Genomic DNA, 114,416 nt, shown 5'->3' with positions numbered 1-114,416 from the left:
GAAGTCGGCGGGCCTGGAGCCGTTCATCCTCACCCACGTGCTGTTGCCGATCGGGATCTCGTTCTACATCTTCGAGTCCATCAGCTACATCATCGACGTGTACCGTGGCGATACCCCGGCCACGCGCAACCTGATCGACTTTGCGGCGTTCGTGGCGATCTTCCCGCACCTGATCGCCGGCCCCGTGCTGCGCTTTCGCGACCTGGCCGACCAGTTCAACAACCGCACTCACACCCTGGATAAATTCTCCGAGGGTTGCACGCGGTTCATGCAGGGCTTCATCAAGAAAGTCTTCATTGCCGACACCCTGGCGGTGGTGGCCGACCATTGCTTCGCCCTGCAAAACCCCACCACCGGCGATGCCTGGCTGGGTGCGCTGGCCTACACCGCGCAGCTGTACTTCGACTTCTCCGGCTACAGCGACATGGCCATCGGCCTGGGCTTGATGATGGGTTTCCGCTTCATGGAAAACTTCAAGCAGCCGTACATCAGCCAGTCGATCACCGAGTTCTGGCGCCGCTGGCACATCAGCCTGTCGACCTGGCTGCGTGACTACCTCTACATCACGCTGGGCGGCAACCGTAAAGGCACACTCACTACCTACCGCAACCTGTTCCTGACCATGCTGCTCGGTGGCCTGTGGCATGGCGCGAACATCACCTACATCGTGTGGGGTGCCTGGCACGGCATGTGGCTGGCGATTGAAAAAGCAATCGGCCTCAACACCGCGCCGCGCAGTTTCAACGTGGTGCGCTGGGCCTTCACCTTCCTGCTGGTGGTGATGGGTTGGGTGATTTTCCGCGCCGAAAACCTGCACGTCGCCGGGCGTATGTACGGGGCCATGTTCAGCTTCGGCGAGTGGTCGTTGTCGGAACTCAACCGCGCCAATCTCACCGGCCTGCAAGTGGCAACCCTGGCGGTGGCCTACGCAACGCTGGCGTTCTTCGGCCTGCGCGACTTCTACACCAACCGCCCTGCCGAAAAAACCAAGCCGGCCGACCCGAGTCTGATCAAGGCGGTGCCGGGCGACAACCCCGGCAGCATCCACCAGCCTGGTTTCAGCGTGGGCCGCGACGCCGCCGTGCAACCGGCCTACTGGACCGCTGACTGGCCACGCTACGCCATGCGCGCCGCCGTGCTGCTGCTGTTCGTGGCGTCGATTCTCAAACTGTCGGCGCAGAGTTTCTCGCCGTTCCTTTACTTCCAATTTTGAGGGAGCCGACCATGACCCGTTCATTACGCGTCCTCTATATCAGCCTGTTCATGGCCCTGCTGCTGGCCCTGGGCGCCTGGTCGCTGCGCAGTTTCTTCGGCTTCAGCACCAACGCCGATGCGACCGTGCTCAACGGTCGCTGGACCAAGGCCGTCGAGACGCACTACGACGATGAGTTCCCGATCAAGCGCCTGGGCACCAACCTGTGGGCGGCGCTGGACTACAAGCTGTTCAATGAAGGCCGCCCTGGCGTGGTGCTGGGCCGCGATCACTGGTTGTACAGCGACGAGGAATTCAACCCCGCCGTCAACGAAGACCAGAACCTGCAAGGCAACTACGCGCTGGTCGAAGGCGTACGCCAGAAGCTCAAGGCCCAAGGCATTCAGTTGGTGATGGCAATCGTGCCGGCCAAGGTGCGCCTGTACCCGGAACACCTGGGCGAGGTGAAACCGGCGAGCATCCACGCCAACCTGTACCAGGACTTCCACGCTCGTGTGGCGGCAGACAAAATCCCCGCCCCGGACCTGCTCGGCCCGCTGCAACAGGCCAAGCTGGCCGGCAAGCAAGTGTTCCTGCGCACCGACACCCACTGGACACCGGACGGTGCGGAAATCGCCGCCAAGCAATTGGCCAAGGCGATTGCCGACAAGACCCCACTGAGCGGCGAGCCACAGCGCTTTGTCACCGAAGCGCAAACCACCGAACCGCATAAGGGCGACCTGCGTCTGTTCCTGCCGCTGGACCCGCTGTTCGAAAACCTGATGCCGCCCAAAGAGCCGCTGCAAAAACGCGTCACGCACCTGGCCGAAGAGAAAGGTGATGACGCGCTGTTCAACGACAGCGAAACCCCGGTGGCCCTGGTGGGCACCAGCTACAGCGCCAACCCCAACTGGAACTTCGTCGGCGCCCTCAAGCAAGCCCTGGGCAGCGACGTGGTCAGCTACGCCGAAGACGGCCACGGCCCGATCCTGCCGATGCTCAGCTACCTCAAAAGTGACGACTTCAAGAACAGCCCGCCACAAGTGCTGATCTGGGAGTTCCCTGAACGCTATCTGCCGGTCAACAACGAAATCGGTGATGCCGACCCCACGTGGGTTGCGCAGCTTAAACAAGCCGGTTCGCGCCAACAAAACATGGCAATCAACACCGCCGTAAAAAATCAGAAATCCGAGACGCCCGACCGGGCGCAAAACTGAAAGAGAGGTAACTCACATGACTTTCACTACAACTCCTCGTCGTCTCGCCAAAACCCTGGCCATCGCTGCCGGCCTGAGCGTCGCATCGATGTCTGCCTTCGCCGCCGGTGACGCCGCCTTGTACGGCCCTGTCGCACCAAAAGGCTCGAGCTTTGTGCGTATCTACAACGCCAGCAACCAGGAAGTCAGCGCCACCGTTGGCAACACCAACCTCAGCGAGGTTGCGCCACTGGCCAGCAGCGACTTCAGCTTCATGCCGGGCGGTGACTACAGCGCCAAGGTCGGCAGCCAGACCGTGCCGGTCAAACTCGCCGCCGACCACTACTACACCCTGGTCAACAGCGGCAGCGGCCAGCCACAGCTGATCGAAGAACCGCCGTTCAAGAACAAGCAGAAGTCCCTGGTGCGCGTGCAGAACCTCAGCGACAAGGCTCTGACCCTGAAAACCGCCGACGGCAAGACCGATGTGGTCAAGTCGGTGGCCGCCAAGGGCCGTGGCGAGCGTGAAATCAACCCGGTGAAAGTGAGCCTGGCGTTGTATGACGGTGACAAGAAAGTCGGCGATGTGAAGCCGGTTGCGTTGGAACGTGGTGAAGCGGCGGTGCTGTATGTCACAGGCTCCGGTTCGAGCCTGTCGCCAGTGTGGGTGAAACGCCCGGTGTCGACCCGCTGATCGCGCGAGTAATGAGCGACAAGCTTCAAGCTGCACCCCAAGCGCTGTTACTTGCAGCGTGTGGCTTGCAGCTTCCAACTATCTTTTAAGGAGAAACACTCATGATTCCAGTCATCCTTTCCGGTGGTAGCGGCTCACGTCTTTGGCCGCTTTCCCGCAAACAGTTCCCCAAGCAGTTCCTGGCCCTGACCGGTGAGCACACACTGTTCCAGCAAACCCTGGAACGCCTGGTATTCGAAGGCATGGACAGCCCGATTGTGGTCTGCAACAAGGATCACCGTTTCATCGTCAACGAGCAGTTGAGCGCGCGTAAGCTCGAATGCCAACGCATCCTGATGGAACCGTTCGGCCGCAACACCGCGCCGGCCGTGGCCCTGACGGCGATGATGCTGGTCAACGAAGGCCGCGACGAGCTGATGCTGGTGCTGCCCGCCGACCACGTGATCGACGATCAAAAAGCCCTGCAACGCGCCCTGGCCCTGGCCACCGTGGCCGCCGAACGTGGCGAGATGGTGCTGTTCGGCGTACCGGCGACCCGCCCGGAAACCGGCTATGGCTACATCAAGTCCACCAACGATTCGCTGCTGCCCGAAGGCGTCAGCCGCGTTGAGCAGTTCGTAGAAAAACCGAATGAAAAACGCGCCGTCGAGTTCGTCAAAAGCGGCGGCTACTTCTGGAACAGCGGCATGTTCCTGTTCCGCGCCAGCCGCTTCCTCGAAGAGCTGAAAAAACACGACCCGGATATCTACGACACCTGCGTACTGACCCTGGAGCGCAGCGAGCAGACCCCCGACACCGTGACCTTCGACGATGCCACCTTCGCCTGCTGCCCGGACAATTCCATCGACTACGCCGTGATGGAAAAAACCCAGCGCGCCTGCGTGGTACCACTGAGCGCCGGTTGGAGCGACGTAGGCTGCTGGGCCTCGCTGTGGGCGGTCAACGATAAAGACGCCAACGGCAACGTGAGCAAAGGCGACGTGGTGATCCAGGACAGCCGCAACTGCATGGTGCACGGCAACGGCAAACTGGTGTCGGTGATTGGCCTGGACAACATCGTGGTGGTGGAAACCAAGGACGCGATGATGATTGCCCACAAGGACAAGGTCCAAGGCGTCAAGCAAATGGTCAACACCCTCAACGAACAGGGCCGCAGCGAAACCCAGAACCACTGCGAAGTCTACCGCCCGTGGGGTTCCTACGACTCGGTGGACATGGGCGGCCGCTTCCAGGTCAAGCACATCTCGGTCAAGCCGGGCGCGTGCCTGTCCCTGCAGATGCACCACCACCGCGCCGAACACTGGATCGTGGTCAGCGGCACCGCCGAAGTCACCTGTGACGACAACGTGTTCCTGCTCTGCGAAAACCAGTCCACCTACATCCCGATCGCTTCGGTGCACCGCCTGCGCAACCCGGGCAAGATCCCGTTGGAGATCATCGAAGTGCAATCGGGCAGCTACCTGGGCGAAGACGATATCGAGCGCTTCGAAGATATCTACGGTCGCTCGACGCCGGTTGAACGTGGCGTGTCGGTGAAAACTATCGCGCAGTAAAACAGTCGTACAAGAAGCCCTCGCCCAGCCCATTGCGTCCCCTATCCGCAGTGGGTTGGGTGGGGGCTTTTTTTTGGGTTTTGCGCTGGCTGTCAGGGCCTCATCGGGAGCAAGCCCAATCACCCCCGCCTCTCAAGGTAACCAATCCCACCTAAGCTTCAGTTAGGATGCTCGTTCCCTATTTGAGGTGGTCTCCATGTTCTTCGGCGTTCTCCTGATCCTCACCTGGCTGATCCTGCTGCTGCGCTATCCGGCCAAGGCCCTGCCGGTTTCCCTCGCCGCCTTGGCGGGCCTGGGTTGCGTGGCCGTCTGGGTGGTCTGGCTGGACAACCGCGAAGCCGCGCAGTTGGCACGCCTGGAACTGCGCGTCAGCTATGCCCCGCAGGACTGCCCCGCCGACCGCCCGCTGAAACTGACCCTGAACAACGGCAACGACGTACCGCTGACCGAACTGCGCTGGCGCGTCGCGGCCTATGCACCGGGTGATACGGTCAACCTGGCCGACAACGTCTACGCCGCCCCCCGCTATCGCGGCCCCGGCGAGCTGCAGGCCGGCGCCACCTGGGAAGACTGCCTGCCCACCCCACCGCTGCGCCCCGGCTACCGCCCGCAAACCCTGGAATTTCGCGCCGAGCACCTGCAAGGCAGTTTCTCGGACTGACAAAGGATTGAGCCATGCCCAACGTACTCATCACCGGTTGCTCCAGCGGCATCGGCCGCGCTTTGGCCGATGCCTTCAAGGGGGCGGGCTATGAGGTATGGGCCAGCGCCCGCCGCCCCGACGACGTTGCCGACCTGAGTGCCGCGGGCTTCAACGCCGTGCAACTGGACGTCAACGACGACACTGCCCTGCAACGCCTGGCCGAACAATGGGGCGAGCTGGATGTGCTGATCAACAACGCCGGCTACGGCGCCATGGGCCCGTTGCTCGACGGCGGCACCGAGGCGATGCAGCGCCAATTCGAGACCAACGTGTTTTCCATCGTCGGCGTGACCCAGGCGTTCTTTCCCGCACTGCGTCGCGGCAAAGGCCTGGTGGTGAATATAGGCAGCGTTTCCGGGGTGCTGGTGACGCCATTTGCCGGTGCCTACTGCGCCTCCAAAGCGGCGGTGCATGCGTTGAGCGACGCATTGCGCATGGAACTGGCGCCGTTTGGGATTCGAGTCATGGAAGTCCAGCCCGGAGCCATTAATACAAGCTTCGCGAAAAACGCCGGCGCCCAGGCCGAATTGTTGATCAACGAGCAATCGCCGTGGTGGCCGTTGCGCGAAGGTATTCGGGCACGCAGCCAGGCGTCACAGGACAAGCCGACGCCAGCCAGTGTGTTTGCGGCGGATGTGCTCAAGGCCGTGCAACAGGCACAGCCGCCACGGCTGTTGCGTTCGGGTAATGGCAGCCGGGCGTTGCCCTTGTTGGCGGCGTTGCTGCCCAAAGGATTATTGGAAAGTGTGTTGAAGAAGCGCTTTGGTTTGGATGGCATGTTGTAAGCGACCCCAGGATGAGTGCCATAATCACCGCCTGCCTCTTGAAACTGACTGGCCCCACAAGGGTAATGCGATGGAAATCAGAAAAATTCGACTGAATAACGTCGGTCGTTTTACCGACTTGGAAGTCGCCTTTGCGCCTACCGAAAAGCACGCGTCGAAGGTGACGATGTTTGTGGGGAATAATGGGGCGGGGAAGACGACGATTTTAAGGTCGCTAGCCACTTCTCTCAGTTGGTTAGTTGCAAGAACTCGATCGGACAGCGGCAGCGGAAGCCCGATTGAAGAAAGCGTCTTACACAACGGTTCAAGCGCTGCGTCAATTTCAATCGAGACGGAAGAGTTGTATGTCGACTTCAACTGGTCCCTAGCAAAGTCCAGGCGGGGACGGAATGTAAAGGTCACCAGTGACCTCGCTGATGCGTCCAGTCTCGCTAATGTGTATCGGGACGTTCTAACGCGCGATGGCAACGCATCTGTTCCGCTCATTGCCTACTATCCAGTCGAACGTTCCGTCCTTGAAATTCCTTTGAAAATAAAAACCCGTCACAGCTTCAGTCAGTTGGATGGCTATGACAATTCGTTAAATAGGGGCGTTGACTTTCGCCGCTTTTTCGAATGGTTCCGAGAGCGGGAGGATAGCGAAAACGAAACTGGTATTTCAGCCAGTGCGCTAGCAGAAGTGCAAAAATTTATCGGCACGCTCGACAGTCAGATATGGAAGTTCCTAGAACAATCACATGCATCATCCCGTGATCGACAGTTAGCAACCGTCCGTTCCGCCGTTGGTGCATTCATGCCAGGGTTCACTAACCTGCGTGTGCAACGTCGACCACATCTGCATATGGCTATCGATAAATCCGGCAACACGCTGGACGTCTCTCAACTTTCACAAGGCGAAAAATCCATAATGGCTCTGGTTGGCGATATAGCTCGTCGTCTCGCCATGATGAATCCTTCCCTAAAAAATCCACTACATGGCGACGGTGTAGTACTCATCGACGAAGTCGATCTCCACCTCCACCCCAAGTGGCAACGCCGCCTGATCCATCAATTCACTGAAACCTTCCCCAACTGCCAATTCATCCTAACCACCCACTCCCCTCTGGTGATCAGCGATACCAAGGACGTCCTGTGCTTGTAGTGGTCAACTAATCCCGGACACGACGTTAAGTTTTTCCTCGGCCCGCGCTGGGGCCAACCCATCGTTGAATTGATGAGGCCTAATCCAGTTGTAGCGATGCATCAAAAAATGGCTGATATCGCGCTGTGCTTCCTGCGCAGTTCGATAGCCCACGGTCGGTATCCATTCTGTTTTCAAGCTGCGAAATACGCGCTCCATCGGTGCGTTATCCCAGCAGTTTCCTCGTCGGCTCATGCTCTGGCGCATGCGGTATCGCCACAACCGCTGGCGAAAGAGTCGGCTTGCATATTGCGATCCCTGGTCCGAGTGGAATAGCAGATCCGAAGGCCTGCCACGCTGCTCGTAAGCCATATCCAGCGCTTTGATCACCAGCTCAGCGTCTGGCTTTTCCGACAGCGCCCAGCCCACGATCCGACGCGTACAAAGATCCAGGACGACAGCCAGGTAATGCCACTTTCCTTGCGCCCAAATGTAGGTGATATCGCCGCACCAGACTTGATTGGGCGCTGGCACGTCGAACTCGCGGTTCAATGTGTTCGGGATATCCAGTCTTTCTACTGTTGCTCGTTTGTAGGCATGGGAGCCAGGTTGTTTGCTGACTAAATCAAGCTCGCGCATCAAGCTACGCACTTTGAATCGACCGAGTTGCTCACCGTCTTCACGCATCAGCGACAAGATGCTGCGACTGCCCGCAGAGCTGCGACTTTGCGAGAACAGCTCACTGACGCGACTTCGCAATCGAAGCCGTTCAACATCGGGCGTGCGGCGCCGCAGGCGCTGGGCGTAGTAACACGAGCGCGTGACGTCAAACACCTTGCACAGCCAATCAACCGGCTCATGTGCACTCAACTGGTCAATCAGCGCGAACGCTCGTGATCTTCCGACATCAAGAGCGCGGTAGCCTTTTTTAGTATTGATTTCTCTCGCTCAAGCCGAGCAATCCGGGCTTCCAGCTCCTGAATTTTTTGCTGTTCCGGAGTCAGAGCCTTGCTCTGCGGGGTGATGCCTTTATGTTCTTTCTGAATCTGGTCAACCCAGCGGCGCAATGCCGACTCACCAATGCCGAGTGAACGGCTGGCTTCGATGTAGCTGTAGTTTTGTTTGAGCACGAGGTCGGCAGCCTCGCGTTTGAATTCAGGAGTAAAGGAGCGGCGTTGTTTGGTCATCTGACACCTCGATCTGGCGAGCATTCTCGCCTAAATGGGTGTCCGGTTTCATTAGACCACTACAGCTACGTTCTTGACGACGGCGAATTGGAAGAGCGCAGCGGTCTCTACGGTCTTGACGCCAATCAAGTGCTGCTCAGCGTCATGGATACCGATGTGCGAAACAGTGAAGTTCAGGCGCGCCTTGATCGCCTGCTGGATCTGCTGCAAGACAAAAAACTGCCAGAGGCCAAGACGCTCTTTAAAGAACTGTCGGCTGAGCTTGAACCCGGCCATATCGAACTCGCCAAAGCCGCCCTCCTGATCCGCAAGCTGGAGTTGCGCAGTGCGTAAAATCACCAAAGGAGATGAACCGGCAGTCCTGACGAAATGGAAGCGCGCGCACCCCAAGGGCCGCTACTCAGATTTAACCCCGGAAGAAAGGACGTGCATTCGCAAAGCCTGTATCGAAGAGCAACATGGCTTGTGCGCGTATTGCTGCCACGAGATAACACCGGACAGCGCTCACAATGAACACGTTGAGGCCAGAGAAACCGCCCCCCATCGTTCGTTGGATTTCGCCAACATCGTCGCGAGTTGCAACCGCAGCAAACAGTGCGGCAAAGCCCACGCCCATCAGGCTCTGCCGCTCACATCCTTGATGGATGAATGCGAAACCGAGCTGAAATTTTATCTCTCCGGTCGTGTTGAAGGGCTTAGCCAAAGGGCCGTGACCTCTATCCAAGTACTGAATCTTGGCGATCGTCGTGAAAACAATCGCGCTTTGTTCGGTGCTAGAAAGTCAATTCTGGAAGCGCTGCTTTACGACAACGCAATGGGCGGTGATGACCTAGAAGTAGCAGACCTCGACTTATTAACCGCGCTTAAAGAAGAGCTGGAGCAGCCCGATATAAACAACCGTCTGAAACCCTTCGCCCCCGTGCTGGTGAATGTGATTCGCCAATTAAGCGCCTGATAACGAGTACCCTCATGATCGACTACAGCGAGTTTTTCGAAGAAGTGATCCAGACCCACGTCGAGATCGAGCAATGGTTTGCCGGCGCTGCGCCTGAGGGCACCCTGCAGCATTTGCTCGCGCGCTTCTCGCCTGAGTTCAGCATGGTCGCCCCCGCCACCGGCACGCGGGTGAATGCGGCCGGGGTCAACGCGCTGTTCACGCGCCTGGGCGGCATGCGCCCGGGGTTGAAGATCACCTTGAGTGAAATGGCCGGGATTGATCGGCATGCGCGCGGTGCGACGGTGACGTACCGCGAACGTCAGGTAGATGAGAGCGGTACACAGACGGATCGGCGGGCCACGGTGGTGTTTGAAAAGCAGGCCAGTGGCGCGCTGTTGTGGCGACATTTGCATGAGACTTTTATAGCGCAATGAAGTAACTGCCAGGCCGAATCCTACAAAAAACAGCGACCCGCCTGACATCATTACAAGTAACCAATCCCCAGGCTCTTTCACCTCTATTTACTCACAGGTGAAAGGATGCCCAGCGATTTCCCGCAAAGTGGTGTGCCGGATGCGCACACCACGACTCGCCAGCGACTGACCAGCCTGCTGGACTTGCCCAAGCTCTATCGAACCATCGATGCCGACCCGGCTATCGTCGGGGCCGGGGTGGTGCATATCGGCAGCGATTATCGTGTAACGGTGTTACGCGAGTTTGTACCGTTATGCAGTATCAAACCCAAACGGGTGATTTTGCGGGAGGTGGCTGGGCCGATGATGACTGCCGATGACTATGCGGAACTGACGGCAAGCTCGCCGCGTGAGTCGCAGCTATGGCGAGAGGCATCGGGGATGGCTGCCTCCTGTGGAGGGGCTGTAATTGGCTACATCATTGCCAAATCAGGAATTGCAGCAGCGCCCTTCAGCGCGGGTACCAGCCTTGCATTAAGCTACGTCGCCTACAGCGCTGCGACTGCCAGTTCCCTCCAGTGCGTCAATGGTTCATGGAGAGTCGCCAACGAATTGACCAATCCCGCCACAAACGACTATTACGACAGCCTAAGCTGGTATCAGGCAATGACCGTCGCCCTGGATGGCATTTCATTGGTCGGCGCAGGTACCACCACCTTCGCTAGCGTCAAAACCGTAATGGCCATTAAGCGTGCGACTGGGCGTAGTTCGACAGACATCTTGAGACGCATGAGTCGCCAGGAACGTGCAAAGTTGACGACCGAAGTGCTGCGACTGCAGAACCCCCGCCATCCCCGCGAAATGATTCGCCTGAAACAACTTGCGGGGCAGCTACCCAAACGCTACAGCAACCCCCAATTGCGTTTGGGCATTCTCACTCAAATAAAAGACCAGATTGGAGCGACCTTGAGCGTTGGAGGCAGCACCCATTCCGGAAATATCAATCACATAGTCATTGGTCTGTATGAGGAGTTTGCCGACTATGACTTATAACGTCGACCCGTTCCGTGAATATCGAATTTGGCGCCGTTACGCCTATCGGTTCTTACCGTCATGGGGCAGTGCTCTGCTGCTGAGCCTGAACAACATAGCGATCAACATGGCACTTAGCTTGTCGTATTACGCAAAGGCCAATCAGTTACCGACTGAGTTTTCTTTCGGGACAGGTATGGCACTTTGTCTGATTTTTTTAGCAGGCCAGATAATGCTATTTGAAGGCTTCCGTCACGCATTTCGAATACTGAAACCCGTCGCCATCGTTAATACCTGGCTAGCGATTGGCTACCTGGCCAATCACCCGGCGACGCTGTTCAACTTATTCCCTTTGTTCACATCCCTGCTTTACATCCTAGTCCTCCACTCAAAGAACCACCGCCGCTATACCAGCATGCTCAGGGTAAAGCGCCGACGAAAAATCAGGTTTAAAGCACTATTTAGCTAGACCCACCTCTTCATTTTTGCACTGCACTAACGATCACCGTGCAAGTAATCCCCGCCGCCAACAACACCCCGTCCGGCACTTCATCGATATGAATGCGCACCGGCACCCGTTGCGCCAACCTCACCCAGTTGAACGTGGGGTTCACGTCGGCGATCAGCTCCCGGCTCTCGGGGTTATCGCGGTCATAAATACCCCGCGAGATGCTTTCCACATGGCCTTTGAGGGTCTCGCCGCTCATCAACTGCATATCGGCTTTATCGCCGACCTTCACATGGGGCAACTTGGTCTCTTCAAAGAAGCCATAGACCCAGAACGAGTTCATATCCACCACGGCCATCTTGGCTTCGCCGATGCGCGCATAGTCGCCGCGATGCACGTTGAGGTTGGTGACATAGCCGTCTACCGCCGCCAGCACTTGCGTGCGTTTCAGGTTGAGTTCGGCGGCTTCCAACTGGGCCAGTGCGTGCTGGTAATCCGCCTGGGCCGAGTCGGCGATGTTGCTCGCGTCGTCGCGGTTTTCCCTGGAGATCACCAGGGCATCGAGGTCGGCGCGGCGGTGGGCGTTGAGTTTGCGCATTTCCCAGGTGGCTTTGCGCGACGCCACCAGCGCTTGCGCCTGTTTGACGGCGATGCGGTAGTGCTCGGGGTCGATCTGCATCAGCAGGTCGCCTTTTTTAACCAACTGGTTGTCGCGCACCGGCACGTCGACCACGACGCCTGTGACGTCGGCCGCCACGTTGATGATGTCGGCGCGCACGCGGCCGTCGCGGGTCCAGGGGGTCTGCATGTAGTGCACCCACAGCGTGCGGCCAATCCAGAGCGCCAATGCCAACACCAGCAAGGTGGCGAGCAGGCTGAAAAACTTTTTCATCGGGGCATTCTCAACGGTAGACGCTCAGCGCCAAAGCGCCGAACAGGCAAACGAACAGGCTCAGGCGCAGCAACGCCGGGTGCCAGAAAAAACGGTACAGGTCGAACCCGGCCAGGAAGCGGTCCAGCGCCCAGGCCAGCACGGCGGCAATCAAAAACATCAGGGTCATGGTCGGCATGTACAGGCCGTGGAACGCGATTTCACGGGGCATGCGGGGCTCCTTTGAGGGCCGCCAACGGCGATTGCGGGTCGAGCAACGAGGTGCGGATAAAGTGCAGGTAGCTCTTCACCCGACGCAGGGCCGAGGTGTCGAAATGCGGGGCGAAGGGTTCGTCGGTGGCCTGCACGCGGCTGATCGCATGGTCGACGGCGATCAGCCCACGCTCCAGGTTGCTGGCGCTGGGCTGCAGGAACAGCCGCACCAGCGAACGGCCCATCACGCGGATCGCCTGGCGCCACGGCTGGGATTCGGCATACGCCGGGTGCACCGGCAAAATCGCCTGTTCCTTGCGCAACTCGATGATCGCGTGGCCGACTTCGAGCACCACGAACATCCAGCGCAGCAGGTCGCGTTGCACGTGCGGCTGGCCGACGGCGAGGCCGTAGGCCTGGTGCAGCAAGTCACGGGTACGGCTCTCGAAACTCGACGTCAGGCCCTTGAGCTTGCCGCTGATCGCGTACACCACTTGCTCGCGCAGGTCCTGCTCCAGGCGGCGCCACAACCAGCGGCTGTTGGGCGGCAGGATGATCGCGCCGGCGGCCGCGCACACCAGCATGCCGATGACCATGGCGATGTAGTCGTTGATGAAGGTGTAGGGGTTGTAGACCGTGAGGTTGTCCGGCACCGAGCCGGTGCTGAAGAAGATCAACAGGCCCACGCCGACGCCCGCGTATTGCGGGCGCGACGCCAGGAAAGCACCGAGGACGATCACCGGCGCGAGCATCACGCACAGCAACGCGAAGCCGTCGATTAACGGGAACACGAAGAACATCTCGACAAAGCCCACCAGCGCACCGATCAAGGTGCCGCAGGCCATCTGGAACGCCATGCGCTTGGGGTTGGGCGTGGCGGCGGACAAGCCGACCGTGGCGGCGGCGATCAACGTCATGGTGGCGCCGCTGGGCCAGGCCGTCGCCACCCAGTAACTGCCGAGCACGATGAGGATAAAGGAGGCGCGGATGCCCGAAGCGGCACAGGCCAGCCAGTTGGTTTTCGGGGTGTAGGGTTCGTCCCAGTCTTCCCGCGCATGGGAGTGATCGGCCAGTGAGGCGTGGGTTTGCGCGTAGTTGTGCAGGTCATCGACAAAGCGGTACAGCAACTCGTAGGCGGTATGAAAATCCAGTTGCTCGGCTTCGCTCGGGTGGCCCTGCTGGAACGCCGCGCGCAGGCTGCGCACCGTGGCGGGCAGGCCGTCTTTATAAGCGCTGAGCTGGTTAACCAGCCGTGCGGCATCAGGGCTTGTGAGCGCGCGGCCGGAAAAACCGTCAAGCACTTCGGCGAGGTCTTGCAAGCCGGGTTTGATCGCGACAACCACATGATCGGCGGCGTCGGTGCGCAGCCGCTCCAACAGTTGGTGCAGGGCGTTGAAGCGCGTCGTGATGCTCATGAATTCGCTGTTGAGGCGACTGAGCCGCCCATTGCGCCGACGCATGTGCGGGTCTTCAAACACGGTGATGCTGCGCAGCCCTTCCAGGCCCACGGCTTGGGCGATAAACCGCACGTTGCCGGCCTCGAATTCTTCACGCCGGCTACGACCGCGCAGGCCGTCGGTGACAAACAATGCGAACACGCCGAAGCGCTGGTACAAGGCATTGCGCATGGCGGCGCTGGCGGTCTGCGGCAGGATCGCCGCGCTGACCAGCGTCGAGCAAACAATCCCCAGGGAGATTTCCAGCACGCGCCACACTGCCGCCATGAACGCGCCGTCGGGGTGCGCCAGCGCCGGCAAACCGACCATCGCGGCCGTATAGCCGGCCAGCACAAACCCATAGGCACGAAAGTTGCGGTTACGCGTGGCACCGGCGGTGCAAATGCCCACCCAGATCGCCAGCGCGCCCAGGAACAATTCGGTGTTCTGCGCAAACAAGGCGATCAGCAACACCATCACCGCCGAGCCCGCCAGGGTGCCGAGCAAGCGATAAAAACTCTTGGCGAACACTTGGCCGCTTTGCGGCTGCATCACGATAAACACCGTGATCATGGCGGTGCGTGGTTGCGGCAGCTCCAGGCGCATGGCCAGCCACAGGGTAAGAAACGCCGCGATCAGCACCTTGAAGATATACACCCAGGTCACGCCGTCGCTGCGTGCCCAGTCGAAGAAGCCACGGCGCCATTCAAGGGAATGCAACCAGCGCAGCGGTGCAGGCAAGGGAGTCATCGCAACCTACTCAGTGGTCGAACACGGCCAGCGCCGCCGGGGTTTTGCCGGGGAGAGCCTGGGCGTCTTGGGGTATGTCCTTGCCAGCGTCGAGGCCGCCGCCCAGGGCGGTCACCAGTTCGGCATGGGCGCTCAGGCGCGCCGCCTGTACCTGCTGCTCGATCTGCTGCTGGCGAAACAGCAGGGTCTGGGCGTTGAGCACATTCAGGTAATCGGTGAGGCCGCGCTGGTAGGCGATCATCGCGATGTCATAGGTTTTCTGCGCCGAAGCCACCGACTGCGCGGCGAATGACGATTGCTTGTCCATGGATTCGCGGCGGATCAACTGGTCGCTGATGCCCTTGAGCGCATTGACCAGGGTCTGGTTGTAACGCGCCACGGCGAGGTCATAGCCGGCGCTGGCTTCACCCAGCTCGGCACGCAGGCGGCCACCGTCGAAGATCGGCAAGGTGAGCGCCGGGCCGACGCTGTAATTGAATTTCTTGCCGGCCAGAAACGCCAGCATGCCGCCGCCGGTGGCCACGTAGCCAAGGCTGCCGACCAGATCGACGTTGGGGTAGAAGCTCGCCTGTGCCACGTCGATGCCACGCGCCTGGGCCGCCACTTGCCAGCGGCCGGCGACCACGTCCGGGCGCTGGCCGAGCAACTGCGCGGGCAGGGTCGATGGCAGTTTCAACGGCGCGGCCAGAGACAGGCTCGGGCGTTGCAACTGCGCGCCCTCGCCCGGCCCTTTGCCCGCCAATGCGGCCAACTGGTTACGGCTCAGGGCGATTTCCTCGTCGAGGGCGTCCAGTTGGCGATGGGTTTCGGGCAATGGCGTTTCGGCCTGGCTCACGTCGAAATGCGTGCCGATGCCGGCGTCCAGGCGTTTGTTGGCCAGCTCGAGGATCTGCTGTTGCTGGGCCAGGGTCGCGGCGACGATATCGCGGTTGGCGTAGTGCAACGACAGCTGGATATAGGCGCGCACCACGTTGTTCTGCAGTTCGAGCTGGGCCTGGCGCGCCTCGGCGACGCTCATGTGCGCCAGGTCCACGGCCCGCTCGGTGGCGTTGCGTTCGCGGCCCCACAGGTCGAGGGCGTAGCTCAGGCCCAACGACGAATTGTTGTCCCAGGTGTTGGCGCCGCTCAGCTCGCCGGGGCCGTAGAACTGATCCTTCGGCCAGTTGTGGCGCTTGAGAGTGGTGTCGCTATTGATCTGCAACGACTCGGCCGACTCGGCAACCCCGGCCATGGCCCGCGCTTCACGCACCCGCGCGGCGGCCATGGCCATGCTCGGGCTGTCGCGGGTGGCCAGTTCGACCCAGCGGTCGAGTTGCGGGTCGCCGTACGCGTGCCACCAGTGCGCGGTGGGCCAATGGGCATCCCGGGCCGCGCTCTGGATGGCCTCGTCGGTGGCCAGGGTATTGGCATTCAGGGCCTGGCCTTGGGGGGCGATTCCTCCGGTTCCGATGCAGCCGCTGATAGCTAACGATAAAGCCCAAACACTGAGAGTCTTCAGCTCTCTGCTGATGCGAGGCGGCACGGCAAGCGAATTCCTGAGGTGGTGATGCACGGTAGGTGGCGCAATTCTAGGCGGCGCCATGGGGGACGATAAGCGGGCATTCCTGTGATTCTTTGTTACCGTTAAGGCGATAATCCATTGGTAGGGATCACTGGTCGACGTAACTTTCTGTCACAATTTGGCATCTCCCCAGAGAACACTCCATGGACACCTTGCAAAACATGCGCGCCTTCAGTTGTGTGGCCGACGCCGGCAGCTTCACCGCCGCCGCCGCGCAACTGGACACCACCACGGCCAACGTCTCGCGCGCGGTTTCCAATCTGGAGGCCCACCTGCAAACCCGCTTGCTCAACCGCACCACCCGGCGCATTGCCCTCACCGAAGCGGGTAAACGCTACCTGCTGCGCTGTGAGCAGATCCTCGCCTATGTCGAAGAAGCCGAAGCCGAGGCCAGCGATGCCCACGCACGCCCCGCCGGGCAGTTGAAAGTGCACACCATGACCGGCATCGGCCAGCACTTTGTGATCGACGCCATCGCCCGTTACCGCCGTACCCACCCGGACGTGACCTTCGACCTGACCCTGGCCAACCGCGTGCCCGACCTGCTCGACGAGGGCTACGACGTGTCCATCGTGCTGGCCAGCGAACTGCCGGATTCGGGTTTCGTCTCCCAACGCCTGGGCATCACCTACAGCATCGCCTGTGCCTCGCCGGACTACGTCAAGGCCAAAGGCTGCGCCCACCGCCCCAGCGATCTGCTCAACCACGCGTGCCTGCGCCTGGTCAGCCCGGTGGTCCAACTGGACAAGTGGACCTTCAACGGCCCCGAAGGCCAGGAAAGCGTGGCGATCAACACCTCGCCGTTTTTGGTGAACTCGGCGGACGCGATGAAAACCGCGATCACCAGCGGCATGGGCGTCGGCCTGTTGCCGGTGTATGCCGCCATCGAAGGCCTGCGCAATGGCACGTTGGTGCGGGTGATGCCCAACTACCGTTCCCAGGAACTGAACCTGTACGCCATCTACCCGTCGCGCCAGTACCTGGATGCGAAGATCAAGACGTGGGTGGAATACCTGCGCGGTTCGTTGCCGGAGATTCTCGCGGCACATCAGGCCGAGTTGGTGGCCTATGAGTTGAGTGGCAGTTTGGGCGGCGCGCGGTTGTCGAACTGATTGCCAACAAACACCACAGGGTCAATGTGGCAGGGGCGCCCTGACAATTGCCGGCGGGAATGTTAGCGTGCTTGGCATTCTTCCGTAGTCGATGAGCCCGCCTGCCATGAAAAAGACTGTCCTCGCCTTCAGCCGCATCACCCCGCCAATGATCGAACGCCTGCAACAGGATTTCGAGGTGATCGCGCCCAACCCCAAGCTGGGGGACATCAACGCGCAGTTCAACGAAGCCCTGCCCCACGCCCACGGCCTGATTGGCGTTGGCCGCAAGCTGGGCCGGGCGCAGCTCGACGGCGCGGGCAAGCTTGAAGTGGTGTCCAGCGTGTCGGTGGGCTACGACAACTACGACCTGCCGTACTTCAATGAGCGCGGGATCATGCTCACCAACACCCCCGATGTACTCACCGAAAGCACCGCCGACCTGGCCTTCGCCCTGCTGATGAGCAGCGCGCGCCGTGTGGCCGAGCTGGACGCATGGACCAAGGCCGGCCAATGGAAAGCCAGCGTCGGCGCGCCGTTGTTTGGCTGCGATGTGCACGGCAAGACACTGGGCATTGTCGGCATGGGCAATATCGGCGCGGCCGTCGCCCGTCGTGGGCGCCTGGGCTTCAACATGCCGATTCTGTACAGCGGCAACAGCCGCAAGGCCGCGCTTGAGCAGGAACTGGGCGCGCAGTGGCGCAGCCTGGACCAGTTGCTGGCCGAGGCGGATTTCGTCTGCCTGGTCGTCCCGCTCAGCGACAAGACCCGTCACCTGATCAGCACCCGCGAATTGGAGCTGATGAAGCCCGGCGCGATCCTGGTGAATATCTCCCGTGGTCCGGTGGTGGACGAGCCGGCGCTGATCAAGGCCCTGCAAAACCAGACCATCCGTGGCGCCGGGCTGGATGTGTATGAGCAGGAACCCTTGGCCGAGTCGCCGCTGTTCCAACTGAGCAATGCCGTGACCCTGCCGCATATCGGCTCGGCCACCCATGAAACCCGCGAAGCCATGGCCAACCGCGCCCTGGACAACCTGCGCAGCGCCTTGCTCGGCCAGCGCCCGCAGGACCTGGTGAACCCGCAAGTCTGGAAGGGCTGACACACACTCAGTGTGGGAGGGGGCCAGCCCGACGGAAAATCCGGTTAAAGCCTGGCCCTCCCAAGTCGATACCCTTCCATAGAAGATCGTCATCCCTGATCCACAGAAGGTTTTTATGTCCACCACCAAAGCCCGCGCAGACTCACTCTCGCTTCTGCTCTTTACCTTGCGCAGCGGCAAGCTGATGGCCATCAACCTGCTGAAAGTCAGCGAGATTATCCCTTGCCCGCCGCTGACCAAGCTGCCGGAGTCGCACCCCCACGTCAAAGGCATCGCCACGCTGCGCGGTAACTCGTTGGCGGTGATCGACCTGAGCCGTGCCCTGGGCGAAATGCCCCTGGAAGACCCGGATGGCGGCTGCCTGATCGTCACGGACGTAAGCCGTTCCAAACAAGGCCTGCACGTGCAAGCGGTGAGCAAGATCGTGCATTGCCTGACCACCGACATCCGCCCGCCGCCCTACGGTTCCGGCGGCAACCGTGCGTTTATCACCGGGGTCACTCAAGTGGAAGGCGGCTTGGTACAAGTGCTGGATATTGAAAAAGTCATCCACGGTATCGCGCCGGCGCCGATTGAAACGGCGCCCACCGACCTGACCATGGAAGAAGCCGAAGTGCTCGGCAACGCACGGATTCTGGTAGTGGATGACAGCCAGGTCGCCCTGCAGCAATCGGTGCACACCTTGCGCAACCTCGGCCTGACCTGCCACACCGCGCGCAGCGCCAAGGAAGCCATCGACGTGCTGCTGGAGCTGCAAGGCACGGCTGCGCAGATCAACGTGGTGGTGTCGGACATCGAGATGTCCGAAATGGACGGTTACGCCCTCACCCGCACCTTGCGCGAAACGCCGGACTTCAAAGACCTGTACGTGCTGCTGCACACCTCCCTGGACAGCGCGATGAACAGCGAAAAAGCCCGCCTGGCCGGGGCCAACTCAGTGCTGACCAAATTCTCCTCGCCGGAACTGACCAAGTGCCTGGTCGTGGCCGCCAAAGACGTGGCCGACAGGGGCCTGTAAGCGGTGCCTGAGTACTTCCAGCTGCTGCGCCGCGACCTGCGCGGCAGCCTGCCCGCGCCACAGTGGCCGGCCTGTACGCGGCTGGACCACTACCGCGACGACCTGGCCCCGGCGATTCACGCGGTGTTGAGCATGACCCAGAACCAGGGCGGCGGCCGCGTTCCCCATCTGTCGGCCTGGCAGCAGCAGTTCGTGACCGATGCGGAGTTCGACCCTGCGTTGTGCCTGGTGGCCAGCAACGACCAGGGCATCCTCGGCGTGGCCCAATGCTGGACCAGCGCCTTTATCAAAAACCTCGCTGTGCACCCGTGTGCCCAGGGCCAGGGGTTGGGCCGCGCGCTGTTGCTGCACAGCTTCCAGGTGTTCAAACAACGCGGCGAAGCTTACGTCGACCTCAAGGTAGTGGAGAGCAACCTGCGTGCCCGGCGGCTGTATGAAAGTGCGGGCATGGTGTTGGTGTTGCGGGATGTGCTCAGCGAAGACTGAAAGGTGCTGGCGCATAACTTGCTTCCAGAGCACTGCAACGGTGCCAAGAGGTAAAAACCCGTCACCGTTCCTGCGTACCCCCTGACCTAGCCTGGTGACAGATCCGCGATGAATACCCACTTTTCCTGTGTCGGCTGCGGCAAATGCTGCAGCGACCACCATGTGCCCCTGACCCTCGACGAAGCCCGTATGTGGGCGGCGGACGGCGGTAACGTCATCGTGCTGGTGGAGGGTTTCCTCGGCAATGGCCTGGGCTTGGCGCTGCAACAACACGAGCACGCCGAGCGCCGTTCGGTGAGGGTGCCCAGCGGCAGCACCGAGGCGTTCGTGGCGATCACCTTTGCCGCCTACAACGCCGGGCGCTGCCGGAATCTTGACGCAGACAACCTGTGCCGCATCTATGAACGCCGCCCGTTGGTATGCCGCATTTATCCCATGGAGATCAACCCGCACATCCCGCTCAACCCCGCCGCCAAGGAGTGCCCACCGCAATCCTGGGAACAGGGCCCTGCGCTGATCGTGGGTGGCGAGTTGGTCGACCTGGAATTGGCCGAGCTGATCGGCCGCTCGCGCCAGGCCGACCGCGACGACGTGCAGACCAAAGAAGCGGTGTGCGCGTTGCTGGGCATACGCACCACCGCACTCAAGGGCGATGGGTTTACCGCATACCTGCCGGACATGGGCGCGTTTGCCCAGGCGCTTGAGCGGGCGGGCGACCAACCGTGCGTGGCCAACGAGTGGGTATTTCATGTGTCCGGCATGGATATCGCCGAACAGTTGCTGGATGCGGGAGCGCAGATTGCCACCGAAGTACCGGCCAATTATGCGTTTATCCCGCTCAGGGCTGCCTGAACTCAGGGCATCGCAACGGGCGCGTCCAGGCGGTAGGGCTTGATGATCCTTTGGTACTCGCCATTGCGGATCAGTTGTTCAAGGGCGCGGTTGAGCGCGTCGCGCAAGGCGATATCGGGCTTGCGCACCGCGATTGCCACGCCATCGCCCAACAACGCAGCCGAAACGGCGGGGCCCAGGAAGTCGAATTCCTTGCCCTCGGGCTTGTCGAGCAAGGCTTCACGTATTTCCACGGTGCCTTGCAGGGTTGCATCGATTTCGCCCGCCACCAGGCTGCGCACCAGGTCGTCATTGAGCCAGAAGCATTTGATGACAACCCCTCTCGGCGCCCATTTCGCAAGAACGAACGTCGCGCGGTTACTGCCCAGCAATACGCCCACCCGCTTGCCCTCGAGGGATTGCACGTTGGGCAACAGGCCCGATGTCTTGCGCGCCACCAGGCGCGTGGTGAAGGGGTAGAGGTTATCGGTGAAACTCGCCCAGCGACGCCGTTTCGAGGTAGGCGCCATGCCCATGATCGCGTCCAAATGCCTGGATTCCAGGGCGCGGAAGTCCTCGACAATCACCTGGTCGACCCAGGTGCAGCGCACATTCAACTGCTCGCACAACGCGTTGCCCAGCTCGATGTTCAGGCCTACCAACTGCCCTTGCGGGTTGCGGCTCTGAAAGGGGGGGAATTGCGCGGCAACGCCAAAACGGATTTCGCGTCGGGGTGAGTCGCCGGCCGCCACGGTATCCACCGAGAACATCAGGGCAAGCATTACACAGATGTGTATCAGGGCCACGGGAAACGTCCTTTTCCGAAAAGAGCAGCCTCGCCACACCCGCTCGGTAAACCGTGCGGGACAGCAAGGGCTGTGCAAGCTTTCAAGAAACGGACGTAGGCCTACAATCAGAAATCTCAGCAGGTTTTGTAGGCAAGAGTCGATGCAGCGTACGACTATTTAACCTCAGCGTTTACCCATGGAGCGGCGTGTACCCGGCGGCGCCATGCCCGGCGACTTGGTGTGACCGTTCTTGGCGCCGTTCTTGTACCAAGGCTGGGCCGCCTGCTTGGCGCCAGCCAGTTCACCCGGTTTGAACGGAAACTTGAACGCCGGGATCTCGGCTTTTTCAACGCCATCGGCGCTGGCCGGATCGACGATGTCGGCCGCTTCAACAGGAGGTTGTGTCGGGGAAGTCATGGAAGCTCCGGAGCGTGCAAAAAATGAGGCGGGGCCGACTTGCGGGCCGCACTGGCACGCAGTATACCTGCGCGCTTCGGATCTTTAACCACCGCCTGTACGAATGGTCCAGCGTTTGCTGACAGCGCTGTCAGTTAGCAGTCACCGTGCTGACCGGATCACAGGGTTATAAAGACCGCTCACTCTCCCCATCCTTTGTCCCCGGCGCCTCATCCATGCAGATTCGACCAAAAACCGCCTTGATCGTGGGTGTACTTGTGGTAACGGCGGTAGCGGCATGGGCGCTGACCCGCCCGGCCAAGGCCAAACTGGCGGCGCCCACGGCGACTCCGGTACGGGTGGTGAGCGTGGCGCAACAGGATGTCCCGCGGTTTGTCAGTGGTATCGGCACCGTGTTATCGCTGCACAGCGTGGTGATTCGTCCGCAGGTCGACGGCATCCTCACCCAGTTGCTGGTCAAGGAAGGGCAATGGGTCAAGGCCGGTGACCTCCTGGCCAGAATCGATGATCGCTCGATCCGTGCCAGCCTCGACCAGGCCAGGGCGCAACTGGGTGAGAGCCAGGCACAACTGCAAGTGGCACTGGTCAACCTCAAGCGCTACAAGGAACTGAGCGTGGACGATGGCGTGTCCAGGCAGACCTATGACCAGCAACAAGCCCTGGTCAACCAGTTGAAGGCGACCGCCCAGGGCAACCAGGCGGCGATTGATTCGGCTCAGGTACAGCTTTCCTACACTCAGATTCGCTCGCCGGTCAGTGGCCGCGTCGGCATCCGCAATGTGGATGAAGGTAATTTCCTGCGGACCAGCGATACCCAAGGCCTGTTTTCGGTGACTCAGATCGACCCGATTGCCGTCGAGTTCTCCCTGCCGCAACAGATGCTGCCCACCCTGCAAGGCCTGCTCGCCGCCCCCACCCAAGCCCGTGTCGACGCTTACCTGGGCGCCGACACCGACGGCCGGACCGGCGACTTGCTCGCTGAAGGCCACTTGAGCCTGATCGACAACCAGGTCAGCTCAACCACCGGTACCCTGCGCGCCAAGGCAACGTTCAACAACGCGTCGCAACGCCTGTGGCCGGGGCAACTGGTGACCATCAAGATCCAGACCGCCCTCGACAAAAACGCCCTGGTGGTGCCGCCAACCGTGGTGCAACGCGGCCTGGACTCGCACTTCGTGTACCGGGTCAAAGGCGACAAGGTCGAGGCAGTACCGGTGCAAGTGGCCTATCAAGACAGCGACATCAACATCATCAAAGGGGTACAGGCCGGTGACGTGCTAGTCAGCGATGGCCAGTCGCGGCTCAAGGCCGGCGCGCAAGTGGAGGTGCTCAAAGAGCCGCCGCAATTGATCCAGACGGTCGACGCCAAGGTGCAGCCGTGAGTCGCTCGCCATCGGCATGGTGTGTCGACCACCCGGTCGCCACCCTGCTGCTGACCTTCGCCCTGGTGCTGCTCGGGATGATTGCCTTCCCCCGACTGGCCATCGCGCCACTGCCCGAGGCGGAATTTCCGACCATCCAGGTGACCGCACAATTGCCCGGAGCCAGCCCCGACACCATGGCCTCCTCGGTGGCCACGCCTTTGGAGGTGCAATTCAGCGCCATCCCCGGCGTCACCCAAATGACCTCCAGCAGCGCCTTGGGCTCCAGCCTCTTGACCCTGCAATTTACCCTCAACAAGAGCATCGACACCGCCGCGCAAGAAGTGCAGGCGGCCATCAACACCGCAGCCGGCAAACTGCCCAGCGACATGCCGAGCCTGCCGACCTGGAAGAAGGTCAACCCGGCGGACAGCCCGGTGCTGATCCTCAGCGTCAGCTCCGACAGCATGCCCAGCACCGAACTGAGCGACTACGTGGAAACCCTGCTCGCACGGCAGATCAGCCAGATCGACGGTGTGGGGCAGATCAACATCACCGGCCAGCAACGCCCGGCGATCCGCGTGCAGGCGTCACCCGATAAACTCGCGGCCATTGGCCTGACGCTCGCCGATGTGCGCCTGGCCATCCAGCAATCGAGCCTCAACCTGGCGAAGGGGGCCATCTACGGCGAGAACAGCGTATCGACGCTCTCGACCAACGATCAGCTGTTTCACCCCGAGGACTACGCCCAACTGATCGTGTCCTACAAAAATGGCGCACCGGTTCAATTGCGCGATATCGCCAAAGTCATCAACGGCTCGGAAAACGCCTACGTACAGGCCTGGTCCGGTGACACGCCGGGGGTCAATCTGGTGATTTCGCGCCAGCCCGGCGCGAATATCGTCGAGACCGTGGACCGCATTCAAGCCGAGTTGCCGCGCCTGCAAGCCATGTTGCCGGCCTCGGTGCAGGTCAGCGTGTTGAGCGACCGTACCAAGACCATCCGCGCGTCCCTGCATGAAGTGGAAGTGACCCTGCTGATCGCGATTCTGCTGGTGGTGGCGGTGATGGCGTTGTTCCTGCGCCAATTGTCGGCGACGCTGATTGTGTCCAGCGTGCTCGGCGTGTCGCTGGTGGCCAGTTTTGCGCTGATGTACCTGATGGGTTTCAGCCTGAATAACCTGACCCTGGTGGCGATCGTCATTGCCGTGGGCTTTGTGGTGGACGATGCCATCGTGGTGGTGGAGAACATCCATCGCCACCTGGAAGCCGGGCTCGACAAGCGCGAAGCGGCGATCAAGGGCGCCGGCGAGATCGGGTTTACCGTGGTCTCCATCAGCTTCTCGCTGGTGGCGGCCTTTATCCCGCTGCTGTTCATGGGCGGCGTGGTCGGGCGCTTGTTCAAGGAATTTGCGTTGACGGCGACCTCGACCATCCTGATTTCGGTGGTGGTCTCGTTGACCCTGGCGCCGACCCTGGCCGCACTGTTCATGCGCGCGCCCACTCACCCCGGCCACGACAAACCCGGCTTCAGCGAACGCCTACTGGCCGGTTATGCACGCAACCTGCGCCGTGCCCTGGCGCATCAACGCAGCATGGCCGCGCTCTTCATCATGACGTTGGCCCTGGCCGTGGTCGGCTACGTGTTTACCCCCAAGGGTTTCTTTCCGGTGCAAGACACCGGCTTTGTACTCGGCACCAGCGAAGCGGCGGCCGACGTGTCGTACCCGGACATGGTCGCCAAGCACAAAGCCCTGGCCCAGATCATCCAGGACGACCCGGCGGTGCAGGCGTTTTCCCATTCGGTGGGCGTGACCGGCAGCAACCAGACCATCGCCAACGGCCGCTTCTGGATTGCGTTGAAAGATCGCGGTAATCGCGATGTGTCCGCCAGCCAATTCATCGACCGCATCCGTACGAAACTGGCAAAGGTGCCTGGCATCGTGCTGTACCTGCGCGCGGGGCAAGACATCAACCTCAGCTCCGGCCCCAGCCGCGCCCAGTACCAATATGTGCTCAAGAGCAACGACGGCGCGACGCTCAATACCTGGACCCAGCGCCTGACCGAAAAACTGCGCGCCAACCCGGCGTTTCGCGACCTGTCCAACGACCTGCAACTGGGCGGCAGCATCACCCACATCAGCATCGACCGGCAGGCCGCCGCCCGCTTCGGCCTGACCGCCACCGATGTCGACCAGGCCCTTTACGACGCCTTCGGCCAGCGCCAGATCAACGAGTTCCAGACCGAGATCAACCAATACCAGGTGGTGCTGGAACTGGACACCCAACAACGCGGCAAGGCCGAGAGCCTGAACTACTTCTACCTGCGCTCGCCCCTCACCAACGAGATGGTGCCGCTGTCGGCGTTGGCCAAGGTCGACCCGCCCACCGTGGGCCCGTTGTCCATCAGCCATGACGGTATGTTCCCGGCCGCCAACCTGTCGTTCAACCTGGCGCCCGGCGTGGCGTTGGGCGATGCGGTGATCATGCTCAACCAGGCCAAGAACGACATCGGCATGCCGGCCACCCTGATCGGCAACTTCCAGGGCGCGGCCCAGGCGTTCCAGAGTTCGCTGGCCAGCCAGCCGTGGCTGATCCTCGCGGCGCTGGTGGCGGTCTACATTATTTTGGGGGTGTTGTACGAGAGCTTCGTGCACCCGCTGACGATTATTTCCACATTGCCCTCGGCGGGTTTGGGCGCGCTGATCATGCTGTGGCTGATGGGCCAGGACTTTTCGATCATGGCGCTGATCGGCCTGGTGCTGTTGATCGGCATCGTCAAGAAGAACGGCATCCTGATGATCGACTTCGCCCTGGAAGCCCAGCGCGTGCGCGGGTTGGCGCCGCAGGACGCGATTTATGAAGCCTGCGTGACGCGGTTCCGCCCCATCATCATGACCACGCTCGCCGCCCTGCTCGGCGCGGTGCCGCTGATGCTCGGCAGCGGCCCCGGCGCGGAACTGCGCCAACCGTTGGGCATCGCGGTGGTCGGCGGCCTGCTGGTAAGCCAGGCGCTGACGCTATTCACCACGCCGGTCATATACTTGTACCTCGAAAAATTCTTCCACCGACCCAAACCAACGCTCGCGTTGGCGACCACAGATTGAGGCGGTGTCATGCGCGTCCTGATTGTTGAAGATGAAGAAAAAACCGCCGACTACCTGCACCGTGGCCTGACGGAACAGGGCTACACCGTCGACGTGGCCCGCGAAGGCGTCGAGGGCCTGCACCTGGCGCTGGAAAACGATTACGCGGTAATCGTGCTCGATGTGATGCTGCCCGGCCTCGACGGCTTTGGCGTGCTGCGAGCCTTGCGCGCGCGCAAGCAGACGCCGGTGATCATGCTCACCGCCCGCGAACGCGTGGAAGACCGCATTCGCGGCCTGCGCGAAGGCGCCGACGATTACCTGGGCAAGCCGTTTTCGTTCCTGGAGCTGGTGGCGCGCCTGCAAGCCCTGACCCGGCGCAGTGGCGGCCACGAGCCGGTGCAAGTCACGGTTGCCGACTTGTGGATCGACTTGATCAGCCGCAAGGCCAGCCGCAACGGCGTGCGCCTGGACCTGACCGCCAAAGAGTTTTCGCTGCTCAGCGTACTGGCGCGGCGCCAGGGCGAAATCCTGTCGAAAACGGCGATTGCAGAGATGGTCTGGGACATCAATTTCGACAGCGACGCCAACGTGGTCGAAGTCGCGATCAAGCGCCTGCGCGCCAAGCTGGACGGGCCGTTCGAACATAAGCTGCTGCACACCATCCGCGGCATGGGCTACGTGCTGGAGAACCGCAGTGTCAACTAACTCCATCGCCCTGCGCCTGAGCGGCATGTTCACCTTGGTGGCGCTGCTGATCTTTGTGTTGATCGGCGGCGCGCTCTATCAACAGGTGGACCGTGGCCTCGGCCTGTTGCCGGGGGCGGAGTTGGACGCGCGCTACAGCGTGCTGGAGTCGTCGGTCAATCGCTTCGGCACGCCCGAGCATTGGCTGAAGATCAAGGCCAAGCTCAAGCTGCTGGGGGAGGAAGACAAGCGTATCCGTTTCTGGGTGGTCAGCACTGACCCGAGCTACGAATACGGTGAGCCGGACGCGCAGATCCGAGCCTTCGCCCAAGGCGCCACGGGTAAACGCGACTTGCACCTGCCCGGCTACGCTTACCCCTTCAAAGTGCTGGTAAGCCAGTTCCCGGCCAAGGAGCAACGCCCGCCACTGCGCTTCATGATTGCCATCGACACCGAAAATTTCCGCGCGACCCAACATCACTTACTGGTGGCGCTGGTCAGCCTGGCGTTGGTCGGCGTGGTGCTGGCGGCGCTGCTGGGCTTCTGGGTCTCGCGCCTCGGTCTCAAGCCGCTGGAAAAACTGTCCGAGGAAGCGCAAAAACTTGCGCCGCCCAAACTCTCCGGGCGCCTGCAACTGTCGCCATTGCCGCCGGAGCTCAAGCAATTCGTCAACTCGTTCAACGCCACCCTCGACCGCGTCGAGCAGGCGTATTCGCGCCTTGAGTCGTTCAATGCCGACGTGGCCCATGAACTGCGCTCGCCATTGACCAACCTGATCGGCCAGACCCAAGTGGCGCTGACGCGTGGGCGGTCCGCCGAGCATTACCTGGAGGTGCTGGAATCCAACCTGGAAGAGCTGGAACGCCTGCGCTCGATTATCAACGACATGTTGTTTCTGGCCAGCGCCGACCAGGGCACCAAGGCCACCAAACTGATCGAAAGCTCCCTGGCCGATGAAGTGGCAACTACCCTCGACTATTTGGACTTCATCCTTGAGGACGCCCAGGTGCGGGTGCAGGTCAAGGGCGATGCGCAGGTACAGATCGAAAAAGCCCACCTGCGCCGTGCGCTGATCAACCTGCTGAGCAATGCGGTGCAGCACACCGCGCCGGGGCAGGTCATCGAAGTCAACATCGACGTGCGGGACCGTCAGGTAGCCATCGGCGTGACCAACCCTGGCGAGGCGATTGCCAGCGAGCACCTGCCGCGGCTGTTCGAGCGTTTCTATCGGGTGGACGCCTCGCGCAGTAACAGCGGCGCCAATCACGGGCTGGGCCTGGCCATCGTCAAGGCGATTGCGCTGATGCATGGCGGCGATGTGTTCGTACACAGCGACAGCCACGGCAATACCTTTGGCATTACGCTGCCGGCCTGATCAACTCGCCCTTCATAGTGGGTCGTCTATCCGTCAGCGGTGTTTTAAGGCGCCGATCTTTCTTTTTAACCCGCTATTTAATTTTCGTCGGGTAGAACTAAACTGCCAGCATTCACACCGCTGAAGTCCGCCCGATGAGTCAACGCCGTCGTCATCCCCGCACTGCACACCCCGAGCTGCTATTGATTCTGGGCAGCGGCCTGACCGTCGTCCTGATCGTGGTGATCGTGGCGGCGTTGTTGATCCGCGAACATGCCAGCACCTTGCAGGCGGCCACGCGCGCGACCACCAACATCGCCCAGTTGATCAATGCCGATGTGTTGCGCAACGTCGAACTGTACGACCTGGCGCTCAAAGGGCTGATCGCCGCCAAACAACGCGAAGACCTGGCCCAGGTGACGCCGAGCATTCAACACCTGGTGCAATTTGATTTATCCACCGCCGCGCCGTTCAAAGGCGAAGTGTTGCTGCTGGACGCCGATGGCACTGTCATCGCCGACTCCTCGACCCTGCACCCTACGCCCCGCAACTTCGCCGACCGTGACTATTTCCAGGTGCATGTGAGAGAGCCGCAGACCGGCTTGTTTATCAGTCGGCCGTTCAAGATTGATTGCGACTGCGAGCAGGTATGGCGCATGGCATTCAGCCGGCGCGTATCAGGCCCCAACGGTGAGTTTATCGGCGTTGCGGTGGCAACCATGCGCCTGGCGTATTTCGATCAGTTGTTCAGCACCCTCACGATCGGCAACAGCAGCAGCGTCAACCTGCTCAACAACAGGGGCATCCTGCTGGCCCAGCAGCCACTGCTCGAACGCGACATGATCGACAAGGACTTGAGCGATCGACCGAATTTCAAACGCATTCTGCGCGAAGGCATGGGCAGCTTTCAGGCGATCTCGGCCATCAGCGGCAAGGAGCGCCTGTACACCTTCACCAACGTTGGCGAGCTGCCGCTGATCGTGGTGGTGGCCTTGTCCAGTGACGATGTTTTCGCCCCCTGGAGACGTGCGGCCCTGCTGACCAGCGGCGCGACCGGCATCCTCTGTATCGGCTTGCTATGGCTTACCTGGATGTTGCGTCGCGAACTGCGGCGCCGCTTTCGCGCCGAACGGGTGCTGTCAGAACTGGCAGCCACCGACGCCCTGACCGGCCTGGCCAATCGTCGCACCCTGGATGAGCGCCTGCGCCTGGAATGGGACCGCGCCCAACGCTCGACGGAGCCGCTGACGCTGCTGATGATCGACGTAGACCACTTCAAAGCGTTCAACGATCGTCATGGCCATCAAGGTGGCGACGAAGCCTTGCGCACAGTTGCCCAGGTGATCGGCAGCAACATCCGCCGACCTGCCGACCTGGCGGCGCGGTATGGCGGGGAAGAGTTTGCGGTGGTGTTGCCGAACACCGATGCCAAGGGCGCCTGGCTGATTGCCGAACATATTCGCAGCAGCGTCGAGCATTTGCCGCGGGTGGCCGGGGATCAACGCCCCATTACCGTGAGTATTGGCATGAGCACTTGGCACAAGCGTAGTGGCACGCCATTGGAGGCTTTGCTGCTCAGCGCCGATCAGGCCTTGTACGAGGCCAAACACACGGGGCGCAATCGGATCGTGGATGCGGACGGGCTCTAACCCGGCTTCGCAAACGTGCTCACATAAAAATGGATATAAAAAAAGGCCACCCGAAGGCAGCCTTTAAAAACTAAAGAAAGAGAGTTGTTACTTACACCGCCGCAACGGGACGCATGTAAGAGATCGGTGCGGTGCTGGCATCTTCGAAGGTCACGACTTCCCAAGCGTCTGTCTGCTCAATCAACTTGCGCAGCAGCTGGTTGTTAAGGGCGTGGCCCGACTTGAAGCCTTTGAACTCGCCTATCAGGCTATTGCCCAGCAGGTAGAGGTCACCGATTGCATCGAGGATCTTGTGCTTCACGAATTCGTCTTCGTAGCGAAGGCCGTCTTCGTTCAGTACACCATCCGCGTCGACCACAATGGCGTTTTCAACGCTGCCGCCGAGTGCGAGGTTGTGCTTGCGCAGGTACTCGATGTCACTCATGAAACCAAAGGTACGGGCGCGGCTGACTTCTTTTACGAACGAAGTGCTGGAAAAATCCACGCTTGCACTTTGGGTGCGGTCACGGAATACCGGGTGATCGAAATCGATCTCAAAGCTCACTTTAAAGCCTTCGAACGGGACGAAGGTGGCGCGCTTGTCGCCGTCTTCTACTGTCACTTCCCGCAGAATGCGAATGAACTTCTTGGCTGCGTCCTGTTCTTCCAGGCCGGCAGATTGAATCAAGAATACGAAGGGTCCAGCGCTGCCATCCATGATAGGGACTTCGGACGCGGAGAGCTCGACGTAGGCGTTATCGATGCCCAAACCGGCCATGGCCGAGAGCAAGTGCTCCACCGTGTCCACTTTGACGTCACCGTTGACCAACGTGGTCGACATAGTGGTTTCGCCAACGTTTTCCGCGCGAGCAGGAATCTGCACCACAGGGTCCAGGTCGGCACGCACAAACACGATGCCGGTGTCGACAGGTGCGGGCTTGAGGGTCAGGTAGACCTTCTCACCGGAGTGCAGACCTACACCTGTGGCACGAATAATATTCTTCAGGGTGCGTTGTTTAATCATGGCTTGGACCGCTTCAGCGCAAATTGCGAACTGGTATCAACAAAGGCTGGCGATAATAGCAGACCAGACCTTTGCTGAACACCAATCACCTTCATAGCCCTGATACATTCCATCAATCGGCCTGACGACGCAGGAATGCCGGGATGTCCAGGTAGTCCAGATCATCTTGCGGATTCGGGCTACGCGAGGCAGCAGCACCGGCCTGGGCCTGGTTGCGCATCACGGTCGGACGGTCCAGATCACGGTAGTTGACCGACGGCAGTTCCTGGCGCGAAGGCGCTGGGGCGGCAGCCGCTTGGCTCGCGTGGCTGGCTTGGCTGTTATGCAGCGTGTTGTCGATGACCTTCACAGGCTTCTCGATTTTTGCGCCCAGACCGGTTGCAACCACGGTCACGTGCAGCTCGTCGCGCATGTCCGGGTCGATGACGGTACCGACTTTGACCATGGCGTGCTCGGAAGCGAACGCTTCGATGATGCTACCCACGTCGGAGTACTCACCCAGGGACAGGTCGGGACCTGCGGTGATATTCACCAGGATGCCGCGTGCGCCTTGCAGGTTCACGTCTTCGAGCAGCGGGTTGCGGATGGCCGCTTCGGTGGCTTCACGCGCACGGTTAGGACCGCTGGCGCAGCCGGTGCCCATCATCGCCATGCCCATTTCGCTCATCACGGTACGGACGTCGGCAAAGTCGACGTTGATCATGCCTGGGCGCTTGATGATATCGGAGATACCGCGAACGGCACCGGCCAGTACATCGTCAGCCTTGGCGAATGCGGACAGCAAGCTTGCGTCCTTGCCCAGGATGGTCAGCAGCTTCTCGTTGGGAATGGTGATCAACGAGTCGACGCTTTCAGACAGCAGACGGATGCCTTCGTCGGCGATCTGCATGCGCTTGCGACCTTCGAACGGGAACGGACGGGTCACGACAGCAACCGTCAGGATCCCCATTTCCTTGGCCACTTCGGCAATGATCGGCGCAGCACCGGTACCGGTACCGCCGCCCATGCCGGTGGTGATGAACACCATGTTGGTGCCTTGCAGCACTTCGGCAATACGCTCGCGGTCTTCCAGGGCGGCTTGACGGCCGACTTCCGGATTGGCGCCGGCGCCGAGGCCCTTGGTCACGGCTGTGCCCAATTGCAGGATGGTCCGCGCGCCGATGCTTTTCAGCGCCTGGGCATCAGTGTTGGCGCAGATGAATTCAACGCCTTCAATGTTGCTCTTGACCATGTGGTTGACAGCGTTGCCGCCGCCACCGCCGACACCGATTACTTTGATAACCGGGCTAGCGGGGATGTTGTCTACGAGTTCAAACATGTTCCCTCTCCTTTCGTTTTCTCTAGTTTTTTCGCCTACTGCTTACTGCGGTGTTGCGGTAAATCTTTAGAAATTGCCTTTGACCCATGCCTGCAGCCGCTCCAACAACGGCGCTTTCGCCTCGTCGTCACTGCGGTAGCTGTCACGGTTGCTCGGGCCCGACAGGGAAATGCCGTCGGTCTGCTTTTGCAGCCCGTACAACAGCAAGCCCACACCGGTGGAATAAATCGGGTTGCGCACCACGTCGCCCAGGCCTTTGACACCATGGGGCACGCCCAGGCGTACCGGCATGTGGAAGATTTCCTCGGCCAGCTCGACCGCGCCTTCCATCTTCGAGGTACCACCGGTCAGCACGATGCCGGCCGGGATCAGGTCTTCGTAGCCGCTGCGACGCAGTTCGGCCTGGATCAGCGTGAACAGTTCGTCGTAGCGCGGCTCGACCACTTCGGCCAGGGCCTGGCGCGACAGCTCGCGCGGCGGACGATCGCCCACGCTCGGCACCTTGATGGTTTCACCGGCACCGGCCAGCTTGGCCAGGGCACAGGCGTAGCGGATCTTGATTTCTTCGGCGTACTGGGTCGGCGTGCGCAACGCCATGGCGATGTCGTTGGTCACCTGGTCGCCGGCAATCGGGATCACGGCGGTGTGACGGATCGCACCTTCGGTGAAGATCGCGATGTCGGTGGTGCCGCCGCCGATGTCCACCAGGCACACGCCCAGTTCTTTTTCGTCGTCGGTCAGTACCGAGTAGGCCGAGGCCAGTTGCTCGAGAATGATGTCGTCGATTTCCAGGCCGCAGCGGCGCACGCATTTTTCAATGTTCTGTGCGGCGTTGACGGCGCAGGTCACCACATGGACCTTGGCTTCCAGGCGCACGCCCGACATACCCAGGGGCTCGCGAACGCCTTCCTGGTTATCGATCACGTAATCCTGCGGCAAGGTATGCAGTACACGCTGGTCGGCCGGGATCGCCACGGCCTGGGCAGCGTCGAGGACGCGCTCAAGGTCGGCCGAACTGACTTCGCGGTCGCGGATCGCCACGATGCCGTGGGAGTTCAGGCTGCGGATATGGTTGCCCGCCACGCCGACGAACGCCGAGTGGATCCGGCAACCGGCCATCAGCTGCGCTTCTTCGATGGCGCGCTGGATCGATTGCACGGTGGACTCGATGTTCACCACCACGCCCTTCTTCAGGCCCCGGGACGGATGCGTGCCAATACCGACGATTTCGATCGTGCCGTCTTCCCCGACCTCGCCCACCAGCGCCACCACCTTGGAGGTGCCGATATCGAGACCGACGATCATTTTGCCGCTTTGCACGTTTGCCATGGGTCCTGCCTCTTCTTAATTCTTCGCGACAGCGGGTTGCGCTGCCGTGGGCGCAGCCGGTTCACGCCAGCCGACGGCAAGGCCGTTGGCGTAACGCAGGTCGACGCTCGCAATGTTCGTAATCTGTTCTTTCAAGGTCTTGTCATAGATGGCGATGAAACGGCGCATCTTTTCCACCAAGCGGTCGCGTCCCAGCAACAACTGGATACCCGGGCCGGAACTGCCTGCCCCGGTCGTCAAAAACCAGCTGCCCCGTTCACGCAGTTCCAGGCGTGCAATGGAGAAGCCCAGTGGCCGCAGCATCTGGCTCAGGGCCTGGTACTGCTGCATCACTTGCTGCTGCGCCCGCTGCGGCCCGAACAGCTGCGGCAGGTGCTCGTAGTTGGCCAGCTCACGCGGGGTGAACGCCTGGCCCTGGTTATTCAACAGCGCCTCGTCACCCCAACGGGCCACGGGCAGTTGTTCTTCCAGGCGGATCGTCACTTGGTCCGGCCATACGCGGCGGACCTCGGCGTGGGCGATCCACGGCATCTGTTCCAGCTCAGCGCGCATGCCGGCCAGGTCGATGGTGAAGAAACTCGACGCCAGGAACGGGCCGATACGCTGCTGCACCGCCTGTTGGCTGATGTAACTCAAGTCCCCCTGCACGCTGATCTTGGTGATCGGCCGGTCGGCATACGGCAACAGGCGCTGTGCGCCTTCGTACGTGCCAAAGCCCAACACCACCAGCATCACCGGCCAGAACAGCGCCTTGAGGAAACCAAAGTTGGCTTTCGGCAGGCGCGCCGACATCGGCTCTTTAGCCACCATTCGACTGGCACCCCGGGGCACCGGCTTGCGGCTCGGTGCTTGAGGGGGCTGATGACGAAGCGATGCGCCTTTCATGTCTTAGCCTCTGGGCTCAATACTGTCGGCCAGGATCGCCAGCACCAACTGCTGGAAATCCAGACCGGCGGCACGGGCGGCCATGGGTACCAGGCTGTGGTCGGTCATGCCCGGCGCAGTGTTGACTTCCAGGAACCAGAAATTCCCTTGGTCGTCCTGCATCACGTCTGCCCGCGCCCAACCGGCGATACCCAGCGCCTCACAGGCTTTCGCCGTGAGGTCCATCAATTGCTGTTCCTTGGTTGCGTCAAGGCCACATGGGATCCGGTACTGGGTATCGGAAGCCACATACTTGGCGTCGTAGTCGTAAAACGTGTGGGGCGTGCCCAATGCGATAGGCGGCAATACCTGGCCACGCAGGGTGGCGATGGTGTACTCGGGACCCTGGATCCACTGTTCCACCAACACTTGCGAATCGTAGGTACTTGCCGCTTTCCATGCGTCGATCAATTCGGCGGCCGAGTTCACTTTGGCCATGCCGATACTGGAGCCTTCATGGGCAGGTTTGACGATCAAAGGCAGGCCCAGTTCCTTGGCTGCGCAAATACAATCGTCTTCGCTGCACAGCACGCTGTGACGCGGGGTTGGAATACCCAGGCTGTGCCACACCTGCTTGGTGCGCAATTTGTCCATCGCCAATGCCGAGGCGAGGATGCCGCTGCCGGTGTAAGGGATGCCGGCGCATTCCAGCAGGCCTTGCATGCTGCCGTCTTCACCGCCACGGCCGTGAAGAATGATAAAGGCGCGGTCGATCTTCTCGGCCTGCAAGCGCGCGAGGAAGTCATCGCCCACGTCGATGCCGAACGCGTTCACACCGGCGCTTTGCAGCGCTTGGAGCACGGCATTGCCGGACTTGAGCGACACTTCACGTTCGGCGCTCTTGCCGCCGAACAGCACGGCCACGCGACCGAAGTCGGCAGGCGTAACCGTTGAGAACAGGGAGGCGTAGTCAGTGATCATTTCGACTTCCCCTTCGCCGCGACAAACAGCGGGCTCGCCAACAGCTTCGGCGCAAGGCCGCCGATATCACCGGCCCCCTGGCACAGCAGGATGTCACCGGCGCGCAGCAGCGGCTTGACGATCGGCGCCAGGTCCACACCGCGCTCGATGTAGATCGGGTCCAACTGGCCACGCTGACGGATGCTGTTGCACAGCTTGCGGCTGTCGGCGCCCGGGATCGGTTCTTCACCGGCCGGGTAGACTTCCATCAACAGCAGCACGTTGGCATCGGCCAGTACATTGACGAAGTCGTCGTACAGGTCGCGGGTACGGCTGTAGCGGTGCGGCTGGTACACCATGACCAGGCGACGCTCCGGCCAGCCACCCCGCACGGCCTTGATCACCGCGGCGACTTCGGTCGGGTGGTGACCGTAGTCATCCACCAGCATCACGTCACCGCCGTCTACCGGCAACTGGCCGTAGACCTGGAAGCGACGGCCCACGCCGGCAAAACGCGACAGGCCTTCGACGATGGCTTCGTCGCTGACGCCTTCATCGGAGGCGATGCAGATGGTCGCCAGGGAGTTCAATACGTTGTGGTTGCCCGGCATGTTCACCGACACATCCAACGGCTCGCGATCAGGGCGCAGCACGGTAAAGAAGGTTTGCATGCCTTCCTGGCGTACATTGATCGCGCGCACGTCGGCGTCTTCGCTGAAGCCGTAGGTCACGGTCGGACGCTTGACCTGTGGCAGGATCTCACGCACCACCGGGTCGTCCAGGCACACCACCGCCAAACCGTAGAACGGCAGGTTGTGCAGGAACTCGACGAAGGTTTTCTTCAACTTGTTGAAGTCACCGTCGTAGGTAGCCATGTGGTCTTCGTCGATGTTGGTCACCACGGCGACCAGCGGTTGCAGGTGCAGGAAGCTCGCGTCGCTTTCATCGGCTTCGGCGATCAGGTAACGGCTGGTGCCGAGCTGGGCGTTGGTGCCGGCTGCATTCAGGCGGCCACCGATCACGAAGGTCGGGTCCAGGCCACCGGCGGCGAACACCGAGGCGATCAGGCTGGTGGTGGTGGTCTTGCCGTGGGTGCCGGCGACGGCGATGCCGTGGCGATAGCGCATCAGCTCGGCGAGCATCTCGGCGCGTGGCACCACGGGAATACGGCGTTCAAGGGCGGTGGCCACTTCCGGGTTGGAGGTGTTCACGGCACTGGACACTACCAGCACGTCGGCCTCGGCGGCGTTCTCGGAACGGTGGCCGATAAAGATCTGCGCGCCAAAGGACTTCAGGCGCTCGGTGACCGGCGACTCTTTCAAGTCCGAGCCGGATACCTGGTAGCCCAGGTTCAGCAGGACTTCGGCAATACCGCACATGCCCACGCCGCCGATACCAACGAAGTGGATGCGACGGATGCGGCGCATCTCGGGTTGCGGCATGGCTTTCTGATTCTCAACCATGGGCCACCTCCAGGCAGATATCGACCACGGTGCGGGTTGCGTCAGGTTTGGCCAGGCGGCTTGCGGTGCTCGCCATGCTGTTGAGTCGTTCGGGTTGCATCAAAACCTCAGTCAGGCGTGCGGCCAAATCGGCCGCGCCAGTCGTTCTTTGCGGCAGCAGGAAGGCAGCGCCCTCCCCGGCCAAATATTCGGCGTTGCGGGTCTGGTGATCGTCAATCGCATGGGGCAAAGGCACCAGCAAGGACGGCAGACCGGCGGCGGCCAGTTCACTGACGGTCAGCGCACCAGCGCGACAGACCACCAGGTCGGCCCAGCCATAGGCATGGGCCATGTCTTTGATGAAAGGCTGTACGTTCGCCTCGACACCGGCCTCGCGGTAGCGCGTGGCGGTCACTTCATCGTGGTTCTTGCCGGCCTGATGGAAGATCTCCGGGCGCAACTGTTCCGGCAGTTGCGCCACCGCTTCCGGCAGCAGCTTGTTCAATGGCTCGGCGCCCAGGCTTCCGCCCAGGATCAGCAAATGCGCCTTGCGCCCGGCCAATGCCTGACGCGCGATGTCCATAAACAGTTCGGTGCGCACCGGGTTGCCGGTGGTACGCCGCTTGCTCGATGCTCCAAAAGTGTTCGGGAACGCTTCGCACACCCGCGCGGCCAAGGGCACCAGCAACCGGTTGGCGGTACCGGCGACGGCATTTTGTTCGTGCACGATCACCGGCACGCCGGCGAGCTTGGCGGCCACACCGCCAGGCCCCGTCACATAACCGCCAAAACCGAGCACACACACCGGCTGCAATTCACGGATGACTTTGCGCGCCTGCCACACCGCCTTGAGCAACACAAACGGCGCCTTGAGCAGGGACAATTTGCCCTTGCCGCGCAGGCCGGTGACGTTGATCAGATGCAGCGGCAAACCGGCAGTGGGCACCAATTCGTTTTCGATGCCGCGCGGCGTACCCAACCAATGCACGGTGTAGCCACGGTTCTGGAATTCCCGCGCGCAAGCCAGGGCCGGGAACACGTGGCCCCCGGTGCCGCCCGCCATGATCAGCACATTAGCGCCCATGGGTCGGCTCCTCGGCGAAGTCGCTTTCGCTGAACTCCATGTCTTCGCTGCCCAGGTGGGTTCGACTCTCCCACTCGATGCGCAGCAACAAGCCCAGGCAGGCGCAGCAAATCACCAACGAACTGCCGCCATAACTGAGGAACGGCAAGGTCAGGCCCTTGGTCGGCAGCAAGCCGACGTTCACCCCGATGTTGATCAGGAACTGGCCGATCCACAGGAACGACAAGCCGTACGCCACGTAAGCGGCGAAATATTGTTTGGCCCTCTCGGCCCACAAGCCGATGTACATGCCGCGTACACACACGAACACGAACAGCGCGACGGTGCACAGCGAACCCACCACGCCCAGCTCTTCGGCGAGTACCGAAAACACGAAGTCGGTGTGCGCTTCGGGCAGGTAGAACTGCTTCTGCACGCTGTTGCCCAGGCCCACGCCCAGCCACTCGCCGCGACCAAAGGCGATCAACGCCTGGGTTAATTGGTAGCCGGAGCCGAACTGGTCGGACCAGGGGTCGGTAAAGGTGATCAGACGCGCCATTCGATAGGGTTGCGCCTGCACCAGGATGGTCACGGCGGCCACGGCCAGCACCACCATCAAACTGAAGCGGAACAGGCCCACGCCGCCCAGGAACAGCATCGCCGCCGCCGCCCCCATCATCACGACGGTGGCGCCGAAGTCCGGTTCCATCAGCAACAGGCCGGCCATTGGCAGCAGCACGATGAACGGCTTGAAGAAGCCCATCCAGCTTTCGCGCACTTCTTTCTGGCGGCGGACGAGATAACCGGCGAGGTAGATCACCACGAACACCTTGGCGATCTCCGACGGCTGCACGTTGAACGCACCGAAGCCGATCCAGCGCATCGAACCGTTCACCTCGCGGCCGATGCCCGGCAGGATCACCATGATCAGCAAGCCGAACGCACCGATCAGCATCAGCCAACCCAGGCGTTGCCAGGTGGCGATGGGGATCATCATGGTCACGATGCACGCGCCCAGGCCGATGATCAAGTACACCAAGTGCCGGATCATCATGTAAAGGGTGTTGCCCGACTGTACGGCCGCCACTTCGGAAGAAGCCGAGGGTGATCATCACCAGGCCCAGGCCCAGCAACGCGAGGCAACCGGCGAGCATCGGGAAATCGAGGTCAATGCCGCGCCCCGTGATGATCGGCGACGGGTAAGGCTTGATGATATTTCTGAAATCGATGCTCATGCCAAGCCCTCCACGGCGCGAGCGAACAACTGGCCGCGCTCTTCGTAGTTCTTGAACATGTCGAAACTGGCGCACGCCGGCGACAGCAGCACCGCATCGCCCGGCTGGGCCAGGGCCTGGCACTGGGCGATGGCATCGTCCAGGGACGTGGCGCGCACTTGCGGCACCGCATCACCCAGGGCAGCGGCGATCAAATCGGCATCGCGGCCCATCAACACCACGGCTCGGCAATGCGCGGCCACCGGTGCCTTGAGGTCTTTGAAATCAGCGCCCTTGCCGTCGCCACCGGCGATCAGCACCAGCTTGCCGTCGATATCGGCGCCAAGGCCTTCAATGGCGGCCAATGCGGCGCCCACGTTGGTGGCCTTGGAGTCGTTGTAATAGCTGACGCCATTGAGGTCGCGCACCCATTGGCAGCGATGTTCCAGGCCGCCGAAGGTGCGCAGGCTCGCGAGCATGGCGTCGAACGGCAGGCCCACGGCATGCCCCAGCGCCAAGGCGGCCAGGGCGTTGGATTGGTTATGGGCGCCGCGGATTTTCAGCTCGCGCACCGGCATCAGGTTCTGGAACTCGAAGGCCAGGTATTTCTCGCCGTTCTCTTCGCGGATGCCGAAGGCCTTGAAGTCGGGTTTGCCCAGGCCGAAGGTCCAGCAGGGCATGCCCTCGCCGATCAGCGGACGACTCAGGGCATCCTGGCGGTTGACCACAAACTGCTTGGCGCCGCGGAAGATCCGGTGCTTGGCCAGGTGATACGCGGGCAGGCCACTGTAACGGTCCATGTGGTCTTCGCTGACGTTCAACACCGTCGCGACTTCGGCGCCCAGGTCGTGGGTGGTTTCCAGTTGGAAACTCGACAGCTCCATTACATACAACTCGATGTCGTCGCTGAGCAGATCCAGCGCCGGCGTGCCGAGGTTACCGCCCACGGCCACGCGCTTGCCGGCCGCCATCGCCATGTCGCCGACCAGGGTGGTCACGGTGCTTTTGGCGTTGGAACCGCTGATGGCCACGATCGGTGCCTTGGCGTGGCGCGCGAACAGGTCGATATCGCCGGACAGCTTCACGCCACGCGCCGCTGCTGCTTGCAGGGCCGGTGTCGCCAGGGCCAGGCCAGGGCTCACGTAAAGCTCATCGGCGCGGCACAGAAACTCGACATCCAACTCGCCACAACGCACTTCCACGTGCGGGTAGTCACGGCGCAGCGTGACCAGCTCCGGTGGATTTTCCCGCGTGTCGGCCACGGCAAACGACGTGCCCCGGTTCGCCAGGAAGCGAACCAGGGACATGCCGCTCTTGCCGAGGCCGACAACGATGCGGAAGTGGTCTGAAGCGATCAGGGACACTCGTTTCTACCTCAGTTTCAGGGTGGCAAGGCCAACCAGTACCAGAATCACGGTGATGATCCAGAAACGGACAATCACACGCGGCTCGGGCCAGCCCTTGAGTTCAAAATGGTGGTGAATCGGCGCCATGCGGAACACGCGACGCCCGGTCAACTTGAAGGACGCCACCTGGATGACCACCGACAGGGTTTCCATCACGAACACACCGCCCATGATGAACAACACGATTTCCTGGCGAACGATCACCGCGATGGTGCCCAGGGCCGCGCCCAGCGCCAGTGCGCCGACGTCGCCCATGAAGACTTGTGCCGGGTAGGTGTTGAACCACAGGAAACCCAGGCCGGCACCGATCAGCGCGCCGCAGAACACAATCAGCTCACCCGCGCCCGGTACATAGGGGATCAGCAGGTACTCGGCGAATTTCACGTTACCCGACAGGTAGCAGAAGATGCCGAGCGCACCGCCCACCATCACCGTCGGCATGATCGCCAGGCCGTCGAGCCCGTCGGTCAGGTTGACCGCGTTGCTGGAGCCGACGATCACAAAGTAGGTCAACACCACGAAGCCGATGCCCAGGGGGATGCTGGCGTCCTTGAGCATCGGAATGATCAAAGTGGTTTCCACGGCGCTCGGCGCGGTGGTGTACAGGAAGATCGCGGCGGCAAGGCCGAACACCGACTGCCAGAAGTACTTCCAGCGGCTCGGCAGCCCCTTGGAGTTTTTCTCGATCACCTTGCGGTAGTCATCCACCCAGCCGATGGCGCCGAACAGCAGGGTCACCAGCAACACCACCCACACGTAGCGGTTGTGCAGGTCGGCCCACAGCAAGGTGCTGATGCCAATGGACGACAGGATCAGCGCGCCGCCCATGGTCGGGGTGCCGGACTTGGACAGGTGCGACTGCGGGCCGTCATTACGAACCGATTGACCAATTTGCAGGTTCTGCAGGGTGCGGATCATCCACGGCCCTAAAAACAGCGACAGCGACAGCGCGGTCAGCACACCCAGGATCCCGCGCAGGGTCAGGTACTGAAAGACCGCGAAGCCTTTGTGGAACTGTTGCAGATACTCAGCCAGCAGCAGCAGCATTAATGTTTCTCCGTACTTGAGCCACACAAGGCTGCGACGACGTTTTCCATCACCGCGCTGCGCGATCCCTTGATCAAAATGGTTGTGTGTTTGTCGTGTTCGGCGGCCGTCAGCGCCTGGATCAGCTCGGCCTGGGTGGCGAAATGCTGCGCACCGGGGCCGAAAGCGTTGACGGCGTGCGCCATGTTCGTGCCGACCGCGTAGAGGGCGTCGACTTTACCGGCGGCATACGCGCCGACGTCACGATGGCCTTGTTCGGCCCAATCGCCCAACTCACCGATATCGCCCAATACCAGCACCTTGCGTCCGGCAAAGCTGTTGAGCAGATCCACGGCGGCGTTTATGGAAGACGGGTTGGCGTTGTAAGTGTCATCAATCACGCGCATGCCGTTGCTCGATAGCTGCGCCACGGTGCGCCCCTTGACCGGCTGCACCGCACCCAGGCCCGTCGCGATACCGAACAGCGACACGCCCAAGGCATGGGCGGCGGCGGCAGCGGCCAGGGCGTTGGCGACGTTATGGTTGCCGAGCAGGTTCAACTGCACGTGCTCGTCACCTTGCGGGGTGTGCAAGGTGAAGGACGGGCAGCCACGGGCGTCGACGGTGATGTCGCCGGCATGAAAGTCGGCGGCCGCGTTCGACACGGCAAAGGTCAGGACCTTGCGACCGGCGGCGCGTACACGCCAAGTCTCAAAGGCCTTATCGTCGAGGTTCAGTACGGCGGTGCCCGAAGCGTCGAGGCCTTCAAGGATTTCGCCCTTGGCTTCGACGATTTTTTCCGGGCCACCGAACTCACCGACGTGGGCGGTACCGGCATTGTTGATGATCGCCACGTGGGGCTTGGTCAGCGCCACGGTGTAAGCAATTTCGCCGATGCGCGAAGCGCCCAGTTCGATCACTGCCGCGGTATGTTCCGGGGCCAGTTCGAGCAGGGTCAGTGGCGCGCCGAAATCGTTGTTCAGGTTGCCACGGGTCGCAAGCACCGGGCCGCGTGTGCGCAGCACACCGGCGAGCAGTTCCTTGACCGTGGTCTTGCCGCTGGAGCCGGTGACGGCTGCAACCGGCTTGGCGAACGCGGCGCGGTTCAGCGCACCCAGCCGGCCCAGGGCCAGGCGGGTGTCGGCGACCAGCAATTGCGGCAAGGCGGAGTCAGGCACTTCACGCTGCACCAACGCACCGACGGCACCTTTGGCGGCGACATCATTGAGGTAGTCATGCCCGTCGAAACGCGGGCCGGCCAGGGCGACGAACAGCTGCCCCGGCTGAATGTTACGACTATCAATACTCACGCCATTAAAGGTGCAGTCGCTCGACAGTACGCGGGCCGACAGCGCCTGGGCCAGTTCGCTGAACGTCATCGCCTTAAGCATGGGCCACCTCCCAGGCGGTCAAGGCGTTAGCGGCCTCGACCAGATCGGAGAAGGCATGACGCTCGCCGTTGATTTCCTGATAGTCCTCATGGCCTTTACCGGCCAGCACCACCACATCGTCAACGCTGGCGCTGGCGATCAGTTGGGCAATGGCAGCCCCGCGACCGGCAATAAAAGTGGCCTTGGACACGTCTTTGAAGCCCGTACGGATATCGTCGAAAATCCGGCTCGGGTCTTCGCTGCGCGGGTTGTCGTCGGTGACGAGGACGCCATCGGCCAGACGCTCGACAATCTCGGCCATCAGCGGGCGCTTGCCGCGATCGCGATCACCGCCGCAACCGAACAGGCAAAGCAGTTTGCCTTTGGCATGTGGGCGCAGCGCTTCGAGGACTTTTTCCAAGGCGTCCGGGGTGTGAGCGTAATCGACCACCACCAGCGGCTGCTTGCCGCCACCCAGGCGTTGCATGCGACCGGCCGGGCCTTCCAGTTTCGGCAACACCTTGAGGATCTCGTCGAGGGCGTAATCCAGGCCGAGCAAGGCGCCTATGGCGGCAAGTACGTTGCTCAGGTTGAAACGACCGAGCAAGGTGCTACGCAGGTGGTGTTCGCCCTGGGGCGTGACCAACGTGGCGCGTACGCCCTCGTCATTGAACTGGGCTTCGCGGCAATACAAGTACGCGCTGGAATCCAGCAGGCTGTAGCTGATCAGGCGCGCTTCGCTGTCTTCGGTGGCCAACTGGCGGCCGAACGCGTCATCCAGGTTGACCACCCGGCACTTCAGGTCATTCCAGGCAAACAGCTTGGCCTTGGCGGCGGCGTACGCCTCCATGGTGCCGTGGTAATCCAGATGGTCGCGGGACAGGTTAGTCACCACTGCCACGTCAAACGCCAGGGCGGTGACACGACCTTGATCCAGACCGTGGGAAGACACCTCCATGGCAACGGCCTTGGCCCCGGCCTTTTTCAGGTCGGCCAGGGTCGCTTGCACGGCAATCGGGTTCGGCGTGGTGTGCAGGCCGCTTTGCAGCGCGCCGTAGAAACCGGTGCCCAGGGTACCGACAATGCCGCAATGCTGGCCCAGCAGGTCGAGAGCCTGAGCGACCAATTGGGTCACGCTGGTCTTGCCGTTGGTGCCGGTCACGCCCACCAGATTGAGGTGACGGCTCGGCTCGCCGTAAAAACGCCCGGCGATGTCGGACAATTGCTTGGCCAGGCCCTTGACCGGAATCAACGGCACGTCGGTGATCGGCAGCACGGTGGCGCCTTCAGCCTCATAGGCCACCGCCGCCGCGCCGCGCTGCAGGGCATCGGCGATGTGCGCACGGCCATCGTACTTGCCGCCCGGCACCGCCAGGAACAGGTCACCGGCGCGCACATTACGGCTGTCCAGGGTCAACTCGCGAATCAGCAGATCGCGGCCGGCATGGGCAAATATCTTATTCAGGCTAAGAGACATCAGCCGCGCCCTCCATTGGCTTTGACTGCAGCGGCCGGAGGTACGGCGTTCGCTTGTTGGGTCGGCGGCAGGTTGTCCGGCGTGATGTTCATCAGGCGCAGGGTGCCGGACATCACTTTGCTGAACACCGGCGCCGATACCAGGCCACCGAAGTAACCGGCCTTGCTCGGCTCGTCGATGACCACGACGATGGCGTAGCGTGGGTCGCTCATCGGGCCGAAGCCGGCGAACAGCGAACGGTAGGAGTTTTCGGCGTAGCCCTTGGTGCCCACCGAGGTTTTACGCGCGGTGCCGGACTTGCCTGCCACGTGATACGCCGGCACCTGGGCGCGGAACACACCACGTGGCGCTTCGATCACTTGTTGGAGCATGCCCTGCATGGTCTTGGCGACGTTTTCCGGAATCACCTGGGTGGCTTTCGGCGCTTCGTCGACGTGAATCAGGCTCAACGGCACCATGCGGCCATTATTGGCCAATACCGAAAAGGCATGCGCCAGTTGGATCGCCGTCACCGATAGGCCGTAACCGTAGGAAAGCGTGGCGGTCTCGGCTTTTTTCCAGTCGCGGTAGTTCGGCAGGTTGCCGACGCGCTCACCGGGGAAATCCAGACCGGTGGGCTGGCCCAGGCCGATTTTTTGCGCCAGGTGGTAGATGGTCTCGCCACCGATATCGAAGGCAACCTTACTCATGCCCACGTTACTGGAGTTGATCAGGATACCTGTCAAATCCAGCACCGGGCCTTCGGTGCGCGACACGTCACGAATGGTGTACTTGCCCAACTGCAAGGTGCCTGGATACACCTCGACCTTGTCGCTGGGTTTCCAGCGTCCGGTTTCCAGGGCGGCACTCATGGAGATCGCTTTCATGGTCGAACCCGGCTCGAACACGTCGATCATGGCGCGGTTGCGCATCATCGCCGGTTGCAGGTTGCGACGGTTGTTCGGGTTGTAGGTCGGCTGGTTGACCATGGCGAGGATCTCGCCGGTCTTCACGTCCATGATCACCAGGCTACCGGCCTTGGCGCCGTTCTCGATGATCGCGTTACGCAACTCGCGGTTGGCCAGGTATTGCAGGCGCAGGTCAATCGACAACGCCAAGGGTTTGCCGGCCTTGGCGTTCTTGGTGACCTGGACATCTTTGATCAGCCTGCCGCGCCGATCCTTGATGACTTGTCGCTTGCCGGGCACTCCGGCCAGCCATTCATCGTAGGCCAGCTCCACACCTTCGCGACCGTGGTCATCGATGTCGGTAAAGCCGACCATATGCGCGGTGGTTTCACCGGCCGGGTAGAAACGGCGGAATTCCTCGATGCCGTAGACACCGGGCACTTTAAGGTCGAGCACTTGCTGGCCTTGTTCAGGGGTCAGGCCGCGAACCAGGTAGATGAATTCTTTATTGGCCTGGGCTTCCAGGCGCTCGGCCAGGGCCTTCGGGTCTTGCCCAAGAGCGGCAGCGAGCGCTGGCCAGCGATCCTTGGCCACTTGCAGTTCCTTGGCATTGGCCCACAAGGTGGTGACCGGCGTACTGACGGCCAGGGGCTCGCCGTTACGGTCGGTGATCAGGCCGCGGTGCGCGGGAATGGGAATATGCCGCAGGCTACGGGCGTCGCCCTGGCCGATCAGGAAGTCGCGGTCGACCACTTGCAGGTCGACGATCCGCCAGGCGATCGCACCCACCATCAATGCCAGCAAGCCGAGCATCAGACGGAAACGCCACGGGTACAGTGCGCCTTCGAGTTTCATCATGGCGCCACCATGCGAACGTCGGCCGCGCCCGGAATGTGCATTTTCAACTGTTCGGTAGCCAGCACTTCGATACGGCTATGGGCCGTCCAGGTGCTTTGCTCCAGGATCAACCGCCCCCATTCCGCCTGCGCCTTGTCGCGCACGCTCAGTTCCCCGTACAGGGTGTTGAGCAACTGGCGGTTATAGTGGGCGCTGTAGGACACCGCAATCGCGGACACCAGCACGCCGACAAACAGCAGCAACATAAAGAAGCTGCCGCCCGGCAGGGGTTTGGCGAAAAGCTTGCTCACCGCAACTTCTCCGCGACACGCATGACCGCGCTACGGGAACGTGGGTTGGCCTTCAGCTCGGCTTCGGAAGCGAACTGTGCCTTGCCATGGATTTTGATTTTCGGCACAAAGGCCTCGAAACGCACCGGCAAGTTGCGCGGCAGATTGTCGGACTCGCCCTTGACCAGGCGGCGCATGAACAATTTGACGATACGGTCTTCCAGCGAATGGAAGCTGATCACCACCAGGCGACCGCCCACTTCCAGCGCCTCGAGGGCGGCTTCGAGGCCAGCCTCCAGATCGCCCAATTCATTGTTGACGTGAATGCGCAGGCCCTGAAACGCACGGGTCGCGGGGTTCTTGCCCTTTTCCCACGCGGGGTTGGCGACCTTGAGCACTTCGGCCAGGTCGGCGGTGCGTTCGAACGGTTGGGTCTCGCGGCGCTCGACCACGGCGCGAGCCATGCGGCCGGCGAAACGCTCTTCACCGTATTCCTTGAACACACGGGCGATTTCTTCCACCGGCGCGGTGGCGATAAATTGCGCGGCACTCACACCACGGGTCGGGTCCATGCGCATGTCGAGCGGGCCGTCGTTCATGAAACTGAAGCCGCGCTCCGGATCATCAAGCTGTGGCGAGGACACGCCCAGATCGAGCAAAACCCCGGCCACCTTACCCGCCATGCCACGCTCGGCCACTTCGGCACCCAGCTCGGCAAAGCTACGCTGCACAACGACAAAGCGGCCGTCTTCGGCCGCTAGCGCTTGCCCGGTGGCAATCGCTTGGGGGTCTTTGTCGAACCCGAGGAGTGTTCCGTCGGGCCCGAGCTGGCTGAGTATCAATCGGCTATGCCCGCCCCTGCCGAAAGTGCCATCCAGATAGCAGCCATCCGCGCGCACGGCGAGAGCCTCAACGGCTTCGTCAAGCAGTACGGTGATGTGGTTAAAGCCGCTATCAATAGTCACAGAATCAAATCACGCAGTTCATCAGGCATGGCGCCCGGTTGTTGAATAGCCGCCAGGTCAGCTGCAGAAACAGCATCCCAGGCATCTTCGTCCCACAATTGGAACTTGTTCAGTTGGCCGACCAGCATTGCGCGTTTGTCCAGCTTGGCGTACTCGCGCAGACGCGGCGGCACCAGGAAACGACCACTGCCGTCGAGCTCGAGGTCGACGGCATTACCAATCAGCAAACGCTGAAGACGGCGGTTTTCTTCACGCAATGAAGGCAGGGCGCGCAACTTGGTTTCAATCAACTCCCACTCATCGAGCGGGTAAACACATAAACAAGGGTCAACGGCATCGATGGTGATGATCAACTGTCCGGAACTTCGCGAAATCAGCTCGTCACGATACCGGCTCGGCATGGCGAGACGGCCTTTTGCATCGAGACTGATAGCGTTAGCTCCGCGAAACACAGATGCGTTTCTCCAAATTTTAGCGTTTTACGTTCAAAAAACCCACTTTGTGCCACTTTCCGCCACTTGCGCACACTATAGGAATGCGCCCACCACACCGTCAAGGCGCGGATTCAAGGAAAAGCCTTACAGAACGGAGATTTAGGAGCGTAAAAGGAGGAGAAACCCGAGTTCGACGTAGTTTTTGACCCTGCAAACACAAACAACTCAAAGCGCTGTGACTCGAAGTTAAAGTGATTTATTAAGAGTAAGATTTTTTTGGTATTACGAAGATGCATCTGCCAATGATTTGGCAGGGAGGGATTCTTGCGTTACTACCGGTTTTCTGCCCGAGAGTCGAGCAGAAGGAAAAAGGTGGAGAGTCGATCTGTAAGCCGGGTTCTGTCTTGAACAGTCATTCGTCTACGATGGCCATCACTGGACACCTTTAGCAACCTACCCGGTCCCAGCGCGGGCCACGCCTTGGGACCCTATTTGGTCTTGCTCCAAGTGGGGTTTACCTAGCCACGAACTGTTGCCAGTCGTGCGGTGCGCTCTTACCGCACCTTTTCACCCTTACCGGCACCGAAGCGCTTAGGCGGTTATTTTCTGTGGCACTTTCCGTAGGCTCACGCCTCCCAGGCATTACCTGGCACTTCGCCCTATGGAGCCCGGACTTTCCTCCCCCTAATTTTCATAGAGGGCAGCGACTGTCCAATCGACTCTCCGCCGCGCAGGTTAACGGCACGACGGCCTCAGGACAAGTATTAAAGTGCAGCATGGCCATCACGTTCAGACGTAATACCGCTTTAACCTCGGAACTATTCGGCTTTCTGTTTATCCAGCGCCACTTGATACAACACATTCTTGCGCAGACCGGTAATTTCCGCCGCCAGGGCCGCCGCACGCTTGAGGGGCATTTCCTTGAGCAGCAGATCCAGAATACGCATGGCCTCGCTGCCGACGGCGTCTTCAGCCTCCGGCGCCGTCCAGCCGGCCACCAACACCACGCACTCACCGCGTTGCTGATTGCTGTCGCCCTCGACGAAGGCGCGCAACTCCTCCAGTGGCAGGCCCTTGAGGGTTTCAAAGGTTTTGGTCAGTTCACGCGCCAGCAACGCCAGGCGATCGCCGCCAAAAACCAATTCCATGTCCTGCAGACATTCCAGGATACGGTGCGGGGCTTCGTAAAAAATCAACGTGCGTGGCTCTTCCTTTACCGCCTGAAGACGTGCGCGCCGCCCCACTGCCTTGGCCGGCAGGAAACCTTCGAAAATAAACCGGTCGGACGGCAGGCCCGCCGCCGACAATGCCGCGATAAGCGCGCACGCACCCGGAACAGGCACTACATTGATACCCGCGGCCCGCGCCTGGCGAACCAAGTGATAACCGGGGTCTGAGATCAGCGGCGTGCCCGCATCGGAAATCAGCGCCACATCGTCACCGGCCAACAGGCGCACGATAAAACGACTGCCTTCTTCGCGCTCGTTATGCTCGTGGCATGCGGCCAATGGCGTACTGATACCAAAATGCTGCATCAACCGCTGGGAGTGGCGCGTGTCTTCCGCCGCGATCAATCTAACCTCGCGCAGCACTTTCAGCGCCCGCGCACTGATGTCGTCCAGGTTGCCAATGGGCGTCGCCACGACAAAAAGCGAGCCTGCAGTGGAATTCAAAGGACCTGGAGCAGTCAAAACGCACACCTCGATGGTTGGCAAAAGCGGCATTGTAGCGCGTAGACGCCTTTAAAAAATGCCATCACGGCCGATGCCTTTTCAGCCGTTGATCACTGACAGCAACATTTGCACGACCTAAATCGACGGTTTCACGCCAGTAACATCGCGCCTGGGCCAGTGCTTGGGTACACTTCCACGCTAATTTGATCGGTATCAGGAACACTTACATGATCGCTTGCCTGCGGCTGCTCTCCGCCCTCTGCCTCGCTGCCTTACTGGCCGCTTGCGCCAGCTCGCCCTCGTCCAGCCTTGGCGACCTTCCACGGACCCCGGACGCCAGTATCGAGCAACTGCTCGAACAGGCCACTACCGCCAAAACGCCAGAAAAGGCTGCATTGCTGCGCCTGAGTGCGGCGGACCTGGCCTACAAACAGAACAACCCTGGCCGCTCGTCGCAGATTCTTACGCAGGTGCCCCTGGATACCCTCAAGCCGGCCGCGCAGGTATTTGCCAGCACCCTGGCTGCCGAACTGGCCATGGCGCGCAACCAGCCCAAGGCGGCGCTGACCGCCTTGAACCATCCGAGCCTGCAAAACCTCAAGGATTTGCCGCCGGAACAGCAGATTCGCACCGCCAGCGTGCATGCCCGTGCCTATGAAGCCGACGGCCAGACCCTCGCCGCGGCGCGTGAGCGTGTCGCCATGGCGCCATTGCTGACCGGCGATGCCGCCAAGAGCAACCACGAAACCATCTGGACCTTGATTGCCGCCCTGCCTGCCGAACAGTTGCAGGCCAGCGGCAACCCGGTGCTGGACGGCTGGATCACCCTGGCCCAATCGATCAAGGGCGCCGGCACGCTGGAGCAACAGCAGGCCGCTATCGACACCTGGCGTGCACAGAACCCGGGGCACCCGGCGGCCGTGCAACTGCCCACTCCGCTGACCAAGCTCAAGGAACTGGCCAGCCAACCACTTAACAAGATCGCCCTGCTGCTGCCACAGGATGGCCCGCTGGCCTCTGTCGGCAAAGCGCTGCGCGAAGGCTTCATGGCGGCTCACTACCAGGCTGAACAAGCCGGGCAGAAACCTCCGGTCATCGAGTTCTATGACAGCTCACGCCTGAACTCCATCGACGAGTTCTACGCCAAGGCCCAGGCCGCCGGCGTGCAGTTGGTGGTCGGCCCGCTGGAAAAACCATTGGTCAAGCAACTCAGCGCGCGCGCTCAGTTGCCGATCACCACCCTGGCGCTTAACTACAGCGAGACCGATCGGGGCCCGGCGCAACTGTTCCAGTTCGGCCTGGCCGCCGAGGATGAAGCCCGCGAAGTCTCGCGCCGTGCCCGTGCCGACGGCTTGCACCGCGCCGCTGCCATGGTGCCGCGTGGCGAATGGGGTGAGCGCGTCTACAGGGCGTTCCGCCAGGACTGGGAAGCCAATGGCGGCACCGTGGTCGGCGTAGAGTACGTGGATCAGCCGGTTGCCCTGGCCCAACAGATTGCCGACCTGTTCCAACTGCGTAAAAGCGAAGGTCGCGCCAAGAGCCTGCAAAACACCGTCGGCACTGACGTAGCGGCGCAGCCGTCGCGTCGCCAGGACATCGAGTTCATCTTCCTGGCCGTCACCCCGCAACTGGCCCAGCAGATCAAGCCGACCCTGAACTTCCAATATGCAGGTGACGTACCGGTGTACGCGACGTCCCACGTATTCAGCGCCAGCGGTGACAAAAACCAGTACCTGGACATGACCAACGTGATGTTCTGCGAAACCCCTTGGCTGCTTAACACCACCGACCCGCTGCGCAACCAGGTTGCCGCACAATGGCCACAAGCCAATGGCAGCCTCGGCCGCCTGTACGCGATGGGTGTCGATGCCTACCGCCTGGCACCACGCCTGGGCCAGCTCAAAGCATTGCCGGACACCCGTGTGGATGGCCTCTCGGGCAACCTGGGCATCAGCGCCAACCAACGCGTTGACCGCCAGATGCCATGGGCGAAGTTCGTCGGTGGCGATATCCAACGTCTGCCGGATACCCCGCGCTGATGCCCGAGCGGTCCAGCGCACAAAGCGGCAAGGATGCCGAACTGCAAGCGCTGAACCACCTGCAACGACAGGGTCTGCGCCTTCTGGCGCAGAACTGGTTGTGTAAACGCGGCGAGCTTGATCTGGTCATGCTTGACGGCGATACAGTAGTATTCGTCGAAGTCCGCTACAGAAAACACGCACAATGGGGTGGCGCGCTCGCCAGTATCGACGGGCGCAAGCGTCAAAAGCTGATACTCGCCGCGCAGTTTTTCCTGCAAAAAGAGCATCGCTGGGCCGATTCCCCCTGCCGTTTCGACGTGGTTGCCATAGAAAGCACACCGTCAGGCAACGCTGATCTGAACTGGCTCAAAGATGCCTTCGACAGCTGATTCGCCGGACATCTTCACCACACACTTTTGCTCTTTGCTTTGCGGGCTGCACATTCCTGTGCCAAACAGCCGCGCTACTTAAGGTCACACAGATGGACATGCAATCCCGAATTCGCCAGCTTTTCCAGGCCAGTATCGACACCAAGCAACAGGCGATGGACGTACTTGCACCGCACATCGAGCAAGCCAGTCAGGTCATGGTCAATGCCTTGCTAAACGAAGGCAAAATGCTCTCGTGCGGCAACGGCGGTTCGGCCGGCGACGCCCAGCATTTCTCGTCCGAGCTGCTCAACCGCTTCGAGCGTGAGCGCCCGAGCCTGCCGGCCATCGCCTTGACCACCGACTCGTCGACGATCACCTCGATCGCCAACGACTACAGCTACAACGAAATCTTCTCCAAGCAGATCCGCGCCCTGGGCCAACCAGGCGATGTGCTGCTGGCGATTTCCACCAGTGGCAACTCGGCGAATATTATTCAAGCGATCCAGGCCGCACATGATCGCGAAATGATTGTCGTAGCATTGACCGGACGCGATGGCGGCGGCATGGCTTCGCTGCTGCTGCCCGAAGATGTCGAGATTCGCGTCCCGGCCAATGTCACCGCACGTATTCAGGAAGTCCACCTGCTGGCGATCCACTGCCTGTGCGATCTGATCGACAGCCAACTGTTTGGGAGTGAAGAATGACCGTTAACCGCCTCGGCCTCTTGGCCATTACGCTGTGCCTCGGTATCAGCGGCTGCAGCACGGCAATCACTGCGACACGTGACACCCCTATTCAGGATGACAAGGGCACCCGTACCTTCGGCAGCAAGATTGACGACTCGTTGATCGAAACCAAGGTTGAAGTCAACATCGCCAAAGCCGCAACGGACCTGGGCAACGGTGCATCGCGCATCGTCGTAACCAGCTTCAACGGCGTGGTACTGCTGGCTGGTCAAACCCCGCGCGCCGACCTCAAGGCCCAGGCCGAACAAGCCGCCGCTTCGGTGCAGCGGGTCAAGAAGGTCCATAACGAACTGCAAGTGATGGACCCGATCACCCTGTTGGCCATCAGCAACGATGCGCTGCTGACCACCAAGATCAAGGCGCAGATGCTGACAGACAACGCCATCCCCGGCTCGCGCATCAAAGTCGTCACCGACAACGGCATCGTCTACCTGATGGGCCTGCTGACCCAGGCCGAAGCCACCCGCGCCGCCAACCTGGTGCAAGGCGTGTCCGGCGTACAGAAGATCGTCAAAGTGTTCGAATACATCGATTGATGTAACCGACAGCCACAAAAAAGGGCGCCGTGCATTGACTGCACGGCGCCCTTTTTTGTGGCCAGCGTTTATTGATACTGCTGGTACGGGTTGCCCTGGAACTGATTGTTTTGCTGAGGTGCCTGCTGCTGGCCCGACGGCTGGCCGTATTGCTGGCCAGGGATAGGGCCAAGGTTGACCTCTACGCGACGGTTCTGCGCGCGGCCATTGACGTCGGCGTTGCTGGCAATCGGGTTGTCCGGGCCGGCACCGCGAGCACTCAGGTTGGCGCCGTTCACACCTTGGGACGTCAGGTAGTTGGCCACGCTCTGCGCACGACGCTGGGACAGGTCCATGTTCAACTGCCGGCTACCGGTGCTGTCGGTGTAGCCGACGATCTGGATCGTATTCTGGTTGAACTGCTTGAGGGAGTTGGCCAGGTTGTTCAGCGGCTGGTAGAAGCTGCTGGAGATCGCGTCCGAGTTGGTGGCGAAGGTGATGTTGCCCGGCATGATCAACTTGATCTGGTCGCCCTGGCGCTGCACTTCAACCCCGGTGTTGGCCATGCTTTCGCGCAGCTTTTTCTCTTGCTGGTCAGCGTAGTATCCATAACCGGCCGCACCTGCACCAGCAACAACGGCACCGATCAGCGCGCCCTTGCCACGGTTGTTATGGTCGATGGCCGCACCAGCCAACGCACCCGCCAGGGCACCGAGCCCACCGTACTTGGCGGTTTTGCTCATACCGCCGGATTCGTTATTCGCCTGTCCCTGGCTGCTGCCATCATAAGGATTAGGTGAAGCGCAGCCGGACAACATGGCTACGGCGGTGGCGACAACAAGCAGACGACGCGGAGTGAACATTAAGGTGAGCTCCTACTTTTGCATTCTGTGGTGCAGAGGACAATTGGCAATGGACCTGTGCGCAGTTTTGAACACGACAAACGGCAAAGATTCCGTTGGCGCGCGCCGAGCCGTAACAAAAGATTCGGCCTGCCGCTGCTGTGAAACCGTAGCAGACGCAGGCTGAACACAACCTGCGGTTTTGCTACAACAGATTGCTCGCTTGCCCATCACGCTCGCACAAACGGGTTCTCGCGCATTTCATCACCCAGCCGCGTATCGGGCCCATGCCCCGCTACCACCGTGGCGCCCTCATCCAGCGTGTAGAGGCGCTGCTTGATCGAGCGCACGAGGGTCGCCTGGTCCCCGCCCCACAAATCCGTACGCCCTACGCCACGTCGAAACAACGTATCTCCGGCAATCAGTAACTTGGCATCGGCAAACCAGAAGCTCATCGATCCTGGCGTGTGGCCCGGAGTGTGCAACGCTACGCCGCAGCCGCAGGCCAACTCTTCATCGTGGTCCAGCCAGCGATCCGGAGACGGTACTGGCGTGTAAGGCACGCGAAACATCTGACACTGCATTTCCAGGTTGTCCCACAGGAACTGATCGTCCTTGTGCAGGTGCAAGGTGGCGCCGGTCTTCTCTTTCAACTGGCCCGAGGCCAGGAAGTGATCCAGGTGGGCATGGGTATGGATGATGCTCACCACCTTCAAACCCAGCGCATCCAGGCGCGCCAGGATCAATTCCGGATTGCCGCCCGGGTCGACCACGATGGCTTTTTTGGTGAGGGAGTCGCCGATGATGGTGCAGTTGCACTGCAAAGGGCCGACGGGGAAGGTTTCGCGGATGAGGGATGGTGTTGCGGTTTCCATGAACGGACCTCTAGTGCACATCAAATGCGGTGTTCGGGCGGCTATCGCCAGAATAATTGCACTATTAAACCAGAGTAGGTGGGCGCTTCGCGGCCCCCGGTGAGCAAGCGGTCAGGCGTTAACCAATCAACCTCAACTCCTGCGCCCGCGCGACCGCCTGGGTGCGTCGCTCCACGCCAAGTTTGCTGTTGATATGGCTGGCGTGGGTCTTGACCGTGTGCAGGGAGATAAACAACCGGTTGCTGATCTCCTGGTTGGAGCAACCTTGGGCGATGAGTTGCAGGACTGCCAGTTCACGCACGCTCAGGGTTTCGTGATTGGACACTGTTTCGGCTATTACGGCCGCCGGCAACAGTGCCGACAGGCTCTGGCTCAGTAAGCCGTGCGGGTCTTTGCCCAACTGCTCGCGCATCCAGTCCGGGTAGCTGTCCAGCAAGCGCTGGAAGGGTTGCAATGCCCCGCCTGCGCCCGTTTCAAGCGCCCGGGCCAACACCGGCCGTGCCTTGAGTTCCTGGCCGCCATCGAGCAGCAACTGCGCCTGTTGGGTAAGCGCCATCAGGGCAATCATCAGGCGCCCGCTGTCATGGGCCCGCTGTGCCAGTGCAGCGAGCCGTTGCAATGCCGCGTCGGGTTGATGGCGGACGGCATCGAGCGCGGCTTGTTGCAGGCCGATATGTTGCGGCAGGTGCGGATGAAACTCCGGCGCGGCGGCGGCCTGCTCACCGTTATAGGTCTGCCCCAGTCGGGTCAGCCAGGCGTCGGCCAGGTCGGTGCGGCCCTGGGCCAGCCACAGTTCGCATTTGATCAGGGTGATCATCGCCAGGTAGTAGATCGGCGGCACATCCCAAATGTGCATCAAGCGCTCCGCCTCGGCCAGTTCGGCGAAGGCCTTGGCAAAGTCACCACGGCGCCCTTCGAAGCTGGCGATCACGCAATGGCCGATCAGCACGCTGATGTCGCGACAGGCACGCGCTTCGGCCAGGCCTGCGCGAAGATGGCTGATGCCGGCGTCGGGCTGGTTGCGTAACAACAGCAAGTACCCTTCGTACAACGACAGGCGCGCGCGCACCGCGTACAAGCGTTGCGGCGCCAGGCCCTGCAAACGTTGCAGGCCCTGGCGCACCTCATCGAGGGCACGCAGGATCTCGCCGCGCGCCTGCAGGACACGCGCACGGTCATAGTGGGCCAGGGCCTCGAACAGCGGGTTGCCGACCCGCTGCGCCAGCTCCAAGGATTCACGGTTCAAGCCGCGGGCGCGCCACAGATCGCCATCGGCGATGGCCAGGTTGGACAGCGTCGACAGGCACACCAGGCGCTGGCCGTACCGCCGCTGCGGCAAGCTTTCCAGGGCCTCGCTGCAATAGCGCTGGGTCAACTCACGATCACCTCGGCCCCGCGCGATAATTCCGCTCAGCGCCAGCCACTGGGCCAGCATCGACTTTTGTGCGGTGGCCGACGGCGCCGGCAGGAAGCGGCTGAGGTAGCCGGACAGCTCTTCCGCCGCATCCAACTGGCAGGCCAGCCCCAATGCCCAGCTGTACAGCACGATCAGACGCGGCGTGCTGATCAGCAGGCTGTCGGGCAGGTCCATTTTCCAGCGCAGCAGCATGCCCACATTCTGTTCGGCCAGCAGCTGTTCCTCGGACAGGTTCTGCACCAGGTTCGCCGCCACATCGAGGTGGCCGGCGCGCAACGCCTGCTCCACCGCCTCGTCGATCAGGCCTTGGCCATTGAACCAACGACACGCGCGCAGGTGCAGGCTGGCGGCGGGTAATAGGTTGTTGCTTGCGCGTCGGGTGCGCAGCAGGTCGGAGAATAAGTGGTGATAACGGTACCAGTGCCCCTGCTCGTCCAGAGGCACCAAAAACACTTGATGGGCTTGTAGATAACGCAGGATTTCCGCGCTGTCGTGGGCTTCGCGCACGGCATCGCACAGCTCGCTGCAAAAGCGCTCCTGGGGCGCGGTGTCGAACAGGAACGCCTGCACTTCGGCGGGCAGGCAGTCGATCACTTCTTCGAGCAGGTAGTCGCGGATCAGCCCTTCCCCACCGTGCAGGCTTTGCGGCAACGCGCCTTCGTTGCCGGCTTCGGACGCGGCCAGCAACCAGAAACGCAGGCCGGCCACCCAACCCTCGCTGCGGCGGATCAGGTTGTCGAGGGCCTCGCCCTTCAGGGAACTGCTGTGGCGGTCCAGCACCGCCAGGGATTCGGCATGGGTCAGACGCAGGTCTTGTTCGTGCAACTCCAGCAAGTGCCGTGACAGACGCAAGCGTGCCAGGTGCCAGTCAGGGCGCTGGCGACTGGTCACCAGTACCAGCAGGCCGTCAGGCAAATGGTTGAGGAAAAATTGCAGGCAGCGATCCAGCACCGGGCCCTGGGCCAGATGGTAGTCATCCAGCACCAGCAACAGCGGCGCGCGACTAGACAGGTGAACGGCCAACTCATCAAGCAAGCCGTCAAGCCACTCTTCAAAGGCAAACGGTTGGTGCCGCTGGCGCATTTTCAACAGGCCCAGGGAATGGCTGCCCAGTTGCGGGAAGTACTGCTGCAAGCCTTCAAGCAGGCGCTCAAGAAACCGGCCCGGGTCGTTGTCTCGCGGGCTCAGGCCCAGCCACAGGCTTTGCCAGTGCGCCGGCAGGCTCTGGCAGAACTCTACGGCCAACGAACTCTTGCCGAACCCGGCCGGTGCGCTGACCAGCAACAGTCGCCCTTGCAGACCGGCGCTCAGCCGCTCGCACAGCCGCGGTCGCGGCACGTAGCCGTCGGGCAGCGGAGGCCTGTAGAAGCGACCTTCCAGGGTTGGGATCACCGCACTGGGAGGCCCTTGGATTCGGGACAGATCAGTCATCGCCGGGCTCTTGTAGAAGGCTGTTGTCGGCATTGCAGATGTCCGCAGACTAGCGGTAAAAGCCGCTGCTTTGTAGATCTTTGCAACATTTGCCTGAAAAAGAACTGAGACAAAAAATATCGCAACAAACAAAAAGTGGGAGGGGGCGTGCTCCCGATAAAGGTGGATCAGTCAATGCCTATGCTGACTGTCACACCGCTATCGGGAGCAAGCCCCCTCCCACATTGGGTTACCGCTGCTGCTTAGCGAACACCATCCTGGCGCAGGGCCGCTGGGGTAAAGTCGCTGGTGGTGGCGGTGAAGCCGAAGTCATACGCCTGCTTCTCTTCGTTCTTCATGCCCAGGGCCAGGTAGCGGCCGGACTGCAGGTCGTAGAGGGTTTCCAGGGCGTACCACGGCACTTGCTTGTCGTAGTAGTTCTCGCCATGGGCTTCGGCGACGCGCCACAGTTGGCCACGACCATCGTAGTGATCGATCACCGCGGCTTGCCAGGTGTCTTCGTCGATGTAGAAGTCACGCTTGGCATAGATGTGACGCTGGCCTTCCTTCAAGGTGGCGACCACATGCCAGACGCGGCGCAGTTCGTAGCGCGTGAGGTCCTGGTTGATGTGGCCGGCCTTGATGATGTCGGCGTACTTGAGCTTGGGATCGTCGATCTTGTAGCTGTTGGAGGCGATGTAGATTTCCTTCTTGCCTTCCAGTTTCCAGTCGTAGCGATCCGGCGCACCGTTGTACATGTCGAGGTTGTCGGAGGTGCGCAGGCCGTCGGCGGCGGTACCCGGGCCGTCATAGGACACTTGCGGTGCCCGGCGCACACGGCGCTGGCCGGCGTTGTAGACCCACGCCGAACGCGGCTCCTTCACTTGGTCCAGGGTTTCATGCACCAGCAGCACACCACCGGCCAGACGTGCCGGCGCCGTCACTTGCTGCTTGAAGTAGAACAGGATGTTGCCCGGGTTTTTCGGGTCGAAATCCTTCATCTTGTCGCGGAACACAAACTGATCGCGGAAGTACACCAGGCTGTAGGAACCGTTGGTTTGCGGCGTAGCCTGGGTGACCAGGCGCGTCACGCTGCCGCCGCGATAACGGGTGATGTGGTTCCAGATGACTTCCACACCGCTTTTTGGGATCGGGAACGGCACGGCGGTTTCAAAGTTTTCCAGGCCGTTGCCGCCGGACACCAGGTTGGTGGTGGTGGCGTTCTTCTTGATGGAGGCGAACACCTCCGCCGGCACCGTGGCACCACGATGGGTCGGGTAGACCGGCATCTTGAAGGTTTCCGGGTAGCGCTTGAACATCGCGTACTGCCCCGGCGCCAGCTTGTCTTTGTACTGCTCGACGTTCTGCGCGGTGATGGTGAACTGCGGTTGCTCACTGGCGTACGGGTTGGCGAGGAAACCTTTGGCATCCACAGCGCCGGCGTTGGTCGGCATCGGCGACCATTTCGGGATGGTGCCGGCCGCGTTACCGGCCATTTCCGCGCCCATCGGCGTCAGGGTCGTGCCCAGCTTGGCGGCTTCATCCGCCGACACTGCCGCCATGACATTGCTCGCCAGGATCGACAGCCCAAGCACACCCACGTGCAACAGACTTTTGGTTATTTTCATGTTCTTGTTCTTCCTGAAATGCCTGCAACTTGAAAAAAGTGTGCTTAGAAGTTGGCGCCGAAGCTCAACGCGACGAAGTCGCGGTCATTTACCGTGCTGAAATCACCACCAAAGAAGTTGGTGTAAGCCAGGCTGGCGGTGTAGGTGTTCTGATACTCGGCATCCAGGCCCAGGCTGACCGCCTTGCGACCTTCTTCGAAGTTACCGCCAGGACCTGGCGAATAACCTTTCACGTCGTGGGACCACGCCACGTTTGGCTTGAGGTTGACGCCGGCGAACACATCCGGATATTCCCAGATTGCACGTGCGCGGTAGCCCCATGACGTGGCGGTGGTGAAACCATCATTGTTGCAGTTGGTGTTGAGGTTGGAGGCATTGGCCTGGCCGCCGCCTTGAGCGGTGGAGTTGTTGAGTGCGGTACAGAAACCACCCGGCAACTGGCCCGGACCGAACACGGGATCGCGGCCATAACGCGCCTGGGATTTACTCTCCAGCCCACCGACGTGGGTCACGCCGATTTCACCGACGGTGGTCAAGCGACTGGCGCCCATGACTTGATCGAAGAAGTGCGTGAACGTAGTTTGGAACTGGGTGACTTCCTTACGGTTATAGCCATGCAAGTCCTGCCCCGGCGACCCTTTCAATACCGACGCATTGTTGAACGGCGGAAGCGGCGTAACACCGGCAAAAAGTATGTCCGTGGTGCTCAGTTGTACCGGCGCATTAGGGCGATAGCTCAACTCGCCGCTCCATGCAGTACCCGTGGGCAGAGTGGTGGAGAAACTCAAGCCATAGAGACGAATATCTTCCGGGTACTCAACGAAATAATTGGAGTTGCCCGCGACCACCAAGGGACGCAATTGACCAGGCACACCTGGCGTTGCGCCGGTGTATTTCGATTGTGGGGCGCCCTGGGCACTGAAGATCGGCGCACGACTGTGGTAGTTCATGAAGTACGCGCCGAACTCTGTGTCCAGAGGTTCGAAGTTGTAGTGGAACGCGACACCGAACTGGCCACTGTCACGCGCATCACGATCCGGGCCGCGACGCACCAATACGCCCTCGTTGTTGACGTCGACGCCATTTGCGGCGAGCGCTGGCAGCACTGCGCCAGGCAGGAAGCGACGACTGTTCAGCACCCGCAAATTGTTACTGCAGCCATCGGAAATAACATCAGGCTGCGAGAAGAAGGTGCCGCAGTTATCAGTAACGGTCTGGTCCCATTCCAACTGGTAGAACGCTTCCGCCGACAGGTTATCTGTGAGGGTCTGCGACACATAGAACATGTTGACCGGAATCAGGCCTTCCTTGATCTCGGCTCCCGGACGACGGAATGCGGACACATCGATCGGGTTGATGGAGTTGATGCCGCCGCCGATGAAGGTACTTTCACCCCAGCTCACTACTTGCTTACCGAACCGCACGTTACCGGGCTGATCGGCAATGGTGTAGTTGTGATAGACAAATGCATCGAGAATCTGCCCGCCGGACGACTTGGCGCCCTCTTTGCGGTTGTTGTCACTGATGTCCTTGAACTCACGGCTCTCGTCCTTGAGTTCGAAGTCATACCAATACTTGCCACGCACAAACACACCGGTGTCGCCGTACTTCAGCTCAAGGTCATGGATACCCTTGAAGATCTTCGAGAAGGTTTCCCCGCGCTTGAAGTTCAAGTGACCGTCATCGGAAGTCTGGGACAACCCCTTGCCACCGTTGTTGACGCCAATGAGGTCACGATTGGGCTTGGCCGTCGACCAACTCGCCCCCACAGAAAGCGACGAGTCAAAGCTCCCTTCGATTTCACCGATATTGAAACTGACGCCGAATGCAGGCCCGGCGAGCGTAGAGGCGAGGCTGACGGCCAGGGGCAATCTTGCCCGGCGCCAGAACTGGTTTACTGAGGTCATCGACGCTACTCCATGTGCATTATTGTTATGGCAGTGAGTTCTTTCTGTGATGCTTGTATCGGCCGGAATACAACGATTCCAATGCCGCCTGGCAACTGAACCTCCATGGCCCGAAGCGACGCATCCTTGAAAAACCCATGGTGGGACTATAGCCAGCAGGGGGTACCGCTTGATCCCTCTAAAGTGTGATTTGCATCACCGACCCGTCTGCCACAGTCCTTTCGCCATGCCGGCGAAGGCCGACGCGGAGAGGATGGCTGAAAATCCGTAAATCACAAGTGAAGGCGCAAGATAGAGCATTGCCGTGCCCGAACGGGCACGGCGAAGGGCGTCAGAGGGTGGACAGGAAGGTGCTGTTGTTGGCCTGCCATTCAATGATGTCAATGCGGATACGTTTTTTGTCGAGCTTGCCGACGCTGGTCTTGGGAATTTCCGTAACAACGGCGATCTGGCTCGGAATCGCCCACTTGCTCAAATGGCCCAATTCCACAAAAGGCTTGAGGTGCTCCTTGAGCTCGCGGGCCCCTATCATATGGCCATCACGCACCACCAACAGCGCAAACGGGCGCTCGCCCCACTGCGGATCGGCGATGCCCACCACCGCTACTTCGCGTACCGCCGGGTGACGGCTGACCAGGTCCTCAAGAGCCAGCGAGGAAATCCACTCGCCACCGGTCTTGATGACATCCTTGATGCGGTCGCGGATATCGATCACCCCGAACGCGTCCAGCGTGGCCACGTCTCCGGTGTGCATCCAACCACCGGCCCACAGCTCGGCGCCCTTTTGCGGCTCGTTGTAATAGCCTTCGGTCAGCCACGGCGCGCGCAGCACCAACTCGCCCTGGGACTCACCGTCGGCGGGCAGGAAGTTACCGTCGCCATCCATGATCGCCGCTTCCACCAGCGGCCCCGGCACCCCCGCCTTGATACGGTAAGTGATGCGCTCGTCTTCGCCGCCGGCCAGCAGTTCTTCGTTGAGATGGGCACAGGACACCAGCGGCCCGGTCTCGGACATGCCGTACGCGGCGGTCAGCTGGATACCACGGGCCTTGGACGCTTCATACAGCGTACGGTTGAGCGCGCTGCCGCCGATGACGATTTTCCAGCCCCCGAAATCCACGCCTTGGGCAGCCTTGGCATTGAGCACCATTTGCAGGATGGTCGGCACGCAGTGAGAGAAGGTGACCTTTTCTTTGCGCCACAGCTCCACCAGGTATTCCGGGTCGTAGCGGCCAGGGTAAACCTGCTTGAGGCCGAGCATGGTCGCCACATACGGCAAGCCCCAGGCATGCACGTGGAACATCGGTGTGATCGGCATGTACACATCGTTGGTGCCCAGCAGGCGCACGCTGTCGACGCTGCCCATGATGGTCGCCACGCCGATGGTGTGCAGTACCAGCTGGCGATGGGTGAAATACACGCCCTTGGGATTGCCCGTGGTACCGGTGGTATAGAAGGTGGTGGCGACGGAATGCTCGTCAAAGTCCTGGAAGTCGTAGTGAGGGCTGGCGGCGGCCAGCAGCGTTTCGTACTCGCCTACCAGGCTGGGCAACTCGGCGGTTTTGGACTCCCCGTCGGTGAGCAGCAGGGTCTTGTCGACCGTAGTCAGTTGCCCGGCAATCGCCTGGTAAAGCCCCACGAACTCACTGTTGACCAGTACGAAACGGTCCTCGGCATGGTTCATGGTGTAGAGAATCTGTTCCGGCGACAGACGCACGTTAATGGTGTGGATCACCGCGCCGATCATCGGGATGGCGAACATGCATTCCAGGTAGCGATGGCTGTCCCAGTCCATTACCGCCACGGTATCACCGGCCTTGACCCCGGCCTCGGTCAGCACATTGGCCAGGCGCGCAACCCGCTCCATCAGCGTCGGGTAGGTGTAACGCAGTTTGTCGCGATAGACGATTTCCCGGGTTTTTTCGTAGCGGGCGCCGGACATCAGCAAACGCTTGATCAACAGCGGGTACTGGTAGGCACCTTCGGCGGGGGGGATAACACGGGTCTGCAACATACGAATCCCTTTTATGACTGCACGGTCTTGGCTGAACGATCTGCACTGTAGAGCGCTTATGTTTCAGCCAAATCAGCCAAAGGAATGATTTGCAGAGCCCGGCAAATACTAGCTTTGCGCCACCATCCTGGACTCACAAAGATCAATGTGGGAGGGGGCTTGCCCCCGATGGCGGCGTTTCAGGCAAATGTTTATCAACTGATCCACCGCTATCGGGGGCAAGCCCCCTTCCACATTTTGACCGTGCCTACTTGAGCGAGCAGCGGTTATTTCATGCTGGTAAAGGCCAGCTTCACGCCGATGGCGATCAACACCGCGCCCATGGTGCGATCGAACCAGTGGCCCATTCGCGCAAAGCCCGCACGCACGCGCTGCTGGCTGAACAACATGGCTACCATGCAAAACCACAACGCCGTCGCCACCGCCAGGTACACACCGTAACCCGCCTGCACCGCGAGCGGCGTGTGCGGGTTGATGACCACGGTGAACAGCGACAGAAAGAACAACGTCGCCTTGGGGTTCAGGCCGTTGGTCACAAAGCCCGCGGTAAACGCGCCGCGTGGGGTGCGTTCGCCCGCTTCACGATGTAACTCGCCCTCGGCGGCGGGCTTGGCCGGTTGCGCGCGCAGGGCCTTGAAACCGATGTACAGCAAGTACGCCGCCGCAGCCCATTTCAATGCATTGAACAGCACGATGGACTGGGACACGATCAAGCCGATGCCGAGCAACGAATACCCCACGTGCAGAAAAATCGCCGAGCCCACGCCCAGCGCCGTCCAGGTGCCGGCGCGACGGCCATGGGTCACGCTTTCACGCACCACCACGGCGAAATCCGGGCCGGGGCTGGCCACCGCCAGGAGGTGAATCAGGGCCACGGTCAAAAACTCGGCGAGGTACATACGCACTCCATTAAGTAACGGATTATTTCATCTGATAGGCTCGGCAGATTACGCCTTCGAACCCTGCTGCAAAAGGTACAGTTGATGACGAACAATCGCCGCGCCGTCTTCCTTGATCACCCGTCCCTGGACCTGGGGGACCTCGACCTCAGTGGTTTACGCGACTGCTTCAGTGACCTGCAGTTGTACCCGGACACCACGCCGCAGAACGTGATTGCGCGCCTGCAAGGCGTCCAGGCGGTCATCAGTAACAAGATTGCGCTCAACGCCGAGACCCTGGCGGCCTGCCCGGAGCTCAAGCTGATCCTGGTATCGGCCACCGGCACCAACAACATTGACCTGCAAGCCGCCCGTGCCCATGGCATCACCGTGAGTAACTGCCAGGGTTACGGCACACCCTCGGTGGCGCAACACACAATCATGCTGTTGCTCAACCTGGCGACCCGCTTGCAGGACTATCAACGGGACGTGACCGCCGGCAAGTGGCAGCAAGCCAAACAGTTCTGCCTGCTGGACCATCCTATCGTCGAACTGGAAGGCAAGACCCTTGGTCTGCTGGGCCACGGTGAGCTGGGCAGTGCTGTGGCGCGTCTGGCCGAAGCCTTTGGCATGCGCGTGCTGCTCGGCGCCATCCCAGGGCGCCCCGCCCGCGCAGATCGCGTGCCGTTGGATGAGTTGCTCCCCCAAGTCGACGCCCTCACGTTGCACTGCCCGCTCAACGAGCACACCCGCGGCTTTATCGGCGCCCGTGAACTGGCACTGCTCAAGCCGGGCGCGTTGGTGGTCAATACGGCGCGCGGTGGTTTGATCAACGAACAGGCCCTGGCTGAGGCCTTGCGCAGCGGTCATCTGGGTGGCGCGGCCACCGACGTACTGAGCGTGGAGCCGCCGGTCGACGGCAACCCGTTGCTGGCCGCTGACATTCCACGGCTGATCGTCACCCCCCACAACGCCTGGGGCAGTCGCGAAGCACGACAGCGCATCGTCGGCCAACTGACTGAAAACGCCTTGGGCTTTTTCAGCGGCGCCCCGCTGCGTGTCGTCAGTTGATAAACTGCGCCCCTTTTCAAGGAGCAGACCATGGATCCGCGCAGTGAAGTACTGCTTCGTCAGGCCGAACTTTTTCAAGGCAATTTGCTGTTGGTGGGTTTGCCCGCCGACGACCTGCTGGGCCGCCTGCCCAACGCCCACGGCTGGAGCTGGCACGCCGGTGACCAGGCGGCGCTCGACGCACGGTTCCCCGAGCGCAGCCAGTTTGGCGTGAATGTGCCAGAGCGTGAGTTCGATGCAGCGGTGATCTTCCTGCCCAAATCCAAGGACCTCACCGATTACCTGCTGAACGCCGTGGCCGCGCGCCTACCCGGCGCCGAGCTGTTTCTGGTCGGAGAGAAAAAAGCGGTATTGAAAGCGCCGCCAAACAGATGATCCCCTTGGGCAAGCCGCGCAAGCTCGACAACGCGCGGCATTGCCAGCTGTGGCAAATCACCGTGGCCAACGCACCACAAGCGGTGGCGCTGGAGAGTCTGGCGCAAGTCTTTGAAGTGCCGCTGGCCGAAGGTCCACTCAATGTCGTGAGCTTGCCGGGTGTGTTCAGCCATGGCCGCCTGGACCGTGGCACCGAGCTGTTGCTGGAGCACTTGGACAAACTGCCGAGTGGCCACCTGCTGGACTTCGGTTGCGGCGCCGGCGTGCTGGGGGCTGCGGTGAAACGCCGTTACCCGCACAACAGCGTGACGATGCTGGACGTAGACGCCTTCGCGGCTGCCAGCAGCCGCCTGACCCTGGCGGCCAACGGCCTGGAAGCCGAGGTGCTGACCGGCGATGGCATCGACGCCGCGCCGATGGGGTTGAATGCGATTCTGAGCAACCCACCGTTCCATGTCGGGGTACACACCGATTATTTCGCCACCGAGAACCTGCTGCGAAAAGCAGCCAAACACCTGGCAAAAGGCGGTGAACTTCGGCTGGTCGCCAACAGTTTCCTCAAGTACCAGCCGCTGATCGAAGAGCACTTGGGCGTGTGTGCGATCAAGGCCGAAGGTAATGGTTTTCGCATCTACCGCGCCAAGCGCGGCTGACAGGCGTTTGAAAAAGAAGGCTTGCCGAATGGATTTTGCCTAGGCAGAATCCGCTCCGTCCTAGGGGAGTAGTCTCCCACGAGCCGAACGCTCGTCCGGCATACGTCAACATACTTGGTCAGCAGACCATGGCGTATGCGACCCAGGAGTCCGCACAGACGGACCGGGGTTTGACAAGACCTATGACACGCACACCTTACCCGGGGCGGGAAGGCTGTACGTGTCATAGCCGTGTCGACCCGCCCCTGGAAACCTACCTGATGCTGGATTCACTCCTCGTTCCAACTGCAATCGTTGCCTTGGCCGAAATCGGCGACAAGACGCAACTGCTCGCACTCATTCTCGCCGCTCGCTTCCGCAAGCCCTGGCCGATCATCGCCGGCATCGTTGCCGCGACCCTGGCCAACCATGCGGCCGCCGGTGCCGTGGGCGCCTGGTTTGGCAGTTTCTTCTCGGATGCGGTGTTGCACTGGATCCTTGCGGCGAGCTTCTGCGCGACCGCCCTGTGGACCCTGGTGCCCGACAAGCTCGACGACGACGAAGCCAGCACCACACGCAAGTTCGGGCCGTTCCTGACCACACTGATTGCATTTTTCCTGGCAGAAATAGGTGACAAGACGCAGATCGCCACGGTGATGCTGGCGGCGCAATACCCTGAGCTGTGGCTGGTCATCATCGGTACCACCCTGGGCATGTTGATTGCCAACGTACCGGTGGTTCTGGCGGGGAATTTCGCGGCGGAAAAATTGCCGTTGACGTTGATTCGTCGATTGGCGGCAACGGCGTTCTTCGTGCTGGCGATTGTGGCGGTGTACAAAGCCATGCAAAGCAGTGGCTGGATCTAAGGCGCTAAGCCTGCAAACCCAAACCAATGTGGGAGGGTGTAGAACCCTCCCACATTTAGGTCTTCATCAAGCCTTAGGACTTCTTGGCCTGTTGGTAGAGCGGCATCACCTTCGGAATCGCCGCCTGCAGCGACGCAATCCGGCTGTCGGACGCGGGGTGCGTACTCATGAACTCAGGCGGCGCACCTTCCGATGCCTTGGCCATTTTGTTCCACAGCGTGATGGCCGCGTTCGGGTTGTAGCCGGCGCGGGCCGATAGCTCCAGGCCGATCAGGTCGGCTTCGTTTTCATTGCTGCGGCTGTTGGGCAAGGTCATGCCATAGTTGGCCACGGTGTCGGCCAGTGCCAGGCTGTCCTGGCCCAGGCCGAACAACGCACCGGCGCCCTGCTTGGCCATCTCGATACCGTAGGCCTTGGACATGGCTTCGCGACCGTGTTCACGCAAGGCGTGGGCGATTTCATGGCCCATCACCGCAGCCAGCTCGTCATCGGTGAGTTTGAGATTGTCGATCAGCGCGCTGTAAACCAGGATCTTGCCGCCAGGCCCGCAGTTGGCGTTCATCTCATCGCTCTTGATCAGGTTGACTTCCCAGTTCCACTGGGCGGCATCCGCACGGAAGGTCGGCGCCTGGGCGATCAAGCGCTTGGCGATGGCCTGCACGCGCTTGGCGTTGGCGCTGGTCTTGTCCAAGACCCCTTTGCCGCTGGCCTCACCCAGGGTCTGCTGGTAGGACTGGGCATACATCTGGTCAACTTCCTGACTCGACAGCATGCTGAACATGTATTGCTTGCGCTCAACTCCAACGGCGCCGCCGCTGGTGGTATTGACCGACTGACACCCAGCCAGCAGCATCGCCGCAGCCAGTACGCTTACCGCCACTGTTTTTTTCATCAACACTCTCTCCCTGAAAAAACGCCCTTGAAACATGGCGCGTATCGTAGGCGCTCATTTGTATCCACGCCAGATACACCAGACGTGTAGCTGCAAATTTTCAGATACATCCCACAGTCGCCAGGCTTAAGCCGGCGTCAGGCACTCCGGCCCATTGAGCTTGGGATCGTTGACCATATTGGCCAGGACGCGCTCGCGCAATGCGACGGGTTCACTGGCCAATAGGCCTTGCAGCACATGCAGCGGCGTCTCGGGGTCGAGCCAGGCCGCCTGCCCCGCCACATCCAGAATCAGTGGTCGACGCTGGCTCTGCGCGGCCTGGGTGACCACTGCCGTGCTCAGCCACACCTGCTCCTGCACCGGATAGGCTTCCCAGATCGCGGCAAAAAACAATGTGGAGCCCTCCCCCGGTGTCAGCCAGTACGGGCGCTTGCGCTGGGTGCCACGCCACTCGTAGAAACCATTGGCCGGCAGCAGGCAGCGCCGCTGACGGAACGCCTCGCGAAACATCGGTTGTTCGGCCAGGGTTTCGGCGCGGGCATGGGCCGGGGTGCGGGAAAGGTCGGTGAGCCAGGGTGGCGTCAGGCCCCAGCGGGCGCGGGCCAGGGTGCGCTGGCCGTCGGCGGCGCGCTGGATCAGCACGGAATCATTCGGGGAGATGTTCCACTGGGCTTGCTGGTCGGCCGGAAAGCCCGGCAAGGCAGCAAAGGAAGGGTTCCAGCGAAACAGGGCATAACGTCCACACATGGGGCAACACGACTCTTGGGTAAACCGACCGACAGCCTAACAGACCAGCACGTCGGGGAAGCTGTCGGGTTCATCGCCGGGCACGGGCTGCGCACCGATATAGGCAGTGATCAGCTCGCGGGCATCGGCGGCGCGGTCATTATCGACTTCCAGGCCCAGCAAGCCGAAGATCGGCAATTCGCCGGTGCCGCCGAGCAAATGACGCCCCACCAGGTGCGCCTCGATGCCCTCGCTGGCGAGCATCTTTTGCAACAGCTCGCCCTCCATCAGGTTTTCCGGTTCGTAGATTCGCTGCATGGGCGCACCTGCTATTCGTTTTCACTGCGGGTGTCGAGCATCCACTCGTCACCATGCACCTGCAGGTCGAAAATAATCGGGCGGCAGCACACCTGACAGTCTTCGATATAACACTGATCTGCGCCCGACAAGTCCACCGTCGTCTCGACCTTTTCACCGCAATAAGGACAATCGTACGTCGCAGTTTCCAGCATCGCAGTCTCCCAAGTGACTTGTGCGTATAATCGCCGGTCTATTTACAGGGCTATTTTCGGCCTGGCCCATTACCTGGTCCGCACCCTGGTTTTTCCTTTACTTACCCTAGCCGTTTCTAACAAGAGAGCATGATGGGCGAATTCGATACCATCCGACCTTATAACGACAGCGAAGTCCCGGCAGTGCTGGACCGGCTGTTCAGTGACAAGGCCTTTCTGGACATCCTGACCCACTTCCGCTTCCCGCGCTTCGCCGGCCCCCTGGGCTGGTTGCTCAAGCCGATGATCGCTCGCAAGCTGCGCCGTGAATTCGCCGGGGTCACCACCGTGGCCACGCTGCAGGACAAAGTCGAGTATTACGTCGACCACACCATCGACCGGGCGACCGACGGCGTGACCTACACTGGCGTCGAGCAGCTCAAGTCCGGCAGCGCCTACCTGTTTTTGGCCAACCACCGCGATATCGTGATGGACCCGGCCTTCGTCAACTACGCCGTGTATCACGCCGGCCTGCCGACGCCACGCATCGCCATTGGTGACAACCTGCTGCAAAAGCCCTTCGTCAGCGACCTGATGCGCCTGAACAAGAGCTTTATCGTGCACCGTTCAATCACTGGGCGAAAGGAGAAGATGGCGGCGTTCAACCTATTGTCGGCCTACATCAATCATTCGATCCGCAACGACTGCCAGTCGATCTGGATAGCCCAGGCAGAAGGCCGGGCCAAGGATGGGGATGATCGCACCGAATCGGCGATCCTCAAGATGTTTCACGTCAGCCGCAAGGACGAGCCGTTTGCCGAAGTGATCCAGTCGCTGAACCTGACGCCGGTGTCCATCAGCTACGAATACGACCCGTGTGATTCGGCCAAGGCGCGCGAGTTGTACATCCGCGCAACCACGGGCACTTATGTAAAAGCGCAGGGCGAGGATGACGTCAGCATTGCCCTGGGCATCACCGGCTATAAAGGCCGCGTCCATATCAACTTCGCACCTCCGATTACCGAGCGTTTCGAAGACACCAAAGTACTGGCCGTGGAGATGGACCGGCAGATTCTGGGCGGTTATCGGTTGTTCCCGGTGCACTATCTGGCCTACGCCCAGTGGAGCGACGCCGACCCGCAATTGCAGGTACCAAAGGCCGCCGAGCTGTTCCCCGCAGATGAACTGGCCAAGGCGCAGGCGGAATGGGACCGACGCTTGAACGAGTGCCCCGCTGAGCACCGGCCCTACCTGGTGGTGCAGTACGCGACACCTGTGCGCAACCAGTACCGCGTTAAAGCCGGCATTCCCCTGTAAACGCCGAGCTTGAAAATGTGGGAGGGGGCTTGCTCCCTCCCACATTTGGTTTGCGCTGCGTTTATAGGTGGGTGCTGAGCCAGGAGATGCTCAGCGCCAGCCCCATACACACAAAACCGACTCGATAAGCCACACGGTGCGCCCGCTCGGTGCGCACATCCAGAAACAGCATGGGTTGGTCGATCGTGCGCTTCTCACTTTGCGCGGTCAGGTCAGCCATCGCGCGTTGCTCGCGCAGTCGGGTAATGAACAGGAGCGCTGCGCCGGGGCAGGCCACCGCTAAAGCGAGAGCATTGATCAATAGTGCGGGCAGGGCCATCGCAAACCTCAGCGAAACAGTGACTGGGTATCAGCCCAGCTACAAACCTGGACGATAGTGGCCTCCAGCGCCGAAAACGCTCCATCCCCCATGAACGGTTAATGTATCCAGTAATTTACAGCGTCACCTGAACGTCACCTTAACAAGCCACTCTGTTGCCCTTCGAACGTTCGGGAGCTTGTCATGTTGCACGCACACAACCAGGATCGGCTGTATCTGATGGCCCAAAGCGACGAGCAGGAGGCGCTGGTCGGCAGCCTGGCGTTCAACGTGCAGGACCGCCACTGGCTGGTGTATTGCGCCCTTGGCGGGCATCAACATGCCGACCTGCCGGAAGCCGATCTGTTGACGGGGGTAAGCATGCTGGACTTCCGTATCGACACAGCCGCATGAAACTCAAGACATAAAAAAACCGGGCTCAACCAAACCCGGTTTTTTTGCGAAACGGTTATTGCGCGCTGAGCAACTGGCCGATGCTCGGGTCTTTGAACAGGCGGGTCAACGCGTCACTGAGGACGTCGCTGACCAGCTTGGTGTTGGTTTCCTGGTTGGGCGACATGCCGAAGCGCTGGTTGAGCGACGCACCATAGCGACCACTGTAGCGACGGGTGCCGGCGGTGACGTCGGACTTGAACGTAGCGCCGATGGCGGCTTCAGTCACGTACAGGCCTTCTTTGGGCGACTGATACTTCAGCTCCGCCAGGGTGATGGTCAACTGGGGAGCGCCCGGGGCGTTGGGGCTCGGGGTGAAGCCCAACAGGCGCACGGCCGCTTCAGCCTGGGCCTGCAGCTTGGGCAGCACGTCCTGGCCGGTGACCGAAATCAGCGCGGTCTCCGGGTACAGGCCGCCGCGCGAACCGAGCGTAGGCGACGGGCGACCATCCACTACACGCACCGACACCGGCTGGCCGTGGCCTACCGGCGCCAGCTGGGTGGTGAGCTTAGGTTGCGGGCTGAGTTGTTGCGGGCTGTTGGCGCAGCCAACCAAAGTCAAACTGGTCACAGTGATCAAACCGAACAACAGGCGTTGCAACATACTCATTTCTCCAGGACTAGGTGCAAACAGGCGGGCAGTATAACGGTGTGCGCAGGGCACCCACCAGTCATCCTGAACAGCACCTGAAACCACGGCGAAATTACAATTTCGCATAAATCCGTCATTTCAATGTCATGGCAGACTGGCAACCTTCAAGCATGTAACGCAACCGGTACAAAACCATGCGCCTTCTCAAATCGCTGTTCATGTCACACACCCGTCATCGCCAGTTCGCCTTGCTCGACGCCAAGGGCCATTGCCTGGCATTCAAGCAGTGCAGCCTGCCGCCTGCCGGCGAAGGCTGGGTGGAAGTGACCGAGACCCGGCTATGCTGGATGCACCGCCCGCTGCCGGCCAGCGCCCGGGTTCGCCCAGCGGTGATACACGCACAACCGCGCCAAGCGTTGGCCTCCTGACCACAACTCGAATAAAAGTCATAAAACACGTCCATTTCCCTGACGTTCTTCGCTACAATCTCCCCCCGATTATAAGGACGTCTCCTGATCGGGCCTCGCAGCAACGTTAATGCCTCGGTATTAACCTCAAGAATCGCCCACAGAGAGCCGCCCACACAGATCGAGTGAAGCTGGCGCGCTTGCTGTTTCCTTTGCAAACCACCCGCCTTTACCGAATCTGCCAGAGCTGCCATTGCGCTCGGCCACTTGAGTTGTTTGCCCGTTTTGCCGCATGTCGGCAAAAGTACCGCGGGCCAGGTGCCAGGCTGAGGCAGCCCTTTTTTGAGGTTCACGTCTTCAAAAGAGCGTGAAAAAACGGGTTTTCACAACTTCACAAGAGTGTGGCGAGCAAATGAATAGTTTGGCGTTTGTACAAGCACCATCAGCGTCTGGAACAGCCCAACCACACAGGATTGAGTACTCCTCGACAACGGGAGCTTGAGCCTGTCCGCTACGGATTGATTGCACCCATCGCACGCGTTGACCATAAGTCGAATTGCCACAGGCGCCCATGAATGCGTTCATAGGCGGATTAGGCAGGCAGGAAGCGTGCGCTGAAGTTGCAAAGAATTGCGAAACGGACATGGCGATCCTGGCCATGGGTAACCTGGGGCATCACGTGAACCGCCCCGTCACTCCTGGCAGCCATGCCGTCAATTTGGTGCTGCAGATTTTGGAGACGCGTTAAATGGCGCATAACGAAGCAGTCGACGTAGTTCTGGTAGGGGCCGGCATCATGAGTGCCACCCTGGCCGTTCTGCTCAAAGAGCTCGACCCCGGCCTCAAGCTGGAAGTCGTTGAGCTGATGGACTCGGGTGCAGCGGAGAGTTCCAACCCGTGGAACAACGCCGGTACCGGCCACGCCGGGCTGTGCGAGCTGAACTACACCCCGCAGGCCGCCGATGGTTCCATCGACATCAAGAAAGCCATCCACATCAACACCCAGTTTGAGGTGTCGAAGCAGTTCTGGGCGTACCTGACCAAAAAGGGCACCTTTGGCTCGTCCAAGTCCTTTATCAGCCCGGTGCCGCACCTGAGCTTCGTGCAGGGCGAAAAAGGCGTGTCGTTCCTCAAGAAGCGCTTTGAAACCCTCAGCCAGCACCACGCGTTTTCGGATATGCACTACACCGAAGACCGTAGCGAGATGGCCGAGTGGATGCCGCTGATGATGCCGGGGCGTCCGCTCGACGAAAAAATCGCCGCTACCCGTGTGATGAACGGCACCGACGTCAACTTCGGCGCCCTGACCAACCAGTTGCTCGGCCACCTGACCAGCTCGCCGGACGCTCAGGTCAAGTACAGCAAGCGCGTCACCGGCCTCAAGCGCAACGGTGCCGGCTGGACCGTGAGCATCAAGGACGTCAACAGCGGCAATAGCCGTGAAGTGGACGCCAAATTCGTGTTCCTTGGCGCCGGCGGCGCGGCGCTGCCCCTGCTGCAAGCCTCGGGCATCGAAGAGAGCAAAGGCTTCGGCGGCTTCCCGGTCAGCGGCCAGTGGCTGCGTTGCGACAACCCCGAAGTGGTCAAGCACCACCAGGCCAAGGTCTACAGCCAGGCCGCCGTGGGCTCGCCGCCGATGTCCGTGCCGCACCTGGATACCCGCGTGGTGGACGGCAAGAAGTCGTTGCTGTTCGGGCCATACGCCGGTTTCACCACCAAGTTCCTCAAGCACGGTTCGTTCCTCGACCTGCCGATGTCGATTCGCGCCGGCAATATCGGCCCGATGCTGGCCGTGGCCCGCGACAACATGGACCTGACCAAGTATCTGGTCAGCGAAGTTCGCCAATCCATGGAGCAACGCCTGGAATCCCTGCGCCGCTTCTACCCGCAGGCGAAAGCCGAAGACTGGCGCCTGGAAGTGGCCGGCCAACGGGTACAGATCATCAAGAAAGACCCGAAGAAAGGCGGCGTGCTGCAATTCGGCACCGAGCTGGTTGCCGCCAAGGACGGTTCGCTGGCCGCTCTGTTGGGCGCATCCCCAGGCGCTTCGGTGACCGTGTCGATCATGCTGGAACTGATCGAGCGTTGCTTCCCGGCCAAAGCCGCCGGCGAGTGGGCGACCAAGCTGCAGGAGATTTTCCCGGCTCGGGAAAAGGTACTGGAGACGGATGCCGAGCTGTATCGCAAGATCAACACGCAAAACAACATCAGCCTGGAACTGGTTGAGCAAAGCAACGAGGCCGAAAGCTACGCTTAAGGCATTGCCAAGCCATAAAAAAACGCCCCTCGGGGCGTTTTTTTCGCTCGGCGAATCAGTCGCGGGCGTTATCGATCAGCTCGATGTATTCGGCGGCGTTGCGCTGGTCCTTGATCAGATCAACAAATGTCTGGCCATGCTCATCCTTGCCATCCAGATCCAGGCCGGCCGCCTTGAAAAAACCCAGGAACCGCTCGAAGTCGTCGATACGCAGGCCACGGTAGGCCTTGATCAGCTTGTGCAGGGACGGTGAAGTCGCGTCGACCGGCTCGAAGTCCAGGAATAACTTGATCTGGTCGTCGCCAATCTCGTCACCAATCACCTGTTTCTTATCTTTACGCATTACCGACTCCAGCCTGCAGACATTACACGGGGTTTGAAGTCTACCTGCGGCGTGCAAGCTTCGAAAGCGCTGGAGACCCCTCCCACATTTGGATATTCAGCGTTTTTGCTATTGGGTACGGACCGCCCCGGTGTGCAAATCCGCCCAGATATGCCCATTGGCATAACTGAGGAACTGCACATATACCGTGTCATTGCGCAGCAGGTCGATGATCACGCGGTATTGGGCAACGGGATAAGACAGCGTCAGGGTCTTGGTCTTATCGTCGAACACCGGCTTTTTCAGGCTTTTGCTTTCGGCATCGAAGTTGAGCACTACCTGGGCAATGGTCGCGCCTTTATTCAGGGACTTGCCTTTGAGGCGGATCATCAGCGGCGAGGTCACCGGGATCGGTTGCTGGTTGGACTGGCGCTGATTGCCCACCACCACCGCGTACTCGGTGACTTGCAGCAACTGTTGCTGGTCAGGCGTTTCGGTGCGAAGGGTGAGGTCATCGGGCGGCAAGAATTGGCCGTGCATCGGGGCCGGGGCAGCGGCCAGAGGCAAACTGAGGGTCAGCGCCAGGGCGGCGCAGGTGCGAATCAACAGGCTCATGGGCCGCTCCGTGCGAGATAGCCCAGCACTGTAGCTCAATCGAACTGGGCAAGCATCCAGCGTTGATAGGCGAGCACATCGGCGTCGCCTTCACGCGGCGCCCAATCGGCCAGCTCCCCCACGCCTATCGGACGATAAGGCCCGGCCTTGCATTCGAACATGACCGTGTCGGGTTCCAGCACCACCAGGCCGTGGAAAACACCGGGCGGCAGATCAACGCCGGAGCACTCGCCGCCCGCCTGCATTACACGCTTGGCGATGACCTCCCCGGCGTCATTGAACACCAGCAACCCCAGGCGCCCCTGAAGCACCAGCAAGGTTTCCGCCTTGTCGGCGCTCAAGTGTCGATGGGGTGGCACGTACGTGTCCGGTTGCAGGCCCACGGCCAGGCGATGACACGGCTCTTGCATTTGGTGGAAGTTATGGTGATGCCGCCCGCGAGGGCTGGCGCCCGCTTTCTCGGCCAGTTCGGCAAATAGCGTCTGATCAAGAAAACGGGTCATGGCTTACATCCCTTTGACGGCGTAGATCCCATTGGCATTGCGCCAGTAGCCTTTGTAGTCCATGCCGTAACCAAAGATGTAGCGGTCGATGCACGGCAGGCCGACGTAATCGGCTTTCAGGTCCGGACGGGCTTTGCGATCGTGGTCTTTGTCGATCAGCACGGCGGTGTGCACTTTACGTGCGCCGGCGTGTTTGCAGAAGTCGATGATCGCTCCCAGGGTGTGACCTTCGTCGAGGATGTCGTCGATGATGAGTACGTCGCGGTCGATGAACGAGACTTCCGGCTTGGCTTTCCAGAACAGGTCGCCGCCGGTGGTTTCGTTGCGGTAGCGGGTGGCGTGCAGGTAGGACGCTTCCAATGGAAATTGCAGGTGAGTGAGCAATTTGCCGGCGAAGATCAAGCCGCCGTTCATCACGCAGAAAACCACCGGATTGGTGTCGGCCATTTCGCGGCTGATGTGTGCGCCGACCTTGGCGATCGCCTCTTCGACTTGCGCTTCAGTGTACAGGCAGTCAGCCTCGCGCATGATTTGACGGATATGCTCGAGATCAGCGGACATGGCGCTCTCCAAGGGGTGCTGTGGCAAGAAAAGCGGGCGAAGGTACGCTTCTCGTGCGCTCCGAGCAAGCCTTAATGGACTAACGTGCTAGATGTCTATAGGACAACACCCTCGGATAGATTAATCTAGGCCGGTTTTTTTGCCCGCCGCCGGAGCCTTTCCCATGCCCACTCGCGAGATCCGCCACCCGCTGATCCGACACAAGCTCGGCCTTATGCGCCGCGCCGACATTAGCACGAAGAATTTCCGTGAGCTTGCTCAGGAAGTCGGAGCGTTGCTCACTTACGAAGCCACCAAGGATTTGCCCCTGGAGAACTACGAGATCCCCGGTTGGGCCGGTCCCGTCCAGGTGGAAAAAATCGCCGGTAAAAAAATCACCGTGGTGCCGATCCTGCGCGCCGGTATCGGCATGCTCGAAGGCGTCCTCAGCCTGATTCCCGGCGCCAAGGTCAGCGCCGTGGGCGTAGCCCGCAATGAGCAAACCTTGCAGGCCCACACCTACCTGGAAAAACTTGTCCCGGAAATCGACGAGCGCCTGGCCATGATCATCGACCCGATGCTCGCCACCGGCAGTTCCATGGTCGCCACCATCGACCTGCTGAAAAAAGCTGGCTGCAAGGACATTCGTGCGATGGTGCTGGTCGCCGCCCCCGAAGGCATCGCCGCCGTCGAGAAAGCGCACCCCGACGTGCAGATCTACACCGCCTCGATCGATGAACGCCTGAACGAACACGGCTACATCATCCCGGGCCTGGGCGATGCCGGCGACAAGATCTTCGGCACCAAGCAGAAGGACGCGTGAGCATGCAGGATGAATTCAACGACCCGCTTTGGCGCCAGATCCTGTCTGGCGCACAAATGCTTTTTGTAGCATTTGGCGCGCTGGTGTTGATGCCGCTGATCACCGGTCTTGATCCAAACGTCGCACTGTTCACCGCCGGCCTGGGCACGTTGTTGTTCCAGGTGGTGACAGGCCGGCAGGTGCCGGTGTTCCTGGCCTCGAGCTTTGCCTTTATCACCCCGATCATCCTTGCCAAGGGCCAGTTCGGCCTCGCGGCAACCATGGGCGGCGTGATGGCGGCCGGTTTCGTTTATACGTTCCTGGGCCTGGCGGTGAAGGTCAAGGGCACCGGTTTTATCGACCGGCTGCTGCCGCCGGTGGTGATCGGGCCGGTGATCATTTCCATCGGCCTGGCCATGGCGCCGATTGCCGCGAACATGGCGATGGGCAAGTCCGGAGACGGTGCCGAGCTGATCCATTACCAGACGGCAATGATGATCTCGATGCCGGCGCTGCTCACCACGTTGATCGTGGCGGTGTTCGGCAAAGGTATTTTCCGCCTGGTGCCGATCATCTCCGGCGTGCTGGTGGGCTTTGCCATGGCGTTCTACTTTGGCGTAGTCGACACGGCAAAAATCGCCGCTGCACCCTGGTTCGCCCTACCCCACTTCACCGCACCGGAATTCAACTGGCAGGCCATCCTGTTTATCGTCCCGGTGGCCCTGGCCCCGGCGATCGAACACATCGGTGGTGTGATTGCGGTGGGTAGCGTGACCGGTCGCGACTATCTGAAGAAGCCTGGCCTGCATCGCACATTGCTTGGTGACGGCATCGCCACCACGGCCGCCGGCCTGTTTGGCGGCCCGCCGAACACGACTTACGCCGAAGTGACCGGCGCGGTGATGCTGACCAAGAACTACAACCCGAAAATCATGACCTGGGCTGCGGTGTTTGCCATCAGCCTGGCGTTTATCGGCAAGTTCGGCGCACTGCTGCAGAGTATTCCGGTACCGGTGATGGGCGGGATTCTGTGCTTGTTGTTCGGCTCGATTGCGGCCGTTGGCATGAACACACTGATTCGCCACAAGATCGACCTTGGAGAGGCGCGCAATCTGGTGATTGTGTCGGTAACCCTGGTGTTCGGGATTGGCGGCGTGCTGGTCGGTACCGGCACCGGCCCGGATGATTTCGGCCTCAAGGGCATCGCCCTGTGTGCGGTGGTAGCGATTGGTTTGAACCTGCTGCTGCCGGGCAATGATGGCTGGAAGAACAAGAAGCCGGATGAGCCGTTGCTGTAATTAGCAACACAAAACCAATGTGGGAGGGAGCAAGCCCCCTCCCACATTTGATTTCAGCGCCTGTTAGAGCTCGCCGAGACCATCGATCAGCGCCTGGTTCTGCTCCGGCGTACCGATGCTGATCCGCAGGAATTGAGCAATTCGCTCCTGCTTGAAGTGACGCACGATCACCCCTTGCTCACGCAGCTTGGCGGCCAATCCGGCTGCATCGTGCCGTGGGTGGCGAGCGAAGATGAAGTTGGCGGCCGAAGGCAGCACCTCAAAGCCTTTAGCCTCCAGCTGTGCGACCAGCGTGTTGCGGCTGTCGATCACCAACCGGCAGGTCCTGTCGAAGTACTCACGGTCGTCGAACGCCGCCGCCGCGCCGACCATCGCCAGGCGATCCAGCGGGTAGGAGTTGAAGCTGTTCTTGACCCGCTCCAGCGCCTCGATCAGGTCCGGGTGGCCCACGGCCAGGCCCACGCGCAAACCGGCCAGTGAGCGCGACTTGGACAGGGTCTGGGTCACCAGCAGGTTCGGGTAACGGTCCACCAGGCTGATGGCGGTTTCGCCGCCGAAGTCGATATACGCCTCATCGACCACCACCACCGAGTCGGGGCTGGCCTTAACGATCCGCTCCACCGCATCCAGTGCCAGCACGCAGCCGGTCGGCGCGTTCGGGTTGGGGAAGATAATCCCGCCGTTGGGCCTGGCGTAGTCCGCAACACGGATCTGGAACTGCTCGTCCAACCGCACCGGCTCGGACTTGATGCCATAGAGGCCGCAGTACACCGGATAGAAGCTGTAGCTGATATCCGGGAACAGCAGCGGCAGGTCGTGCTGGAACAGACCGTGGAAGATGTGCGCCAACACTTCATCGGAACCGTTACCGAGGAACACCTTGCCGGCGTCGATCCCGTAGTACTTGGCCACGGCCTGCTTGAGCAGGTCGCTGTTGGGGTCCGGATACAGGCGTAGGTTGTCGTTCAACTCGCCCTGCATCGCAACCAGCGCCTTGGGCGACGGGCCGTAGGGGTTTTCGTTGGTGTTGAGCTTGACCAGTTTGGTCAGCTTCGGCTGTTCACCAGGTACGTAAGGCACCAGGTCCTTGACGAACGGGCTCCAGAATTTGCTCATCTCAATTACCTTTCTTGTCGTCAAGGATGCGGTATTCAGCGCTGCGGGCGTGAGCGCTCAGGGATTCACCACGGGCCAGCACCGAAGCGGTCTTGCCCAGTTCGGAGGCACCCTGTGGGGAGCAGAAGATAATCGACGAGCGCTTCTGGAAGTCATACACCCCCAGCGGCGACGAGAATCGCGCGGTGCCGGAGGTCGGCAACACGTGGTTCGGGCCCGCGCAATAGTCGCCCAGGGCTTCGCTGGTGTGGCGGCCCATGAAGATCGCACCGGCGTGGCGAATCGATGGCAGCCACGCTTGCGGGTCGGCCACCGACAGTTCCAGGTGCTCCGGCGCGATGCGGTTGGCCACTTCGATGGCCTGCTCCATGTCACGCACCAGGATCAGGGCACCACGGCCATTGATTGACTTCTCGATGATCTCGGCGCGGTCCATGGTCGGCAGCAGCTTATTAATGCTGGCGGCGACCTTGTCGAGGAACTCGGCGTCCGGGCTGACGAGGATCGCCTGGGCGTCTTCGTCGTGCTCGGCCTGGGAGAACAGGTCCATGGCGATCCAGTCCGGATCGGTCTGGCCGTCGCACACCACCAGGATTTCCGAGGGGCCGGCGATCATATCGATGCCGACCTGGCCAAACACGTGGCGTTTGGCGGTGGCGACATAGATGTTGCCCGGGCCGACCACCTTGTCGACCTTCGGCACGCTTTCGGTGCCATAGGCCAACGCCGCGACAGCTTGAGCGCCACCGATGGTGAACACCCGGTCCACGCCGGCGATGCAAGCGGCTGCCAGCACCAGCTCGTTGATTTCACCGCGCGGGGTCGGTACCACCATGACCACTTCAGTCACGCCCGCCACTTTGGCGGGAATCGCGTTCATCAACACCGATGACGGGTACGACGCCTTGCCACCCGGCACGTAGAGGCCCGCCCGGTCCAGCGGCGTGACCTTCTGGCCCAGCACGGTGCCGTCGGCCTCGGTGTAGCTCCAGGAATCCTGTTTCTGCTTTTCGTGGTAGCTGCGCACGCGTGCTGCCGCGACTTCCAGGGCTTCGCGCTGTGGTGCGGTGATGCGCGTCAGGGCCAGTTCCAGGCGTTCGCGAGGCAGGATCAAGTCTGCCATGGACTTGACGTCCAGGCCGTCGAACTGGCGGGTGAAATCCACCAGCGCTGCGTCACCGCGCTCGCGCACAGCCTTGATGATGTCGAGTACTCGCTGATTGACCGAGTCGTCGGACACGCTTTCCCAGCTCAGCAAATGATCCAGATGATGGGCGAAATCCGGGTCGGCAGCGTTGAGTCGGGCAATTGCAGTGGACGTGGTCATAGCGAGGGCCTCAATAGAATTGGCAAAAACTCAGGCGCCCTAAACTAGCAGTCGTTTCCGCTTGGGCACCTGAGAATTCTGGCTATGAGGCGGATAGACGGGCGCAGCTTTTCAGCTACGCGGGTAGGTCAACCGCGGTGTCGAGACTCCACGGCGGTGCGCAGGGTGTCGATCAACGCCTGGATACGGGCGTGTTGCATCTTCATCGATGCTTTGTTGACGATCAGGCGGGAACTGATGTCGGCGATAAAGTCCTGAGGCTCGAGACCGTTGGCACGCAGGGTGTTGCCGGTGTCGACCACGTCGATGATCTTGTCGGCCAGGCCGATCAATGGCGCCAACTCCATCGAGCCATAGAGTTTGATGATATCGACCTGACGGCCTTGTTCGGCGTAGTAGCGCTTGGCGACGTTGACGAACTTGGTGGCCACGCGCAGGCGACCCTTGGGCTCGACATCACCGACACGGCCGGCGGTCATCAGCTTGCACAGGGCAATACGCAGGTCCAGCGGCTCGTACAGGCCCTGGCCACCGTACTCCATCAGCACGTCTTTACCGGCGACGCCCAGGTCGGCTGCACCATGCTCAACGTAGGTCGGCACGTCGGTAGCCCGCACGATCAGCAGACGGACGTCATCCTGGGTCGTGGGGATGATCAGCTTGCGGCTCTTGTCCGGATTCTCGGTCGGCACGATGCCCGCTTCAGCCAGAAGCGGCAAGGTGTCGTCAAGGATGCGGCCCTTGGACAGTGCGATGGTCAACATGGGAAACGTCAGTCCTTCATCAGGCTATTGCTGTCCGGACGCAAACGGCGCCAGACACAGATCGAGGCCATTACAGCCTCGATTTGAAACCAATTCAGCGAGCGGCCAGCGGGTACCGGCTGTGGTGAACGGGCTTGCCCGCTCACCACAGCAAGCCCGGGGCTAGCCCGGTACGCGGCGGATCTTGGCGCCGAGCATCTGCAGTTTTTCTTCGATGCACTCGTAACCACGGTCAATGTGGTAGATGCGGTCGATCAGGGTATCGCCTTCAGCGATCAATGCCGAAATGACCAGGCTGGCCGAAGCGCGCAGGTCAGTCGCCATCACCGGCGCGCCCTTGAGCTTCTCGGTGCCGGTGACGATGGCAGTGTTGCCCTCGACCTGGATCTTCGCGCCCATGCGGTGCAGTTCATACACGTGCATGAAACGGTTTTCGAAAATGGTCTCGATTACCGCGCCGGTGCCTTCGGCAATGGCGTTCAGGGAGATGAACTGCGCTTGCATGTCGGTCGGGAAGGCCGGGTACGGAGCGGTACGCACGTTGACGGCCTTCGGACGCTTGCCGTGCATGTTCAGCTCGATCCAGTCTTCACCGGTGGTGATTTCGGCACCGGCTTCACGCAGTTTTTCCAGGACCGCTTCCAGGATAGTCGGATCGGTGTCCTTGACCTTGACGCGACCACCGGTAACGGCGGCAGCAACCAGGTAGGTACCGGTTTCGATGCGGTCGGGCATGACCTTGTAGGTGGCGCTGTGCAGGCGCTCTACGCCGTCGATGGTAATGGTGTCGGTGCCAGCACCGGAAACCTTCGCACCCATGGCGTTCAGGAAGTTGGCCAGGTCGACCACTTCCGGCTCGCGCGCGGCGTTTTGCAGCACGCTGCGGCCTTTGGCCAGGGCCGCGGCCATCATGATGTTCTCGGTACCGGTCACGCTGACGGTATCAAAGAAGAAGTTCGCGCCACGCAGGCCGCCTTCCGGTGCCTTGGCCTTGATGTAGCCGCCTTCGACGTCAATGACTGCGCCCATGGCTTCCAGGCCACGGATGTGCAGGTCCACCGGACGCGAACCGATGGCGCACCCACCGGGCAACGCCACTTCGGCTTCGCCGAAACGAGCAACCATCGGGCCCAGCACAAGGATCGACGCACGCATGGTTTTCACCAGTTCGTACGGGGCGATCAGGGTTTTGATGGTGCGCGGGTCGATTTCGACCGCCAGCTTCTCGTCAATCACCGGCTCGATGCCCATGCGACCGAACAGCTCGATCATGGTGGTGATGTCGTGCAGGTGTGGCAGGTTGGCCACGGTTACCGGGCCATCGCATAGCAGGGTCGCTGCCAGGATCGGCAAGGCGGAGTTTTTCGCACCGGAAATGCGGATCTCGCCATCAAGGCGGGCACCGCCGGTAATAATCAATTTATCCATAAGAATCTCGACGCCTTGGGGGCTCAGGTGCGCTCGGCCCAGGCCGCGCGGCTGAAAAATTTCATAGTGACCGCATGGATGCTGCCATCGGTGATCCATGGGTTCAAATGGGCATAGATCTGCTGCTGACGCTTGACCGGGCTCAATGCCGCCAGTTCATCGCTAATCACATTCAGCTGGAAATTGCAGCCTTCGCCTTCAACTTCAACAGTCGTTTCCGGCAGCTTTCCTTCAAGGAAGCTCTTCACTTCGTTGGCCTGCATGCTCAACCTCTATCGGCGCCCAGTGCGCACGGGTCGCACATCATACAAAAAAGCCCCGCGCCTGCGAACCCCGCATAGCAGGACTCTGACGGGGGGCTTCTTAATAATGTGTATTAAGGATGCGCCAGCAGCTCGGTTAACCCGGAAACTTCGGCGATTTCGCGCATGTCTTCCGGCAAAGCGCGGACGCTGACCGGCTTTTTGGCCGCGCCTGCGTCACGCATGAAGCACAACAGCAACGACAAACCAACACTGCTGGACTTGGTCACCGCCGAGCAATCCAACACCAGCGCCGGAGCATTGCTGGCCATGATCAGGGCCTGGCCCTGTTTGCGCAGGTCCGGCCCGGTGCGGTAATCCAGCACGCCGCTGAGGAACAACTCCCCGGCGTCGCCAAGACGAACAGCCGACTCGGTCATTGCGCGGACTTCCCTGCTTCCTTGTCGGAAGTTTCCTTGGCCTTGGCGACTTCACCGGCCCAACCGTTGATGGTCTTGTCCAGATCATTGCCATTACGCTGCATGGCGTCGGCGAACTGGTCACGGAACAGCTTGCCGATGTTGATGCCGTTGATGATCACGTTACGCAGCTTCCACTCGCCGTTGACCTTCTCCAGCGTGTACTGCACAGGGTAAACGGCGCCATTGTTGCCCTTGACGCTCATGTTGACGCTGGTGCGATCACCCGACTCATCGCCGGCTGGGGCGACGGTAATGCCCTGGTTGTTGTATTCAAGCAGCGCGTTGCCGTAGAACTGGAACAGGCCTTTCTTGAAGTTTTCCTGGAAGGTCTGCATCTGCGCCGGGGTAGCCTTGCGCGAATACTTGACCGTCATGATGCTGCGGGAAATACCTTCGGCATCGACAACCGGGCCGACGATGGTATTGAGCGCGTTATAGAACTGACTGGGATCTTGCTTGTACTTTTCCTTGTTGGCCGACAGGTCGGCCAACATCTTGTTAGTAGTGTCCTGCACCAGTTCGTGCGCAGAACCCGCCGCGTTAGCCATCAATGGCAGCGCTGCAAGCAGTACCAGGAGGCCACGTCGCAAGGTAGAGATCATGTACACATTCCTCATTTGGCGTCTTTATTGACCGTATTGAGCAGGAATTTACCGATCAGGTCTTCCAGTACCAACGACGACTGTGTGTCGTGGATGGTCGAGCCATCCTTGAGCAGGGCTGTCTCCCCGCCCACGCTGACACCGATGTACTTCTCGCCCAGCAGACCCGCAGTGAGGATAGATGCAGTGGAGTCAGTCGGCAGATTATCGACCTTCTTGTCCAGTTGCATCGTCACTCGACCGGTGAAGCTGTCGCGGTCCAGATCGATTGCCGTGACCTTGCCGATGGTGACACCGGCCATCGTCACTTTAGCTCTGACAGTCAAACCGGCGATATTGTCGAAATATGCGTAAAGTTTATAAGTATCGGCGGTGGGGCTGGCCGAAAGGCCGCTGACTCGCAGGGCCAGCAACAGTAAAGCCAGGATGCCAGCCAGCAAGAAAAGGCCGACACCGATTTCCACAGTGCGGTTTTGCATCAGAAATCTCCAAACATCAAGGCGGTCAAAATAAAGTCAAGACCCAGTACCGCCAGCGAGGCGTACACAACGGTCTTGGTGGTGGCGCGACTGATCCCTTCTGAGGTGGGCTCACAGTCATAGCCTTGGAAAACGGCGATCCAGGTCACGACAAAAGCGAAGACAATGCTCTTTATGATGCCATTGAGCACGTCACCGCTGAAGGTCACGCTGTTCTGCATGTTGCCCCAGTACGAGCCGTCATAGACGCCCAGCCAGTCGACCGCCACCCAGGAACCGCCCCAGATCCCCACCACACTGAAGATCATCGCCAGCAGTGGCAGGGAAATGAAGCCGGCCCACAGGCGCGGGGCAACAATGTACTTGAGCGGGTCCACGCCGATCATTTCGAGGCTGGACAATTGCTCGGTGGACTTCATGTTGCCGATCTCGGCGGTCAACGCCGAACCGGCACGGCCCGCAAACAGCAACGCAGTGACCACCGGCCCCAGCTCACGTAGCAGCGTAAGGGCAACCATCTGCCCAACGGCCTGCTCCGAACCGTAGCCGGAAAGGATATTGAAGCCCTGCAACGCCAGCACCATGCCGATGAAAATCCCGGAAACCACGATGATCACCAGGGACATCACGCCTACCGAATGCAGCTGCTTGATCAACAGGCCGAAGCCGCCGCCAATGCCACCGCGCCCGAGCAAGGCGTGGAACAGGAAAATAGTCGAACGGCCCAGCACTTCGACAATGTCGATGCCGGAGCGACCGAAAAGGCGAACCTTCTCGATTAGAGATGTCTTGCGCATCAGCGCTTCCCAGAAGATCTGAGCGGTAATCCGCCGCCGGAAAGTGAAAAGGCACAGGGCCATCGGGATCGCCGGTCATGAATTGGCGAATGCGCGGGTTATCGGCGTTCATCAGTTCTTCAGGCGTGCCCTGCCCCAATACCTGGCCATCGCCTACCACATAGAGGTAATCGGCAATGCTCGCGGTTTCTGCAAGATCGTGGGACACCACGATGCTGGTGATGCCCAGTGCGTCGTTGAGCAGGCGGATCAAGCGCACCAGAACGCCCATGGCGATCGGGTCCTGGCCGACGAAGGGCTCGTCGTACATGAGGATCTGGGGGTCGAGGGCAATCGCGCGCGCCAGGGCCACACGCCGCTTCATACCGCCGGAGAGCTCGTCGGGCATCAGGTCGATAGCTCCGCGAAGGCCCACGGCCTGCAGTTTCAGCAGGACAATGTCACGAATCATTTCATCAGACAGCTGGGTATGCACTCGCAGCGGAAAGGCCACGTTCTCGAACACATCCAGGTCGGTGAACAGCGCACCGCTCTGGAACAGCACACCCATGTGCTTGCGCGCATCGAACAGATCGCTGCGCGACAGCGTCGGCAGGTTCTGGCCGTTGACCCACACTTCGCCGGCGCTGGGGCGCAATTGCATGCCCATCAGGCGCAACAGGGTGGTCTTGCCGCAACCGGACGGCCCCATGATGCCCGTGACCTTGCCACGGGGAATGCGAATATCGACATTATTGAAGATGCTGCGCGTCCCGCGCTTGAAGGTCAGTCCCTTCAGCTCGACCGCGTAAGCGTTATCGGCACTCATCTAAACTCCTTGGGATGCAGCCTTTCACTCAGACACCACGCATGCGATAAACCTATTCAACGGTTACGCAACAGATAGCCACGTGGGCTGGGCGGACCGAACTGGCGGCGAACTATATCACTGCTGGTACAACGCGCCCAAGGCCGGAACGGTGCTTGTTCAGATCCGGGACAGTGAAAAAACGTTGCCAGGCATGAATCTCGGGCTAGCGCGGAATAAAGCCTGACGAACTTGTGTGAGGGAATTGATCATTACCGCTATAATCGCCGACTTTTCGTCAGGCTATACGATTTCAGACATGAGCCAATCCAGCGACCTTATTCAATCCGCGCAACGCACCATCCGCCTCGAGCTTGAAGCCGTAGAAGGCTTACTGGCGCATATCGACGCAGATTTCGTACGCGCCTGCGAGATGATTCTGGCCAGCAAGGGCCGCGTTGTCGTGGTCGGCATGGGCAAGTCCGGCCATGTCGGCAACAAAATCGCCGCCACCCTGGCCAGCACCGGGACCACCGCGTTCTTCGTGCATCCGGCCGAAGCGAGCCACGGCGACATGGGCATGATCACCAAGGATGACGTCATCCTGGCGCTGTCCAACTCCGGCACCACCAACGAAATCGTGACCTTGCTGCCACTGATCAAGCGCCTCGGGATCCAGATGATCAGCCTCACCGGCAACCCGGACTCGACGCTGGCCAAGGCCGCCGAGGTGAACCTCAATGTTCACGTGGCCCACGAGGCCTGCCCGCTGAACCTGGCACCGACCTCCTCCACCACCGCCGCGCTGGTCATGGGCGATGCGCTCGCCGTGGCGTTGCTGGAAGCCCGCGGGTTCACCGCCGAGGACTTCGCGTTTTCACATCCTGGCGGAGCCCTGGGCCGCCGCCTGCTGCTGAAAGTCGAAAATGTCATGCATTCGGGCGATGAATTGCCCCACGTCCAGCGCGGCACCCTGTTGAAGGACGCGCTGATGGAAATGACCCGCAAGGGCCTGGGCATGACCGTGATCCTGGAAACCGACGGTCGCCTGGCCGGCGTGTTTACCGACGGTGATTTGCGCCGCACCCTGGACCGTACCATCGATATTCACACCGCCACCATCGACGCGGTCATGACCCCTCACGGCAAGACCGCACGCCCTGAAATGCTGGCAGCCGAAGCATTGAAGATCATGGAAGACCACAAGATCGGCGCGCTGGTAGTGGTCGATAGCCACGACCATCCGGTTGGCGCCCTGAATATGCACGACTTGCTGCGTGCGGGAGTGATGTAAATGACCAGCGACCTGCTGCAACGCGGCAAACACATCAAACTGGCGATTTTCGACGTAGACGGCGTGCTGACTGACGGGCGCCTGTATTTCCTCGAAGACGGCAGCGAATTCAAGACGTTCAACACCCTCGACGGCCAGGGCATCAAGATGCTGATGGCGGCGGGCGTGCAAACGGCGATTATCAGCGGTCGAAAAACCCCCGTTGTGGAACGCCGCGCACAAAACCTGGGAATTGCTCACCTGTATCAGGGTCGCGAGGATAAACTGGTGGTTCTGGACGAGCTTCTTGGCCAACTCAACCTAAGCTATGAGCAGGTCGCCTACCTGGGTGATGATCTGCCGGACTTGCCGGTCATTCGCCGAGTGGGCCTGGGCATGGCGGTCGCCAATGCGGCGGCATTCGTTCGCGAACACGCCCATGGCATCACCACCGCCCGTGGCGGAGAAGGCGCTGCCCGCGAGTTCTGCGAGCTGATCCTGCGTGCCCAGGGCAGCCTTGAAGCGGCCCACGCCGCCTACCTATAGAGCGTTTTATGTTGAGCAAAAAGATTCGCAACTTCCTGCTATTCGGGGTCATCGCCGCGCTATTCCTGGCGGTGGGCTACTGGAATATCAGCCCGGAGCGCTTCCTCGACCAACCTGCCGCGCAGGTCGACGAAGGCGCTATCGACTATTACGCCACCAACGCCTACAGCGTGCAGTTCCTGCCGGACGGCAAGGTGCAGTACGAAATGACCTCGGACAAGGTCGAGCATTTGAAGACGACCGAAGTCACCCTGCTGACCAATCCGGACCTGAACCTGTATCGCGGCACTGAGTTTCCGTGGCACGTCACCAGCAAGCGTGGCGAGGTGAACCCGGACGGTACCGAGGTAGAACTGATTGATTCGGTGCGTGTTGCACGCACTGACGCCCAGAAACGCGACACGGTGATTACTACCAGTCGCATGACCGTATTCCCGCAGAAGCAATATGCGCAGACCGAGCAAGACGTTAGAATCGACGGCGCTGGCGGTGTATCGACTGGCAAGGGAATGAAAGCGTATTTGAAAGAAAGCAGGATACACCTGCTATCGAACGTAAGAGGACAGTATGAGGCTCGTTAAAACTCTCCCTATTTTGCTCAGTCTGGGCGCAGCACTGGGAAGCGTGAGCGCCTGGGCTCTGCCGAACGATAGCCAGCAGCCGATCCACATCTCGGCTGACGATGCGCAACTGGATGACAAGCAAGGTGTAGCGACCTACACCGGCGGCGTGATCATCACCCAGGGGTCGATGAAGATCACCGGCAATACCGTGACACTGACGCGCACCCCAAACGGTGATATTGACGTCGTGACCTCGGTGGGCAACCTGGCTTACTTCGAACAGAAGCAGTCGGCTACCGATACAGGCCCGATGAAGGGCTACGGCAAGACCATCCAGTACCATGCCCAGCAGAACCGCATTGTATTGATCGACCAGGCCAAGGTGCTGAGCCCCGATGGCAACTCCACGGAAGGTGAAAAAATCACCTATGACACCGTGAAGCAGATCGCCAACGCCGGTCGAGCCAATGGCAACAAGGTAACTGCGCCACGTCCGCGTATCGACATGGTTATCCAGCCGAAGAAGAAGGCCGAGTAATGGCAACCCTGAAAGCCCAGCATCTGGCCAAGGCCTATAAAAGCCGTCAGGTCGTGCGCGACGTCAGCCTGTCGATCGACAGCGGCCAGATCGTCGGCTTGCTCGGCCCCAACGGCGCCGGCAAGACCACATGCTTCTATATGATCGTCGGCCTGGTCCAGGCAGATCAGGGTCGCGTACTGATCGACGACCTGGATGTCAGCCATCAGCCGATGCACGGCCGTGCTCGCGCCGGTATCGGCTATCTCCCGCAAGAAGCCTCGATCTTCCGCAAACTGTCGGTTGCCGACAACATCATGGCTATCCTTGAGACCCGCAAGGAACTCGACCGTGACGGCCGCCGCCAAGAGCTGGAAAGCCTGCTGCAGGAGTTCCACATCAACCACATTCGCGACAACCTTGGCATGAGCCTGTCCGGTGGCGAGCGTCGTCGCGTGGAAATCGCCCGCGCCCTGGCGACCGCGCCAAAGTTCATCCTGCTGGACGAACCGTTTGCCGGCGTCGACCCGATTTCGGTCGGCGACATCAAGCAGATCATCCATCACCTCAAGGCCAAGGGTATCGGCGTATTGATCACCGACCACAACGTGCGTGAAACCCTCGATATCTGCGAAACCGCGTATATCGTCAACGATGGCCAGTTGATCGCCGAAGGCGATTCCGCGACCATCCTGGCCAACGAACTGGTCAAGGAAGTGTACCTGGGTCACGAGTTCCGCCTGTAAAACCACCTGTATGAACAGGGGGTGGCAGGTCGTTTGTCCGAAGCGCGCGTACCAAAGAAAAACCTACGGTTTTTTTATTGTTACCGCGCTCTAGGCAAAGCCCTCGATATCAGGCATATAATTTGCTTATGTTTGGCGCTCACGCGCCCTGTCGTGGATGGCGCATTGCGCCGGCGAATAAGGTGTTAAGCCCCTGCCATGAAACCATCGCTAGTCCTGAGAATGGGCCAGCAGCTGACGATGACACCGCAGCTGCAACAGGCCATCCGCCTGCTCCAATTGTCGACCCTGGACCTGCAACAGGAAATCCAGGAGGCCCTGGAGTCCAATCCGATGCTCGAACGCCAGGAAGAAGGCGACGACTTCGATAATGCAGACCCGCTGGCCGACAACATCGAGCAAAAACCCAATTCCGACGTGCAGGAACCCTCCTACCAGGAAACCGCCCCAACGGTGGATAACCTTGAGGAAGGCGACTGGAACGAACGCATTCCCAACGAACTCCCGGTGGATACCGCCTGGGAAGACGTCTACCAGACCAGCGCGAGCAGCCTGCCCAGCAACGATGATGACGAGTGGGACTTCACCACCCGCACCTCCGCCGGCGAAAGCCTGCAGAGCCATCTGTTGTGGCAACTGAACCTCGCACCGATGTCCGACACCGATCGCCTGATCGCCGTCACGCTGATCGATTGCATCAACAACCAGGGTTATCTGGACGAGACGCTCGAGGAGATTCTGGAGGCCTTCGACCCTGAACTGGACATTGAGCTGGACGAAATCGAAGCCGTCCTGCACCGCATCCAGCAGTTCGAGCCTGCGGGTATTGGCGCCCGCTCCCTGAGCGAATGCCTGTTGCTGCAACTGCGCCAGCTGCCCGCCAAGACACCTTGGCTGGCTGAATCACAGCGCCTGGTCACCGATTACATCGACCTGCTGGGCAGCCGCGACTACAGCCAGTTGATGCGCCGCATGAAGCTCAAAGAAGATGACCTGCGCCAGGTTATCGAACTGGTGCAAAGCCTCAACCCGCGCCCGGGCTCGCAGATCGAGTCCAGCGAAGCCGAATATGTGGTCCCTGACGTGATTGTGCGCAAGGACAACGAACGCTGGCTGGTGGAATTGAACCAGGAGTCGGTGCCACGCCTGCGGGTCAACCCGCAATATGCCGGTTTTGTGCGCCGCGCCGACACCAGCGCCGACAACACCTTCATGCGCAACCAGTTGCAGGAAGCCCGCTGGTTCATCAAGAGCCTGCAGAGCCGTAACGAAACCCTGATGAAAGTTGCCACCCAGATCGTCGAGCATCAGCGCGGCTTCCTGGAATACGGCGACGAGGCGATGAAGCCTCTGGTGCTGCATGACATCGCCGAGGCGGTAGGCATGCACGAATCAACGATTTCACGGGTGACGACGCAAAAATTCATGCATACCCCACGGGGTATATATGAGCTCAAATACTTTTTCTCCAGCCATGTCAGCACCTCCGAAGGCGGCGAATGCTCGTCCACGGCGATCCGCGCGATCATCAAAAAACTGGTTGCCGCGGAAAATCAGAAAAAGCCGTTGAGTGACAGCAAGATCGCTGGTTTACTGGAGGCACAAGGCATTCAGGTCGCCCGTCGAACCGTCGCCAAGTACCGCGAGTCCCTTGGGATCGCGCCTTCCAGCGAGCGTAAGCGTTTGATGTGACGGGCGGGCCACAGCGTTCCAGTGGCAGGCGTCTTTGCCTGCCGCTTTATGCACTGGCAACGAAGGAGAAGCTGTATGCAAGTCAACATCAGTGGACACCAGCTGGAAGTCACCAAGCCCCTGCGTGAGTACACCGAGAGCAAGCTGAACAAGCTTGCGGGGCATTTTGACAAGATCACCAACGTGCAGGTCATCATGGAGGTCGATAAGCTCAAGCAGAAAATCGAGGCCACCCTGCACGTACCGAATGCCAAGCTCGTCGCCAATGCTGAGCATGAGGACATGTACGCGGCGATTGACTCGCTCTACGACAAGCTGGACCGCCAACTCATAAAGCATAAGGAAAAGAATCTGCACCTGATGCAAGGTACAGGTCGTTAACTCTCCCCCCATGATCCGACTTGAAACCATCCTGACCCCCGGCCGTTCCCTCGTGAACGTGCCGGGCGGCAGCAAGAAAAAAGCCCTTGAACAAATTGCCAACCTGATCGCCCGCGAAGTGCCGGATCTGGAGATGCAAGTTGTCTTCGAGGCACTGGTTGCCCGTGAAAAACTCGGTTCCACCGGTTTTGGCAACGGCATCGCCATTCCTCACTGCCGCCTCAAAGGCTGTGACACCCCCGTGAGCGCCCTGCTGCATCTGGAAGCTCCGATCGATTTTGACGCCATCGACGGCGCCCCGGTTGACCTGCTGTTTGTGCTGCTGGTCCCGGAAGCCGCCACCGATGCGCACCTGGAACTGCTCCGGCAGATCGCCAGCATGCTCGACCGCAAGGAGGTACGCGACAAACTGCGCAGTGCCAGCAGCAACGCGGCGCTGTATCAAGTTGTCCTGGATGAACAAAACGGGCAGTAATCATGCGTTTGATCATCGTCAGCGGCCGCTCAGGCTCGGGTAAAAGCACCGCCCTCAATGTTCTTGAGGACAGCGGCTTCTATTGCATCGACAACCTGCCCGCCGGCCTGCTGCCGGAACTGGCCGAACGGGCGCTTATCCACACCGAGTTGGCGCAACCCCTGGTGGCGGTTTCGATTGATGCCCGCAACTTGCCCAGCCATCTCTCGCGCTTCCCGGAACTGCTTGAGGAAGTGCGCGCCAAACATATTCATTGTGATGTGCTGTACCTGGACGCTGACGAAGAGACACTGCTCAAGCGCTTCTCCGAAACCCGTCGACGCCACCCCCTCAGCAGCCCCCACCGCTCCCTGGCCGAAGCCATCGAGGATGAAACCAAGCTGCTGGGGCCGATCATTGACCTGGCCGACCTCAAGATCAACACCACCAGCCTCAACCTGTATCAATTGCGTGACGCCATCAAGTTGCGCCTGCTCAACCAGCCCGAACCCGGTACGGCGTTTCTGGTCGAGTCATTTGGTTTCAAGCGGGGGATGCCGGTGGATGCCGACCTAGTGTTCGATGTGCGCTGTCTGCCCAACCCCTACTGGAAACCTGAACTGCGCGAGCAGTCCGGGTTGGACCAACCTGTGGCTGAGTATCTGGCCGCACAGCCTGATGTGGAGGAGATGTTCCAGGACATTTCCAACTATTTGCTCAAATGGTTGCCACGCTTTGCCGCGAGTAACCGGGCCTATGTCACGATTGCCATTGGCTGCACAGGCGGCCACCACCGCTCCGTCTACCTGACCGAGCGCCTGGGCCAGGTGCTGCAACAAACCCTCAAGAACGTCCAGGTCCGCCACCGCGACCTTAGCTGAAAGGAACACCCCCGCGATGCCCGCTCTGGAAATTGAAATCATCAACAAGCTGGGTTTGCACGCCCGAGCCTCGGCCAAGTTCGTCGGCGTTGCCGGGCAGTTTCCCTGCCAGATCCGCGCCGGGCGCACCCCGGAAACCATGGTCGATGGCAAAAGCATCATGGCCATGATGATGCTGGCTGCCGGCAAGGGCACAAAGATTCATTTGAAGACCGAAGGCGAGCAAGAGCAGGAAGCGCTGGACGCCCTGGTGGCGCTGATCAACAACTACTTTGACGAGGGCGAATAAACCCGCTTTTGACTCAGGCACGAGGCCGCAATGGCCTCAGCCCAACGCAGTATCCATCACCATCATCAAGCAGAACCCGATGCACAAGCCAAGGCTGGCCAGCTTTTCGTGGCCATTGCGGCGCGATTCGGGGATGACTTCGTGAGTCACCACCAGCAACATCGCCCCAGCCGCCAATGCCAGCCCCAAAGGCAACAACACTTGTGCGAGGCTCACCAACCAGGCGCACAGCACGGCGAATACCGGCTCTACCAAACCTGAGGCCGCGCCGATCAGGAATGCCTTGACCCGCGACATCCCCGCCCCCGCCAATACCAAGGCAATCACCAGGCCTTCGGGCACATCCTGCAAAGCAATGCCCATGGCCAGGCTGTCGGCATCCGGCATGCCGCCACCGGCGGAAACGCCGACCGCCATGCCTTCCGGAATGTTGTGAGCGATAATGGCGAACACAAACAGCCAGATGCGTGGAGGAATCACCGGTTTGTCGGGGCTACCCACCAGCATCTCCGGGCTGGCTCCAGAGACCTTGCGGTCGACCAGATACAACCCGAACGCCCCCAGCATGATGCCCAAGCTGATCAAGCCGCCAGCGCCCCAGGGCGAGAGCCCCAGGCTTTGCGCCGCAGTAATACCCGGCACGACCAGCGAAAAGGCGGTTGCCGCCAGCATCACTCCAGCACCAAAGCCCAGCAAGGTATCGCTCAAGGCTACCGGCATCCGCCGAATCACCAGCACCGGAACCGCGCCCAACGCCGTGCCAAGCGCGCATATCGCCCCGCCCTGCAACGCGCGCAGGATGCGCGGCGCCAGGTCCAGCCAGGCCAGCCCATGGGCCACCAGCAATGCAGCCCCCGCCAATAGCAGCAGCGAACCAAACGCATAACGAAACATCCGCACGCTGCTGATCGCCAGTGTTTCAGTACCCATAGTCGGCCTTAGATCTTGTTATGAAGACGAATGTCAGGCCAGAGCGGCCTGATAGCGTGCGGCGACTTCTGGCCAGTTGATAACGCTGTAGAAGGCATTGATGTATTCAGGACGACGGTTCTGGTACAGCAAGTAGTAGGCGTGCTCCCAGACATCCAGGCCAAGGATGGGCGTGTTGCCGCTCATCAACGGGCTGTCCTGGTTGCCGCTGCTTTCCACCACCAGGGTCTTTTGCGGCGTAACGCTCAGCCAGGCCCAGCCACTACCGAAACGCGTCAATGCGGCTTTGGTGAACGCCTCCTTGAAGCTATCGAAGCCGCCCAACTGGTCGTCAATCGCCTTGCCCAGTGCGCCCTCGGGCTTGCCCCCCTTTAGGTGACATCACCGCCCAGAACAACGAATGGTTGGCATGACCACCACCCTGGTTGATCACCGCTGCACGCAGTTTTTCCGGCAGTTGCTGAACGCTGGCCACCAGTTTCTCCACCGGCCAACCGGCGAACTCAGTGCCCTCTACCGCCGCGTTCAAGTTGTTGATGTAGGTCTGGTGATGCTTGGTGTAGTGAATCTCCATGGTTTGCGCATCGATATGCGGTTCCAGGGCGTCGTAGGCATAAGGCAAGGCAGGCAGGGTGTAAGTCATATCAATGTGCTCCGTATTGAGGCGTATTCGGCTGCGCCGCAGTACCGCCCAGCAGGCGATGGGTACGCGGGTACTCGCCGTGATCGCTGATGAAATTCAACAGTTCGACGTAGGTCTTGCTGCTCTGGCGCAGCGCTGCTTCGCGTAATTGCGGGCTCAAGCGCAAGTCCTGCATGGCCTGCAGCAGGCGCTGGTGGATGGCACACAGGTATTCGGCGCTTTCTTCCGGCTGGTTGAGGCGCAGGTGCAGGTCCGCCAGGTTGTGATGGGAAATGACACAGGCTGCCACTGCTTCGTCAGCATCCGCCCAGCGTTCGAACAACACGTGGGCCAGGGCCAGGGCCTGCAAATAGGCTTCGCGAGCGTCCACCAGTTCGCCCCGCATAAAGCAGCGATTGGCGCGTTCGATCGTGCGTTTCCAGTGCTCCATGGTGAGCCTCCAAAGCAGGGTCTGTGGTTATACGCCGCCGGCCGTGAGCTTTTCCGGATCCAACAGGATTTCCAGCTGGCTGCGAGGCAAGTCGGTGTGTTCAAGGGCGACATCAATCACTGGACGGCCCTGCTGATAGGCTTGTTTGGCGATTTCAGCGGCCTTTTGGTAACCAATGATCGGGTTGAGTGCGGTGACCAGAATCGGGTTGCGCGACAGCGCTTCCTTGAGCTTGGCTTCGTTGACTTTGAAACTGGCGATGGCTTTGTCTGCCAGCAGGCGGCTGGAATTGGCCAGCAACTCGAGGCTGCTGAGCAGGTTTTGGGCAATGATCGGCAGCATTACATTCAGCTCGAAGTTGCCGGATTGGCCCGCGACGGTGATCACCGTGTCATTGCCGATTACCTGGGCGGCGACCATCGCAGTCGCCTCCGGGATCACCGGATTGACCTTGCCCGGCATGATCGAAGAGCCGGGCTGCAAGCCTTCCAGCTCGATTTCACCCAGACCGGCAAGCGGGCCGGAGTTCATCCAGCGCAGGTCATTGGCGATTTTCATCAACGACACGGCGGTAGCTTTCAACTGTCCGGAGACGGCGACAGCGGTGTCCTGGGAGCCGATCAACGCGAACAGGTTCTTGCCGGGGGTGAATTTAACCCCCGTCAGCCCGCTTAGTTGCTGGCTGAAGCGTGCGGCGAATTCAGGATGCGCGTTAATCCCGGTGCCCACCGCCGTGCCGCCCTGTGCCAGGGCTTGCAGGCTTGGCAACAAGTCCTGCAAATGACCGATATTGGCCTTGAGTTGCTGCGCCCAGCCATTGAGCACCTGGCTCATGCGCACCGGCATGGCATCCATGAGGTGCGTGCGCCCGGTTTTGATGAACGGGTGAACCTCTTCGGCTTTGCGCTCGATCACCTGCACCAGGTGCAGCAGGGCCGGCAATGTTTGCTCATGCAGCACCAGCGCGGCACTGACATGGAGGGTGGTCGGAATGATGTCGTTGCTGCTTTGCCCACAGTTCACGTGGTCGTTAGGGTTGACCGCCTCACCGAGCAAACGGCTGGCCAGGGTAGCGATCACTTCGTTGGCGTTCATGTTGGAGCTTGTGCCGGAACCGGTCTGGAAGATATCCACCGGGAAATGCGGCATGAAATCACCTTCAAGCAAACCCTGGGCGGCATCGACGATGGCCTTGCCCTGCCCTTCACTGATCTGCTTGAGGTCGACGTTGACCTTGGCGGCTGCGGCCTTGGCCAGAATCAGCGCACGAATGAATTGCGCCGGCATGGGTTGGTGGCTGATCGGAAAGTTATTCACCGCGCGCTGGGTTTGGGCGCCATACAGGGCCTCGGCAGGTACTTGCAGTTCGCCCATGCTGTCGCGTTCGATACGGGTGTTACTCATCGTTAGATCCTTGCACCAAGTCGGAGTGAGAAATCGAAGGCAGCAATTGGCACGTCGCCAATTGCCAGGCAAAGGTCTGCCAGCGCTTGAGGCGGCAGGCACAGTGGGAGAGTTTTTCCAGGTCACGCAGCGGTCGCCAGGCCTGGTCCAGGCACATGGAGCGCCAATGCCAGGGCAACGCGATATCGCTGGCGGTGTCGATCAACAGACGGAAAGAGGTTTCAGCGATCGTCCACGGATGAGTCGCGGTGCAGCACGCCAGGTATCGCCCCTCATTGAGGTAATGTTCGATCAGGCGAGGCTCATTGGGATCGAGGCCGCAGCGAATCTGACGACTCATCCAGCGCCAGCTTTCCAGGTACGGATCCTCATGCAGGACAGAACTCATGATCCACACTCATTCGGTAATGATATTTATTATTAAATGATATTGAGAATCAAAGCAACGCCAACATGGTCTTCCACTTTTCCTGCGCCCATAAAAAAAGCGCGCTATCCGGGGATAGCGCGCTTCTTATTTGTGGAACGAGTCGGTCAGCTGCCCGCGACGGTCATCCGCTCGATTAGTACCGAACCCGTGCGAATATTGCTACGCAATTCCAAGTCATTACCTACCGCGACGATTTGTTTGAACATGTCGCGCATATTGCCGGCGATGGTCACTTCCTGGACGGCGAATTGAATCTCACCGTTTTCCACCCAAAAGCCCGCCGCGCCACGGGAATAATCACCGGTAACCATGTTCAAGCCGTGCCCCATCAATTCGGTCACCAGCAGGCCACGCCCCATACGCCGCAGCAGCGCCGCCTGGTCTTCGTCGCCATGAGTTACGAACAGGTTATGCACGCCGCCCGAGTTGGCAGTACTTGGCAGGCCAAGTTTACGGCCGGCGTAGGTGCCCAGCACGTAGGACACCAACTCACCCTTCTCGACGAACGGTTTGGCATAGGTCGCCAAGCCATCACCATCGAACGCCGCGCTGCCCATGGCGCGCATCAAGTGCGGTCGCTCATCGATGGTCAGCCAGTGCGGAAACAGCTCCTGGCCAATTGCCCCCTCAAGAAACGACGACTTGCGATACAGGTTGCCGCCGGAAATCGCCCCCAGGAAACTGCCGAATAACCCACCGGCCAGTTCCGCCGAAAACAGCACGGGCACCTCACAGGTCGGCACCGGGCGTGCGCCCAAACGACTCGCAGCACGTTGTGCGGCGCGCTGGCCAATACTCACAGGGTCTGCCAGCAATTCACCCTGGCGGTTTACGTCATACCAGTAATCACGCTGCATCTGCTGGCCATTGGCCTCGGCGATCATGACGCAGCTCAAGCTATGGCGGGTGGACGCATAACCGCCGATAAAACCATGGCTGTTACCGTATACGCGGCAACCCTGATGGGTGCTCAATGTGGTGCCATCAGCGTTCTTGATGCGGGCATCAGCATCGAACGCGGCGGCTTCGCAGGTCAGTGCCTGTTCAATGGCCTGCTCTGGCGTGATGTCCCAGGCGTGGAACAGATCAAAGTCTTTCAAGTCCTTGGCCATCAACGCCTTGTCGGCCAGGCCTGAGCTTTCGTCCTCGGAGGTGTGCTTGGCGATGGCCAACGCGGCGGCCACGGTCTCACGAATCGCGTCCAGGCCACTGGCCGAGGTACTGGCTGAGCCTTTGCGCTGCCCCACGTACAAGGTGATGCCAAACCCCTGGTCACGGTTGAACTCAACGGTTTCCACTTCCCGCTGGCGTACCGACGTTGACAACCCCTGCTCCAGCGACACCGCGACTTCACACGCACTGGCCCCCTGGCGCTTGGCCTCGGCAAGGATCTGCTCGACTTGTTCCTGCAGGGCCGGTAACGCTTGTGGGCCGACGCTTTGGGCTGCACTCATGGTTTTCTCCACTCAAATTCTGCTTTCGGTTAAGGCCATCGAGCGACCGGGCCGGACAAGCGGCCCCCGACTGGTTATCATGGCGGCGTTTCTTTGCGGACTGCCACCATGGTTGATTCTTACGACGACTCCCTCGATGGGGAGAAAAGCAAAACCCAGGTCAAACGTGAGCTGCATGCTCTGGTTGACCTTGGCGAGCGCCTTACAACGCTCAAAAAAGACTTGATTGCAAAACTGCCGCTGACCGACGAAATGCGCCGGGCACTTGCGGACGCGCCCAAGCACACCGCGAATATCGCGCGTAAACGGCACATCATGTTTATCGGCAAGCTGATGCGTGATCAGGACACTGACGCCATTCTGGCCTTGCTCGATCAAACCGATGCCTCCACTCGCCAGTACAATGAACGCTTCCACAACCTGGAGCGTTGGCGTGACCGCCTGATTTCGGGCGATGACGCAGTGCTGGAAAAATTCGTGCTGGACTACCCGGACGCGGACCGCCAGCAATTGCGCTCCCTCATCCGTCAGGCCCAACACGAGCAGGCGCATAACAAGGCGCCGGCCACCAGCCGTAAAATCTTCAAGTACATCCGTGAGCTGGACGAGACTCAACGCGGCCTGCGTTGATGCCCTTCCCCGGGTGGCGGCCCTCGCCACCCGAAGCTCCACCGCTTACGATCCCGTGCCACCCACGGTGATTGCATCGATCTTCAGCGTTGGCTGGCCGACACCCACCGGCACCGACTGCCCATCTTTCCCACAGGTGCCCACGCCGCTGTCCAGCGACAGGTCGTTACCGACCATCGACACCTTGCTCATGGCCTCCGGCCCGTTGCCAATCAACGTTGCCCCTTTGACCGGCGCGGTAATCTTGCCGTCTTCGATCAGGTACGCCTCGCTGGTGGAGAACACGAACTTGCCGCTGGTGATATCCACTTGGCCGCCGCCGAGGTTGGCGCAATAGATGCCACGCTTCACCGACGCGATGATTTCCGCCGGGTCGCTTTCGCCGCCGAGCATGTAGGTATTGGTCATACGCGGCATCGGCAGATGGGCGTAGGACTCACGGCGACCGTTACCGGTACGCGCCACGCCCATCAGGCGGGCATTGAGCTTGTCTTGCATGTAGCCCTTGAGCACACCGTTTTCGATCAGCGTGGTGCATTCGGTGGGTGTGCCTTCGTCGTCCACGCTCAGCGAGCCCCGACGACCGGCCAGGGTGCCGTCATCGACGATGGTGCACAACTTGGATGCAACCATTTCGCCCATGCGCCCGCTATAGGCGGAGCTGCCCTTGCGGTTGAAGTCGCCTTCCAGGCCATGCCCCACCGCTTCGTGCAACAACACGCCGGACCAACCCGAACCCAACACCACCGGCAACGTACCCGCCGGTGCCGGAATGGCTTCCAAGTTCACCAGCGCCTGACGCAGCGCTTCACGGGCATAGCCCATCGCGCGGTCTTCGGCGAGGAAATAACGGTAGTCGGTTCGCCCGCCACCACCATGACCACCGCGCTCACGGCGGCCGTTCTGTTCGACGATCACGCTGACGTTGAAGCGCACCAACGGTCGAACATCCGCCGCCAGGCCACCATCGGTCGAGGCCACCAGGATGCGTTCCCATACGCCCGCCATGCTCACGGTAACCTGCTGGATACGCGGGTCCAGGGCGCGGGTGGCCGCGTCGACACGCTTTAGCAGCTCGACCTTTTCCGCACGGCTGATCACTTCCAGTGGGTTATCCGGCGCGTACAACTGGGCCACGTCCTGGGTGCTGAACGCCTGCACCGTACCGTTTTGGCCGGCGCGGGAAATCGAGCGCGCCGCACGAGCGGCCAGGCCCAAGGCCTCCAGGGTGATCGCGTTGCTGTAGGCAAAACCGGTTTTTTCCCCGGATTGCGCCCGCACACCGACGCCCTGGTCGAGATTAAAACTGCCTTCCTTGACGATGCCATCTTCCAGCGCCCAGGACTCGGATATCTGCCCTTGGAAATACAGGTCTGCCGCGTCGATACCCGGCCCGGCGAGATCACCCAGCACGGTTTGCAAACTTTCGATGGTCACGCCACCGGGTGCCAGGAGGTGTTCACTGACTGAGGACAACAACTCGCTCATAGGTTTGGCCTTAAATTCATCGTTGCGAGGCAGGCCGCTGCGCGCCCTGCGAGAAAAAGCGCCGATGGTTGACCACCGGCATGCGCGCCCGTATCGACGCTTGTTCACTGCTATCGCGCGCGGACAACAACACCGCTTCGCCTTGATCCTGTTGAGACAACACACGCCCCCACGGATCGACAATCGCCGCATGGCCATAGGTTTCCCGTGGCCCCGGATGCACACCGCCCTGGGCTGCCGCCAGCAAATAGCACTGGGTTTCGATGGCGCGGGCGCGGATCAGCACATCCCAATGCGCCGCTCCGGTCACGGCGGTAAAGGCCGAGGGCGCGGAAATCAGTTCAGCCCCCGCCGCACGCAACTCGCTGTACAACTCGGGGAAGCGCAGGTCGTAACACACCGTCATGCCCAGGCGACCGACCGGCGTATCGGCCACCACCACATGGCTTCCGAAAGCATAGTCATCGGATTCGCGATAGCGACCCCGAGCGTCCGCCACATCCACATCAAACAAATGCAGCTTGTCGTAACGGGCAACGATTTCGCCGCGATCATCGATCAGCAGCGAACAGGCATTGGGCTTGGCGTGCGGTTGATCCCTGGGCGGCAACGGCAATGTGCCAGCCACTATCCATAAGGTGAGGTCGCGGGCGGTCTGTTTCAACCAGGGCAGTATCGGACCTTCACCCAGCGCTTCGGCACGACCGATATCCGCCACATCGCGACGGCCCATGGCGGCGAAGTTTTCCGGCAGCACCGCAAGCTTCGCACCGCCGGCCGCCGCTTGTTCCAGCAAACGCCGGGCCTGGGCCAGGTTGGCCAGTACGTCGCTCTGGCTGACCATTTGAATTACCGCAAAGGACATGGGCCGACACTCCGTAATGGGCATGCGGCCATGCTACTCCACAGACCCTCAGTTTGGTTTTTCAAATGGTTTGTCGAAGCTGATTTTCGGGTCCTTCCACGGCCCTTCCACTTTGTATTGCACGCTGGCAAAACGCGAAACCCGGTCGCCGATCAGCTTGTCGATCAGGAACAATGCACCGCCAATGGCCGGTGCGCCGACGATCAGCGCCGCGATCGGCAAGTTGTTGGTCACCGGCAACGTCACCAACAGCTTGGCATCCACGCGGTCAGCCACAAGGTCCAGGGTGCCGTTGAGCTCCAGGTTGCTCGACGGGCCGGTCAATGTGATCGGTTCGCGGGTCACGAACACACCATTGCTCGCGGCCAACAACCCTTTGACCCGGTCATAGCTCAAGCCTTTGCCAAGCAGGTCCGAAAAGTCCAGGCGCAGTCTGCGCCCGATGGAGTTGAAGTTGAGCAGGCCGAAAACCCGCAGCGCCTGCGCACCGCCTTCCACTTCAACGAACTGGCCCTTGCGAAAGGTTGCATCCAGGCTGCCGGAGAAGCGTTTTGGCCCGACCCAGGCCGGCGAACCCGGCCAACGCCCATCCACATCCAGATGGAAGTCCTCGCTGGTTACCGTTGGCGCATAGCCCCAACCCTTGAGCACGTCGCCGATGTTCTTGCCGTCCAGGCGCCCCTTGTACCAACTGCCGCTGTCGCCCTGTGCTCCTTCCCATCCTCCGGCCCCCTTAAGCAGCATGCCCTTGAGGCCCAAGTCCAGATCGTTGAAGGCCAGGCCCTTGGCGGTAGGTCGAATCTTCAGCGACCAGGCGCCCACCAGGTCCGGGCCCTGGAACAGCTGGTCAATAGCGATATCCAGCGCTGGAATATCCTTGGGGTCGATGCTCGCCAGTGGGTCCGGCGCATTTTCATCCGCCTGTACGGAAGGGTCCACTGCCGGCAGTTTTACGTATTGCAGGTTGATCGCAATCGGTGCGCCCTTGGCATCCGGCAGGTTCACGCGCCCCTTGGCCTGCTGACTGTCGAACTGCAGGCCCCACGCCGCGGCTTTGCGATCGAGTTGCAAATTGACCTGATCGAACTGGGTGCCTAAACCCGTGAGCTTGCCAATCTTGAAATCGGCACTGCTCAACAGTTGCTTGGCGCTGCCGCCCGGATCGTTGCCGGCGTATTGGTTGACCAGCTTTCTCCACGGATCGATGTCCAGCTCCGACAGCACGCCCCGAATGCGCAAACCCTTGGCGCCCGGCAGTACTGCGTCGCCATCTCCGAGGAACAACTCGCCACGGCCCTCATTGAATTTGTCCGGCGGCGCGGCGAAGGTGAAGTTCGCCAGTTCACCATAATCGAACCAATACCGGCGCTCGGCGCCTTGCAAGGTCATGCGAAAGACGCTGTCACGCCCCTGGCTGGCCGGCATGCCGAACGGCGCCGGCAGGTCCAGCGCAACGCCCTTGAGGTTGGAACTGATCATCAACTGGCTGTCGGCACCGTCCAGGTTCAGTTGTAACTGGTACGGAATGTCGCCGGACACCGGCAGCGGCTGAGTTATTTTTAGCCAGTCCATCAGTCGCTTGACCGTGACCTGCCCTTTGGCTGCGACACGGGTACTGATATTGCCCGGCTTGCCATCGGCAAAAATCTGCGCGGTGATAGGCCGGTCAAACGCCTGGGCGGTAATTTTTTCGCCACTCAGGCCCTTGGTGCTGTCAAAACGGAAATCGCCCTTGAGCTGCGTCAGGTCCAGGGTGGGTTCCGCCAATTGCAGCCGTGCCTTATCGGTCTGGAAGTCCACCACGATCTTGGGCTCAGTGCCTTTGGCCAACGGAATATCCAGGTCCAGCTTGCCTTGGAGGTCGCCCTCGCCCTTCCAACCGGCAAAGGTCGAAGCGGTGCCGATCGGCGCCTCTTGAAGAATTTTCAGGCCATCACCCAGGCCGCCGGCAAACGCCCCGGTCAGCAGTAAATGGCTGTCCTTGCCGGGCAGAGCGTGGGGAATATTGACGTAGATGTCCTTGACCTGGGTGTCGAGCAACTGGCCTTTGTCGGCCAGAATGCGGACGCCGCTCTCCTCGACAAACACCTCGCCATCGACCTTGCTCACATGGGGCCAGCCCGGCTGGAACGCCAACTCGGCGTCATGCACCTTGAAGAACAGGCTGATATTGCGCGAGGCCGGCAGCGCACCATGGCTCAGCGAGCCCTGATACTGGAAGAACCCCTGGTCTACCGCGCCCTTGAGAATCGCGGTGCGCAGCCACTCATCCAATGCGGGGCTCAGCACTGCGGGGAGGTATTTGGGGGTGAAGCGCCCATCGCCATCGACCAGGCCGACCCGCAGGTCCATATAGTCTTCCTGGTTATGGTCGAAATTGAGGCGAATAAGGAAGTCGGCGGCAATCTTGCCCTCTTCACCCAGCACCTTGATATAAGGGGCGATCAGGGTGAAGCCTTGTTTATCGAGCTTCCAGGTCAGCCGCGCATTGGCCTGCAGGTATTGCCAGGGCTTGGCGAAGATCGGGTCGAGGTGCAGGGAGAAATCCTTGCTGTCCATGCGCAGTTCGCCATGGCCCAGGTCGCCGCTGATACTACCGGATACATTGCGTGCGGCCGGCGCGCCAAAGTAGGCATCAAAGCCCACCCGTTCCAGGTTGGCGGCAAAACTGACTTTTTGATCGGTAGTGTCCTGGGGACGAAAATCCACCAGCACATTACGCAGCAGGCCAGTGGCCTTGAGATGTTCGACGGTTTTGGCGAAGCCTTCCGGCAATGGCGCCAGAGCGTTGAGCAGCGGCGTGATCGGTGTCAGGTCGAGGCGGTCAGCCTGCAGTTTCCAGACCTCCTGGCCCTTGTCGGTCGCCAGGCTCTGCTGCAATTGCAGGCGCGATTCCCAACGGGTATCGCCCAGGTTCATCGCCAACGAATCAAACAGCACCTTCATGCCGCTATCACTGCGTTGCAGGTAGGCGGTAAGGGCGAGGTTTTCGATGTGCACCGGCTTGCGCTCGGCGTAACTGCCCTTGACCTGCGGCGAGTTGAGGCGCACCACCGCGCTTTGCACGGCGCCTTTGCCCCAGTTCAGCCAGAACTCCCCGCCGGCCTTGAACTGCGTGAGCTTCCACTGCTGGGTCAGCTTGCTCGGAATCCACTTGGCCCAGTCGCTCTGCGGCAGGCTGAGGTAGGCCTGGACTTCGGCGTCTTTCCATTGACTGGCACGTATGCGGCTGCGCAGGCTGACAGCCAGGGGCTGGCCGTCGGGCAGGGTCAGGCGCGCGTCGAGACGTTGGCGGGTGATGCCGGTATGCAGGCTAAAGCCCACATAGGTAAGGGTGAGGGGCGATTGGTCGAGCGGTTGCAAGGTGACCTGGCTGTCGAGCAGCGACACGCGCTTGACCCTCTGCAGGCGCGTGAGCAGTTGCTGCGGGTCAAGCGGTTGGTCGTCCTGCATCGGCAGGCCTTGCAGTGCCCAATGGCCGTCCCTGTCTTCCTTGGCACTCAGTTGCAGGCCACTGACTTGCAAGTGAGCCAGGCGCACTTCACGCGCCATCAGGCTGGCCCAGATATCCGGCACCACTTCCACCTGATCCAGGCGCAAGGCATTGCTGCCTTCGCCCACCATCACATCGCGGGCCAGCACCACCGGTGCGAAACCGCTCCAGCGCCCTTCAAGCATGCCGATGTGCATCGGCATGCCGACCGCGGCCTGGGCCTTGGCCTCGACCTGCGCTCGGTATTCGGCAACAAGCGGTGTCAACTCACGCCCCAGGCTCACGTACACCGCCGCCAAAACCAGCAGCAAGGCGCACAGGCCCAAGCCCCAACGGGTCAAAGCGGCAAAAAAGCGTGTCAGACGCTCCATGTCAGGCGACCCTCAAGGCAGTAGGCAGGCGGCAGACAAGGTCTGCCGGGATCAAAAAAGGCAAGCGAATGGGGATCAGAGCAGCACCACGTCGTATTGTTCCTGGGAATACATGGTTTCTACCTGGAAGCGAATCGTGCGCCCGATAAATCCCTCCAACTCGGCAACGTTACCGGACTCTTCATCCAGCAGGCGGTCGACCACTTTCTGGTTGGCAAGCACTCTATAACCTTCGGCCTGGTAGGCCCGCGCCTCTCGTAAGATTTCCCGGAAAATCTCGTAGCAAACCGTTTCCGGAGTTTTCAACTTACCGCGCCCCTGGCAACTGCTGCACGGCTCGCACAGCACCTGCTCCAGGCTTTCGCGGGTACGTTTGCGGGTCATTTGCACCAGTCCCAGCTCGGTAATACCGATGATGTTGGTCTTGGCGTGATCGCGTTCCAGTTGTTTCTCGAGCGTGCGCAGCACCTGGCGCTGGTGCTCTTCGTCTTCCATGTCGATGAAGTCGATGATGATGATGCCGCCCAGGTTGCGCAGGCGCAGTTGGCGCGCAATCGCGGTGGCCGCTTCGAGGTTGGTCTTGAAGATGGTCTCTTCGAGGTTGCGATGGCCGACAAAAGCGCCGGTGTTGACGTCGATGGTGGTCATGGCTTCCGCCGGGTCCACCACCAGATAGCCACCGGACTTGAGCGGCACCTTGCGCTCCAGTGCCTTCTGGATTTCATCTTCGACGCCGTACAGGTCGAAGATCGGCCGCTCACCAGGATAGTGTTCCAGGCGGTCGGCAATTTCCGGCATCAGCTCGGCAACAAATTGCGTGGTGCGCTGGAAGGTTTCCCGCGAGTCGATGCGAATTTTCTCAATCTTGGGGCTGACCAGGTCGCGCAGCGTGCGCAAGGCCAGGCCCAGGTCTTCATAAATGACACTTGGCGCGCCGATGGTCTTGATCTGGGCGCCGATCTGATCCCACAGCCGTCGCAGGTAACGGATGTCCATCAGAATCTCATCGGCCCCGGCGCCTTCCGCGGCGGTACGCAGGATAAAACCGCCGGCCTCCTTGATGCCTTCGGCGGCCACGCAGTCGCTGACCACCTTCTTCAGGCGTTCGCGCTCGCCTTCATCCTCGATCTTGAGGGAGATACCGACGTGGGCGGTACGCGGCATGTACACCAGATAACGCGAAGGAATCGACAGTTGCGTGGTCAGGCGCGCGCCCTTGGAACCGATGGGGTCCTTGGTGACTTGCACCACCAGGCTCTGCCCTTCATGCACCAGGGCGCTGATACTTTCGACCGCCGGGCCTTCACGCAGGGAGATTTCCGAAGCATGGATAAACGCGGCACGGTCCAGGCCGATGTCGACGAATGCCGCCTGCATCCCCGGCAGCACGCGCACTACCTTGCCTTTGTAGATATTGCCAACGATCCCGCGCTTCTGGGTGCGCTCGACGTGTACTTCCTGCAAAACACCGTTCTCTACCACCGCCACGCGCGATTCCATCGGCGTGATATTGATCAGAATCTCTTCACTCATGGCTGGGTCTCGTTCAGGCGTTTTCACAATAGTGGCCGGTCGCTTAAGGCTGGGCGCTGGAGTAACGCGTTCAGCGCGCGGTAAGGTGTTGCCAACAGGGTATGCCGAATCGGCCAAGCAGTTGCGCGGTTTCGCACACCGGCAGGCCTACCACGGCGGAATAACTGCCGTTGAGCCCGGCGACAAACACCGAGCCAAGCCCTTGAATAGCATAGCCGCCCGCCTTGTCTTGCGGTTCGCCGCTGTGCCAGTAGGTTGTAGCCTCCTCCACAGAAACCTCGCGAAAAAGTACACGACTCCTGACACATCGGGTTTCGCAGCGCAGCCCATCGGTGAGGGCAATGGCCGTGAGCACCTCATGCTCACGGCCCGCCAAGGCCATCAACATCGCCAAGGCGTCGGCTTGGTCTACCGGCTTGCCGAGGATCTTGCCGTCGACAATCACCGCCGTGTCGGCACCCAACACGCAGGCATCCGACGTTTGCTCAAGCGCAGCAAAACCCGCCGCCGCCTTGCCGCGCGCAAGACGCTCGACATAGGCAACAGCGGATTCATTGGGGATGGGAGTTTCGTCAATAGCGGCGCTGACCACCTTGAAGGGCACACCGATCTGGGTCAGCAGTTCACGTCGCCTCGGGGAGCCGGAGGCCAGATAAAGCGAATTCATGCAGACTCTCCCTGTAGGGTTCGATAACCAGGCAGAGCCTCGCAATCCATTCAATTGATTTTATAGCGACGACGCAGCCCACGCAGGCCGAAACTGATCCATGGCCACAGCAGCGCGCTGACCAGCGCCGGCAGCACCAGCGCCAGGGTTGGCTGGCGGTTGCCGGTCAAGGCGCTGAGCCATAACTGAACAAGCTGCGCCAGGCCGAAAATCACCAGGATCACCAGGCATTGCTGCCACATCGGGAACATACGCAAACGCTGCTGCAGCGACAGTACCAGGAAGGTGATCAAGGTCAGGATCAACGCGTTCTGGCCCAGCAAGGTGCCATACAGCACATCTTCCGCCAAGCCCAGGAACATGGCCGTGACCATGCCCACTTTATGTGGCAGGTTCAGCGACCAGAACGCCAGCAACAAGGCCAGCCACAGCGGGCGCAGGATTTCCATGAATTGCGGCAGCGGCGAAACGCTGAGCAGCAGGCCGACCGCGAATGTCAGCCACACGATCCAACCATTGCGCGAATGAGTACCGGCCATTATTCCTCCCTCTGCCGCGTGGTCGCCGGGGCTGCAGTCGCAGGCTTGACGGCAGGCGTGGTGGTAGCAGGCGTGGTGGCCGGCGGTTTGGCGGCCGCCGGTTTTACCGGGTGGGTGTTATGCGCTGCAGGCTTGACCGGCGTGGCCACTGGCGCCGCTGCGGCCGGAGTGGCCACCGGTGCAGTTGGGGCCGCCGGCGCAGGCTTGGGCACGGTTGCAGGAATGATCGGCGCCGTGCCGTTCTTCTTGTCCTCCGCTTCCTGGGCCTGGGCGGCGTCATTGGCGCGCTCTTCCGGGGTGCGGTTATCACTGAACACCAGCAGCAGGTAGCGGCTGCGGTTCAGGGCTGCGGTGGGAACGGCGCGCACGATGGCAAATGGCTGGCCGGAATCATGGATCACTTCCTTGACCGTCGCCACCGGGTAGCCGGCCGGGAAACGCTGGCCCAAGCCGGAACTGACCAATAGGTCGCCTTCCTTGATGTCGGCGGTGTCGGCCACGTGACGGAGTTCAAGGCGCTCGGGGTTACCGGTGCCGCTGGCGATGGCGCGCAAGCCGTTACGGTTGACTTGCACGGGAATGCTGTGGGTTGTATCCGTCAGCAGCAATACCCGCGAGGTGTAGGGCATCAGCTCCACCACTTGGCCCATCAGGCCACGCGCATCGAGCACCGGCTGGCCCAGGACCACACCATCGCGCTCACCCTTGTTGATGATGATGCGATGTGTGAAGGGGTTGGGGTCCATGCCGATCAACTCGGCCACTTCGACTTTCTCGTTGACCAGCGCGGAAGAATTGAGCAACTCGCGCAGCCGTACGTTCTGCTCGGTGAGGGCCGCGAGCTTTTGCATGCGCCCCTGCAACAGCAGGTTTTCGGTCTTGAGTTTTTCGTTTTCGGCGACGAGCTCGGTGCGGCTGCCGAACTGGCTCGCCACGCCCTGGAACAGACGTTGCGGCAGGTCGGTGATCCAGTAGGTCTGCATCAACACCAGCGACATCTGGCTACGCACGGGCTTGAGCAGTGCAAAACGAGCATCGACCACCATCAGCGCGACCGAAAGCACGACCAGCACCAATAAGCGCACGCCCAATGAGGGGCCTTTGGCGAAAAGCGGTTTAATAAGCCGCTCCTCCCAGGCAAATGTTCTCTTTATTCATACGGCATCTAACCGGCCTGGATGCAGATTGAAGAAGATAAACGCCAACAGGCAGCACTGCAAAGTGCTGCCTGAGGGCAAAACATGGCGCAACCAACGATCTTATTCGCTGGAAAGCAGGTCCATGGTGTGTTTATCCATCATTTCCAGTGCACGACCACCGCCACGGGCAACGCAGGTCAGCGGGTCTTCGGCGACGATAACCGGCAGACCGGTTTCCTGGGCCAGCAACTTGTCGAGGTCGCGCAGCAAGGCGCCACCACCGGTCAGTACCAGCCCGCGCTCGGCGATATCCGAAGCCAGTTCCGGCGGCGATTGCTCCAGGGCACTCTTCACAGCCTGAACGATGGTGGCCAGGGACTCTTGCAGAGCTTCCAGCACTTCATTGGAGTTCAGGGTGAAGGCACGTGGAACGCCCTCGGCCAGGTTGCGACCGCGAACATCGACTTCGCGAACTTCGCCGCCCGGGTAAGCGGTACCGATTTCCTGCTTGATGCGTTCGGCGGTGGATTCGCCGATCAGGCTGCCGTAGTTACGACGCACATAAGTGATGATCGCTTCGTCGAAGCGGTCGCCGCCCACACGCACGGATTCGGCATACACCACACCGTTCAGGGAAATCAGGGCGATTTCAGTGGTACCACCACCGATATCCACCACCATCGAACCGCGCGCTTCTTCAACCGGCAGGCCGGCACCGATCGCAGCGGCCATGGGCTCTTCGATCAGGAACACTTCACGGGCACCGGCACCGAGGGCCGACTCACGGATAGCACGACGCTCTACCTGGGTGGACTTGCACGGAACGCAGATCAGCACACGAGGGCTGGGCTGCAGGAAACTGTTTTCGTGAACTTTGTTGATGAAGTACTGCAGCATCTTCTCGCAGACACTGAAGTCGGCGATCACGCCGTCTTTCATCGGACGAATGGCGGCAATATTGCCAGGTGTGCGGCCGAGCATGCGCTTGGCCTCGGTGCCGACGGCAACGACACTTTTCTGATTACCATGGGTCCGAATGGCCACAACCGATGGCTCATTCAGAACGATACCGCGCTCGCGCACGTAAATAAGGGTGTTGGCAGTGCCCAGGTCAATGGAAAGATCGCTGGAAAACATGCCACGCAGTTTCTTGAACATGGGAAAGGGACCCTAGGCAACGCGTGGGTAAAAAAGTGCGGCAAACTCTAACAACGACAGGGATTTTGGGCAAGGCGCCAATGTGCTAAATTGGCCGACTTTCTGTGCACCAACCCCCACAATCGCGGCCGTAAGACCGTAGAAATGCGGTAGTGTTCCGACAATCTAACACACGGACAGCCTCCGTTCTGTTTTCCACTGGAGATTCCCATGGCGCTTGAACGCTCCGACGTGGAAAAAATCGCTCATCTGGCCTCGCTTGGCCTCAATGATGCCGATCTTCCACAGACCACCGCAGCCCTGAACAGCATTCTCGGGCTGGTTGATCAAATGCAGGCCGTCAATACCGACGGCATCGAGCCCCTGGCTCACCCGCTCGAAGCCAGCCAGCGCCTGCGCGCAGACCTCGTGACCGAGCGCAATCATCGCGAGGCCTATCAGTCCATCGCGCCAGCGGTCGAAAACGGCCTGTACCTGGTTCCGAAAGTCATCGACTAAAGGGAAAGAGCCTTTCATGCATCACATGACTCTGGCCGAGATCGCCCGCGGTCTCGCCGATAAAAAGTTTTCTTCCGAAGAGCTGACCAAGACCCTGCTGGCGCGTATCGCCGAGCACGACCCCAAGGTCAACAGCTTCATCAGCCTCACCGAAGAGCTGGCCTTGAGCCAGGCCAAGGCCGCCGACGTACGTCGCGCCAACGGTGAAAACGGCGCATTGCTGGGTGCACCGATCGCCCACAAAGACCTGTTCTGCACCCAGGGCGTGCGTACCAGCTGCGGCTCGAAGATGCTCGACAACTTCAAGGCGCCCTACGACGCCACCGTGGTCGCCAAGCTGGCCGCCGCCGGGGCCGTGACCCTGGGCAAGACCAACATGGACGAATTCGCCATGGGGTCGGCCAACGAGTCGAGCTACTACGGCGCAGTGAAAAACCCGTGGAACCTGGAACACGTGCCCGGCGGCTCGTCCGGTGGTTCGGCCGCGGCCGTTGCCGCCCGCTTCCTGCCGGCGGCCACGGCCACCGACACCGGCGGCTCCATCCGCCAGCCCGCTGCGTTCACCAACCTTACCGGTCTGAAGCCGACCTACGGTCGCGTTTCCCGCTGGGGCATGATCGCCTACGCGTCCAGCCTCGATCAGGGCGGCCCATTGGCCCGCACGGCCGAAGACTGCGCCATCTTGTTGCAAGGCATGGCAGGTTTCGACACGCAGGACTCCACCAGCATCGATGAGCCGGTGCCGGACTACAGCGCCCACCTCAACACCTCGATCAAGGGCCTGCGCATCGGCGTGCCGAAGGAATACTTCAGCGCCGGTCTCGACCCGCGTATCGCCGAGTTGGTGCAAAACAGTATCAAAGAGCTGGAAAAGCTCGGCGCCGTGATCAAGCACATCAGCTTGCCGAACAACCAGCATGCGATTCCTGCCTATTACGTGATCGCACCGGCGGAAGCCTCCTCCAACCTGTCGCGTTTCGACGGCGTGCGTTTCGGCTATCGCTGCGAAAACCCGAAAGACCTCACCGACCTGTACAAGCGCTCCCGTGGCGAAGGCTTCGGTGCTGAAGTGCAGCGCCGGATCATGGTCGGAGCCTACGCTCTGTCGGCCGGTTACTACGATGCCTACTACCTCAAGGCGCAGAAAATCCGGCGCCTGATCAAGAACGACTTCATGGCAGCCTTTGAAGAAGTCGACGTGATCCTCGGCCCGACCACGCCGAACCCGGCCTGGAAGATCGGCGCCAAGACCGGCGACCCGATCGCCGAGTACCTGGAAGACCTCTACACCATCACCGCCAACCTCGCGGGCTTGCCGGGCTTGTCGATGCCTGCAGGTTTCGTCGACGGCCTGCCGGTCGGCGTGCAATTGCTCGCCCCGTATTTCCAGGAAGGCCGCCTGCTCAATGTGGCGCACCAGTACCAGTTGAACACTGACTGGCACACTCGCACCCCTACCGGCTTCTGAGGAGAACACTATGCAATGGGAAGTTGTGATCGGGCTGGAGATTCATACCCAGCTCGCCACCCAATCGAAGATTTTCTCCGGTAGCGCCACCACGTTCGGCGCCGAGCCCAACACCCAGGCCAGCCTGGTCGACCTGGGCATGCCCGGCGTACTGCCGGTGCTGAACCAGGAAGCGGTGCGCATGGCGGTGATGTTCGGCCTGGCGATTGACGCCGAGATCGGCCAGCACAACGTGTTCGCGCGCAAGAACTACTTCTACCCGGACCTGCCCAAGGGCTACCAGATCAGCCAGATGGAACTGCCGATCGTCGGCAAGGGCCACCTGGACATTCCCCTGGAAGACGGCACCATCAAGCGCGTCGGTGTGACCCGCGCGCACCTTGAAGAAGACGCCGGCAAAAGCCTGCACGAAGAGTTCCCGGGCGCCACCGGTATCGACCTCAACCGTGCGGGCACGCCGCTGCTGGAAATCGTGTCCGAGCCGGACATGCGCAGCGCCAAGGAAGCGGTGGCCTACGTCAAGACCATCCACGCGCTGGTGCGCTACCTGGGCATCTGCGACGGCAACATGGCCGAAGGCTCGCTGCGTTGTGACTGCAACGTGTCGGTGCGGCCAAAAGGCCAGGCCGAATACGGTACCCGTTGCGAGATCAAGAACGTCAACTCGTTCCGTTTCATCGAGAAGGCGATCAACACCGAAGTGCGTCGCCAGATCGAACTGATCGAGGACGGCGGCAAGGTGATCCAGCAAACGCGCCTGTACGACCCGAACAAAGACGAAACCCGCGCCATGCGCAGCAAAGAGGAAGCCAACGACTACCGTTACTTCCCCGACCCGGACCTGTTGCCGGTGGTGCTGGAAGACTCGTTCCTCAATGACGTGCGCGCCACCCTGCCGGAACTGCCGCAGCAGAAACGCGAGCGCTTCAAGGAGCAATTCGGCCTGTCGGTCTACGATGCCAGCGTTTTGGCCTCCAGCCGTGAACAAGCGAACTACTTCGAAAAAGTTGTGAGCATTGCCGGTGACGCCAAGCTGGCGGCCAACTGGGTCATGGTTGAGCTGGGCAGCCTGCTGAACAAGCAAGGTCTGGAAATCGACGAAGCCCCGGTGACCGCCGAACAATTGGGCGGCATGCTGCTGCGCATCAAGGACAACACCATCTCCGGCAAAATCGCCAAGGCCGTGTTTGAAGCGATGGCGGCCGGCGAAGGCAGCGCCGACGAGATCATCGAAAAACGCGGGCTCAAGCAAGTCACCGACAGCGGCGCCATTTCGGCCGTACTCGATGAAATGCTGGCGGCCAACGCCG

Annotated in this window: 108 protein-coding genes, 1 other RNA gene, 6 pseudogenes and 1 riboswitch (2 of these 116 cut by a window edge); of the genes and pseudogenes, 49 read left to right on the top strand and 66 right to left on the bottom strand. The window is 60.8% G+C overall.

Features of this window, described 5'->3' with window-relative positions:
• The 7 genes and pseudogenes from AB4O25_RS23390 to AB4O25_RS23360 form a co-directional block, all read left to right on the top strand.
• Positions 1–1,213: the 3' portion of an MBOAT family O-acyltransferase gene (locus tag AB4O25_RS23390; protein ID WP_065877257.1), read on the top strand. The gene continues 320 nt to the left of window position 1, outside the view; the window shows 1,213 of its 1,533 coding nt (coding positions 321–1,533); the start codon falls outside the window, past its left edge; the stop codon is at positions 1,211–1,213.
• An 11-nt stretch (positions 1,214–1,224) separates the two neighbouring features.
• Positions 1,225–2,409 (top strand): alginate O-acetyltransferase, encoded by a 1,185-nt coding sequence (locus AB4O25_RS23385; protein ID WP_460150009.1) that lies wholly within the window; start codon positions 1,225–1,227, stop codon positions 2,407–2,409.
• A 16-nt stretch (positions 2,410–2,425) separates the two neighbouring features.
• On the top strand, positions 2,426–3,082 hold the full coding sequence (locus AB4O25_RS23380) for an alginate O-acetyltransferase AlgF (RefSeq protein ID WP_017526205.1): 657 nt from the start codon (positions 2,426–2,428) through the stop codon (positions 3,080–3,082).
• Between the two features lie 101 nt (positions 3,083–3,183).
• On the top strand, positions 3,184–4,635 hold the full coding sequence (locus tag AB4O25_RS23375) for a mannose-1-phosphate guanylyltransferase/mannose-6-phosphate isomerase (protein ID WP_017526204.1): 1,452 nt from the start codon (positions 3,184–3,186) through the stop codon (positions 4,633–4,635).
• Positions 4,636–4,831: 196 nt separating this feature from the next.
• Positions 4,832–5,296: a multidrug transporter gene (locus tag AB4O25_RS23370; RefSeq protein ID WP_116078436.1), complete on the top strand. Its 465-nt coding sequence runs from the start codon at positions 4,832–4,834 to the stop codon at positions 5,294–5,296.
• Between the two features lie 14 nt (positions 5,297–5,310).
• Positions 5,311–6,123, top strand: a complete 813-nt coding sequence (locus tag AB4O25_RS23365) for an SDR family oxidoreductase (RefSeq protein WP_065877259.1) — start codon at positions 5,311–5,313, stop codon at positions 6,121–6,123.
• Positions 6,124–6,193: 70 nt separating this feature from the next.
• Positions 6,194–7,255, top strand: a pseudogene (locus tag AB4O25_RS23360) (AAA family ATPase); the annotation flags it as partial.
• 12 nt (positions 7,256–7,267) lie between these two features.
• On the opposite strand, the gene AB4O25_RS23355 reads toward AB4O25_RS23360, so the two are convergent.
• Positions 7,268–8,430, bottom strand: a protein-coding gene (locus tag AB4O25_RS23355; RefSeq protein WP_139129458.1) for an IS3 family transposase whose coding sequence is annotated in 2 segments (ribosomal slippage) — positions 7,268–8,175 and positions 8,175–8,430 — 1,164 coding nt in all. Because the reading frame shifts where the segments join, the coding sequence is not laid out codon by codon here.
• Positions 8,431–8,484: 54 nt separating this feature from the next.
• Here AB4O25_RS23355 and AB4O25_RS23350 point away from each other — a divergent pair.
• From AB4O25_RS23350 to AB4O25_RS23330, 5 genes and pseudogenes are all read left to right on the top strand, one after another.
• Positions 8,485–8,763: pseudogene (locus AB4O25_RS23350) on the top strand (AAA family ATPase); the annotation flags it as partial.
• Complete coding sequence (locus tag AB4O25_RS23345) at positions 8,756–9,385, top strand: retron system putative HNH endonuclease (protein ID WP_065877261.1); 630 nt, start codon at positions 8,756–8,758, stop codon at positions 9,383–9,385. The pseudogene AB4O25_RS23350 and the gene AB4O25_RS23345, both read left to right, overlap by 8 nt.
• Before the next feature lie 14 nt (positions 9,386–9,399).
• Entirely contained in the window at positions 9,400–9,801 is a 402-nt protein-coding gene (locus AB4O25_RS23340) for a DUF4440 domain-containing protein (protein ID WP_065877262.1), read from the top strand.
• A gap of 105 nt (positions 9,802–9,906) precedes the next feature.
• Positions 9,907–10,833, top strand: a complete 927-nt coding sequence (locus tag AB4O25_RS23335; RefSeq protein WP_065877263.1) for an NAD synthetase — start codon at positions 9,907–9,909, stop codon at positions 10,831–10,833.
• Positions 10,823–11,281, top strand: coding sequence for a hypothetical protein (locus AB4O25_RS23330; protein ID WP_083221624.1), 459 nt, complete (start codon positions 10,823–10,825; stop codon positions 11,279–11,281). The genes AB4O25_RS23335 and AB4O25_RS23330 overlap by 11 nt, the downstream gene beginning before the upstream one ends.
• A gap of 10 nt (positions 11,282–11,291) precedes the next feature.
• Here AB4O25_RS23330 and AB4O25_RS23325 read toward each other — a convergent pair whose 3' ends face one another.
• Genes AB4O25_RS23325 through AB4O25_RS23310 form a run of 4 tightly spaced genes read right to left on the bottom strand, consistent with a single transcriptional unit; the run spans position 11,292 to position 16,052 of the window.
• Positions 11,292–12,152, bottom strand: a complete 861-nt coding sequence (locus tag AB4O25_RS23325; protein WP_065877264.1) for an efflux RND transporter periplasmic adaptor subunit — start codon at positions 12,150–12,152, stop codon at positions 11,292–11,294.
• Between the two features lie 10 nt (positions 12,153–12,162).
• A complete protein-coding gene (locus AB4O25_RS23320; protein ID WP_003171907.1) occupies positions 12,163–12,363 on the bottom strand; it encodes a DUF1656 domain-containing protein in 201 nt (66 codons plus the stop codon).
• Positions 12,353–14,530 carry an FUSC family protein gene (locus AB4O25_RS23315; RefSeq protein ID WP_017526198.1) on the bottom strand — a complete coding sequence of 726 codons (2,178 nt, stop codon included), beginning with the start codon at positions 14,528–14,530 and terminating at the stop codon, positions 12,353–12,355. Before AB4O25_RS23315 ends, AB4O25_RS23320 begins: the two co-directional genes overlap by 11 nt.
• A gap of 10 nt (positions 14,531–14,540) precedes the next feature.
• Positions 14,541–16,052, bottom strand: coding sequence for an efflux transporter outer membrane subunit (locus tag AB4O25_RS23310; RefSeq protein ID WP_217855798.1), 1,512 nt, complete (start codon positions 16,050–16,052; stop codon positions 14,541–14,543).
• Between the two features lie 182 nt (positions 16,053–16,234).
• Here AB4O25_RS23310 and AB4O25_RS23305 point away from each other — a divergent pair, with 182 nt between their 5' ends.
• From AB4O25_RS23305 to AB4O25_RS23285, 5 genes are all read left to right on the top strand, one after another.
• On the top strand, positions 16,235–17,203 hold the full coding sequence (locus AB4O25_RS23305; protein WP_017526196.1) for a LysR family transcriptional regulator: 969 nt from the start codon (positions 16,235–16,237) through the stop codon (positions 17,201–17,203).
• Positions 17,204–17,309: 106 nt separating this feature from the next.
• Entirely contained in the window at positions 17,310–18,284 is a 975-nt protein-coding gene (locus tag AB4O25_RS23300) for a 2-hydroxyacid dehydrogenase (protein WP_065877267.1), read from the top strand.
• A gap of 115 nt (positions 18,285–18,399) precedes the next feature.
• A complete protein-coding gene (locus tag AB4O25_RS23295) occupies positions 18,400–19,302 on the top strand; it encodes a chemotaxis protein CheV (RefSeq protein WP_017526194.1) in 903 nt (300 codons plus the stop codon).
• A 3-nt stretch (positions 19,303–19,305) separates the two neighbouring features.
• Entirely contained in the window at positions 19,306–19,788 is a 483-nt protein-coding gene (locus AB4O25_RS23290; RefSeq protein ID WP_068931969.1) for a GNAT family N-acetyltransferase, read from the top strand.
• A gap of 108 nt (positions 19,789–19,896) precedes the next feature.
• A complete protein-coding gene (locus AB4O25_RS23285) occupies positions 19,897–20,640 on the top strand; it encodes a YkgJ family cysteine cluster protein (RefSeq protein WP_017526192.1) in 744 nt (247 codons plus the stop codon).
• 2 nt (positions 20,641–20,642) lie between these two features.
• Here AB4O25_RS23285 and AB4O25_RS23280 read toward each other — a convergent pair whose 3' ends face one another.
• Positions 20,643–21,425, bottom strand: coding sequence for a transporter substrate-binding domain-containing protein (locus AB4O25_RS23280; protein WP_026067130.1), 783 nt, complete (start codon positions 21,423–21,425; stop codon positions 20,643–20,645).
• Between the two features lie 165 nt (positions 21,426–21,590).
• The gene (locus AB4O25_RS23275; protein WP_017526190.1) at positions 21,591–21,824 is read right to left on the bottom strand and encodes a hypothetical protein; all 234 of its coding nucleotides are present in this window, start codon (positions 21,822–21,824) and stop codon (positions 21,591–21,593) included.
• 215 nt (positions 21,825–22,039) lie between these two features.
• Between AB4O25_RS23275 and AB4O25_RS23270 the strand changes: the two genes are divergently transcribed.
• The 5 genes from AB4O25_RS23270 (at position 22,040) to AB4O25_RS23250 (ending at position 29,961) form a co-directional block, all read left to right on the top strand.
• Positions 22,040–23,206: an efflux RND transporter periplasmic adaptor subunit gene (locus tag AB4O25_RS23270; RefSeq protein WP_017526189.1), complete on the top strand. Its 1,167-nt coding sequence runs from the start codon at positions 22,040–22,042 to the stop codon at positions 23,204–23,206.
• Positions 23,203–26,292 carry a multidrug efflux RND transporter permease subunit gene (locus AB4O25_RS23265; protein ID WP_460150008.1) on the top strand — a complete coding sequence of 1,030 codons (3,090 nt, stop codon included), beginning with the start codon at positions 23,203–23,205 and terminating at the stop codon, positions 26,290–26,292. Before AB4O25_RS23270 ends, AB4O25_RS23265 begins: the two co-directional genes overlap by 4 nt.
• A 9-nt stretch (positions 26,293–26,301) precedes the next feature.
• On the top strand, positions 26,302–26,979 hold the full coding sequence (locus AB4O25_RS23260; protein ID WP_017526187.1) for a heavy metal response regulator transcription factor: 678 nt from the start codon (positions 26,302–26,304) through the stop codon (positions 26,977–26,979).
• Positions 26,969–28,333, top strand: coding sequence for a heavy metal sensor histidine kinase (locus tag AB4O25_RS23255; RefSeq protein WP_017526186.1), 1,365 nt, complete (start codon positions 26,969–26,971; stop codon positions 28,331–28,333). The genes AB4O25_RS23260 and AB4O25_RS23255 overlap by 11 nt, the downstream gene beginning before the upstream one ends.
• A 134-nt stretch (positions 28,334–28,467) precedes the next feature.
• Positions 28,468–29,961 carry a sensor domain-containing diguanylate cyclase gene (locus AB4O25_RS23250; protein WP_065877270.1) on the top strand — a complete coding sequence of 498 codons (1,494 nt, stop codon included), beginning with the start codon at positions 28,468–28,470 and terminating at the stop codon, positions 29,959–29,961.
• 91 nt (positions 29,962–30,052) lie between these two features.
• Here AB4O25_RS23250 and lpxC read toward each other — a convergent pair whose 3' ends face one another.
• From lpxC to rsmI, 18 genes and pseudogenes are all read right to left on the bottom strand, one after another.
• Positions 30,053–30,964, bottom strand: coding sequence for a UDP-3-O-acyl-N-acetylglucosamine deacetylase (lpxC, locus tag AB4O25_RS23245; protein WP_003171886.1), 912 nt, complete (start codon positions 30,962–30,964; stop codon positions 30,053–30,055).
• Between the two features lie 112 nt (positions 30,965–31,076).
• On the bottom strand, positions 31,077–32,282 hold the full coding sequence (gene ftsZ / locus AB4O25_RS23240) for a cell division protein FtsZ (RefSeq protein WP_017526184.1): 1,206 nt from the start codon (positions 32,280–32,282) through the stop codon (positions 31,077–31,079).
• Between the two features lie 66 nt (positions 32,283–32,348).
• On the bottom strand, positions 32,349–33,611 hold the full coding sequence (gene ftsA / locus AB4O25_RS23235; RefSeq protein WP_017526183.1) for a cell division protein FtsA: 1,263 nt from the start codon (positions 33,609–33,611) through the stop codon (positions 32,349–32,351).
• A 15-nt stretch (positions 33,612–33,626) separates the two neighbouring features.
• On the bottom strand, positions 33,627–34,496 hold the full coding sequence (locus AB4O25_RS23230) for a cell division protein FtsQ/DivIB (RefSeq protein WP_017526182.1): 870 nt from the start codon (positions 34,494–34,496) through the stop codon (positions 33,627–33,629).
• Between the two features lie 3 nt (positions 34,497–34,499).
• Positions 34,500–35,456, bottom strand: coding sequence for a D-alanine--D-alanine ligase (locus tag AB4O25_RS23225; protein ID WP_017526181.1), 957 nt, complete (start codon positions 35,454–35,456; stop codon positions 34,500–34,502).
• Complete coding sequence (gene murC, locus AB4O25_RS23220) at positions 35,453–36,898, bottom strand: UDP-N-acetylmuramate--L-alanine ligase (RefSeq protein ID WP_017526180.1); 1,446 nt, start codon at positions 36,896–36,898, stop codon at positions 35,453–35,455. Before murC ends, AB4O25_RS23225 begins: the two co-directional genes overlap by 4 nt.
• Positions 36,891–37,961, bottom strand: coding sequence for an undecaprenyldiphospho-muramoylpentapeptide beta-N-acetylglucosaminyltransferase (gene murG, locus AB4O25_RS23215; RefSeq protein WP_017526179.1), 1,071 nt, complete (start codon positions 37,959–37,961; stop codon positions 36,891–36,893). The genes murC and murG overlap by 8 nt, the downstream gene beginning before the upstream one ends.
• Positions 37,951–39,175, bottom strand: a pseudogene (gene ftsW, locus AB4O25_RS23210) (putative lipid II flippase FtsW). The gene murG and the pseudogene ftsW overlap by 11 nt, the downstream one beginning before the upstream one ends.
• On the bottom strand, positions 39,172–40,518 hold the full coding sequence (gene murD / locus AB4O25_RS23205) for a UDP-N-acetylmuramoyl-L-alanine--D-glutamate ligase (RefSeq protein ID WP_017526177.1): 1,347 nt from the start codon (positions 40,516–40,518) through the stop codon (positions 39,172–39,174). Before murD ends, ftsW begins: the two are co-directional and overlap by 4 nt.
• Positions 40,519–40,524: 6 nt before the next feature.
• Positions 40,525–41,607, bottom strand: a complete 1,083-nt coding sequence (gene mraY / locus AB4O25_RS23200; RefSeq protein ID WP_003171875.1) for a phospho-N-acetylmuramoyl-pentapeptide-transferase — start codon at positions 41,605–41,607, stop codon at positions 40,525–40,527.
• Complete coding sequence (locus AB4O25_RS23195) at positions 41,607–42,977, bottom strand: UDP-N-acetylmuramoyl-tripeptide--D-alanyl-D-alanine ligase (RefSeq protein WP_017526176.1); 1,371 nt, start codon at positions 42,975–42,977, stop codon at positions 41,607–41,609. Before AB4O25_RS23195 ends, mraY begins: the two co-directional genes overlap by 1 nt.
• Complete coding sequence (murE, locus tag AB4O25_RS23190) at positions 42,970–44,433, bottom strand: UDP-N-acetylmuramoyl-L-alanyl-D-glutamate--2,6-diaminopimelate ligase (protein WP_017526175.1); 1,464 nt, start codon at positions 44,431–44,433, stop codon at positions 42,970–42,972. Before murE ends, AB4O25_RS23195 begins: the two co-directional genes overlap by 8 nt.
• Positions 44,433–46,175 (bottom strand): peptidoglycan D,D-transpeptidase FtsI family protein, encoded by a 1,743-nt coding sequence (locus AB4O25_RS23185; protein WP_175404190.1) that lies wholly within the window; start codon positions 46,173–46,175, stop codon positions 44,433–44,435. The genes murE and AB4O25_RS23185 overlap by 1 nt, the downstream gene beginning before the upstream one ends.
• The gene (gene ftsL, locus AB4O25_RS23180) at positions 46,175–46,468 is read right to left on the bottom strand and encodes a cell division protein FtsL (RefSeq protein ID WP_004371991.1); all 294 of its coding nucleotides are present in this window, start codon (positions 46,466–46,468) and stop codon (positions 46,175–46,177) included. The genes AB4O25_RS23185 and ftsL overlap by 1 nt, the downstream gene beginning before the upstream one ends.
• Positions 46,465–47,412 (bottom strand): 16S rRNA (cytosine(1402)-N(4))-methyltransferase RsmH, encoded by a 948-nt coding sequence (gene rsmH, locus AB4O25_RS23175; protein WP_017526173.1) that lies wholly within the window; start codon positions 47,410–47,412, stop codon positions 46,465–46,467. Before rsmH ends, ftsL begins: the two co-directional genes overlap by 4 nt.
• The gene (mraZ, locus tag AB4O25_RS23170; RefSeq protein WP_003171868.1) at positions 47,409–47,864 is read right to left on the bottom strand and encodes a division/cell wall cluster transcriptional repressor MraZ; all 456 of its coding nucleotides are present in this window, start codon (positions 47,862–47,864) and stop codon (positions 47,409–47,411) included. Before mraZ ends, rsmH begins: the two co-directional genes overlap by 4 nt.
• Before the next feature lie 354 nt (positions 47,865–48,218).
• Positions 48,219–48,569: RNase P RNA component class A (rnpB, locus tag AB4O25_RS23165), an RNA gene on the bottom strand.
• 95 nt (positions 48,570–48,664) lie between these two features.
• Positions 48,665–49,570 carry a 16S rRNA (cytidine(1402)-2'-O)-methyltransferase gene (gene rsmI / locus AB4O25_RS23160; protein WP_460150007.1) on the bottom strand — a complete coding sequence of 302 codons (906 nt, stop codon included), beginning with the start codon at positions 49,568–49,570 and terminating at the stop codon, positions 48,665–48,667.
• 176 nt (positions 49,571–49,746) lie between these two features.
• On the opposite strand from rsmI, the gene AB4O25_RS23155 reads away from it, so the two are divergent.
• From AB4O25_RS23155 to AB4O25_RS23140, 4 genes are all read left to right on the top strand, one after another.
• Positions 49,747–51,558: a penicillin-binding protein activator gene (locus AB4O25_RS23155; RefSeq protein ID WP_460150006.1), complete on the top strand. Its 1,812-nt coding sequence runs from the start codon at positions 49,747–49,749 to the stop codon at positions 51,556–51,558.
• Complete coding sequence (locus tag AB4O25_RS23150; protein ID WP_017526170.1) at positions 51,558–51,929, top strand: YraN family protein; 372 nt, start codon at positions 51,558–51,560, stop codon at positions 51,927–51,929. Before AB4O25_RS23155 ends, AB4O25_RS23150 begins: the two co-directional genes overlap by 1 nt.
• A 92-nt stretch (positions 51,930–52,021) precedes the next feature.
• Positions 52,022–52,615: a phosphoheptose isomerase gene (locus AB4O25_RS23145; RefSeq protein WP_007904374.1), complete on the top strand. Its 594-nt coding sequence runs from the start codon at positions 52,022–52,024 to the stop codon at positions 52,613–52,615.
• Entirely contained in the window at positions 52,612–53,193 is a 582-nt protein-coding gene (locus AB4O25_RS23140) for a BON domain-containing protein (RefSeq protein ID WP_017526169.1), read from the top strand. Before AB4O25_RS23145 ends, AB4O25_RS23140 begins: the two co-directional genes overlap by 4 nt.
• Positions 53,194–53,261: 68 nt before the next feature.
• Here the strand turns inward: AB4O25_RS23140 and AB4O25_RS23135 are convergent, their stop codons facing one another.
• From AB4O25_RS23135 to AB4O25_RS23105, 7 genes are all read right to left on the bottom strand, one after another.
• Positions 53,262–54,035 (bottom strand): OmpA family lipoprotein, encoded by a 774-nt coding sequence (locus tag AB4O25_RS23135; RefSeq protein WP_017526168.1) that lies wholly within the window; start codon positions 54,033–54,035, stop codon positions 53,262–53,264.
• A 209-nt stretch (positions 54,036–54,244) separates the two neighbouring features.
• Complete coding sequence (locus AB4O25_RS23130; RefSeq protein WP_017526167.1) at positions 54,245–54,889, bottom strand: MBL fold metallo-hydrolase; 645 nt, start codon at positions 54,887–54,889, stop codon at positions 54,245–54,247.
• A gap of 118 nt (positions 54,890–55,007) precedes the next feature.
• The gene (locus AB4O25_RS23125) at positions 55,008–57,737 is read right to left on the bottom strand and encodes a LuxR C-terminal-related transcriptional regulator (RefSeq protein WP_460150005.1); all 2,730 of its coding nucleotides are present in this window, start codon (positions 57,735–57,737) and stop codon (positions 55,008–55,010) included.
• A gap of 242 nt (positions 57,738–57,979) precedes the next feature.
• A complete protein-coding gene (locus AB4O25_RS23120) occupies positions 57,980–59,344 on the bottom strand; it encodes a DUF1329 domain-containing protein (RefSeq protein WP_017526165.1) in 1,365 nt (454 codons plus the stop codon).
• 44 nt (positions 59,345–59,388) lie between these two features.
• Positions 59,389–61,251, bottom strand: coding sequence for a DUF1302 domain-containing protein (locus AB4O25_RS23115; protein ID WP_017526164.1), 1,863 nt, complete (start codon positions 61,249–61,251; stop codon positions 59,389–59,391).
• 331 nt (positions 61,252–61,582) lie between these two features.
• Positions 61,583–63,265 (bottom strand): fatty acid--CoA ligase, encoded by a 1,683-nt coding sequence (locus tag AB4O25_RS23110; protein ID WP_068937027.1) that lies wholly within the window; start codon positions 63,263–63,265, stop codon positions 61,583–61,585.
• 266 nt (positions 63,266–63,531) lie between these two features.
• The gene (locus AB4O25_RS23105; RefSeq protein WP_017526162.1) at positions 63,532–64,164 is read right to left on the bottom strand and encodes a LysE family translocator; all 633 of its coding nucleotides are present in this window, start codon (positions 64,162–64,164) and stop codon (positions 63,532–63,534) included.
• Between the two features lie 84 nt (positions 64,165–64,248).
• Here AB4O25_RS23105 and AB4O25_RS23100 point away from each other — a divergent pair, with 84 nt between their 5' ends.
• The 3 genes and pseudogenes from AB4O25_RS23100 (at position 64,249) to AB4O25_RS23090 (ending at position 67,087) form a co-directional block, all read left to right on the top strand.
• Positions 64,249–65,214 carry a 2-hydroxyacid dehydrogenase gene (locus AB4O25_RS23100; RefSeq protein WP_065877277.1) on the top strand — a complete coding sequence of 322 codons (966 nt, stop codon included), beginning with the start codon at positions 64,249–64,251 and terminating at the stop codon, positions 65,212–65,214.
• A 30-nt stretch (positions 65,215–65,244) separates the two neighbouring features.
• Positions 65,245–66,242: pseudogene (locus tag AB4O25_RS23095) on the top strand (methyltransferase).
• Positions 66,243–66,292: 50 nt separating this feature from the next.
• Positions 66,293–66,414: riboswitch (yybP-ykoY riboswitch) on the top strand.
• 88 nt (positions 66,415–66,502) lie between these two features.
• Positions 66,503–67,087, top strand: a complete 585-nt coding sequence (locus AB4O25_RS23090; protein WP_005784895.1) for a TMEM165/GDT1 family protein — start codon at positions 66,503–66,505, stop codon at positions 67,085–67,087.
• Positions 67,088–67,160: 73 nt separating this feature from the next.
• Here AB4O25_RS23090 and AB4O25_RS23085 read toward each other — a convergent pair whose 3' ends face one another.
• From AB4O25_RS23085 to AB4O25_RS23070, 4 genes are all read right to left on the bottom strand, one after another.
• Positions 67,161–67,979 (bottom strand): M48 family metallopeptidase, encoded by an 819-nt coding sequence (locus AB4O25_RS23085; RefSeq protein ID WP_017526159.1) that lies wholly within the window; start codon positions 67,977–67,979, stop codon positions 67,161–67,163.
• Between the two features lie 126 nt (positions 67,980–68,105).
• Positions 68,106–68,726, bottom strand: coding sequence for an SOS response-associated peptidase (locus AB4O25_RS23080; RefSeq protein ID WP_017526158.1), 621 nt, complete (start codon positions 68,724–68,726; stop codon positions 68,106–68,108).
• Positions 68,727–68,762: 36 nt separating this feature from the next.
• Positions 68,763–69,023, bottom strand: a complete 261-nt coding sequence (locus tag AB4O25_RS23075) for a putative signal transducing protein (protein WP_017526157.1) — start codon at positions 69,021–69,023, stop codon at positions 68,763–68,765.
• A gap of 11 nt (positions 69,024–69,034) precedes the next feature.
• Complete coding sequence (locus AB4O25_RS23070) at positions 69,035–69,217, bottom strand: CPXCG motif-containing cysteine-rich protein (RefSeq protein WP_017526156.1); 183 nt, start codon at positions 69,215–69,217, stop codon at positions 69,035–69,037.
• A 132-nt stretch (positions 69,218–69,349) separates the two neighbouring features.
• On the opposite strand from AB4O25_RS23070, the gene AB4O25_RS23065 reads away from it, so the two are divergent.
• On the top strand, positions 69,350–70,513 hold the full coding sequence (locus AB4O25_RS23065; RefSeq protein ID WP_026067128.1) for a 1-acyl-sn-glycerol-3-phosphate acyltransferase: 1,164 nt from the start codon (positions 69,350–69,352) through the stop codon (positions 70,511–70,513).
• A gap of 61 nt (positions 70,514–70,574) precedes the next feature.
• Here the strand turns inward: AB4O25_RS23065 and AB4O25_RS23060 are convergent, their stop codons facing one another.
• Complete coding sequence (locus tag AB4O25_RS23060; RefSeq protein WP_017526154.1) at positions 70,575–70,832, bottom strand: hypothetical protein; 258 nt, start codon at positions 70,830–70,832, stop codon at positions 70,575–70,577.
• A 183-nt stretch (positions 70,833–71,015) separates the two neighbouring features.
• On the opposite strand from AB4O25_RS23060, the gene AB4O25_RS23055 reads away from it, so the two are divergent.
• Entirely contained in the window at positions 71,016–71,225 is a 210-nt protein-coding gene (locus tag AB4O25_RS23055; RefSeq protein WP_017526153.1) for a hypothetical protein, read from the top strand.
• Between the two features lie 55 nt (positions 71,226–71,280).
• On the opposite strand, the gene AB4O25_RS23050 is transcribed toward AB4O25_RS23055, so the two are convergent.
• On the bottom strand, positions 71,281–71,868 hold the full coding sequence (locus AB4O25_RS23050; protein ID WP_017526152.1) for a YajG family lipoprotein: 588 nt from the start codon (positions 71,866–71,868) through the stop codon (positions 71,281–71,283).
• 182 nt (positions 71,869–72,050) lie between these two features.
• Here AB4O25_RS23050 and AB4O25_RS23045 point away from each other — a divergent pair, with 182 nt between their 5' ends.
• Positions 72,051–72,284, top strand: a complete 234-nt coding sequence (locus AB4O25_RS23045) for a hypothetical protein (RefSeq protein ID WP_460150004.1) — start codon at positions 72,051–72,053, stop codon at positions 72,282–72,284.
• 727 nt (positions 72,285–73,011) lie between these two features.
• Positions 73,012–74,520 carry a malate dehydrogenase (quinone) gene (mqo, locus tag AB4O25_RS23040; protein ID WP_017526150.1) on the top strand — a complete coding sequence of 503 codons (1,509 nt, stop codon included), beginning with the start codon at positions 73,012–73,014 and terminating at the stop codon, positions 74,518–74,520.
• A 55-nt stretch (positions 74,521–74,575) separates the two neighbouring features.
• Here mqo and AB4O25_RS23035 read toward each other — a convergent pair whose 3' ends face one another.
• From AB4O25_RS23035 to AB4O25_RS23020, 4 genes are all read right to left on the bottom strand, one after another.
• Positions 74,576–74,863, bottom strand: a complete 288-nt coding sequence (locus tag AB4O25_RS23035) for a PA4642 family protein (RefSeq protein ID WP_017526149.1) — start codon at positions 74,861–74,863, stop codon at positions 74,576–74,578.
• 108 nt (positions 74,864–74,971) lie between these two features.
• Positions 74,972–75,457 (bottom strand): hypothetical protein, encoded by a 486-nt coding sequence (locus tag AB4O25_RS23030; protein ID WP_116078449.1) that lies wholly within the window; start codon positions 75,455–75,457, stop codon positions 74,972–74,974.
• 35 nt (positions 75,458–75,492) lie between these two features.
• Positions 75,493–75,960 (bottom strand): WbuC family cupin fold metalloprotein, encoded by a 468-nt coding sequence (locus AB4O25_RS23025; protein WP_017526147.1) that lies wholly within the window; start codon positions 75,958–75,960, stop codon positions 75,493–75,495.
• Between the two features lie 3 nt (positions 75,961–75,963).
• Positions 75,964–76,521 carry a hypoxanthine-guanine phosphoribosyltransferase gene (locus AB4O25_RS23020; RefSeq protein WP_017526146.1) on the bottom strand — a complete coding sequence of 186 codons (558 nt, stop codon included), beginning with the start codon at positions 76,519–76,521 and terminating at the stop codon, positions 75,964–75,966.
• A gap of 163 nt (positions 76,522–76,684) precedes the next feature.
• Here AB4O25_RS23020 and upp point away from each other — a divergent pair, with 163 nt between their 5' ends.
• Both upp and AB4O25_RS23010 read left to right on the top strand, forming a co-directional pair.
• A complete protein-coding gene (gene upp / locus AB4O25_RS23015; RefSeq protein ID WP_017526145.1) occupies positions 76,685–77,323 on the top strand; it encodes a uracil phosphoribosyltransferase in 639 nt (212 codons plus the stop codon).
• Between the two features lie 2 nt (positions 77,324–77,325).
• A complete protein-coding gene (locus tag AB4O25_RS23010) occupies positions 77,326–78,600 on the top strand; it encodes a uracil-xanthine permease family protein (RefSeq protein ID WP_017526144.1) in 1,275 nt (424 codons plus the stop codon).
• A gap of 63 nt (positions 78,601–78,663) precedes the next feature.
• On the opposite strand, the gene hisC is transcribed toward AB4O25_RS23010, so the two are convergent.
• From hisC to AB4O25_RS22960, 10 genes and pseudogenes are all read right to left on the bottom strand, one after another.
• The gene (gene hisC, locus AB4O25_RS23005; protein ID WP_460150003.1) at positions 78,664–79,716 is read right to left on the bottom strand and encodes a histidinol-phosphate transaminase; all 1,053 of its coding nucleotides are present in this window, start codon (positions 79,714–79,716) and stop codon (positions 78,664–78,666) included.
• Position 79,717: 1 nt separating this feature from the next.
• Positions 79,718–81,043 carry a histidinol dehydrogenase gene (gene hisD, locus AB4O25_RS23000; RefSeq protein WP_017526142.1) on the bottom strand — a complete coding sequence of 442 codons (1,326 nt, stop codon included), beginning with the start codon at positions 81,041–81,043 and terminating at the stop codon, positions 79,718–79,720.
• Positions 81,044–81,171: 128 nt separating this feature from the next.
• Entirely contained in the window at positions 81,172–81,807 is a 636-nt protein-coding gene (gene hisG / locus AB4O25_RS22995; RefSeq protein WP_003171824.1) for an ATP phosphoribosyltransferase, read from the bottom strand.
• Positions 81,808–81,969: 162 nt separating this feature from the next.
• Positions 81,970–83,235 (bottom strand): UDP-N-acetylglucosamine 1-carboxyvinyltransferase, encoded by a 1,266-nt coding sequence (murA, locus tag AB4O25_RS22990; protein WP_017526140.1) that lies wholly within the window; start codon positions 83,233–83,235, stop codon positions 81,970–81,972.
• A gap of 23 nt (positions 83,236–83,258) precedes the next feature.
• On the bottom strand, positions 83,259–83,498 hold the full coding sequence (locus AB4O25_RS22985; RefSeq protein WP_003171818.1) for a BolA family protein: 240 nt from the start codon (positions 83,496–83,498) through the stop codon (positions 83,259–83,261).
• A gap of 113 nt (positions 83,499–83,611) precedes the next feature.
• A complete protein-coding gene (locus tag AB4O25_RS22980; RefSeq protein WP_017526139.1) occupies positions 83,612–83,917 on the bottom strand; it encodes an STAS domain-containing protein in 306 nt (101 codons plus the stop codon).
• A complete protein-coding gene (locus AB4O25_RS22975) occupies positions 83,914–84,561 on the bottom strand; it encodes an MlaC/ttg2D family ABC transporter substrate-binding protein (RefSeq protein ID WP_017526138.1) in 648 nt (215 codons plus the stop codon). The genes AB4O25_RS22980 and AB4O25_RS22975 overlap by 4 nt, the downstream gene beginning before the upstream one ends.
• An 11-nt stretch (positions 84,562–84,572) precedes the next feature.
• Positions 84,573–85,040 (bottom strand): outer membrane lipid asymmetry maintenance protein MlaD, encoded by a 468-nt coding sequence (gene mlaD / locus AB4O25_RS22970; protein ID WP_003171814.1) that lies wholly within the window; start codon positions 85,038–85,040, stop codon positions 84,573–84,575.
• Positions 85,040–85,837 carry a lipid asymmetry maintenance ABC transporter permease subunit MlaE gene (gene mlaE / locus AB4O25_RS22965; RefSeq protein ID WP_017526137.1) on the bottom strand — a complete coding sequence of 266 codons (798 nt, stop codon included), beginning with the start codon at positions 85,835–85,837 and terminating at the stop codon, positions 85,040–85,042. Before mlaE ends, mlaD begins: the two co-directional genes overlap by 1 nt.
• A 7-nt stretch (positions 85,838–85,844) precedes the next feature.
• Positions 85,845–86,645, bottom strand: a pseudogene (locus tag AB4O25_RS22960) (ATP-binding cassette domain-containing protein); the annotation flags it as partial.
• 298 nt (positions 86,646–86,943) lie between these two features.
• On the opposite strand from AB4O25_RS22960, the gene AB4O25_RS22955 reads away from it, so the two are divergent.
• From AB4O25_RS22955 to AB4O25_RS22910, 10 genes are all read left to right on the top strand, one after another.
• Complete coding sequence (locus tag AB4O25_RS22955; RefSeq protein ID WP_017526136.1) at positions 86,944–87,918, top strand: KpsF/GutQ family sugar-phosphate isomerase; 975 nt, start codon at positions 86,944–86,946, stop codon at positions 87,916–87,918.
• The gene (locus AB4O25_RS22950) at positions 87,919–88,443 is read left to right on the top strand and encodes a KdsC family phosphatase (protein WP_003171809.1); all 525 of its coding nucleotides are present in this window, start codon (positions 87,919–87,921) and stop codon (positions 88,441–88,443) included.
• Positions 88,444–88,451: 8 nt separating this feature from the next.
• Positions 88,452–89,024, top strand: coding sequence for an LPS export ABC transporter periplasmic protein LptC (gene lptC / locus AB4O25_RS22945; RefSeq protein ID WP_017526135.1), 573 nt, complete (start codon positions 88,452–88,454; stop codon positions 89,022–89,024).
• Positions 89,011–89,544 (top strand): lipopolysaccharide transport periplasmic protein LptA, encoded by a 534-nt coding sequence (gene lptA, locus AB4O25_RS22940; RefSeq protein WP_017526134.1) that lies wholly within the window; start codon positions 89,011–89,013, stop codon positions 89,542–89,544. The genes lptC and lptA overlap by 14 nt, the downstream gene beginning before the upstream one ends.
• Positions 89,544–90,269 carry an LPS export ABC transporter ATP-binding protein gene (gene lptB, locus AB4O25_RS22935; protein ID WP_004372092.1) on the top strand — a complete coding sequence of 242 codons (726 nt, stop codon included), beginning with the start codon at positions 89,544–89,546 and terminating at the stop codon, positions 90,267–90,269. Before lptA ends, lptB begins: the two co-directional genes overlap by 1 nt.
• Positions 90,270–90,467: 198 nt before the next feature.
• A complete protein-coding gene (locus AB4O25_RS22930) occupies positions 90,468–91,961 on the top strand; it encodes an RNA polymerase factor sigma-54 (RefSeq protein WP_460150002.1) in 1,494 nt (497 codons plus the stop codon).
• Between the two features lie 75 nt (positions 91,962–92,036).
• Complete coding sequence (gene hpf / locus AB4O25_RS22925; RefSeq protein WP_003171804.1) at positions 92,037–92,342, top strand: ribosome hibernation-promoting factor, HPF/YfiA family; 306 nt, start codon at positions 92,037–92,039, stop codon at positions 92,340–92,342.
• 10 nt (positions 92,343–92,352) lie between these two features.
• The gene (ptsN, locus tag AB4O25_RS22920) at positions 92,353–92,817 is read left to right on the top strand and encodes a PTS IIA-like nitrogen regulatory protein PtsN (protein ID WP_017526132.1); all 465 of its coding nucleotides are present in this window, start codon (positions 92,353–92,355) and stop codon (positions 92,815–92,817) included.
• A 2-nt stretch (positions 92,818–92,819) separates the two neighbouring features.
• Positions 92,820–93,677: an RNase adapter RapZ gene (gene rapZ / locus AB4O25_RS22915; RefSeq protein WP_460150001.1), complete on the top strand. Its 858-nt coding sequence runs from the start codon at positions 92,820–92,822 to the stop codon at positions 93,675–93,677.
• Positions 93,678–93,693: 16 nt separating this feature from the next.
• Positions 93,694–93,966 (top strand): HPr family phosphocarrier protein, encoded by a 273-nt coding sequence (locus AB4O25_RS22910; RefSeq protein WP_068936328.1) that lies wholly within the window; start codon positions 93,694–93,696, stop codon positions 93,964–93,966.
• Positions 93,967–94,002: 36 nt separating this feature from the next.
• On the opposite strand, the gene AB4O25_RS22905 is transcribed toward AB4O25_RS22910, so the two are convergent.
• The 6 genes and pseudogenes from AB4O25_RS22905 to pmbA form a co-directional block, all read right to left on the bottom strand.
• Positions 94,003–94,896 carry a ZIP family metal transporter gene (locus AB4O25_RS22905; RefSeq protein WP_017526129.1) on the bottom strand — a complete coding sequence of 298 codons (894 nt, stop codon included), beginning with the start codon at positions 94,894–94,896 and terminating at the stop codon, positions 94,003–94,005.
• A 33-nt stretch (positions 94,897–94,929) separates the two neighbouring features.
• Positions 94,930–95,539: pseudogene (locus AB4O25_RS22900) on the bottom strand (superoxide dismutase).
• Between the two features lies 1 nt (position 95,540).
• The gene (locus AB4O25_RS22895) at positions 95,541–95,969 is read right to left on the bottom strand and encodes a hypothetical protein (protein ID WP_017526127.1); all 429 of its coding nucleotides are present in this window, start codon (positions 95,967–95,969) and stop codon (positions 95,541–95,543) included.
• A gap of 27 nt (positions 95,970–95,996) precedes the next feature.
• Positions 95,997–97,373, bottom strand: coding sequence for a class II fumarate hydratase (locus AB4O25_RS22890; RefSeq protein ID WP_017526126.1), 1,377 nt, complete (start codon positions 97,371–97,373; stop codon positions 95,997–95,999).
• The gene (locus AB4O25_RS22885; RefSeq protein WP_017526125.1) at positions 97,366–97,761 is read right to left on the bottom strand and encodes a hypothetical protein; all 396 of its coding nucleotides are present in this window, start codon (positions 97,759–97,761) and stop codon (positions 97,366–97,368) included. The genes AB4O25_RS22890 and AB4O25_RS22885 overlap by 8 nt, the downstream gene beginning before the upstream one ends.
• A gap of 146 nt (positions 97,762–97,907) precedes the next feature.
• Entirely contained in the window at positions 97,908–99,257 is a 1,350-nt protein-coding gene (gene pmbA, locus AB4O25_RS22880) for a metalloprotease PmbA (protein WP_460150000.1), read from the bottom strand.
• Positions 99,258–99,365: 108 nt separating this feature from the next.
• On the opposite strand from pmbA, the gene yjgA reads away from it, so the two are divergent.
• Positions 99,366–99,887 (top strand): ribosome biogenesis factor YjgA, encoded by a 522-nt coding sequence (gene yjgA, locus AB4O25_RS22875; protein WP_017138246.1) that lies wholly within the window; start codon positions 99,366–99,368, stop codon positions 99,885–99,887.
• Positions 99,888–99,932: 45 nt separating this feature from the next.
• On the opposite strand, the gene tldD is transcribed toward yjgA, so the two are convergent.
• The 8 genes from tldD to mreB all read right to left on the bottom strand — a co-directional run bounded on the left by tldD (position 99,933) and on the right by mreB (position 111,140).
• Positions 99,933–101,375, bottom strand: a complete 1,443-nt coding sequence (tldD, locus tag AB4O25_RS22870) for a metalloprotease TldD (protein ID WP_017529090.1) — start codon at positions 101,373–101,375, stop codon at positions 99,933–99,935.
• Between the two features lie 16 nt (positions 101,376–101,391).
• Positions 101,392–102,240 carry a carbon-nitrogen hydrolase family protein gene (locus AB4O25_RS22865; RefSeq protein ID WP_460149999.1) on the bottom strand — a complete coding sequence of 283 codons (849 nt, stop codon included), beginning with the start codon at positions 102,238–102,240 and terminating at the stop codon, positions 101,392–101,394.
• Positions 102,241–102,288: 48 nt separating this feature from the next.
• Positions 102,289–106,104 carry a YhdP family protein gene (locus AB4O25_RS22860; protein ID WP_017529088.1) on the bottom strand — a complete coding sequence of 1,272 codons (3,816 nt, stop codon included), beginning with the start codon at positions 106,102–106,104 and terminating at the stop codon, positions 102,289–102,291.
• Between the two features lie 75 nt (positions 106,105–106,179).
• Positions 106,180–107,637, bottom strand: a complete 1,458-nt coding sequence (rng, locus tag AB4O25_RS22855) for a ribonuclease G (protein ID WP_003171790.1) — start codon at positions 107,635–107,637, stop codon at positions 106,180–106,182.
• A gap of 70 nt (positions 107,638–107,707) precedes the next feature.
• On the bottom strand, positions 107,708–108,304 hold the full coding sequence (locus AB4O25_RS22850) for a Maf family protein (protein ID WP_065877287.1): 597 nt from the start codon (positions 108,302–108,304) through the stop codon (positions 107,708–107,710).
• 50 nt (positions 108,305–108,354) lie between these two features.
• Positions 108,355–108,843, bottom strand: coding sequence for a rod shape-determining protein MreD (mreD, locus tag AB4O25_RS22845; RefSeq protein ID WP_017530097.1), 489 nt, complete (start codon positions 108,841–108,843; stop codon positions 108,355–108,357).
• Positions 108,843–109,934 carry a rod shape-determining protein MreC gene (gene mreC / locus AB4O25_RS22840; protein ID WP_068936336.1) on the bottom strand — a complete coding sequence of 364 codons (1,092 nt, stop codon included), beginning with the start codon at positions 109,932–109,934 and terminating at the stop codon, positions 108,843–108,845. Before mreC ends, mreD begins: the two co-directional genes overlap by 1 nt.
• Before the next feature lie 168 nt (positions 109,935–110,102).
• Positions 110,103–111,140: a rod shape-determining protein MreB gene (mreB, locus tag AB4O25_RS22835; RefSeq protein WP_002555108.1), complete on the bottom strand. Its 1,038-nt coding sequence runs from the start codon at positions 111,138–111,140 to the stop codon at positions 110,103–110,105.
• Positions 111,141–111,350: 210 nt separating this feature from the next.
• On the opposite strand from mreB, the gene gatC reads away from it, so the two are divergent.
• The 3 genes in view from gatC to gatB are tightly spaced (at most 16 nt apart) and all read left to right on the top strand, a layout consistent with a single transcriptional unit that may run on beyond the window.
• A complete protein-coding gene (gene gatC / locus AB4O25_RS22830) occupies positions 111,351–111,638 on the top strand; it encodes an Asp-tRNA(Asn)/Glu-tRNA(Gln) amidotransferase subunit GatC (RefSeq protein ID WP_065877289.1) in 288 nt (95 codons plus the stop codon).
• 16 nt (positions 111,639–111,654) lie between these two features.
• Complete coding sequence (gene gatA, locus AB4O25_RS22825) at positions 111,655–113,106, top strand: Asp-tRNA(Asn)/Glu-tRNA(Gln) amidotransferase subunit GatA (protein WP_065877290.1); 1,452 nt, start codon at positions 111,655–111,657, stop codon at positions 113,104–113,106.
• A 10-nt stretch (positions 113,107–113,116) separates the two neighbouring features.
• Positions 113,117–114,416: the 5' portion of an Asp-tRNA(Asn)/Glu-tRNA(Gln) amidotransferase subunit GatB gene (gatB, locus tag AB4O25_RS22820; RefSeq protein WP_460149998.1), read on the top strand. The gene runs 146 nt beyond the window's last position; only the first 1,300 of its 1,446 coding nucleotides appear in the window; it begins with the start codon at positions 113,117–113,119; the stop codon falls past the right edge of the window.

The sequence above is a fragment of the Pseudomonas sp. S3_A03 genome (assembly GCF_054668275.1).
This window is presented reverse-complemented; position numbering and strand designations above follow the sequence as displayed.

Coding starts and splice junctions, on each gene's coding strand:
- AB4O25_RS23100 (WP_065877277.1), top strand. CDS start 64,249: ATGACGAACAATCGCCGCGCCGTCTTCCTTGATCACCCGTCCCTGGAC.
- AB4O25_RS23125 (WP_460150005.1), bottom strand. CDS start 57,737: ATGACTGATCTGTCCCGAATCCAAGGGCCTCCCAGTGCGGTGATCCCA.
- mlaE (WP_017526137.1), bottom strand. CDS start 85,837: ATGCGCAAGACATCTCTAATCGAGAAGGTTCGCCTTTTCGGTCGCTCC.
- mraY (WP_003171875.1), bottom strand. CDS start 41,607: ATGCTGCTGCTGCTGGCTGAGTATCTGCAACAGTTCCACAAAGGCTTC.
- ftsZ (WP_017526184.1), bottom strand. CDS start 32,282: ATGTTTGAACTCGTAGACAACATCCCCGCTAGCCCGGTTATCAAAGTA.
- AB4O25_RS23270 (WP_017526189.1), top strand. CDS start 22,040: ATGCAGATTCGACCAAAAACCGCCTTGATCGTGGGTGTACTTGTGGTA.
- AB4O25_RS22950 (WP_003171809.1), top strand. CDS start 87,919: ATGACCAGCGACCTGCTGCAACGCGGCAAACACATCAAACTGGCGATT.
- AB4O25_RS23050 (WP_017526152.1), bottom strand. CDS start 71,868: ATGTTGCAACGCCTGTTGTTCGGTTTGATCACTGTGACCAGTTTGACT.
- murA (WP_017526140.1), bottom strand. CDS start 83,235: ATGGATAAATTGATTATTACCGGCGGTGCCCGCCTTGATGGCGAGATC.
- AB4O25_RS23325 (WP_065877264.1), bottom strand. CDS start 12,152: ATGAAAAAGTTTTTCAGCCTGCTCGCCACCTTGCTGGTGTTGGCATTG.
- AB4O25_RS23340 (WP_065877262.1), top strand. CDS start 9,400: ATGATCGACTACAGCGAGTTTTTCGAAGAAGTGATCCAGACCCACGTC.
- upp (WP_017526145.1), top strand. CDS start 76,685: ATGCCCACTCGCGAGATCCGCCACCCGCTGATCCGACACAAGCTCGGC.
- AB4O25_RS23070 (WP_017526156.1), bottom strand. CDS start 69,217: ATGCTGGAAACTGCGACGTACGATTGTCCTTATTGCGGTGAAAAGGTC.
- ptsN (WP_017526132.1), top strand. CDS start 92,353: ATGATCCGACTTGAAACCATCCTGACCCCCGGCCGTTCCCTCGTGAAC.
- pmbA (WP_460150000.1), bottom strand. CDS start 99,257: ATGAGTGCAGCCCAAAGCGTCGGCCCACAAGCGTTACCGGCCCTGCAG.
- tldD (WP_017529090.1), bottom strand. CDS start 101,375: ATGAGCGAGTTGTTGTCCTCAGTCAGTGAACACCTCCTGGCACCCGGT.
- AB4O25_RS23305 (WP_017526196.1), top strand. CDS start 16,235: ATGGACACCTTGCAAAACATGCGCGCCTTCAGTTGTGTGGCCGACGCC.
- mlaD (WP_003171814.1), bottom strand. CDS start 85,040: ATGCAAAACCGCACTGTGGAAATCGGTGTCGGCCTTTTCTTGCTGGCT.
- lptA (WP_017526134.1), top strand. CDS start 89,011: ATGAGGCTCGTTAAAACTCTCCCTATTTTGCTCAGTCTGGGCGCAGCA.
- AB4O25_RS23275 (WP_017526190.1), bottom strand. CDS start 21,824: ATGACTTCCCCGACACAACCTCCTGTTGAAGCGGCCGACATCGTCGAT.
- mqo (WP_017526150.1), top strand. CDS start 73,012: ATGGCGCATAACGAAGCAGTCGACGTAGTTCTGGTAGGGGCCGGCATC.
- AB4O25_RS23075 (WP_017526157.1), bottom strand. CDS start 69,023: ATGCAGCGAATCTACGAACCGGAAAACCTGATGGAGGGCGAGCTGTTG.
- hisG (WP_003171824.1), bottom strand. CDS start 81,807: ATGTTGACCATCGCACTGTCCAAGGGCCGCATCCTTGACGACACCTTG.
- hpf (WP_003171804.1), top strand. CDS start 92,037: ATGCAAGTCAACATCAGTGGACACCAGCTGGAAGTCACCAAGCCCCTG.
- rapZ (WP_460150001.1), top strand. CDS start 92,820: ATGCGTTTGATCATCGTCAGCGGCCGCTCAGGCTCGGGTAAAAGCACC.
- AB4O25_RS23375 (WP_017526204.1), top strand. CDS start 3,184: ATGATTCCAGTCATCCTTTCCGGTGGTAGCGGCTCACGTCTTTGGCCG.
- AB4O25_RS23035 (WP_017526149.1), bottom strand. CDS start 74,863: ATGCGTAAAGATAAGAAACAGGTGATTGGTGACGAGATTGGCGACGAC.
- lptC (WP_017526135.1), top strand. CDS start 88,452: ATGTTGAGCAAAAAGATTCGCAACTTCCTGCTATTCGGGGTCATCGCC.
- AB4O25_RS22895 (WP_017526127.1), bottom strand. CDS start 95,969: ATGGAGCACTGGAAACGCACGATCGAACGCGCCAATCGCTGCTTTATG.
- AB4O25_RS22905 (WP_017526129.1), bottom strand. CDS start 94,896: ATGGGTACTGAAACACTGGCGATCAGCAGCGTGCGGATGTTTCGTTAT.
- AB4O25_RS23020 (WP_017526146.1), bottom strand. CDS start 76,521: ATGTCCGCTGATCTCGAGCATATCCGTCAAATCATGCGCGAGGCTGAC.
- murC (WP_017526180.1), bottom strand. CDS start 36,898: ATGGTTGAGAATCAGAAAGCCATGCCGCAACCCGAGATGCGCCGCATC.
- AB4O25_RS23055 (WP_017526153.1), top strand. CDS start 71,016: ATGTTGCACGCACACAACCAGGATCGGCTGTATCTGATGGCCCAAAGC.
- mreB (WP_002555108.1), bottom strand. CDS start 111,140: ATGTTCAAGAAACTGCGTGGCATGTTTTCCAGCGATCTTTCCATTGAC.
- AB4O25_RS23060 (WP_017526154.1), bottom strand. CDS start 70,832: ATGGCCCTGCCCGCACTATTGATCAATGCTCTCGCTTTAGCGGTGGCC.
- AB4O25_RS23370 (WP_116078436.1), top strand. CDS start 4,832: ATGTTCTTCGGCGTTCTCCTGATCCTCACCTGGCTGATCCTGCTGCTG.
- AB4O25_RS22955 (WP_017526136.1), top strand. CDS start 86,944: ATGAGCCAATCCAGCGACCTTATTCAATCCGCGCAACGCACCATCCGC.
- mreD (WP_017530097.1), bottom strand. CDS start 108,843: ATGGCCGGTACTCATTCGCGCAATGGTTGGATCGTGTGGCTGACATTC.
- AB4O25_RS22980 (WP_017526139.1), bottom strand. CDS start 83,917: ATGACCGAGTCGGCTGTTCGTCTTGGCGACGCCGGGGAGTTGTTCCTC.
- gatA (WP_065877290.1), top strand. CDS start 111,655: ATGCATCACATGACTCTGGCCGAGATCGCCCGCGGTCTCGCCGATAAA.
- AB4O25_RS23320 (WP_003171907.1), bottom strand. CDS start 12,363: ATGCCCCGTGAAATCGCGTTCCACGGCCTGTACATGCCGACCATGACC.
- AB4O25_RS23080 (WP_017526158.1), bottom strand. CDS start 68,726: ATGTGTGGACGTTATGCCCTGTTTCGCTGGAACCCTTCCTTTGCTGCC.
- AB4O25_RS23295 (WP_017526194.1), top strand. CDS start 18,400: ATGTCCACCACCAAAGCCCGCGCAGACTCACTCTCGCTTCTGCTCTTT.
- AB4O25_RS23045 (WP_460150004.1), top strand. CDS start 72,051: ATGCGCCTTCTCAAATCGCTGTTCATGTCACACACCCGTCATCGCCAG.
- AB4O25_RS22860 (WP_017529088.1), bottom strand. CDS start 106,104: ATGGAGCGTCTGACACGCTTTTTTGCCGCTTTGACCCGTTGGGGCTTG.
- AB4O25_RS23185 (WP_175404190.1), bottom strand. CDS start 46,175: ATGAAACTCGAAGGCGCACTGTACCCGTGGCGTTTCCGTCTGATGCTC.
- AB4O25_RS23025 (WP_017526147.1), bottom strand. CDS start 75,960: ATGACCCGTTTTCTTGATCAGACGCTATTTGCCGAACTGGCCGAGAAA.
- ftsA (WP_017526183.1), bottom strand. CDS start 33,611: ATGGCAAACGTGCAAAGCGGCAAAATGATCGTCGGTCTCGATATCGGC.
- hisD (WP_017526142.1), bottom strand. CDS start 81,043: ATGACCACGTCCACTGCAATTGCCCGACTCAACGCTGCCGACCCGGAT.
- AB4O25_RS22930 (WP_460150002.1), top strand. CDS start 90,468: ATGAAACCATCGCTAGTCCTGAGAATGGGCCAGCAGCTGACGATGACA.
- AB4O25_RS23330 (WP_083221624.1), top strand. CDS start 10,823: ATGACTTATAACGTCGACCCGTTCCGTGAATATCGAATTTGGCGCCGT.
- rng (WP_003171790.1), bottom strand. CDS start 107,637: ATGAGTGAAGAGATTCTGATCAATATCACGCCGATGGAATCGCGCGTG.
- AB4O25_RS23090 (WP_005784895.1), top strand. CDS start 66,503: ATGCTGGATTCACTCCTCGTTCCAACTGCAATCGTTGCCTTGGCCGAA.
- AB4O25_RS23030 (WP_116078449.1), bottom strand. CDS start 75,457: ATGAGCCTGTTGATTCGCACCTGCGCCGCCCTGGCGCTGACCCTCAGT.
- AB4O25_RS22890 (WP_017526126.1), bottom strand. CDS start 97,373: ATGAGTAACACCCGTATCGAACGCGACAGCATGGGCGAACTGCAAGTA.
- hisC (WP_460150003.1), bottom strand. CDS start 79,716: ATGAGCAAATTCTGGAGCCCGTTCGTCAAGGACCTGGTGCCTTACGTA.
- AB4O25_RS23135 (WP_017526168.1), bottom strand. CDS start 54,035: ATGTTCACTCCGCGTCGTCTGCTTGTTGTCGCCACCGCCGTAGCCATG.
- AB4O25_RS23380 (WP_017526205.1), top strand. CDS start 2,426: ATGACTTTCACTACAACTCCTCGTCGTCTCGCCAAAACCCTGGCCATC.
- yjgA (WP_017138246.1), top strand. CDS start 99,366: ATGGTTGATTCTTACGACGACTCCCTCGATGGGGAGAAAAGCAAAACC.
- AB4O25_RS23105 (WP_017526162.1), bottom strand. CDS start 64,164: ATGTACCTCGCCGAGTTTTTGACCGTGGCCCTGATTCACCTCCTGGCG.
- AB4O25_RS23385 (WP_460150009.1), top strand. CDS start 1,225: ATGACCCGTTCATTACGCGTCCTCTATATCAGCCTGTTCATGGCCCTG.
- gatC (WP_065877289.1), top strand. CDS start 111,351: ATGGCGCTTGAACGCTCCGACGTGGAAAAAATCGCTCATCTGGCCTCG.
- AB4O25_RS23115 (WP_017526164.1), bottom strand. CDS start 61,251: ATGACCTCAGTAAACCAGTTCTGGCGCCGGGCAAGATTGCCCCTGGCC.
- AB4O25_RS23120 (WP_017526165.1), bottom strand. CDS start 59,344: ATGAAAATAACCAAAAGTCTGTTGCACGTGGGTGTGCTTGGGCTGTCG.
- murG (WP_017526179.1), bottom strand. CDS start 37,961: ATGGGCGCTAATGTGCTGATCATGGCGGGCGGCACCGGGGGCCACGTG.
- AB4O25_RS23140 (WP_017526169.1), top strand. CDS start 52,612: ATGACCGTTAACCGCCTCGGCCTCTTGGCCATTACGCTGTGCCTCGGT.
- AB4O25_RS23150 (WP_017526170.1), top strand. CDS start 51,558: ATGCCCGAGCGGTCCAGCGCACAAAGCGGCAAGGATGCCGAACTGCAA.
- rsmI (WP_460150007.1), bottom strand. CDS start 49,570: ATGCCGCTTTTGCCAACCATCGAGGTGTGCGTTTTGACTGCTCCAGGT.
- lptB (WP_004372092.1), top strand. CDS start 89,544: ATGGCAACCCTGAAAGCCCAGCATCTGGCCAAGGCCTATAAAAGCCGT.
- AB4O25_RS23365 (WP_065877259.1), top strand. CDS start 5,311: ATGCCCAACGTACTCATCACCGGTTGCTCCAGCGGCATCGGCCGCGCT.
- AB4O25_RS23285 (WP_017526192.1), top strand. CDS start 19,897: ATGAATACCCACTTTTCCTGTGTCGGCTGCGGCAAATGCTGCAGCGAC.
- AB4O25_RS23225 (WP_017526181.1), bottom strand. CDS start 35,456: ATGATCACTGACTACGCCTCCCTGTTCTCAACGGTTACGCCTGCCGAC.
- AB4O25_RS23300 (WP_065877267.1), top strand. CDS start 17,310: ATGAAAAAGACTGTCCTCGCCTTCAGCCGCATCACCCCGCCAATGATC.
- lpxC (WP_003171886.1), bottom strand. CDS start 30,964: ATGATTAAACAACGCACCCTGAAGAATATTATTCGTGCCACAGGTGTA.
- AB4O25_RS22885 (WP_017526125.1), bottom strand. CDS start 97,761: ATGAGTTCTGTCCTGCATGAGGATCCGTACCTGGAAAGCTGGCGCTGG.
- AB4O25_RS23195 (WP_017526176.1), bottom strand. CDS start 42,977: ATGCTTAAGGCGATGACGTTCAGCGAACTGGCCCAGGCGCTGTCGGCC.
- AB4O25_RS22985 (WP_003171818.1), bottom strand. CDS start 83,498: ATGCAGGCCAACGAAGTGAAGAGCTTCCTTGAAGGAAAGCTGCCGGAA.
- AB4O25_RS22975 (WP_017526138.1), bottom strand. CDS start 84,561: ATGATCTCTACCTTGCGACGTGGCCTCCTGGTACTGCTTGCAGCGCTG.
- AB4O25_RS23335 (WP_065877263.1), top strand. CDS start 9,907: ATGCCCAGCGATTTCCCGCAAAGTGGTGTGCCGGATGCGCACACCACG.
- AB4O25_RS23260 (WP_017526187.1), top strand. CDS start 26,302: ATGCGCGTCCTGATTGTTGAAGATGAAGAAAAAACCGCCGACTACCTG.
- AB4O25_RS22865 (WP_460149999.1), bottom strand. CDS start 102,240: ATGTCCTTTGCGGTAATTCAAATGGTCAGCCAGAGCGACGTACTGGCC.
- AB4O25_RS23010 (WP_017526144.1), top strand. CDS start 77,326: ATGCAGGATGAATTCAACGACCCGCTTTGGCGCCAGATCCTGTCTGGC.
- AB4O25_RS23110 (WP_068937027.1), bottom strand. CDS start 63,265: ATGTTGCAGACCCGTGTTATCCCCCCCGCCGAAGGTGCCTACCAGTAC.
- AB4O25_RS23155 (WP_460150006.1), top strand. CDS start 49,747: ATGATCGCTTGCCTGCGGCTGCTCTCCGCCCTCTGCCTCGCTGCCTTA.
- AB4O25_RS23315 (WP_017526198.1), bottom strand. CDS start 14,530: ATGACTCCCTTGCCTGCACCGCTGCGCTGGTTGCATTCCCTTGAATGG.
- AB4O25_RS23230 (WP_017526182.1), bottom strand. CDS start 34,496: ATGAAAGGCGCATCGCTTCGTCATCAGCCCCCTCAAGCACCGAGCCGC.
- AB4O25_RS23145 (WP_007904374.1), top strand. CDS start 52,022: ATGGACATGCAATCCCGAATTCGCCAGCTTTTCCAGGCCAGTATCGAC.
- AB4O25_RS22850 (WP_065877287.1), bottom strand. CDS start 108,304: ATGAATTCGCTTTATCTGGCCTCCGGCTCCCCGAGGCGACGTGAACTG.
- AB4O25_RS23085 (WP_017526159.1), bottom strand. CDS start 67,979: ATGAAAAAAACAGTGGCGGTAAGCGTACTGGCTGCGGCGATGCTGCTG.
- AB4O25_RS22910 (WP_068936328.1), top strand. CDS start 93,694: ATGCCCGCTCTGGAAATTGAAATCATCAACAAGCTGGGTTTGCACGCC.
- murE (WP_017526175.1), bottom strand. CDS start 44,433: ATGTCTCTTAGCCTGAATAAGATATTTGCCCATGCCGGCCGCGATCTG.
- AB4O25_RS23250 (WP_065877270.1), top strand. CDS start 28,468: ATGAGTCAACGCCGTCGTCATCCCCGCACTGCACACCCCGAGCTGCTA.
- AB4O25_RS23065 (WP_026067128.1), top strand. CDS start 69,350: ATGGGCGAATTCGATACCATCCGACCTTATAACGACAGCGAAGTCCCG.
- AB4O25_RS23130 (WP_017526167.1), bottom strand. CDS start 54,889: ATGGAAACCGCAACACCATCCCTCATCCGCGAAACCTTCCCCGTCGGC.